Origin of the sequence: Paraburkholderia bannensis, from assembly GCF_014200455.1 — a bacterium.
Lineage (GTDB): Bacteria > Pseudomonadota > Gammaproteobacteria > Burkholderiales > Burkholderiaceae > Paraburkholderia > Paraburkholderia bannensis_A.
In genome coordinates this window covers 169,012-278,357 of record NZ_JACHBW010000008.1, presented here as the reverse complement: position 1 = coordinate 278,357, position 109,346 = coordinate 169,012, and the positions used below count along the sequence as shown (strand labels likewise).

At 62.6% G+C, this 109,346-nt stretch carries 117 protein-coding genes and 2 pseudogenes (1 of these 119 running past the window's edge); 45 read left to right on the top strand and 74 right to left on the bottom strand.

Annotated features, from left to right (window positions below):
• Window positions 1–24 precede the first annotated feature (24 nt).
• Complete coding sequence (locus tag F4827_RS15735) at window positions 25–996, top strand: ABC transporter permease (RefSeq protein ID WP_183724863.1); 972 nt, start codon at window positions 25–27, stop codon at window positions 994–996.
• 53 nt (window positions 997–1,049) lie between these two features.
• Entirely contained in the window at window positions 1,050–1,964 is a 915-nt protein-coding gene (locus tag F4827_RS15730) for an ABC transporter ATP-binding protein (RefSeq protein ID WP_183724862.1), read from the top strand.
• 47 nt (window positions 1,965–2,011) lie between these two features.
• Here F4827_RS15730 and pstS read toward each other — a convergent pair whose 3' ends face one another.
• Window positions 2,012–3,058 carry a phosphate ABC transporter substrate-binding protein PstS gene (pstS, locus tag F4827_RS15725; RefSeq protein ID WP_183724861.1) on the bottom strand — a complete coding sequence of 349 codons (1,047 nt, stop codon included), beginning with the start codon at window positions 3,056–3,058 and terminating at the stop codon, window positions 2,012–2,014.
• 303 nt (window positions 3,059–3,361) lie between these two features.
• Window positions 3,362–4,249, bottom strand: coding sequence for a helix-turn-helix transcriptional regulator (locus F4827_RS15720; protein ID WP_183724860.1), 888 nt, complete (start codon window positions 4,247–4,249; stop codon window positions 3,362–3,364).
• A gap of 99 nt (window positions 4,250–4,348) precedes the next feature.
• Between F4827_RS15720 and F4827_RS15715 the strand changes: the two genes are divergently transcribed.
• The gene (locus F4827_RS15715) at window positions 4,349–5,236 is read left to right on the top strand and encodes an SDR family oxidoreductase (protein ID WP_183724859.1); all 888 of its coding nucleotides are present in this window, start codon (window positions 4,349–4,351) and stop codon (window positions 5,234–5,236) included.
• 24 nt (window positions 5,237–5,260) lie between these two features.
• On the opposite strand, the gene F4827_RS15710 is transcribed toward F4827_RS15715, so the two are convergent.
• On the bottom strand, window positions 5,261–6,208 hold the full coding sequence (locus F4827_RS15710) for a LysR family transcriptional regulator (protein ID WP_183724858.1): 948 nt from the start codon (window positions 6,206–6,208) through the stop codon (window positions 5,261–5,263).
• Between the two features lie 291 nt (window positions 6,209–6,499).
• On the opposite strand from F4827_RS15710, the gene F4827_RS15705 reads away from it, so the two are divergent.
• Window positions 6,500–7,609 (top strand): alkene reductase, encoded by a 1,110-nt coding sequence (locus F4827_RS15705; RefSeq protein ID WP_183724857.1) that lies wholly within the window; start codon window positions 6,500–6,502, stop codon window positions 7,607–7,609.
• 70 nt (window positions 7,610–7,679) lie between these two features.
• On the opposite strand, the gene F4827_RS15700 is transcribed toward F4827_RS15705, so the two are convergent.
• On the bottom strand, window positions 7,680–8,006 hold the full coding sequence (locus F4827_RS15700; protein WP_183724856.1) for a DUF4148 domain-containing protein: 327 nt from the start codon (window positions 8,004–8,006) through the stop codon (window positions 7,680–7,682).
• 237 nt (window positions 8,007–8,243) lie between these two features.
• Between F4827_RS15700 and F4827_RS15695 the strand changes: the two genes are divergently transcribed.
• Both F4827_RS15695 and F4827_RS15690 read left to right on the top strand, forming a co-directional pair.
• A complete protein-coding gene (locus F4827_RS15695; protein ID WP_183724855.1) occupies window positions 8,244–8,720 on the top strand; it encodes a MarR family winged helix-turn-helix transcriptional regulator in 477 nt (158 codons plus the stop codon).
• A 16-nt stretch (window positions 8,721–8,736) separates the two neighbouring features.
• Window positions 8,737–9,981, top strand: a complete 1,245-nt coding sequence (locus F4827_RS15690; protein WP_183724854.1) for an MFS transporter — start codon at window positions 8,737–8,739, stop codon at window positions 9,979–9,981.
• 8 nt (window positions 9,982–9,989) lie between these two features.
• Here F4827_RS15690 and F4827_RS15685 read toward each other — a convergent pair whose 3' ends face one another.
• Window positions 9,990–10,313, bottom strand: coding sequence for a type II toxin-antitoxin system HicB family antitoxin (locus F4827_RS15685; RefSeq protein ID WP_183724853.1), 324 nt, complete (start codon window positions 10,311–10,313; stop codon window positions 9,990–9,992).
• Complete coding sequence (locus F4827_RS15680) at window positions 10,310–10,561, bottom strand: toxin HicA (protein ID WP_183724852.1); 252 nt, start codon at window positions 10,559–10,561, stop codon at window positions 10,310–10,312. The genes F4827_RS15685 and F4827_RS15680 overlap by 4 nt, the downstream gene beginning before the upstream one ends.
• Window positions 10,562–10,571: 10 nt before the next feature.
• Here F4827_RS15680 and F4827_RS34935 point away from each other — a divergent pair, with 10 nt between their 5' ends.
• From F4827_RS34935 to F4827_RS15655, 5 genes are all read left to right on the top strand, one after another.
• A complete protein-coding gene (locus F4827_RS34935; RefSeq protein ID WP_221303696.1) occupies window positions 10,572–11,312 on the top strand; it encodes a hypothetical protein in 741 nt (246 codons plus the stop codon).
• A gap of 196 nt (window positions 11,313–11,508) precedes the next feature.
• Entirely contained in the window at window positions 11,509–11,889 is a 381-nt protein-coding gene (locus F4827_RS15670) for a GFA family protein (protein ID WP_183724851.1), read from the top strand.
• Entirely contained in the window at window positions 11,886–12,074 is a 189-nt protein-coding gene (locus tag F4827_RS15665; RefSeq protein WP_183724850.1) for a hypothetical protein, read from the top strand. Before F4827_RS15670 ends, F4827_RS15665 begins: the two co-directional genes overlap by 4 nt.
• 7 nt (window positions 12,075–12,081) lie before the next feature.
• Entirely contained in the window at window positions 12,082–12,822 is a 741-nt protein-coding gene (locus F4827_RS15660; protein WP_183724849.1) for a response regulator, read from the top strand.
• Window positions 12,819–14,183 carry an ATP-binding protein gene (locus tag F4827_RS15655; RefSeq protein WP_183724848.1) on the top strand — a complete coding sequence of 455 codons (1,365 nt, stop codon included), beginning with the start codon at window positions 12,819–12,821 and terminating at the stop codon, window positions 14,181–14,183. The genes F4827_RS15660 and F4827_RS15655 overlap by 4 nt, the downstream gene beginning before the upstream one ends.
• 32 nt (window positions 14,184–14,215) lie before the next feature.
• On the opposite strand, the gene F4827_RS15650 is transcribed toward F4827_RS15655, so the two are convergent.
• From F4827_RS15650 to F4827_RS15635, 4 genes are all read right to left on the bottom strand, one after another.
• Window positions 14,216–14,611 (bottom strand): Rieske 2Fe-2S domain-containing protein, encoded by a 396-nt coding sequence (locus F4827_RS15650; protein WP_183724847.1) that lies wholly within the window; start codon window positions 14,609–14,611, stop codon window positions 14,216–14,218.
• A gap of 81 nt (window positions 14,612–14,692) precedes the next feature.
• Window positions 14,693–16,111: a PLP-dependent aminotransferase family protein gene (locus tag F4827_RS15645; RefSeq protein WP_183724846.1), complete on the bottom strand. Its 1,419-nt coding sequence runs from the start codon at window positions 16,109–16,111 to the stop codon at window positions 14,693–14,695.
• A 402-nt stretch (window positions 16,112–16,513) separates the two neighbouring features.
• A complete protein-coding gene (locus tag F4827_RS15640; RefSeq protein ID WP_183724845.1) occupies window positions 16,514–18,472 on the bottom strand; it encodes a phosphatase PAP2 family protein in 1,959 nt (652 codons plus the stop codon).
• 170 nt (window positions 18,473–18,642) lie between these two features.
• Window positions 18,643–19,620, bottom strand: a complete 978-nt coding sequence (locus F4827_RS15635) for a LysR family transcriptional regulator (protein ID WP_183724844.1) — start codon at window positions 19,618–19,620, stop codon at window positions 18,643–18,645.
• A 261-nt stretch (window positions 19,621–19,881) separates the two neighbouring features.
• Here F4827_RS15635 and F4827_RS15630 point away from each other — a divergent pair, with 261 nt between their 5' ends.
• The 6 genes from F4827_RS15630 (at window position 19,882) to F4827_RS15605 (ending at window position 25,118) form a co-directional block, all read left to right on the top strand.
• A complete protein-coding gene (locus F4827_RS15630) occupies window positions 19,882–21,093 on the top strand; it encodes a porin (protein WP_183724843.1) in 1,212 nt (403 codons plus the stop codon).
• A 98-nt stretch (window positions 21,094–21,191) separates the two neighbouring features.
• Window positions 21,192–21,830: a methyl-accepting chemotaxis protein gene (locus tag F4827_RS15625; RefSeq protein WP_183724842.1), complete on the top strand. Its 639-nt coding sequence runs from the start codon at window positions 21,192–21,194 to the stop codon at window positions 21,828–21,830.
• 143 nt (window positions 21,831–21,973) lie between these two features.
• The gene (locus tag F4827_RS15620; RefSeq protein ID WP_183724841.1) at window positions 21,974–22,333 is read left to right on the top strand and encodes a cupin domain-containing protein; all 360 of its coding nucleotides are present in this window, start codon (window positions 21,974–21,976) and stop codon (window positions 22,331–22,333) included.
• Between the two features lie 93 nt (window positions 22,334–22,426).
• On the top strand, window positions 22,427–23,728 hold the full coding sequence (locus tag F4827_RS15615; RefSeq protein WP_183724840.1) for an FAD-binding oxidoreductase: 1,302 nt from the start codon (window positions 22,427–22,429) through the stop codon (window positions 23,726–23,728).
• A 39-nt stretch (window positions 23,729–23,767) separates the two neighbouring features.
• Window positions 23,768–24,136 (top strand): cupin domain-containing protein, encoded by a 369-nt coding sequence (locus F4827_RS15610; protein WP_183724839.1) that lies wholly within the window; start codon window positions 23,768–23,770, stop codon window positions 24,134–24,136.
• 43 nt (window positions 24,137–24,179) lie between these two features.
• Window positions 24,180–25,118 carry a helix-turn-helix domain-containing protein gene (locus tag F4827_RS15605; RefSeq protein ID WP_183724838.1) on the top strand — a complete coding sequence of 313 codons (939 nt, stop codon included), beginning with the start codon at window positions 24,180–24,182 and terminating at the stop codon, window positions 25,116–25,118.
• A gap of 151 nt (window positions 25,119–25,269) precedes the next feature.
• Here the strand turns inward: F4827_RS15605 and F4827_RS15600 are convergent, their stop codons facing one another.
• The 6 genes from F4827_RS15600 to F4827_RS15575 all read right to left on the bottom strand — a co-directional run bounded on the left by F4827_RS15600 (window position 25,270) and on the right by F4827_RS15575 (window position 33,386).
• Window positions 25,270–26,814: a methyl-accepting chemotaxis protein gene (locus F4827_RS15600; RefSeq protein ID WP_183724837.1), complete on the bottom strand. Its 1,545-nt coding sequence runs from the start codon at window positions 26,812–26,814 to the stop codon at window positions 25,270–25,272.
• Between the two features lie 258 nt (window positions 26,815–27,072).
• Window positions 27,073–28,083: a response regulator gene (locus tag F4827_RS15595; protein WP_183724836.1), complete on the bottom strand. Its 1,011-nt coding sequence runs from the start codon at window positions 28,081–28,083 to the stop codon at window positions 27,073–27,075.
• A 151-nt stretch (window positions 28,084–28,234) separates the two neighbouring features.
• Window positions 28,235–28,639, bottom strand: coding sequence for a response regulator (locus tag F4827_RS15590; protein ID WP_183724835.1), 405 nt, complete (start codon window positions 28,637–28,639; stop codon window positions 28,235–28,237).
• A gap of 7 nt (window positions 28,640–28,646) precedes the next feature.
• Window positions 28,647–29,984: a sensor histidine kinase gene (locus F4827_RS15585; protein ID WP_183724834.1), complete on the bottom strand. Its 1,338-nt coding sequence runs from the start codon at window positions 29,982–29,984 to the stop codon at window positions 28,647–28,649.
• A 1-nt stretch (window position 29,985) separates the two neighbouring features.
• Window positions 29,986–31,392 (bottom strand): class I SAM-dependent methyltransferase, encoded by a 1,407-nt coding sequence (locus F4827_RS15580; protein ID WP_183724833.1) that lies wholly within the window; start codon window positions 31,390–31,392, stop codon window positions 29,986–29,988.
• Window positions 31,393–31,988: 596 nt separating this feature from the next.
• Window positions 31,989–33,386, bottom strand: a complete 1,398-nt coding sequence (locus tag F4827_RS15575; protein ID WP_183724832.1) for an alkaline phosphatase family protein — start codon at window positions 33,384–33,386, stop codon at window positions 31,989–31,991.
• Window positions 33,387–33,529: 143 nt separating this feature from the next.
• Here F4827_RS15575 and F4827_RS15570 point away from each other — a divergent pair, with 143 nt between their 5' ends.
• A complete protein-coding gene (locus tag F4827_RS15570) occupies window positions 33,530–33,757 on the top strand; it encodes a hypothetical protein (protein WP_183724831.1) in 228 nt (75 codons plus the stop codon).
• Window positions 33,758–33,950: 193 nt separating this feature from the next.
• On the opposite strand, the gene F4827_RS15565 is transcribed toward F4827_RS15570, so the two are convergent.
• Complete coding sequence (locus tag F4827_RS15565; RefSeq protein WP_183724830.1) at window positions 33,951–34,301, bottom strand: DoxX family protein; 351 nt, start codon at window positions 34,299–34,301, stop codon at window positions 33,951–33,953.
• Window positions 34,298–35,209: an NAD-dependent epimerase/dehydratase family protein gene (locus F4827_RS15560; protein WP_260175232.1), complete on the bottom strand. Its 912-nt coding sequence runs from the start codon at window positions 35,207–35,209 to the stop codon at window positions 34,298–34,300. The genes F4827_RS15565 and F4827_RS15560 overlap by 4 nt, the downstream gene beginning before the upstream one ends.
• Window positions 35,210–35,350: 141 nt before the next feature.
• On the opposite strand from F4827_RS15560, the gene F4827_RS15555 reads away from it, so the two are divergent.
• Window positions 35,351–35,956, top strand: a complete 606-nt coding sequence (locus tag F4827_RS15555; protein ID WP_183724828.1) for a TetR/AcrR family transcriptional regulator — start codon at window positions 35,351–35,353, stop codon at window positions 35,954–35,956.
• 384 nt (window positions 35,957–36,340) lie between these two features.
• On the opposite strand, the gene rpsU is transcribed toward F4827_RS15555, so the two are convergent.
• From rpsU to F4827_RS35315, 8 genes and pseudogenes are all read right to left on the bottom strand, one after another.
• Window positions 36,341–36,520: a 30S ribosomal protein S21 gene (gene rpsU / locus F4827_RS15550; protein ID WP_409258799.1), complete on the bottom strand. Its 180-nt coding sequence runs from the start codon at window positions 36,518–36,520 to the stop codon at window positions 36,341–36,343.
• A gap of 104 nt (window positions 36,521–36,624) precedes the next feature.
• Window positions 36,625–36,840 (bottom strand): hypothetical protein, encoded by a 216-nt coding sequence (locus F4827_RS15545; RefSeq protein WP_183724826.1) that lies wholly within the window; start codon window positions 36,838–36,840, stop codon window positions 36,625–36,627.
• Window positions 36,841–36,906: 66 nt separating this feature from the next.
• Window positions 36,907–37,146 carry a hypothetical protein gene (locus F4827_RS15540; RefSeq protein ID WP_183724825.1) on the bottom strand — a complete coding sequence of 80 codons (240 nt, stop codon included), beginning with the start codon at window positions 37,144–37,146 and terminating at the stop codon, window positions 36,907–36,909.
• Window positions 37,147–37,222: 76 nt separating this feature from the next.
• The gene (locus tag F4827_RS15535) at window positions 37,223–37,513 is read right to left on the bottom strand and encodes a hypothetical protein (protein WP_183724824.1); all 291 of its coding nucleotides are present in this window, start codon (window positions 37,511–37,513) and stop codon (window positions 37,223–37,225) included.
• A gap of 495 nt (window positions 37,514–38,008) precedes the next feature.
• The gene (locus F4827_RS15530) at window positions 38,009–38,263 is read right to left on the bottom strand and encodes a hypothetical protein (protein WP_183724823.1); all 255 of its coding nucleotides are present in this window, start codon (window positions 38,261–38,263) and stop codon (window positions 38,009–38,011) included.
• 263 nt (window positions 38,264–38,526) lie between these two features.
• Entirely contained in the window at window positions 38,527–38,751 is a 225-nt protein-coding gene (locus F4827_RS15525; protein ID WP_183724924.1) for a hypothetical protein, read from the bottom strand.
• Window positions 38,752–39,029: 278 nt separating this feature from the next.
• Window positions 39,030–39,233, bottom strand: coding sequence for a cold-shock protein (locus tag F4827_RS15520; RefSeq protein ID WP_183724822.1), 204 nt, complete (start codon window positions 39,231–39,233; stop codon window positions 39,030–39,032).
• A gap of 538 nt (window positions 39,234–39,771) precedes the next feature.
• A pseudogene (locus F4827_RS35315) lies at window positions 39,772–40,092 on the bottom strand (Hsp20/alpha crystallin family protein); the annotation flags it as partial.
• Between the two features lie 106 nt (window positions 40,093–40,198).
• Here F4827_RS35315 and F4827_RS15515 point away from each other — a divergent pair.
• Together F4827_RS15515 and F4827_RS15510 are read left to right on the top strand one after the other, a co-directional pair.
• Entirely contained in the window at window positions 40,199–40,582 is a 384-nt protein-coding gene (locus tag F4827_RS15515; protein ID WP_183724821.1) for a hypothetical protein, read from the top strand.
• A gap of 227 nt (window positions 40,583–40,809) precedes the next feature.
• Entirely contained in the window at window positions 40,810–40,983 is a 174-nt protein-coding gene (locus tag F4827_RS15510) for a hypothetical protein (RefSeq protein WP_183724820.1), read from the top strand.
• A gap of 200 nt (window positions 40,984–41,183) precedes the next feature.
• On the opposite strand, the gene F4827_RS15505 is transcribed toward F4827_RS15510, so the two are convergent.
• Window positions 41,184–42,077, bottom strand: a complete 894-nt coding sequence (locus F4827_RS15505; protein WP_183724819.1) for an alpha/beta hydrolase — start codon at window positions 42,075–42,077, stop codon at window positions 41,184–41,186.
• A gap of 64 nt (window positions 42,078–42,141) precedes the next feature.
• Window positions 42,142–42,669 (bottom strand): chalcone isomerase family protein, encoded by a 528-nt coding sequence (locus F4827_RS15500; protein ID WP_183724818.1) that lies wholly within the window; start codon window positions 42,667–42,669, stop codon window positions 42,142–42,144.
• On the opposite strand from F4827_RS15500, the gene F4827_RS15495 reads away from it, so the two are divergent.
• Entirely contained in the window at window positions 42,660–43,187 is a 528-nt protein-coding gene (locus F4827_RS15495; RefSeq protein WP_221303695.1) for a hypothetical protein, read from the top strand. The two genes, F4827_RS15500 and F4827_RS15495, sit on opposite strands and share 10 nt — an antisense overlap.
• A gap of 80 nt (window positions 43,188–43,267) precedes the next feature.
• A complete protein-coding gene (locus F4827_RS15490; protein ID WP_311673538.1) occupies window positions 43,268–43,927 on the top strand; it encodes a DUF2878 domain-containing protein in 660 nt (219 codons plus the stop codon).
• Here F4827_RS15490 and F4827_RS15485 read toward each other — a convergent pair.
• The 5 genes from F4827_RS15485 to F4827_RS15465 form a co-directional block, all read right to left on the bottom strand.
• Window positions 43,918–44,859: a TIGR01777 family oxidoreductase gene (locus F4827_RS15485; RefSeq protein WP_183724815.1), complete on the bottom strand. Its 942-nt coding sequence runs from the start codon at window positions 44,857–44,859 to the stop codon at window positions 43,918–43,920. The two genes, F4827_RS15490 and F4827_RS15485, sit on opposite strands and share 10 nt — an antisense overlap.
• A gap of 28 nt (window positions 44,860–44,887) precedes the next feature.
• The gene (locus F4827_RS15480) at window positions 44,888–46,042 is read right to left on the bottom strand and encodes an FAD-binding domain-containing protein (protein ID WP_183724814.1); all 1,155 of its coding nucleotides are present in this window, start codon (window positions 46,040–46,042) and stop codon (window positions 44,888–44,890) included.
• Window positions 46,039–47,613: a cryptochrome/photolyase family protein gene (locus F4827_RS15475; protein ID WP_409258797.1), complete on the bottom strand. Its 1,575-nt coding sequence runs from the start codon at window positions 47,611–47,613 to the stop codon at window positions 46,039–46,041. The genes F4827_RS15480 and F4827_RS15475 overlap by 4 nt, the downstream gene beginning before the upstream one ends.
• On the bottom strand, window positions 47,580–47,672 hold the full coding sequence (locus tag F4827_RS35970; RefSeq protein ID WP_409258798.1) for a DUF2256 domain-containing protein: 93 nt from the start codon (window positions 47,670–47,672) through the stop codon (window positions 47,580–47,582). Before F4827_RS35970 ends, F4827_RS15475 begins: the two co-directional genes overlap by 34 nt.
• 71 nt (window positions 47,673–47,743) lie before the next feature.
• On the bottom strand, window positions 47,744–49,210 hold the full coding sequence (locus F4827_RS15465) for an FAD-binding domain-containing protein (protein WP_183724811.1): 1,467 nt from the start codon (window positions 49,208–49,210) through the stop codon (window positions 47,744–47,746).
• A gap of 278 nt (window positions 49,211–49,488) precedes the next feature.
• On the opposite strand from F4827_RS15465, the gene F4827_RS15460 reads away from it, so the two are divergent.
• Together F4827_RS15460 and F4827_RS15455 are read left to right on the top strand one after the other, a co-directional pair.
• Complete coding sequence (locus F4827_RS15460) at window positions 49,489–50,490, top strand: NAD(P)/FAD-dependent oxidoreductase (protein WP_260175231.1); 1,002 nt, start codon at window positions 49,489–49,491, stop codon at window positions 50,488–50,490.
• 73 nt (window positions 50,491–50,563) lie between these two features.
• Window positions 50,564–51,133, top strand: coding sequence for a lipocalin family protein (locus F4827_RS15455; protein WP_183724809.1), 570 nt, complete (start codon window positions 50,564–50,566; stop codon window positions 51,131–51,133).
• Window positions 51,134–51,239: 106 nt separating this feature from the next.
• On the opposite strand, the gene folE is transcribed toward F4827_RS15455, so the two are convergent.
• Window positions 51,240–51,971 (bottom strand): GTP cyclohydrolase I, encoded by a 732-nt coding sequence (gene folE, locus F4827_RS15450; protein ID WP_183724808.1) that lies wholly within the window; start codon window positions 51,969–51,971, stop codon window positions 51,240–51,242.
• A 45-nt stretch (window positions 51,972–52,016) separates the two neighbouring features.
• Window positions 52,017–52,976, bottom strand: a complete 960-nt coding sequence (locus F4827_RS15445) for a MerR family transcriptional regulator (RefSeq protein ID WP_311673533.1) — start codon at window positions 52,974–52,976, stop codon at window positions 52,017–52,019.
• Window positions 52,977–53,349: 373 nt separating this feature from the next.
• Here F4827_RS15445 and F4827_RS15440 point away from each other — a divergent pair, with 373 nt between their 5' ends.
• The 3 genes from F4827_RS15440 (at window position 53,350) to F4827_RS15430 (ending at window position 56,350) form a co-directional block, all read left to right on the top strand.
• Window positions 53,350–54,639: an MFS transporter gene (locus tag F4827_RS15440; protein WP_183724806.1), complete on the top strand. Its 1,290-nt coding sequence runs from the start codon at window positions 53,350–53,352 to the stop codon at window positions 54,637–54,639.
• A gap of 35 nt (window positions 54,640–54,674) precedes the next feature.
• Window positions 54,675–55,886 (top strand): M20 aminoacylase family protein, encoded by a 1,212-nt coding sequence (locus F4827_RS15435; RefSeq protein WP_183724805.1) that lies wholly within the window; start codon window positions 54,675–54,677, stop codon window positions 55,884–55,886.
• A gap of 197 nt (window positions 55,887–56,083) precedes the next feature.
• A complete protein-coding gene (locus tag F4827_RS15430; RefSeq protein ID WP_183724804.1) occupies window positions 56,084–56,350 on the top strand; it encodes a hypothetical protein in 267 nt (88 codons plus the stop codon).
• A gap of 21 nt (window positions 56,351–56,371) precedes the next feature.
• Here the strand turns inward: F4827_RS15430 and F4827_RS15425 are convergent, their stop codons facing one another.
• The 7 genes from F4827_RS15425 to F4827_RS15395 all read right to left on the bottom strand — a co-directional run bounded on the left by F4827_RS15425 (window position 56,372) and on the right by F4827_RS15395 (window position 63,474).
• Entirely contained in the window at window positions 56,372–56,668 is a 297-nt protein-coding gene (locus tag F4827_RS15425) for a hypothetical protein (RefSeq protein WP_183724803.1), read from the bottom strand.
• A 124-nt stretch (window positions 56,669–56,792) separates the two neighbouring features.
• A complete protein-coding gene (locus F4827_RS15420) occupies window positions 56,793–57,962 on the bottom strand; it encodes a betaine/proline/choline family ABC transporter ATP-binding protein (protein ID WP_183724802.1) in 1,170 nt (389 codons plus the stop codon).
• The gene (locus F4827_RS15415) at window positions 57,959–58,612 is read right to left on the bottom strand and encodes an ABC transporter permease (RefSeq protein ID WP_183724801.1); all 654 of its coding nucleotides are present in this window, start codon (window positions 58,610–58,612) and stop codon (window positions 57,959–57,961) included. Before F4827_RS15415 ends, F4827_RS15420 begins: the two co-directional genes overlap by 4 nt.
• Before the next feature lie 10 nt (window positions 58,613–58,622).
• Entirely contained in the window at window positions 58,623–59,534 is a 912-nt protein-coding gene (locus F4827_RS15410) for a glycine betaine ABC transporter substrate-binding protein (protein ID WP_183724800.1), read from the bottom strand.
• On the bottom strand, window positions 59,531–60,247 hold the full coding sequence (locus F4827_RS15405) for an ABC transporter permease (RefSeq protein WP_183724799.1): 717 nt from the start codon (window positions 60,245–60,247) through the stop codon (window positions 59,531–59,533). Before F4827_RS15405 ends, F4827_RS15410 begins: the two co-directional genes overlap by 4 nt.
• Before the next feature lie 473 nt (window positions 60,248–60,720).
• Entirely contained in the window at window positions 60,721–62,049 is a 1,329-nt protein-coding gene (locus F4827_RS15400) for an FAD-binding oxidoreductase (RefSeq protein ID WP_183724798.1), read from the bottom strand.
• A 102-nt stretch (window positions 62,050–62,151) separates the two neighbouring features.
• The gene (locus F4827_RS15395; protein ID WP_183724797.1) at window positions 62,152–63,474 is read right to left on the bottom strand and encodes an MFS transporter; all 1,323 of its coding nucleotides are present in this window, start codon (window positions 63,472–63,474) and stop codon (window positions 62,152–62,154) included.
• A 321-nt stretch (window positions 63,475–63,795) separates the two neighbouring features.
• Here F4827_RS15395 and F4827_RS15390 point away from each other — a divergent pair, with 321 nt between their 5' ends.
• A complete protein-coding gene (locus F4827_RS15390; RefSeq protein ID WP_183724796.1) occupies window positions 63,796–64,806 on the top strand; it encodes an aldo/keto reductase in 1,011 nt (336 codons plus the stop codon).
• A 7-nt stretch (window positions 64,807–64,813) separates the two neighbouring features.
• On the opposite strand, the gene F4827_RS15385 is transcribed toward F4827_RS15390, so the two are convergent.
• Both F4827_RS15385 and F4827_RS15380 read right to left on the bottom strand, forming a co-directional pair.
• The gene (locus tag F4827_RS15385) at window positions 64,814–65,713 is read right to left on the bottom strand and encodes a LysR family transcriptional regulator (RefSeq protein ID WP_183724795.1); all 900 of its coding nucleotides are present in this window, start codon (window positions 65,711–65,713) and stop codon (window positions 64,814–64,816) included.
• Window positions 65,714–65,782: 69 nt separating this feature from the next.
• Window positions 65,783–66,796: a hypothetical protein gene (locus F4827_RS15380; RefSeq protein ID WP_183724794.1), complete on the bottom strand. Its 1,014-nt coding sequence runs from the start codon at window positions 66,794–66,796 to the stop codon at window positions 65,783–65,785.
• Between the two features lie 627 nt (window positions 66,797–67,423).
• Here F4827_RS15380 and F4827_RS15375 point away from each other — a divergent pair.
• The 3 genes and pseudogenes from F4827_RS15375 to F4827_RS15370 all read left to right on the top strand — a co-directional run bounded on the left by F4827_RS15375 (window position 67,424) and on the right by F4827_RS15370 (window position 69,174).
• Window positions 67,424–67,822, top strand: a complete 399-nt coding sequence (locus F4827_RS15375; protein WP_183724793.1) for a hypothetical protein — start codon at window positions 67,424–67,426, stop codon at window positions 67,820–67,822.
• 12 nt (window positions 67,823–67,834) lie between these two features.
• Window positions 67,835–68,002: pseudogene (locus F4827_RS35310) on the top strand (3-ketosteroid-9-alpha-hydroxylase); the annotation flags it as partial.
• Window positions 68,003–68,853: 851 nt separating this feature from the next.
• Window positions 68,854–69,174: a hypothetical protein gene (locus tag F4827_RS15370; RefSeq protein ID WP_183724792.1), complete on the top strand. Its 321-nt coding sequence runs from the start codon at window positions 68,854–68,856 to the stop codon at window positions 69,172–69,174.
• Window positions 69,175–69,309: 135 nt separating this feature from the next.
• Here the strand turns inward: F4827_RS15370 and F4827_RS15365 are convergent, their stop codons facing one another.
• From F4827_RS15365 to F4827_RS15355, 3 genes are read right to left on the bottom strand one after another with little or no spacing between them, the layout of a single operon-like run.
• Window positions 69,310–70,806 carry an efflux transporter outer membrane subunit gene (locus tag F4827_RS15365; protein WP_183724791.1) on the bottom strand — a complete coding sequence of 499 codons (1,497 nt, stop codon included), beginning with the start codon at window positions 70,804–70,806 and terminating at the stop codon, window positions 69,310–69,312.
• On the bottom strand, window positions 70,803–73,916 hold the full coding sequence (locus F4827_RS15360) for an efflux RND transporter permease subunit (protein ID WP_183724790.1): 3,114 nt from the start codon (window positions 73,914–73,916) through the stop codon (window positions 70,803–70,805). The genes F4827_RS15365 and F4827_RS15360 overlap by 4 nt, the downstream gene beginning before the upstream one ends.
• An 8-nt stretch (window positions 73,917–73,924) precedes the next feature.
• Window positions 73,925–75,121 (bottom strand): efflux RND transporter periplasmic adaptor subunit, encoded by a 1,197-nt coding sequence (locus tag F4827_RS15355; protein ID WP_260175230.1) that lies wholly within the window; start codon window positions 75,119–75,121, stop codon window positions 73,925–73,927.
• A gap of 870 nt (window positions 75,122–75,991) precedes the next feature.
• Here F4827_RS15355 and F4827_RS15350 point away from each other — a divergent pair.
• Both F4827_RS15350 and F4827_RS15345 read left to right on the top strand, forming a co-directional pair.
• Entirely contained in the window at window positions 75,992–76,693 is a 702-nt protein-coding gene (locus tag F4827_RS15350; RefSeq protein ID WP_183724788.1) for a response regulator, read from the top strand.
• Window positions 76,690–77,763, top strand: a complete 1,074-nt coding sequence (locus F4827_RS15345) for an ATP-binding protein (RefSeq protein WP_311673526.1) — start codon at window positions 76,690–76,692, stop codon at window positions 77,761–77,763. The genes F4827_RS15350 and F4827_RS15345 overlap by 4 nt, the downstream gene beginning before the upstream one ends.
• Before the next feature lie 36 nt (window positions 77,764–77,799).
• On the opposite strand, the gene dbpA is transcribed toward F4827_RS15345, so the two are convergent.
• The 3 genes from dbpA to F4827_RS15330 all read right to left on the bottom strand — a co-directional run bounded on the left by dbpA (window position 77,800) and on the right by F4827_RS15330 (window position 81,678).
• Window positions 77,800–79,197, bottom strand: a complete 1,398-nt coding sequence (gene dbpA, locus F4827_RS15340; protein ID WP_183724787.1) for an ATP-dependent RNA helicase DbpA — start codon at window positions 79,195–79,197, stop codon at window positions 77,800–77,802.
• Window positions 79,198–79,364: 167 nt separating this feature from the next.
• On the bottom strand, window positions 79,365–80,951 hold the full coding sequence (locus F4827_RS15335) for a Na+/H+ antiporter (RefSeq protein ID WP_183724786.1): 1,587 nt from the start codon (window positions 80,949–80,951) through the stop codon (window positions 79,365–79,367).
• 58 nt (window positions 80,952–81,009) lie between these two features.
• Window positions 81,010–81,678, bottom strand: coding sequence for a DsbA family oxidoreductase (locus tag F4827_RS15330; RefSeq protein ID WP_183724785.1), 669 nt, complete (start codon window positions 81,676–81,678; stop codon window positions 81,010–81,012).
• Window positions 81,679–82,178: 500 nt separating this feature from the next.
• Between F4827_RS15330 and F4827_RS15325 the strand changes: the two genes are divergently transcribed.
• The 3 genes from F4827_RS15325 to F4827_RS15315 all read left to right on the top strand — a co-directional run bounded on the left by F4827_RS15325 (window position 82,179) and on the right by F4827_RS15315 (window position 86,079).
• The gene (locus F4827_RS15325) at window positions 82,179–83,126 is read left to right on the top strand and encodes a LysR family transcriptional regulator (protein WP_183724784.1); all 948 of its coding nucleotides are present in this window, start codon (window positions 82,179–82,181) and stop codon (window positions 83,124–83,126) included.
• Between the two features lie 40 nt (window positions 83,127–83,166).
• Window positions 83,167–84,264, top strand: coding sequence for a nitronate monooxygenase family protein (locus tag F4827_RS15320; protein WP_183724783.1), 1,098 nt, complete (start codon window positions 83,167–83,169; stop codon window positions 84,262–84,264).
• Window positions 84,265–84,603: 339 nt separating this feature from the next.
• A complete protein-coding gene (locus tag F4827_RS15315; protein ID WP_183724782.1) occupies window positions 84,604–86,079 on the top strand; it encodes a DNA-binding protein in 1,476 nt (491 codons plus the stop codon).
• An 82-nt stretch (window positions 86,080–86,161) separates the two neighbouring features.
• On the opposite strand, the gene F4827_RS15310 is transcribed toward F4827_RS15315, so the two are convergent.
• Window positions 86,162–86,326, bottom strand: a complete 165-nt coding sequence (locus F4827_RS15310) for a hypothetical protein (RefSeq protein ID WP_183724781.1) — start codon at window positions 86,324–86,326, stop codon at window positions 86,162–86,164.
• A gap of 65 nt (window positions 86,327–86,391) precedes the next feature.
• Here F4827_RS15310 and F4827_RS15305 point away from each other — a divergent pair, with 65 nt between their 5' ends.
• Window positions 86,392–87,714: an MFS transporter gene (locus tag F4827_RS15305; protein ID WP_183724780.1), complete on the top strand. Its 1,323-nt coding sequence runs from the start codon at window positions 86,392–86,394 to the stop codon at window positions 87,712–87,714.
• On the opposite strand, the gene F4827_RS15300 is transcribed toward F4827_RS15305, so the two are convergent.
• The 7 genes from F4827_RS15300 to F4827_RS15275 all read right to left on the bottom strand — a co-directional run bounded on the left by F4827_RS15300 (window position 87,711) and on the right by F4827_RS15275 (window position 95,028).
• Complete coding sequence (locus tag F4827_RS15300; protein WP_183724779.1) at window positions 87,711–88,736, bottom strand: helix-turn-helix domain-containing protein; 1,026 nt, start codon at window positions 88,734–88,736, stop codon at window positions 87,711–87,713. The genes F4827_RS15305 and F4827_RS15300 overlap by 4 nt on opposite strands.
• 130 nt (window positions 88,737–88,866) lie before the next feature.
• On the bottom strand, window positions 88,867–89,850 hold the full coding sequence (locus F4827_RS15295; protein ID WP_183724778.1) for an MDR family oxidoreductase: 984 nt from the start codon (window positions 89,848–89,850) through the stop codon (window positions 88,867–88,869).
• A 52-nt stretch (window positions 89,851–89,902) separates the two neighbouring features.
• Entirely contained in the window at window positions 89,903–90,553 is a 651-nt protein-coding gene (locus tag F4827_RS15290; RefSeq protein ID WP_183724777.1) for a TetR/AcrR family transcriptional regulator, read from the bottom strand.
• Between the two features lie 263 nt (window positions 90,554–90,816).
• Window positions 90,817–92,334 (bottom strand): glycosyltransferase family 39 protein, encoded by a 1,518-nt coding sequence (locus F4827_RS15285; protein ID WP_183724776.1) that lies wholly within the window; start codon window positions 92,332–92,334, stop codon window positions 90,817–90,819.
• A gap of 59 nt (window positions 92,335–92,393) precedes the next feature.
• Window positions 92,394–92,786 carry a GtrA family protein gene (locus tag F4827_RS15280; RefSeq protein ID WP_183724775.1) on the bottom strand — a complete coding sequence of 131 codons (393 nt, stop codon included), beginning with the start codon at window positions 92,784–92,786 and terminating at the stop codon, window positions 92,394–92,396.
• Window positions 92,783–92,914 carry a hypothetical protein gene (locus F4827_RS35305; protein WP_260175229.1) on the bottom strand — a complete coding sequence of 44 codons (132 nt, stop codon included), beginning with the start codon at window positions 92,912–92,914 and terminating at the stop codon, window positions 92,783–92,785. The genes F4827_RS15280 and F4827_RS35305 overlap by 4 nt, the downstream gene beginning before the upstream one ends.
• 182 nt (window positions 92,915–93,096) lie before the next feature.
• Window positions 93,097–95,028 carry an SMP-30/gluconolaconase/LRE-like region family protein gene (locus F4827_RS15275; RefSeq protein ID WP_183724774.1) on the bottom strand — a complete coding sequence of 644 codons (1,932 nt, stop codon included), beginning with the start codon at window positions 95,026–95,028 and terminating at the stop codon, window positions 93,097–93,099.
• Window positions 95,029–95,069: 41 nt separating this feature from the next.
• Between F4827_RS15275 and F4827_RS15270 the strand changes: the two genes are divergently transcribed.
• From F4827_RS15270 to F4827_RS15260, 3 genes are all read left to right on the top strand, one after another.
• Window positions 95,070–95,405, top strand: coding sequence for a hypothetical protein (locus F4827_RS15270; protein WP_183724773.1), 336 nt, complete (start codon window positions 95,070–95,072; stop codon window positions 95,403–95,405).
• A gap of 295 nt (window positions 95,406–95,700) precedes the next feature.
• Window positions 95,701–96,072 (top strand): hypothetical protein, encoded by a 372-nt coding sequence (locus F4827_RS15265; protein WP_183724772.1) that lies wholly within the window; start codon window positions 95,701–95,703, stop codon window positions 96,070–96,072.
• Window positions 96,073–96,494: 422 nt separating this feature from the next.
• Complete coding sequence (locus F4827_RS15260) at window positions 96,495–97,277, top strand: hypothetical protein (RefSeq protein ID WP_183724771.1); 783 nt, start codon at window positions 96,495–96,497, stop codon at window positions 97,275–97,277.
• Here the strand turns inward: F4827_RS15260 and F4827_RS15255 are convergent.
• The 7 genes from F4827_RS15255 to F4827_RS15225 all read right to left on the bottom strand — a co-directional run bounded on the left by F4827_RS15255 (window position 97,274) and on the right by F4827_RS15225 (window position 100,744).
• Window positions 97,274–98,002, bottom strand: a complete 729-nt coding sequence (locus F4827_RS15255) for a hypothetical protein (RefSeq protein WP_183724770.1) — start codon at window positions 98,000–98,002, stop codon at window positions 97,274–97,276. The two genes, F4827_RS15260 and F4827_RS15255, sit on opposite strands and share 4 nt — an antisense overlap.
• On the bottom strand, window positions 98,002–98,505 hold the full coding sequence (locus tag F4827_RS15250; RefSeq protein ID WP_183724769.1) for a hypothetical protein: 504 nt from the start codon (window positions 98,503–98,505) through the stop codon (window positions 98,002–98,004). Before F4827_RS15250 ends, F4827_RS15255 begins: the two co-directional genes overlap by 1 nt.
• 61 nt (window positions 98,506–98,566) lie before the next feature.
• Window positions 98,567–98,767: a hypothetical protein gene (locus F4827_RS15245; RefSeq protein WP_183724768.1), complete on the bottom strand. Its 201-nt coding sequence runs from the start codon at window positions 98,765–98,767 to the stop codon at window positions 98,567–98,569.
• Between the two features lie 8 nt (window positions 98,768–98,775).
• Complete coding sequence (locus F4827_RS15240; RefSeq protein ID WP_183724767.1) at window positions 98,776–99,258, bottom strand: hypothetical protein; 483 nt, start codon at window positions 99,256–99,258, stop codon at window positions 98,776–98,778.
• A 65-nt stretch (window positions 99,259–99,323) separates the two neighbouring features.
• On the bottom strand, window positions 99,324–99,785 hold the full coding sequence (locus F4827_RS15235; RefSeq protein WP_183724766.1) for a glycoside hydrolase family protein: 462 nt from the start codon (window positions 99,783–99,785) through the stop codon (window positions 99,324–99,326).
• Window positions 99,782–100,117 (bottom strand): hypothetical protein, encoded by a 336-nt coding sequence (locus tag F4827_RS15230; RefSeq protein ID WP_183724765.1) that lies wholly within the window; start codon window positions 100,115–100,117, stop codon window positions 99,782–99,784. Before F4827_RS15230 ends, F4827_RS15235 begins: the two co-directional genes overlap by 4 nt.
• Window positions 100,118–100,204: 87 nt before the next feature.
• Complete coding sequence (locus F4827_RS15225; protein WP_183724764.1) at window positions 100,205–100,744, bottom strand: hypothetical protein; 540 nt, start codon at window positions 100,742–100,744, stop codon at window positions 100,205–100,207.
• A gap of 123 nt (window positions 100,745–100,867) precedes the next feature.
• Here F4827_RS15225 and F4827_RS15220 point away from each other — a divergent pair, with 123 nt between their 5' ends.
• Window positions 100,868–101,023, top strand: coding sequence for an Arc family DNA-binding protein (locus tag F4827_RS15220; RefSeq protein WP_183724763.1), 156 nt, complete (start codon window positions 100,868–100,870; stop codon window positions 101,021–101,023).
• Between the two features lie 93 nt (window positions 101,024–101,116).
• Here F4827_RS15220 and F4827_RS35300 read toward each other — a convergent pair whose 3' ends face one another.
• Window positions 101,117–101,248 (bottom strand): hypothetical protein, encoded by a 132-nt coding sequence (locus tag F4827_RS35300; RefSeq protein ID WP_260175228.1) that lies wholly within the window; start codon window positions 101,246–101,248, stop codon window positions 101,117–101,119.
• Here F4827_RS35300 and F4827_RS15215 point away from each other — a divergent pair.
• From F4827_RS15215 to F4827_RS15205, 3 genes are all read left to right on the top strand, one after another.
• Window positions 101,247–101,489 (top strand): hypothetical protein, encoded by a 243-nt coding sequence (locus F4827_RS15215; RefSeq protein ID WP_183724762.1) that lies wholly within the window; start codon window positions 101,247–101,249, stop codon window positions 101,487–101,489. The two genes, F4827_RS35300 and F4827_RS15215, sit on opposite strands and share 2 nt — an antisense overlap.
• Window positions 101,489–102,145, top strand: coding sequence for an ORF6N domain-containing protein (locus tag F4827_RS15210; RefSeq protein ID WP_183724761.1), 657 nt, complete (start codon window positions 101,489–101,491; stop codon window positions 102,143–102,145). The genes F4827_RS15215 and F4827_RS15210 overlap by 1 nt, the downstream gene beginning before the upstream one ends.
• Before the next feature lie 87 nt (window positions 102,146–102,232).
• Window positions 102,233–102,922 (top strand): hypothetical protein, encoded by a 690-nt coding sequence (locus F4827_RS15205; RefSeq protein WP_183724760.1) that lies wholly within the window; start codon window positions 102,233–102,235, stop codon window positions 102,920–102,922.
• 7 nt (window positions 102,923–102,929) lie between these two features.
• On the opposite strand, the gene F4827_RS15200 is transcribed toward F4827_RS15205, so the two are convergent.
• The 8 genes from F4827_RS15200 to F4827_RS15165 all read right to left on the bottom strand — a co-directional run.
• Window positions 102,930–103,112 carry a hypothetical protein gene (locus F4827_RS15200; protein ID WP_183724759.1) on the bottom strand — a complete coding sequence of 61 codons (183 nt, stop codon included), beginning with the start codon at window positions 103,110–103,112 and terminating at the stop codon, window positions 102,930–102,932.
• Window positions 103,113–104,915 (bottom strand): tail fiber domain-containing protein, encoded by a 1,803-nt coding sequence (locus tag F4827_RS15195; protein WP_183724758.1) that lies wholly within the window; start codon window positions 104,913–104,915, stop codon window positions 103,113–103,115. It lies immediately after the preceding gene.
• Window positions 104,916–105,006: 91 nt separating this feature from the next.
• Window positions 105,007–105,351: a hypothetical protein gene (locus F4827_RS15190; RefSeq protein WP_183724757.1), complete on the bottom strand. Its 345-nt coding sequence runs from the start codon at window positions 105,349–105,351 to the stop codon at window positions 105,007–105,009.
• A 24-nt stretch (window positions 105,352–105,375) separates the two neighbouring features.
• Window positions 105,376–106,893 (bottom strand): hypothetical protein, encoded by a 1,518-nt coding sequence (locus tag F4827_RS35295; RefSeq protein WP_260175227.1) that lies wholly within the window; start codon window positions 106,891–106,893, stop codon window positions 105,376–105,378.
• Window positions 106,890–107,636 (bottom strand): hypothetical protein, encoded by a 747-nt coding sequence (locus F4827_RS15180; RefSeq protein ID WP_183724756.1) that lies wholly within the window; start codon window positions 107,634–107,636, stop codon window positions 106,890–106,892. The genes F4827_RS35295 and F4827_RS15180 overlap by 4 nt, the downstream gene beginning before the upstream one ends.
• A gap of 1 nt (window position 107,637) precedes the next feature.
• Complete coding sequence (locus tag F4827_RS15175; protein WP_183724755.1) at window positions 107,638–108,777, bottom strand: baseplate J/gp47 family protein; 1,140 nt, start codon at window positions 108,775–108,777, stop codon at window positions 107,638–107,640.
• A 4-nt stretch (window positions 108,778–108,781) separates the two neighbouring features.
• The gene (locus F4827_RS15170) at window positions 108,782–109,186 is read right to left on the bottom strand and encodes a phage tail protein (RefSeq protein ID WP_183724754.1); all 405 of its coding nucleotides are present in this window, start codon (window positions 109,184–109,186) and stop codon (window positions 108,782–108,784) included.
• A protein-coding gene (locus F4827_RS15165) for a phage baseplate assembly protein V (RefSeq protein WP_183724753.1) crosses the window boundary here: on the bottom strand, window positions 109,183–109,346 show its final stretch. Its footprint extends 535 nt past the window's final position; 164 of the gene's 699 nt are visible here — the last part of the coding sequence; its start codon lies off the right edge, out of view; it ends in the stop codon at window positions 109,183–109,185. Before F4827_RS15165 ends, F4827_RS15170 begins: the two co-directional genes overlap by 4 nt.

Here is a 109,346-nt window from a genome sequence, read left to right as displayed (position 1 = left end):
ATCGCCGCATCAGAGGAGGGCACCATGGCCGAAATCAGCCAGACCGGTATGTTTGCAGTACGCCGCGAGCTTACATCGCGCGGCAAATGGATGTTGGGACTCGGCTCGTTTCTGGTGCCGCTCCTCGTGTGGTGCTTGGTGAGCTACGTGCCGTTCGTGTGGCATCCGCAGATGTTGATTACGCAGCCCGGTAGTGTCGATTATTTTCAGCCGGGCATGCGTATCGACAAGGCGGTGTTCGCCGATGAACTCTCCCATGCGCGAGACACGCATGCGGCGCTGCCCTCGGGTGTGCCTGCAAACCCCGTCTATCTGCCCGCACCGCATGAAGTGCTGCGTGCGTTCTATACGGCCTTCACCACGCCGCCCGCTTCGGCGGACGGTGTGTGGCTGCATCAGAGCCTCTGGCATAGCGTGCAGATCATTTTCTGGGGCTTTCTGGTGTCGTCGTTGATCGGCGTACCGCTGGGCATCGTGTGCGGCACCTATAGTGCGCTCGCGCGATTGCAGGAGCCGTTCTTCGAATTCTTCCGCTATCTGCCCGCGCCCGCGTTCGGTGCGTTGATGGTGGCCGTGCTCGGCATTTACGACGCGCCGAAGATTGCGATTATCGTGATCGGTACGCTGTTCCAGCAGGTGCTGATTATCGCGAACACCACGCGCAAGCTGGAATTTGGTTTGCTCGAAGCGGCCATGACGCTGGGGACCACGCGGTTGAAGCTGCTTACGCATGTCGTAGTCCCAGGCATCCTGCCCGACCTTTATCGCGACCAGCGCATTCTGCTGGGCTGGGCGTGGACTTATCTGATTGTGGCGGAACTGGTGGGCACGAGTTCGGGCATCACCTGGTACATCACGCAGCAGGCGCGCTATCAGCATTTCGACAATGTCTACGCCGCGATCATGATGATCGGCATCATCGGGCTGGGAACCGATCTGGTGCTGGCGTTCGTCGGGCGCAAGCTGTTTCCGTGGGACCGCATCTTGAAGGCGTGAACGCGCTTCATGAGCCTCATCTGCATCACGCTTTCATTTCAAAGGACGCCACCATGTATAACCCGCAGCCCGTCCCCGACTATCTTCTGCAATCCAGTGAAGTGCGCGAGCGCTTCGCGCGGCTCAAGGCGCGCGAGCCGATTCTCGAAGTGCGCAATCTGACCAAACGCTTTGCATCGCCGCAGGGCGAGCATACGGCGCTGGCGGATATCAGCTTCACGACGCACCGGCGCGAGTTCGTCTGCGTGATCGGACCTTCGGGTTGCGGCAAATCCACCTTGATCCGCATTCTCGCTGGGCTGGAAACGCAGACGTCGGGCGAAGTGCGTGTGGATGGCAAAGCCGTACGCGGTCCGGGTGTGGATCGCGGCATGGTGTTTCAGGGCTATACGCTGTTTCCATGGCTCACGGTGAAGAAGAACGTGATGTTCGGCCTGCGCATGAGCGGGCAGGGCGCGGCGCAAGCGCAGCGTGAAGCGCTGCAATGGCTCGATCTGGTGGGGCTGGAGAAGTTCGCCAATGCGTACCCGCATCAGCTCTCGGGCGGCATGAAACAGCGGGTGGCGATTGCGCGTGCGCTTGCCAACAGGCCCAGAATTCTGCTCATGGACGAACCGTTCGGCGCGCTCGACGCGCAGACGCGCGCGAAGATGCAGCGGCATTTGCTGGATATCTGGCGCAATGTGGACATCACAATTTTCTTTATTACGCACGATCTGGACGAGGCGATCTTTCTGGCCGACCGCATTCTCGTGCTCAAAGCGAATCCCGGCGAGGTGCAGGAGTTGATTGAAGTGCCCGTGCCGCGACCGCGCAGCTACGCGCAATTCAATTCACCTGAATTTCTCGCCACGCGCGCGCGCCTTGACGCCCTCATCCATCCGCCCACCCAGGACCAGACGGATGAAGATATCGGCGCTCAACCGCATATGATTCGTCTGACCGATATTCACGATTCGGTCGAGTGAATCGGCAAGCGAACGCGTTTCTCCGCGCGGGCGGCATGGGCGGCGCGTCATTTGGCGGCGACGGCCTTGTGCATCTGGTCGCTACGCGCCGCCTCGCTCCATTGCGTCCATTGCGCGCGAATTCTGGCCACCACGGCTTGCGGCAGCGAGACGTAATCCAGCGTCTGAATCGCCGCTGCGCCGTGTGCGAAGGCCCAGTCGAAAAACTTCAAGGTCGCATCGGCGTGACCCGAGCCGTCGGGTGCAACGTGCAGCAACACATAGGTTGCGCCGATCACGGGCCAGGCATTGTGGTCCGGCTGATTGGTCAAGGCTGGAGCCAGCGAGTTCGTCCAGTTGGCGCTGGCGACTGCGGCATTGAACGAGGACGGCCCGGGTTGGACCACAGCGCCCGCAAAATTGGTCATTGCCACATAGGTCAGATGATTCTGCTTCGTGAAATCCCATGCAACGTAGCCGATTGCGCCAGGCAGATAACCCACATAGGTCGCAACGCCTTCGTTGCCTTTACCGCCGATTCCCAGCGGCCAATGAACGCTCGTGCCTTCGCCTACGCGGCTTTTCCATTCGGGGCTGACCTGAGAGAGATAATGCGTCCAGATCAGCGTCGTACCGGACCCGTCCTGACGACGCACGACCGCAATAGGCGTATCCGGCATTTTGATCTGCGGATTCAAGCGCACGATGGCCGGATCGTCCCAATACTGGATTTTTCCGAGGAAAATGTCGCCGAGCACTTCGCCCGTCAATATCACTTGTCCGGCCTTGATTCCCGGTAGATTGACGACGGGCACGACGCCGCCAATGGCAGTGGGGAACTGTTGCAGGCCGTGGTGATTGAGTTCGTCTTCGGTGAGCGGCGCATCAGAACCCGCGAAATCGACTTCATGGGCAATGACCTGTTTGAGCCCTTCGGAGGAGCCCGTGGCGCGATAGATCACCTTGCCGCCGCCCGATTGCCGATATTCGGCAGCCCATCGCGCATAGAGGGGGGCGGCGAGGGTGCTTCCTGCTCCCGTCACACCGTCTGCGTGAGCAGCGAGCGCACAAAGAACCAATATCAGCCCCAGAAACAGGGGGCAAGCAGGTCTCATGGTTATCTCCGGCTTGATCGCGCTTTAAAAACTTCGCGGAGTTTGTTGTGCCGGGGCAAATCGATCCCGGTCGAGCGTGGGCGTATCAAAGATCGTCTGGCTTGCAAACCTGGGTATTGCCGATTCGCGCCGTGAGATTCGCCACATTCTCATCATTACAGGATGATGAAAGTCGCTATTCAAATTGAATCAAGCTATCGTGCGCGCTGTCTTCGCCGCTGTCTTCGCAATACTGGAGATATTCGAATGAAGATTTGCAATCCTTAGGGAAAAGCAGGAAAGGCCCAAAATGAGCCAGTCGATTTAGTCTGATGAGACAGCGGCGCGATCGTCGGCCGGCGTGTGAGCGGCGGACTTTACGCCCAATGGCGTAGTCTGCGCGAGCCTCTTGATGCGCTGGGCCATCGCGTCGTCTAGCGGGGTATAAACAATCATGCCCAGATCCGGCCGCCCATCGACAGCGAAGGCCGAATACTCCAGTTCGATCGGGCCGAGTTGGGGATGCAGCAGTTTTTTTACGCCGCCATCGGCGTGATTGTGCAGATCGTTCTCGCGCCAGAGTGCTGCGAATTGCGGGCTCGCGGCGCTCAGCTCATCGACGAGTTTGCCCGCTTCGGACACCAGACCCGCACGCGCCACATCGGCTCTGAATGCGCCCACCACAAAGCGCGCGACGCTATCCCAGTCATGCTGCTTCGCGCGCACCTGCGCATTGCCAAACAGAAAACGCAGAATATTGCGACCGTTGGGCGGCAGCGCGCCGTAGTCGGTCAGCACGACCGCCGCGGCGCGATTCCATGCGATCACATCCCAAACGGGGTTCTTGATGATGGCGGGACTCGATTGCAGCGAATCGAGAAAACGCTGCAGGCGCGGATGGACGTCGTTGACGGCGTGATAGCGAACCTCCGGCGGTCTGCCCAGACCCAACATGAAGAGATGTTCGCGCTCGGTATGGGTGAGCATGAGCGCGCTGGCGATGCGTTCGAGCACGCTGGCCGAGGGCGCGCCGCCGCGCCCTTGTTCGAGCCAGGTGTACCAGGTGGGACTGATATTCGCGCGTTGCGCGACTTCTTCGCGACGCAAGCCGGGTGTGCGCCGACGGCCGGAAAAACCAAAGCTCGCGGGATCGAGCCGGGTACGGCGGCTCTTCAGGAAGTCGCCGAGCGAGGTGGCGGTGGTGACTGACATGGCCGGTCCTGTTAGTCGTTTTACCATGATAACGTCACTACTTTAACGGAATAGCGATTCGGCAGATAGTTCGCAGGTCACGACCAGAAGGAGCTGACGATGCGAATCTTTTTGACGGGTGCGACCGGTTTTATCGGCTCGGCCCTTGTTCCGGAACTGCTTGAAGCCGGTCACGAGGTAATCGGCATGACCCGCTCGGACGCGGGCGCGCAGGCGCTCAAGGCGGCGGGCGCGCAACCCCACTTTGGCACCCTCGAAGACGTCGAGAGCCTCAAGCGCGGGGCCGCGCAAGCGGACGCCGTGATTCACGCGGCGTTCGATCACGACTTCTCGCGATTCGTCGAGAACTGCGAAAAGGACAAGCGCGCGATTGCAGCGTTGGGATCGGTTTTGCAAGGCTCGAACCGGCCGCTGTTGATCACCTCGGGCACGGGGGTGGGCAGCGGCGAGCACGGCGAACCCGCGAGCGAGGACGTTTTCAACACGAGTCATCCGAATCCGCGCATTGGCTCGGAGATTGCGGCTAACGCGCTGCTCGACGCCGGGGTGAATATCTCCGTGATGCGCCTGCCGCAAGTGCATAACCCGCTCAAACAAGGGCTGATTACGCCGCTGATCGCGATTGCGCGCGAGAAGGGCGCGGTGGCCTATCTCGGCGAGGGCAGCAACCGTTGGCCGGCTGGGCATCTGTCCGATGTCGCGCGGCTTTATCGGCTGGCAATCGAACAAGCGCGGCCAGGCGCGCGTTATCACGCCGTGGGCGAGGAAGGCGTGAGCAGCCGCGAGATTGCCGAATCGCTCGGGCGCGGTCTCAAACTGCCGGTGGTGTCGATTTCGCCGCAACGTGCGCAGGAACACTTTGGCTGGATGGCGATGTTCGTCGGCATGGATATGCCGGCTTCCAGTGCGCTGACCCAGGCGCGGTTGGGCTGGAAACCGCTCGGGCCATCGCTGATTTCGGATCTGGATCAGGCGCGCTTTCTGTAACCATGCCGCGAACGTGCCACCGGTTTATGCGGCGTCCGGAAACAGATGTTGATGCAGGAAGTCGACGAACACGCGCACCTTCGGCGGCGTCATGCGCCCCGACGGCCATAGCGCGCGAAACGCAATCCGGTCCGCCGTGAAATCGCGCAGGACGGCGACCAGCGAGCCATCGGCGAGTTGCCTGCGCACGGTGTAATCGGGGACGTTCGCGAAACCCAGTCCTGCTTCGGCCAGCGCGATGAGCGGCTCCACCGCGCTGGCGATGGCCGTCGAGGGCAGATCGACCTCGAACGACACGCCGTCGCGCACGAAGGTCCAGCGCCGCAGACGCCCGGAGCGCGAAAAGCGGTGCTGCAGACACGCGTGCGCGGCCAGTTCTTCGGGCTTCGCCGGCTCGCCGCGCGCTTCCAGATAGGCGGGCGCGCCCACGATCAGATGCGTGTAATAGCCGAGCGTGCGCATCGTGAGTTGCGAATCGACGCCCTCGCCGGTGCGCAGCACCACGTCGAAACCGTCTTCGATGACATCGACCATGCGGTCGCTGAAGTCGATATCGAGCTGCACTTCCGGATACGCGTGCATGAACGCCGCCAGCACCGGCATCAGCAAGGTGCCGACGAGCGGAATGCTCACTCGCAGGCGGCCCGTCGGCCTGGCGCGTGAGATCGCCAGTTCGGCTTGCGCCTCCTCGATTTCGCCGAGGATGCGCTGGCAGCGCGCCAGAAACAGCTCGCCCTCGGGCGTGAGGCGCATGCTGCGCGTGCTGCGATGAAAGAGCCGCACGCCCAGGCGCGTTTCCAGCCGTGCCACCGCCTTGCCGATTGCCGATGCCGACAGCCCGAGTTGCCGGCCGGCCTGCGCGAAGCTCAGCGTTTCCGCCACGCGCGTGAACACCACGATGCCGCTCATGTGATCGAGCGCTCCGGACGTGCGGGCGACGCCGGTGCTGCTCAGGCGTTCGGGTTCGGTCATCGCGAGGCTATTCCTGTGGGCGTTCGGGAACCTGAGTTCGGAACCTGATTGTGCATGAGCGCAACGGTTCACGAGCGGATCGATGCCAGCCGGGCGATATGACTATTCGGCTCGTGCCAACAATCGCAAAAGGCGCGCTGGCAAAGGGCGCCGCGCGATTGCGGACATCTGCGTCCGGGGTGAGTGCACCGCCAGAGCGTTTTTCCCGCACGGCTGCACGTCTACATTTCGTCTCAAGCGTCGCCGGTCGTCGGCATGACGCAACTGCTACACGCAATGATGGAGAACGAAATGCCCAAGCTCTTTTCGCCAGTCAAAATCGGTTCGTATGCATTCTCGCATCGTGTCGTCCTCGCGCCGCTCACGCGCATGCGCGCCGGGGAAGGCGCACGCCCCGGCCCGCTGATGGCCGAATATTACGCACAACGTACTTCGCCTGGCGCCTTGCTGATTGGCGAAGCCACCATCGCCGCGCCCGAGGGCAACGGTTATCTCGGCGCACCGGGTCTCTACGACGACAGCCAGATCGCCGGATGGAAAACCGTCACCGACGCCGTGCACGCCAAAGGCGGCAAGATCTTCCTGCAGCTTTATCACGCGGGCCGCCAATCGAATGCGCAGTTGCAACCGAACGGCGGCCGCCCGGTCGGGCCGTCCGAAGTGGCGCACGGCGGCGTGGCCTACACGGAAGCGGGCTGGGTGCCGAACACGCCGAATCGTGCGCTGGAGACTGCGGAACTGGCCGGCGTCGTGGAGAGTTTTCGCGCGGCCGCAAAGCGTGGCCTTGCGGCTGGATTCGATGGTGTCGAACTGCATGCCGCCAATGGCTATCTCTTCGATCAGTTTCTGCAGGACGGCAGCAATCGTCGCACCGACGAGTACGGCGGATCGATTGCGAACCGTGCGCGTCTGCTGCTCGATGCGACGCGCGCCGTGATCGACGTCTGGGGGGCGGATAAAGTGGCGGTGCGGCTTGGGCCGAGCGGTTCGTGGGGCGATATGTCCGATCGCGATCCGCAAGCGCTGTTCGCCTACGTCGCCGCGCAATTGAACGCGCTAGGTATTGCGTATCTGCATCTGATCGAGCCGCGCATCGCCGGCAATATCGAGGACGACGCGCGCGATCAGGCGCCGGTGGCGGCAAAGACGCTGCGTGCGGTGTTTCACGGCCCGATCATTGCGGCGGGCGGTTTCGATGGCGCGAGCGCCGAGGCGATCGTGCAGTCAGGCGACGCGGATCTGGTCGCGTTCGGGCGGCACTTCATCGCGAATCCGGATCTGCCGGAGCGTCTGCGCAAGCATCTGCCGCTGAATCCGTATGACCGCGCGACGTTCTTCGGCGGCACTGAGCTGGGTTACACCGACTACCCGTTCTTTGCCGGCGATGCAGTGACGGCTTGAGTGGGGCTGTCGTCGGTCGAGGGCCGCGCGGCAAGCGTCGCGCGGTCCCCGGCGTGTCAGCCACGCTGGCTTATTGGCCAAAGTAGACGGGCTTCATGCCGTCGTAGGCGGGGCGTGCTGCGGCAGCAGCGGCACCCGAAGCCGACGAGCCATCGGCGACGCCGCCAACAGCCTTGTTCTGCGCTGCAACCTTGGCTTCGGCGGCAAGCAGATCGTCCGGATAGTGCGGATCGCTGCCGCGTGCGGGGCTATAACCGGCCTTTTCGAGCTGAACCAGTTCGGCGCGAACCTGGGCGCGGGTCACAGGACCGTTCGACGACACATTCGACTGGGCAAACGATGCAACCGGAACGATAAGAGCAACAGCAACTGCAACGGTTTGAATCAGGGACTTCATGATGACAACCTCCATTGTGCTTTGGTATTCGGTGCGGCGGATTCGCTGCAACCGATGAGCACAGTCTACGAGCCTGGAGGCCTGGGGTTAACCATGATCCCTGGAAATCATTCTTGCGCACGGTGGAAGGATTGGCGGATCTGCTGGACGTTCGACGGCACGCCGCGGCACCGATTCTCGCGCGTGGATATGAAGCTTAGCTTTGCAGTTTAGCTTCATATTATCTAGAATGCGCGCATGACCGCTCATCCGACCTCCAGCACGACGCGACCCGACGCCCAACCCGTCTCCGCTCAGGCCGCTGCGCTCGCCGGCGATCTGCGCGCGCTGGTTGGCAAGCTCAAACGGCGTTTGCGCGAACAGGCGAGTGCAGGCGATTTCAGTCCATCCCAACTGGCCGTCCTGCAACGCCTCGAGCGCGATGGCCCGGCCACGGTGTCGAGCCTCGCGCGTGCGGAAGGCATGCGCCCGCAGTCGATGGGCACCGTGGTCGCCGCGCTGGAATCGGCGGGATTGCTGACCGGCGCGCCGGATCCGGCCGATGGGCGGCAGACCCTCTGGTCGCTCACCGAGGCCTTCGCGAGCTGGATGCGCGAAAGCCGCGCAGCGCGGCAGGACTGGCTCGCCCGCACGATCGAAGCGCGCCTTTGCAGCGCCGAACAGGCTGAACTCGCTCACGCCATTGCGCTGCTTCAGCGGCTCGTGCAGCCCTGAGGACGCAAGGCCCGTCATGAGCGATTCCGCCACCGGCATGTTCCGTTCGCTGCGCAGCTTCAACTATCGCGTGTGGTCGGCGGGCGCATTGGTGTCCAACGTCGGCACCTGGATGCAGCGCACCGCGCAGGACTGGCTCGTATTAACGGGCCTCACGCATCACAGCGCGGCGGCGGTGGGCGTGGTGATGGGGCTGCAATTCGGGCCGCAATTGCTGTTTCTGCCGTGGTCGGGTTATGCGGCCGATCACTTCGATCAGCGCCGTCTGCTGATGTTCACGCAGGCGATGCTCGGCGTGCTCGCGCTGGCGCTGGGGCTGCTGACGATCACAGGCGTCGTTCAGCTCTGGCACGTCTATCTGTTCGCGTTCCTGTTTGGCACCACCACGGCGTTCGATTCGCCGGTGCGTCAGACCTTCGTTTCCGAACTCGTCGGCGATGCCGATCTCGCCAACGCGGTCGCACTCAATTCGACCTCGTTCAACGCCGCGCGCATGGTCGGGCCGGCGGTGGCGGGCATCGTGATCGCATCGGTGGGCGTGGGCTGGGCGTTCGTGCTCAACGGGCTGTCCTTCGTAGCCGTGCTGGTGTCGCTCACGCGGCTGCGCTCGCACGAATTGCGCATGCGGGCGCGGGCCAAGCCCGCCAAGGGCAACCTCGTGGCGGGATTTCGCTACGTGTGGTCGCGCCCGGATCTGAAGGCGATTGTGGTGATGCTGTTTCTGATCGGCACGTTCGGCCTGAATTTTCCGATCTTCATCTCGACGATGGCCGTGCGCGTCTTTCACGCCGACGCGGGCGGCTATGGCCTGCTTTCCTCGCTGATGGCGGTGGGCACGGTGTCGGGCGCGCTGTTCGGGGCGCATCGCAGCAACCCGCGTTTTGCATCGCTGCTGATTGCATCGGTGATGTTTGGCGTGGGTTGTGTGCTGGCGGCCATTGCGCCCAGCTATGGCTGGTTTGGCGCGGCGCTGGTGGTGATCGGCGTGGCGTCGCTCACGGTCATGACGGAGACCAATAGTCTCATGCAGCTCTCCACCGAGCCTTCGATGCGCGGGCGCGTACTCGCGATCCGCCTGGCCGTGGCGTTGGGCGGCACACCAATTGGCGCGCCGATCGTCGGCTGGGTGGCCGACCATTGGGGCCCGCGCTGGGCATTGCTGGTGGGCGCGTCGTCTGGATTCGCGGCGGCAGCGGTGGCGATCCGGGCGATGACGCGCGGCCGCCTGAACCAGGCGGATTCAGCAGGCCGCGCAGATTGACGTGACGATCACGCGCAGAGCTTCGCGCTGGCGAGGCGGTTGAGGCTCACGCCTTCTTCGGTGGCCTGGATCACCAGCGCGCGATGGGCCGCTGGCGGAATCCGCACCTTGAAAATGCCGCTATAGCTGCGATCGGCGATGGGATCGGGCACTTTCTCTGCGTTAGCCGTCATTTCCTGCACGGTTTCGTCCACCAGGCGGCGGATACCGGCGAGCGCGCCCTCAGGCGACTTATCGAGCCACGACAGCGAAGGAAACTCCGCGCACAGCCCGACGTGTTCCTCGTCTTCCGGGGACCACGAGATACGATACGTGTAGTGGTCGTGCTTCATGGTTGCAGCTCCTTGAGCTTGTCGATCGCTTCGAGAACCTGGCGCACCTGATACACCTTGGCCTTGCCGTGATCGTTCTGGATATTCACGCGCGGGTCGCCCGGCCACGGCATTTTAAAAACCGCATGACTGGAGCCGCACTGACGTGCCGCGCCGAAATACGTCTCGCAGACCTTGAAGAGGTCGTTGAAGCGCACATTGGCGGGTTCGCCGCGCATCTGTTCGAGTATTTTCTGTTCGTGTCTCATGGTGTCATTATTGACACCATTCGTCAAGCCGGGCCTCGCGCTCGTGTGGCGTGAGTTTGCGCGCCGTCATGATTGGCGCGTGCACGGCGGAGATTCGAATGGTGGCGAAACAAGAGGGGACTGCGGGATCGAGTCCGACGCGGAAATCTTAAGAAGGGGATCCGGCGAGCAACACCTGGCCGGATGGCCAGCGAACGGGCATCAAGCTGGGCATCAAGCCGGGCATCGAACCGGGCGCGAAGGTCTGCTACGCTTCGAGCGCCGCTTACCTCTGCGCCTTCTCATGAACGGAACTGCCCGCCCCATGCATCGCCGCGCTCTTGTTATCCGCGCATTCTTTGCGCTTTGGCTGCTCGCCGCGACCTTTAATCACGCGCGCGCCATTGCGGCGCATGGGCTGCTTTGGGACTACGGCTACGGTAGCGACATCGTGTTCGTCAGCAAGCTCTTTTGGGCCGCGCTCACGCTGCTCGATCCGCTCGCCGCGCTGCTGCTATTCGTGCGCCCGCGTGCGGGCCTCGCGCTGACGGTCGCGATCATCGTGTGCGATGTGCTGCACAACGGCTGGTACGTCGCGAGACATGGGCAGTGGCTCGCGACGTTCTTTGTTTCCCAGCTTGCGTTTTGTGTGGCTGTGCTGGCGTTGACGCCGTTGACGCCGTTGGCGGCGAGGCCGTTTCGCTCGCGCGGCCCGAGCGCTGCGCTCAAATCCGATGTTCCGAAATCACGCGCGACGGCGCGACAGGGCTAACGAAGGAAAACGGCGCGCCGGTCGCGCCGAAGTGGTCGAGAAACGCGCCGCCCACCGCCGAAGCTGTGAGCGCTTTTTCCCCTCGCCGTGCAATATTTTGTGTCGACGGTACAGGCCGATACATTGGGATACAAAGCGTTTTTCTCTCTGCGCTATAAAGCCTCCATCGCAATCGAATGCATCGAGGAGAACGCTCATGAACGCCGAGGTCCTGCACGGTTCGTGTCACTGTGGCGCTGTGCGCTTCGAAGTCCGCACCGCGATCGCGCCCGCTTCGCGCTGCAACTGCAGTCTATGCCGCCGCAAGGGCGCGCTGATGTCGCCGCCGTTCGCGGCCGCCGGACTCACCATCACGCGCGGCGAAGAGGACCTCACGCTCTATCAGTTCAACACCCGCGTAGCGAAGCATTATTTCTGCAGGCACTGCGGCATTTATCCGTTTCATCAGACGCGAAGAGATTCCAGACTCTGGCGCGTAAACCTGGGCTGTCTGGAGGGCGTGGACGTCTATGCGCTCGAAGCCGGCGTAAACGATGGCGCGAGCCTTTCGGTGGTTGCCGTGGCGGAGGACGCATGAAGCGGCTCTTTGCGATGCTCGCGCTGCTGGCTGGCGGTCTTGCGAACGAAGCGGTGCATCCGCTCGTCTGCACGCTGGCCCCGGCCACACGGCGCGAAAATCTCGAAGCGGACGACGACCCGTCGGCCAACCCGAACGAGCGCCGACGCCGCCTCGCGCGTCGTGCGTCACAGTGCGGAGTATGATCGGCGCATGGAAAAAATCGACCACATCCTGATCGTCGACGACGATCGCGGCATCCGCGAATTGATTGCGGATTACCTCGAAAAGAACGGTATGCGCGTGTCGCTCGCCGCCAATGGCCGCGAAATGCGCCAGGCGCTCGAAAACGGCGCGCCGGACCTCATCGTGCTCGACCTGATGATGCCCGGCGAAGACGGCCTCGTGCTGTGCCGCGACCTGCGCGCGAGCCGGTTCCGCGCGGTGCCGGTGCTGATGCTCACGGCGCGCAGCGAGGAGACGGACCGCATCGTCGGACTTGAAATGGGCGCCGACGACTATCTCTCCAAGCCGTTTGCCGTGCGCGAACTGCTGGCGCGCATCCGCTCGGTGCTGCGCCGCACGCGCATGCTGCCGCCCGGCATGCAGGTGACGGAAACGGCGCCGATGCTCGGCTTCGGCGAATGGCGGCTGGACACCACGGCGCGCCACCTGCTCGACGAGGAAGGCACGCTGGTGGCCCTCTCCGGCGCGGAATACCGGCTGCTGCGCGTGTTTCTCGACAACCCGCAGCGCGTGCTCACACGGGACCAGTTGCTCAACCTCACCCAGGGGCGTCAGGCCGATGCCTTCGACCGCTCCATCGATCTGCTCGTGAGCCGTTTGCGCCAACGCCTGCGCGATGGCGCGCGCGAACCGCGCTACATCAAGACGCTGCGCAACGAGGGCTATGTGTTCTCGGCGACGGTGAGCGCGATCGAGGGGACGCCATGAGCGCCGCCACCCATGCCGCGCCCGCGGCTGCCCTGAGCGAAGGTCCGGGGCGCCATCTGCTGCACTGGCCCCGCACGCTGTTTGCGCGGCTTGCGCTGATTCTCTGCATTGGTCTGGCGCTCGCGCAGACGCTTTCCGTCTGGCTCACGCTGACCGAGCGCGACGCAACCACAGCCAACATGATGATGGATTACGTCGAGCGCGAAGTGGCGAGTTCCGTCGCGTTGCTCGACAATCTGCCGCCCGCCGAACGCGCCGCCTGGTTGCCTAAGCTCGCGCGGCGCAGCTATATGTTCGTGTTGGGCGAGGGCGTGCAGGGCGTCGCGCCCGATGCGCAACTGTCGATGCGCTACGAGTCGGCGATCTCGAAGGGCATCGGCAAGCACTACGCCATGACCGCCAATGCGATCCCCGGCAACGGCGAGCACTTCCAGGTGCATCTGCGTCTGAGCGACGGCACGCCGCTCACCATCGACGTGCGCCCGCAGCGTGCGCTGCCGCTATCGCGCTGGCTGCCGCTGGTGCTTGGGGTGCAGTTGATCGTGCTGGCGGTGTGCTGCTGGCTGGCGGTGCGCGTGGCGACGCAGCCGCTCAATGCGCTTGCCAAGGCCGCCGATACCCTCGGCCCCGATCTCAAGACCGAGCATCTGGACGAAAACGGGCCATCCGAAGTCGCCCGCGCGGCGCGCGCCTTCAATGCGATGCAGGCGCGTATCTCCGGCTATATGGCTGAACGCATGCAGATCCTCGCGGCCATCTCGCACGATCTGCAAACGCCGATTACGCGCATGCGATTGCGTGTCGATGTGATGGACGACGACGCTCAAGCGACGCGTCTGCGCCAGGATCTGCAGGAAATGGAGCAACTGGTCAAGGAAGGCGTCGCCTACGCGCGCACGCTGCACGGCGTGGCTGAAGTGCCGGTGCGGCTCGATCTGGACTCGATGCTCGACAGCATCGTGTGCGATTACATCGACGCCGGCAGCGACGTGAGCTACGACACGCGTGCGCCGCTGGCGGTGGTGACGCGCGCCCAGGCGCTCAAGCGCATCGTCGGCAATTTCGTGGATAACTCGCTGAAGTTCGCCGGCGCGGCGGAAATTGCGCTGGTCGAAGGACCGGGCGACGCGCAGGTCACGATCTCGGTGATGGATCGCGGCCCGGGCATTCCGGAGGAATCGCTGGAGAAGGTGTTCGAGCCGTTCTACCGGCTGGAAACTTCGCGCAATCGCGGTACGGGCGGCACCGGTCTGGGACTGGCGATCGCGCGTCAACTGGCGGTGGCGATGGGCGCGCAGCTCTCGCTGCATAACCGCAGCGGCGGCGGTCTGGAAGCGCGTCTCGTGCTCAAACGCGCCTGAGCCGCCGGGATGTCTGCTTCAGACTGTCTGCTTCAAGCTGGCGACGTGACGCAGGCCCAGATCAGCCCATCGCGCTCGCACGCCGGATAAGCGGTGGCGTCGTTCGCGCTCATGCAGCGCGGCGACGCCACCGTCAGCATGCGCACCTGCTGGCCGTTCACGTCGAAACGCCAGCCATGCGAGGGGCAGGTAAGCAAACCGCCGTTGACGCTGCCGCCCGACAGCGGATCGCCGCGATGCGGGCAGCGGTCGTCCCAGACGTGCACGCCGCCCTCGCCGTCGCGCCAGACCACCAGCCTTGCGGCCCCGAGCGTCACGGCGCGCGCCGTGCAGTCGGCCACCTCGTCGCTCGTGCAGACCGCCGACCAGTCCGTCGCGTCTTCTTCAAACTGCCGCGCAGCGCTCGCGCCCCGTCCCGAAAGTGGCATACGTGTCGATCCATCCAGAGTGCATCAAAAAACCTATCTTACGACATCGACTGTCAATCTGGGATTTACCTCAAGGCGGCGTTACAACGGCATGCGCACAGCCGGATCGGCGAGCAGCTTGCCGAGTGTGCGCATCGCGGCCTCGATGCGCTCGCTCCACGGGTGGCCGAAGTTCAGGCGGATGCAATTGCGAAAGCCGTGTTCAGGCGAAAAGATCGGCCCGGGCGCGAGACTCACGCCGCTCGCGATGGCGAGGCGATGCAAGGCCATCGCGTCGATGGCTTCGGGCAATTCGAGCCACACGAAATAGCCGCCGCGTGGCCGCGCGTAGCGCACGCCGCGCGGCAGCCAGCGGCGGATCGCGCGCTCCATTTCGCCGAGTTGTGCCAGCAAAGCCGCGCGCACCTTGCGCAGATGGCGGTCGTAGCTGCCGTGTTGCAGATAATCGGCCATGCCCGCCTGCACCGGAATGCTCGCGGAAAGCGTGGACATCAGCTTGAGCCGTTGCACCTTCTGCGCGTAGCGGCCCGCAGCCGTCCAGCCGATCCGGTAGCCCGGCGCCAATGTCTTCGAAAACGAACTGCAGTGCATCACGAGCCCACGCGTATCGAAGGCGAGCGCGGGCAACGGATAGTCCGATTCGAAATGCAGCTCGCCATAGACGTCGTCTTCAATCAGCGGAATCTCGTGGCGTGCGAGCAATTCGACCAGCGCGCGCTTTTTCTCGACCGAAAGCGTGGCGCCGGTGGGATTCTGGAAATTGGTCATGAACCAGCACGCGCGGATGGGATGGTTTTCCAGCGCGTCGGCGAGCGCGTCGAGATCGAGGCCGGTAACAGGATCGACGCGAATCGGCACCGCGCGCAGATCGAGCCGCTCGATCGCCTGCAAAGCCGCGTAAAAACCAGGCGACTCCACCGCGACGCAGTCGCCGGGCCGCGTGACGGCCATCAGGCAGAGATTGAGCGCTTCGAGCGCACCATTGGTCACGACGATTTCGTCCATCGGCTGGGCGATGCCCATCCCCATGTAACGCAGCGCGATCTGCTGGCGCAGCGCCTCGTTGCCGGGCGGCAGATCGACCACCGTGCTCCACGGATTGAGATTGCGCGAAGCCGTGGCGAGCGACCTGGCGAGTCGTTCGAGCGGAAAGAGTTGCGGCGAGGGAAACGCGGAGCCGAGCGGCACGATATCGGGCTCGCGCGCGGCATCGAGCACCGAAAACACCAGATTGCTGATATCGACCCTGCCCGCAGCGGCGAGCGGCGCACGCTCGACTGCCGTGACGCCCGCGCCCGGCGCGACGTAGTAGCCCGAGCGCTCCTGCGCGCGCACGAGCCCCCATTCTTCGAGCAGATAGTAGGCGCGCGTGGCCGTGGCCTGGCTTACGCCGTGTTGCGCGATCACATGGCGCAAGGAGGGCATGCGCGCGCCCACCGGAATGCTGCCGGAGCGGATCTCGTCGGCCATGGTGTGCGCGAGGGTTTCGTAGCGATGCATGCGGCGCACGACGTATTAGCGATAAAGCCTGAATCCTACGATGACGCGCGCGAATCTGCTATGGAATCCTCATGTCCGGGCGATGTCCGGATGATTTGAACAGGCGACTTTGAAGATGCGACATTTTGCGCGCTGCTGCGATCGCGTCGCGCGCAACTGCTTCTATACGCTGCAAGGAGTAACTTGAATAATGTCTTCCGTGCCTGATGCTACTTACATCCAATCTGTCGACATCGGGCATGAGGATTACTGCGCGAGTGCCTGGGTCATCACCCCTTAAAACCCGCAGAGCTTGCGGCTATTTTTTGCCTGATTTTTCCGTTTGCGCGGCAAGCACCCAGCCCCAGCGTGTCGACGCGCTGGGGCTTTTTTACGTCGATTTAAAGCGTGGCCTTAAATCAGTCAAGAAGCGGAGAGCTTCACCGAAACGCCCGTGTTCGTATAAACCGGCGTGGCCTTGAAGCCGTCGACGTTGATGGTCGTGAATTGCATCGCGCCGCCGCTGCCGTCGATCAGGTCGAGCGTGTCGCCCGCCTTGGGCGTGTAACCGTTGACGAATTTCACGTGCAGCGTGCCGCCTGCGACGGTGAGCTGGCCGCCCACGCGCAGACGTCCGCCGCCGTTGCCGTCGAGCGATAGTTCGAGCGTGGTGTTGGCAAGCTGCGTGAACTTGCCGTTGACCGTCACCGGCGTGCCGCTCGCGGCCACCGCGACGCCGCCATTGCCGCCCACATACACATCGCCGCGGCCGAACGCATTGGCCGAATCCGCTTCGAGCACGCCGCCACTCACCTGCGAGCCGCCACTGAAGGTGTTATTGCCCGCGAGCTTGAGCGTGCCGCTGCCTTGCAGCGTGAGCTTGCCCGTGCCGGAGATATCGTTGCGCCACGTATCGACCGCATTGAAGCCGCCCTTGCTGGCGTCCATCGACACGCTCACGTTGCCGTTGAACACGCCATAACCGTCGGCGGCGGCGAACATGTTCAGGCGGCCCCAGCCTTCGGCGTCGTCCATCACGGGGTAGCCCGAGGCGATTTCCGTGGTCTTCAGCACCACGCGGCGCTGATCGGCGCTCAGGTACGGAAAGCGCGTCTCCAGCAGGACTTCCGCGCCCTTGGGCACCACGGGCGGTGCTTCGGTCGATTCGATCTGCGGGAAGCCGAAGGTCATGCGGCGCGCGAATTCGCTTTTGTTGGTCGCGTAGTCGGCGAAACGGTCGGTCGTGCTGGTGCCCGAATGCGCGTAGGCCGCGAAGGTTGTCGCGCTCGTGCTGGTGAGTTGCATGAGCGTGTTGTGTGCCTGCGTATAGGCCGCGCTCTTGAGGCTGGCGTTGGCCGGGTCGTAAAGATTCGCAGCCGTGGCCGCGAGCGCGAACATGCGCCCGCCGATCACGTCGAGGGGCGAGTGCATGCCCGCGAGAATGCGGTTTTCGCCGAGTTCGAGACCGCGGCTGGCCATCTCCTGGAAGCGCTCGGGCACGAGGTAAGCCATCGTCATGGCGTCGCGCATCGCTTCGGCTTCGTGGCCGCTGATGAAGCCGCCATCGGTGGCGGGCGTCGTGCTGATCGCGGGCACCAGGGTGGGATCGACCACGACGCTCGTGCTCCAGCGGAACGGGCGCGCGTACTTGTAGAAGCGCTTGGCCGGTTCCGTCGAAGCGTTATTGCCCATCGTATTGAGCAGATCGACCACCTGGCCGAAGCTGGTGTTGGTGCTGCTGCCCACGCCGGTGTTATTGCCCGAATCGTTGTAGAGCGTGGTAGTGGCGTTGCTGGGAATCGATGTGATGCTGGTGGTTTGCTGCGCGGCCGCGCGCCAGACGCTGGTGAGCGGGCCCATGCCGTCGGTCACGCTGTAGCCCTTGCCGCGACGGTCGTCGTAGTAGGCCGCATCGGCTTGCGCCTGGGTGCGATTGGTCGTTGCGTTGACAACGTATTGCACGTTTGCACCGAGCACCGTGCTGTTGAGAATCGTGCCGCCCGGCGTGCCGTCGTTGGGCAGGCCCGTCCACGTCGATTGCGTGACGGCCGGGAACGAGCCGTTCGCGGACGCGGAGACGCCTGCGTCGACGAGCAGCGTGAGCGGCTGCCAGAGGTCCAGAAAACGCGCCACCACGCGCACGCCGGCATTGGTTGCGAGCGTTGCGTAGCGCGCATCGCCGCGCTGGTTGGTGGCGATGTTGTCGACGAAAGCAGGGACGTCGGGAATGGGCGCTGCGTCGACGAAGCCCGGATCGGCGGGCGGGGCCGGCGTGGCGGCCGTCGTCAAATTATTATTGTTGCCGCCACCGCAGGCGGCTAGCGCGGCAACGCTGGAAAGCAGCGCGAGGCGCAGCGGAAAACGGGTGCGTGAAGCAGACATTCAAGGGGCTCCGTCGTCGTGAAAGCTCGCGAACGAGCGTTAGGAAATTGGAATCACGGCGGCGGATTATGGTTACAACTAATTACTCCCCAATTACGAATTTATTACTCATATGTTAAACGCGGTAAGTAATGAGTGCTTCGTTGTGGTGCATTCACTCGCGTTTTCAATCAGCCATCCGACGGCTTTCTGGCGCGCGAAGCGCCGGTGGACGCGGCTTGCGCGGCAATGCGCGGTGACACCATTTGCCGCCCGCGATGGCGGATTTCCTTACTGAACTCAAGGCAGGTTTGCGTCATCAGATCGGTTGAGCGATAGACCATGAAGACGTCGTAGTTCGGCAATTCATCGCGGATCGGCAGCGGTTTGAGTGCGTCGGGACTGAGCGCCAGCGGGCCCACGCCGCCGTTGAACACGAAATCTGACCACACGCTGATGAGATCCGTACGCGTGGCCAGTTGCAGACCCAGCAGGTTCGAACTGCTTTGCACCACGTCGCGCGGCATCTCCAGCCGATGCAGGCGCATCAGGCTCGCAATCGGGCTGCCGGGATCGTCGAGTGGATCGAGCGTGAGCCATTGCGCCTCGGCCAGCGAGCGGATGCGCGTGACGCGGCCCAGCGGATGGCCGGGACGCGCGGCCACAATCATGCCCACGGAAAAGAGCGGTTCCCACTGGAACGCCCCGGTGCCCGGGCCGCTATTGGTGGAAATCAGCGCGAGGTCGAGATGGCCTTCGCGCAGGCCTTCGAGGATTTGTTGCGGACGCAACTCATAGGCGCGGATCGTCACTGACGGAAAGCGCGTGCGAAACGCCGCGATTGCTTCGGGCAGGGGGCCGCTCGAAGCGACGGCGGAAAAGCCGATATTCAATTGCGCTTCGGCGTGACCACGCATCGATTCGATATCTTCCAGCGCGTGACGCAATTCATGCTCGACCACGCTCGCGCGCTTGACCAGCGCGCGGCCGTAATTCGTGAGGCTCACGCCCCGCACGGAGCGCGAGATCAGCGTCACGCCCAGTTCGCGCTCCAGTTCGGCGACGGCCTTGGACAGCGCGGGCTGCGAGACGTGCAGGCTGCGCGCCGCCTCATGCATGCTGCCGTGCTGCGCGAGCGCGAGCAGCACGCGCAACTGGTGGAGTTTCATCGGATTGGGTCCTTGGGGCGGGGCGGGTGCGAGGGTGATTTTACCGGGCGATCTGCGCAATCGTGAGCGTTTGTCATTTTCGCGGCGTCCTTTCGCCAGCTTTGGCCTCTCTCCAAACAAACCCTGGTTTGCCCAGCCGGATCGCGCGCGTTGCCGATTTGTGCTGCCGGTCCGCATTTTTGGCCTTCTACATTGCCCTCGAAGCGCGACATCGCGCTGACGCCTCGCTTCCACTCACGCTGAATACGATTCAAAACAACGATGAACTATAAATTGACCGGTCAGGCATTGGCAGTCCTTCTCATGGGTGTTTCGGCTGGCGCTGCGGCGCAAAGCAGTGTCACGCTCTATGGCACCGTGGATGCGGGCCTGATCTATTCGACCAACCAGCAGACGACCAACGCCGACGGCTCCGTTCACGGCGGCCACGCCGTGCAGATGAGCGGCGGCAATCTGGTGCCTTCGCGCTGGGGCTTGATGGGCAGTGAAGATCTGGGCGGCGGCCTCAAGGCCAGCTTCGACCTCGAAAACCAGTTCCTGACCGGCACCGGCGCGATGCTGCAAAGCGGTTCGCTGTTCAGTCGCCAGGCCTGGGTTGGCCTTGGCGACGCGCGCTATGGCACGCTTTCAGCCGGGCGGCAGTACGATTCGTATTCGGATTTTCTTGGCGTCTACGCGTCGAGCAACAACTGGGCGACGCTGTATGGCTCGCATTTCGGCGACATCGATAACCTGAACGAAGCGTTCAACTTCAATAACGCGCTCAAATTCACCAGCGCGAATTTCGGTGGATTCACCTTCGGCGGCACATTCAGCTTTGGCGGACAGGCCGGGGATTTTTCGGCGAAACGCGGCTATGCGTTTGCTGCGGCCTACAATCAAGGGCCGTTTTCCTTAAGCGCCGGTTATCTTTCGCTGAATCAGCCGCTCGACGCGGCACTGGGCGGATCGAGCGGTTATATCGGCGACCTGACCTGCTCCAATACCGACGCTTCATACTGCCAGTTGCAGAATGCGTCCTCGATGAAGGCGTGGGGCGCGGGCGGCTCGGTCGTCATCGACAAGGCGACGATTGCCGTGGTCTACACGCACACGCGCCTTGAAAACAGCCAGTATTTCGCCAGCGGCGCGCATCCATCCGGCTCGGATGTGTCGTTCGATATCGCCGAACTCAATGCGGTTTATACGGTAACGCCTGCGTGGACCGTTGGCGCGGCCTACATCTTCAACGATGCGAAGGTCAGCGGCGGCAGTTCCACGCGCTTTCATCAGATCAATTTGGGCGCCAATTATTTGCTCTCGAAGCAGACGGCGCTTTATGCCGTGGCGATTGCGCAGAAGGCATCGGGCGCAGGGCTGGGCATCGATACGCAAACGGGTGCGAGCGTGAATTACGCGCAGATTCCCAATCTCGTGAACAGTAATTCCGATCGGCAACTGGCCATCATGGCCGGCATTCGCGTGAACTTTTAAGTGTTGCCGCTTCGATATTCGACAGCATGCACGCAATGACATCGATACCTCGGGCAGAGGTTGGGGACGGCGAAGCGCGGAACCAGGAGCTCGGCATCATGCACAGCATCACGGGCAGGATGAACGGGTTTCTCTATCGGCAGCTCAATGACGCGACCTATACGGTCGTCTATGCGACGCCGTCCATTGCCGCGCTGACCGGTTATCCGGCGACCGATTTCATTCATAACGCCGTGCGCACCTTGCCTTCCTTGACCGAACCGGAGGACGAAGTCTACGTGCTCGACGTGGTGCGCAAGGCGCTGGCGAAGCGGGAGTCGTGGACAATCGACTACCGCATCCGGCCTGCACGCGGCGCGCCGATCTGGGTGCGCGAAGTGGGCGGCGGCGTGTATTCGGAGACCGGCGAGCTGCGGTTTCTGGAAGGGCTGGTGATTGAAGTGCAGGGCGAGCGCGCCGCGCAACTGGCGGCGCAGCATCGTCTCACGGCGATGACGGCGGCCACCAATCCAATCCTTGCGGACGTCGACGAAATTCTGCGCACCATTCGCACCCTGTCGATTCTGTCCTTCAACGCGCGCGTCGAAGCGGCGCGCGCGGGCGATGCGGGGCGCGGTTTCACCGTGGTCGCGTCGGAAATGAAACGGCTCGCCGACGATACCGACAAGCTCGCGAAACGCATCTCCGAACGCGTGAAAGTGGCGCGCCAGGTGCTGGCCGAACCGGTCGCCGGTTAGATATGGCTCGAAATGGCTCGAAATGGCTTGATCGGGCCGTCCGCCGTGTTTTCCCTGGGGTCCCGACACCTTGCCAATCTGTGCTGACGCTCGCCGTTTTTGGGCACTTAAAGTCGTTCAAAACCTGATCGGAGAGCAAGTCGATGTACAGCATCAAACCAGACGAAATCGTGCCGCAAATGGAAGAACTGGGCACGGTCGCAGAGCTCGGCGCGACGATTCTGGAAGGCGAGCTCGCGGTGTCTGGCCTGCTTACGCACGGCTCGCCGACCTCGCCGGTGAGCGCCGGCTGGTTCGGTTGCACGCAGGGCCGTTTCGAGATGGTCTATCCGTTCACGGAGCAGGCGACGGTAGTGGCCGGCGAAGTCACATTGCGCAACGCGCTGACCGGCGAGGCCGTGCGCTATCGCCCGGGCGATAGCTGGTTCGTGCAAAAAGGTACGCCGGTGACGTGGGAGATTCACACCGCGCGCTTCGTCAAACATTACTTCGCGGTGGCCTGAAGGCCGCCGTGCAGTTGCACGGGAGCGCGCACTGCGGCTCCGCTCGATTAACGCCTCACGCTTTGACGGTGCAATGCGCCAGCAGGAATTACGATGCACACAGATGAAACCGCGACGTACTACACGGCGACGAAGAAATACGAATTGAGCTTTCCGTCGCTCGAAAACGATATTCAGGCCGAAGTGGTCATTATCGGCGGAGGCTTTTCTGGCATTCACACCGCGCTGGAACTCGCCGAACATGGCGTGACGGATACGGTCGTGCTGGAGGCGCGCTATCTGGGCTTTGGCGGCACGGGCCGCAATGGCGGCCAGGTGATGGCCGGCATTGGCCACGATCTCGACGCCATCAAGGCCGACGTGGGCGAAGATGGTCTGCGCACGATTTTCGCGCTCAGCGATCTGGGTCCGCAGATCATGCGCGAGCGTATCGCGCGTTACAACATCGATGCCGATTTTTGCAGCGGCTACGGTTATCTGGCCTATAACGCGCGCCAGGCCAAAACGCTGCGCAGCTGGGAAAAGGATTTCAAATCGCTGGGCAGCCCGCACGAGATTCGTTATGTCGAAGGCGCGGACGTCAAGCAATTGATCGGTTCCGACGTGTATCACGCCGGCCTGCTCCATATGGGCGGCGGTCACGTACATTCGCTGAATCTGCTGCTGGGCGAGGCCAAGGCTGTTTCGGAAATCTACGGTGTGCGCATCTTCGAATACAGCCCGGCGCTGCAGATCGAATACGGCGATACGGTGCATGTGCGTACCGCCAAGGGCAGCGTGCGTGCGAAGAAGATCGTGTGGGCCTGCGATGGTTTCAATAACGGCATCGAGCCGGAATTGCACAAAAGCACCATCAATGTGTATGCGTACAACTCGATGACCGAACCGCTGAGCGACGAACTCATCAAGCGCATCAGCCCGATTCACGGCGCGTACAGCGATATTCGTCCGGTCATCAATTATTACCGCGTGACGAATGAAAACCGCTTGCTGTTCGGTTCGTCCACGTCGCTCGTCGAGCATATTCCGGCCGATCTCAAGGCATGGAACCGCAAGCTGATGCTCGAAGTTTTCCCGTATCTGCAGGACGTGAAAATCGATCTCGCGTGGGGCGGCCCAATGGCTTCGACGCTCAATCTGTTTCCGCAGATCGGCACTTTGCCCGACCGGCCGAACGCGTATTTCGTGCAGGGTTATTCGGGTTTTGGCGTCACGCCCAGCCAGATCATTTGCAAGATTCTCTCCGAAGGCATTCTGGGCGGTTCGGATCGTTATCGTCTCGTCAGTTCGATTCCGCGCGCCAGCATTCGCGGCAAGGATCAGTATCGCGCCTTGCTTGTCACGCTCGGCAAGGTCATGCACCAGACCTCGGGCTACTGGCACGGCCGTCGCTGATCGCCAGCTTTTCCATTCATTGACACGGAGTATCAAAACGTGAGTCTTACCGCAATCCAGCAAGGCATCCAGCTTTCCGACCTCGACGCATGGGGCAAACTCAGCGACCTTGGCGCGCAAATTCTTGAAGGCGGCGAGCTTGGCGCCTTCGGCAAGATGACGCACGGCGCGCCGACCGATGCCGTATCGGCAGCTTATTTCGGCACCCATCAGGGCAAATTCCGCCTGGTCTATCCGTTCTCGGAACAGGCAACCGTGGTGCAAGGCGAAGTGCGCCTGACCGACGAGTCGAGCGGCGAAACGCGCACCTTCAAGGCGGGCGATTCGTGGTTCGTGACCAAGGGCACCTCGACGGTGTGGGAAGTGCTGTCCGATGGCTTCGTGAAGCATTACCTCGCCTTCGCCTGAAGTCATCGCGGCAACAGGCAAGGTGTAGCGCGGGAGAGCAGGGATGGAGTTTGGAGTTCGGGCGTTGTCCGATGTGCATGATCACTCGCTGGCCGTGAACGGCTGGGAGCAGGTTTATAGCCAGCTCACGCCGGGCCGCTTCGAAAGCGTCGTCATGCAGGCACAGGCGAGCGATTTCCTGTTCTTTCGCGAATCGACCAATCGCAGCGTGGCGCAATCGGGCATTGCGCCACGCGGTTTTGCGTCGATTGCCTTGCCGTTGCAGCGGCCCGTTTCAGGCACGTTTCAGGGCTGCCGGCTGGATGGCTACGCGCTGTGGTTGCTCGGTCCTGGCGAGGACTTTCGCTTTTATACGCCTGAAACGATGTATTACCTCGGCGTTAGTATTCCCGCCGACGAAATGCGTGCGCTCGCGGCCTGCGTGCTGGGCGATCGGGCGGCAACGCTGCTCGATCGCAATCTGCTTCCCGTGGCGGCGGAAGAGGGTGAACGCGCGGGCTTGGCGTTGTCGCGCTTTCTCGATGCGTTCCGTCAGCAGCCCGAGGCGTTCAATAACCCCGTCGCGAGCAAACGCTTTCGCGACGAAATTCTCGGCATGCTGCTGGAGCTTTTTAATCCCGAGTACGCGCAAAAGCGTGACGTCACGCACGCGACGTACGCTGAAATCGTTTCGCGTAGTGAGCGCATTCTGCAACAGCGCGCCGATGAACCGCAGACGGTGCTCGATCTGTGCGTCGCGCTGCGCTGCAGCCGTCGCACGTTGCAGACCAGCTTTCAGCGTGTCGCCAATGTCTCGCCGATCGAATATCTGCGCTCGGTGCGTTTGAACGGCGTGCGCCGCTTATTGCGCTCGACCGGGCAGGATGAATTGATGGTGGGCGACGCCGCCGCGCAATGGGGATTTACGCATCCGAGTTATTTTGCACGCGAGTATCGGGACCTGTTTGGGGAATTGCCTTCACAGACTTTGCGCAAGGGGTGAATGGGTTCGCGTGCCACCAGCGACCGTCCTGAAAACCCGGTTCTTCTGCAAGGTCTGCTCATCGAGCGCATCGGCGTTGGCTTGCTCCTGCCGCGCCGCGCTGGATAACGTGGCTGCGGCGCTCAACGGTGCGAGCGCCTTGAACCTTGCCTCAAGCAACCTTGAACACGCTGACGGCCTCGCGCAGCGCATCGGTCTGCTCGGTCAAGGACATGGCGGCAGCCGCGGCTTCTTCCACCAGCGCAGCGTTCTGCTGCGATACCTGATCCATCTGCGAAACCGCGAGATTGACCTGTTCGATGCCGTCGCGCTGTTCCTCGGAAGCATGTGCGATTTCGGTCATGATCGTGCTCACACGGCCAATCGATTCGCCGATCTCATTCATCGTCGTGCCTGCTGAGCGCACATATTGCGCACCCGAGGCGACATGTTCGACCGACTCGCCAATCAAGGTCTTGATGTCCTTAGCCGCCGCTGCGGAGCGCTGCGCAAGCGAGCGCACCTCGCCCGCGACCACTGCGAAACCGCGGCCTTCCTCGCCCGCACGCGCAGCCTCGACCGCCGCATTGAGCGCGAGGATATTGGTCTGGAACGCGATGCCTTCGATAATGCCGGTGATTTCCGCGATCTTCTGCGAGCTGCGGTCGATGCGGTCCATCGTCTGCACCGCATCGCCCACCACCCGCGCACCGCGCTCGACCACTTCCTGCGCGCTGCCCGCGAGCGATTGCGCGGTGCGTGCGTGCTCGGTGTTCTGCTTCACGGTCGCGGTCAGTTGCTCCATGCTGGCCGCGGTCTGCTGGATCGAAGCGGCCTGTTCTTCGGTGCGCTGCGAAAGATCGTCGTTTCCGGCCGCGATCTGGCGCGTCGCGGAAGCGATCGATTCCGAGCTATGCGAGACCTTGCGCACCGTGCGCGCAAGCTCCTCCTGCATGGTCTGCAAACCGGCCACGAGGCGGCCCATTTCGTCCTGCGATCGTACGTCGAGGCGCGCGCTCAGATCGCCGGCGGCGATGCGCTGCAAGGCGCCCAGCACGTTCGCAAGCGGTGCGGCGATGGCGCGATGCAGCCCGATCGCGCAGACCAGCGCGACGCCCAGCCCCAGCGCGATCAGCGCGATACTGCCCGCGCGCAGTGCGGCGTAGAAGTCCGTGGCGCCGTCGAAGGTCTGCTGGCCGTGCGCCTTCTGCCATTGTTCCAGCGCGCTCGACGCCTTCGTGAGCGCGACCGACAAGGGCGGAATACGCTTCATCGCGATGTCGTCCTGCGCCGTGCGCTCGCCTTGCCTGATGGCGGCCATGAGCGGTTGAATGCCCTGTTCGAGCATCGCGCCCAGCGCAGTCTGGACCTGATCGGCGAGCGCCTGCTCGTCGGCATCGTGCGGCAGGGCGCGATAGTCTTCCCACGCCTGGTGCGAGGTGTCCAGGTAGGTCTGCGCCTTGTCGAGCAGTTGCGGCGCGTCGGGCGAATCCGGGTGCAGCAGGATGCGGTCGAGCGTGGTGCGCGCGATGGTCAGATTGAGATTCGATTTGCCGATATCGATGGCGGCGGCAAGCTGGTTCGAATAGGCATAGCCGAGCGCCGCATTCGAATGCGACATGCCGACCAGGCCGGCGAGGCCTGCCGCCACGATCAGCGCAGCCAGCACGCCGACTGCAATACGCAGGCGAGCGGAAATAGAGAGTCGGGCAAACACGACGTTAGCTCCAGGCACCCTTACGGGGCGAGATTTCGAATATTGGGGATGGGTGGTCTTGGGCGGGCGCGCGTTGCGCGGCTGTGCTTACCTGACTGGTTAACGGCGAGGCAGCGGGGAACTGAAGCGGCGAGGGCGGGGCGAGGGCCGCGTCGGGATCGATCAGACATTTGCGCAGCGTTATTCCGTTCACCAAAACAAAACGCCCTGCGGGCGAACCCGGCAGGGCGTTTGAAATGGTTATCGCTCGAAAGCTGCTCAGCCGATCGCCGGCTCCGAGAAGCGCTCGATCCAGAGCGCGAGGCGATCGGCCGCGAAACTGTCTGCGCGAGCGCCGGCGCGGCAGACGATGGCGTCGCCTTCTCGCACGAACTGCAGCGCGCCGCCGGCTTCTTCGAGCCACAGCAGACCGGCCAGCCAGGCCGCATGTTCCGCCGAAACCGCCTGACCCACGGGCCGCGCGAGGAACTCGCTCAGCGTGGCGGGCGTGGTCCAGATCAGCGCATCGCCGCCGCCGCGCACGTTGGCGCCCAGCACTTCCGTGAATACCTGCAAGGCATCGGCCGCGCCGCGCCCTGCATTGTTCGTACGCAAGGCCGCCAGACGCGTGCCGACCGCGTGGCCGAAGCTGCCGCTGCATTCGCTTTCGGCGCGCACCAGATCGGCGTAGTCCATGCGATGCCAGTCCGGCTCGACGTTGCGGGTGCCCGCCAGTTGCGCGCCGGCCAGCCAGGTTTCCACCGGCTGGAAGCGGCCCGGACCGATCAGACTCGCGCACAGCGTATGCACGATGCCGATGCGGGTGGCAACCGTCTGCGTCTGCAGCACGCCCAGTTTTTCGCGCACCAGTTGGTCGCGTTCCTTGCGCAGCCCCGAGAGCTCCAGCGCCTGCTTCATCTCCATGCGCAGCGCGGCGATGTCCCATGGCTTCTTGATGTAGCGATGGATCTGGCCTTGATTGACGGCCTCGACCGTCTGGTCAAGCTCGGAATAAGCCGTCGTCAATATGCGGACGATGTGCGGATAGCGCTCGCGTGCATAGCGCAGAAGCTCGTTGCCGTATTCGCCGGGCATGCGCTGGTCGGACACCAGCACGGCCAGACTGCCGGCGTGGGCGTCCAGCAGCGCCTTGCCGTCCTCGACGGACGCGCCCGTAATGACCGGTGCGATCGCGCCAATGGCGCGTTCGAAATATTTGACCGCGGTGGCTTCGTCATCAACGAACAAAATCGCCGGGGGCGGTGTCTGGTTGGCAATTGCATTGCTCATTGGTAACTCCTGTACTTTCGATCCTTGAATTTTTGGGAATGTCTGCGTCGCGGTCGTGTCGGCGGCGGAGCGTGTGGGGTTGGTGCAATCGGTGCAATCTTCGCGGCTATCGGCGCTATCGGCTCAATTGGCTTAATTGGCAGGCCTTGCATCAGTTCGGGCGCAACCCCGAGGCCGTTGCCGCCGCTGCCAGCACCTCGCGCACCTTGCTCACACCTAGCGGTTTTTCGAGGATCCGGAACACCTCGCCGGAATTGCCCGCTTCCTGCAACGCGTCCTTGTCCGCGTAGGCGGTCACCAGGATGCGCACGATATGCGCATACTCCTGCGCGACCTGCCGCAACAGATCTCCGCCATGCCGGCCGGGCATGCGAAAGTCGGTCAGCAGGATCGCGACCCGCGCGCCTTCGCTGCGCAGGATCGAGATGGCTTCGTCCGCGCTGGCGGCGAGCAGCACTTCGTACTCGCTTCCAGCCGAGCGCGCAAAATACTTGCGGGCTAACTCTTCGTCGTCGACATACACGACGGTGTAATGCGCCTGCGGGTTCTCGCTCATCTCGACCTCACTCGGCACGCGGCAGATCGAAGTTGAATGCGGTCCACTCGCCCAACTGGCTTTCTGCAAAGAGTGTGCCGCCGTGCTGCTCCACCACCGCATAGCTGATGGACAGACCAAGGCCCAGGCCCTGGCCGACTTCGCGCGTCGTAAAGAACGGTTCGAACACCCGCGCGAGATTTTCCGGGGCGATCCCCGGGCCGTTGTCGCGCACATTGACGTGCAGACGGCCGTCCTGCCAGTGCGCCTTGACATGGACCTGCGGTGAAGCGGTGCCGGCCTTTTGCATCGCCAGCGCGGCATTCGAGAACAGATTGATGAGCACGCCGACGATGGCGGCTTCGTCGCCCAGCACCAGCGTATCGACGGGCAGCTCGCGGGTGAGCTTCACGCCGCGCAGTTCGTGCGCGTCCAGCCGGATCGACGAATCGAGCGCCTTCTCGAACAGGAACGGCACGTCCTCGCTGGTCGCGCCGGGCTTGCGATAGGCGAAGGTCTTCAGGTCGGAGACGATGTGCTGGATGCGCTGCATGCCCTGTTTGGCATCGGTCAGGCACTCCTGTAGCGACGCGCTGTCCTTGACCAGCGGCTCCTCCATGGCGATTTCGATCGCCATCAGGCAGAAGTTCACGGGGTTGTTGACTTCGTGGAGCAGGCCCGCGGACAGCGTGCCGATTGCCGCCATCTTTTCCTGTTGCAACAATTGCCCCTTGATCTGCGCGAGGCTTTCATTGGAGCGCGCGAGCTGTTCGTTCTTGTGCGCAATCTCGTCCTTGAGCCGGAAAAGCTGGAAGCGGCCCTTCTCGTTGAAGAAGGTATAGACGGAGCTTGCCAGCGCGCAGAAGAAGATCAGGATGAGCTGGAACTGGAATTTGGCCGGATCGCTGATGCCGCCAGGGTGGGCCGTGCAGGCAAGGTAGTAGAACGCCACCGTGACGACGCCGAACGCCAGCGTCTGCCAGTAGCCGGAGGCGAACAGAATCCCCACCGCGAAGATGGTCAGCGTGAGCCCGGCATAGAACAACGACTGCTCACCCTGGGTGGCGTAAATCATCCACGAAATCATGGCCTGCGGCAGCAGCAGCCACAAAAAGGTGATGACCTGCACATGACGCTTGCCGGTTTCCGTATAGAGCGAGAGCAGGGCCAGTGCGATGGCGATGCTGGTCAGCCCACGAAGCAGGGCGAAGCCCTTTTGCTCGGCCGGATAGACGACGTAATCCATCGCCGCGCCCATCAGCACCAGCACGATCACGGTGAGCCCGCCTGCCTTGCTGCACAGCAGCCGGTAGTCGCGCAGCTCTTCGCGATAGGTCGACTGCAGCCCAACCAGCGATGTTGTCATGTCAGCCCACTTGTTGCTGGCCGATCGTTACTTCGGCGAACACGTTCACCCCGGTTACGTCCGTGTAGAGACGCGGCGCGCCACAGTTTTCCGGCATGATCGACTCCATCTGCGCCTCGTTGCGATAGATCAGATACCACTCCAGCACGTGTTCCATGCTGAAGCGCTCGGGGTTATCGGCGTGAACGTTGGTGACCAGCAGACGACCGCCGCGACGGGTGCGGCTGGCGAAATACTGGTTCAGGCGCGCGCAGACCTTGTCGGACAGGTAGTCGAACAGGCCCGCGCAATAGACTGCGTCGAACTCGCGCGCGTCGGGCGAATTCTCGTCCATGCGGCGCTTGAGCAGATGGTGAACCGAGTCGTGCGTGTAGCTGATGGCCATGCGCTTGGACGTTTCCTGAGCGATGGCGCCAAGGCGCGCACGCGTCCAGTCCAGCGTCTCCTGGCTGAAGTCGAGCAGTTCGAACGACAGCCATTCCGGCTCGTCGTATTCGTGCATGAAGCGCTGGATTTCCTGGGCGGGGCCGCAGCCCACGTTCAAGACACGGAACGGCCGGCGCGCGGCGCGCGCGTCGTTGGCGACGCGGGTCAGGTAGTCCACCAGCAGATCGATGCGATTGCGGTGCGCGCGCGCCACGGCCGTTTGCAGGAAGGCCGCATTGACGATCTGGAAATACGTGCTCGGGCCCTGGCGCGGGTCGTCGAGCATCTGGTTGACCATCTGGTAGTCGCCGGCATAACCGAGCGGCTTGGTGAAGGTGCGGAACACGAAGGGCGAGCGCAGCAGCAGCGGATGAAGCGCCGCCTGGGCAAACGCGCGGTGCGCCGGCGCGAGCTCTTCTTCGACCCGGCGTGCTTCGCCTTCGAAGTCGTCGAAGAAGACCTTGGTGCGCTCCATCAGCGGCGTGGCCAGTTCGAGGAAGAAGTCCTCGCGCAGACTCTTGCCGTCCTTCGGCAGGGTGTTGGCGAGGTCGGCCTGTTCGACCCAGCGCGACATGTCGGTCAGAAAGGCGCGAATCTGGTTGACCGCGATCTGATAGTCCGGACGGATCTGGAAACGCTCGGCCCATTCGCTCACGAAGCGGCGGGCTTCTTCGCCCACCGTGGGCGCTTCCAGCGCTTCGCCGCTCAGTTCGAGCCATTCGTCGATCAGGGTCACCGACACAATGGCGGTCAGGCCGGTATTCACCATGCTGATGACGACGGCCTTGCCCGAATAGGCGTGTTCCACGCCCATCTTGACCGTCAGTTCGCTCAACACCTCGCTGACCTGGACAATCGAGTACGGGTTATAGACCTCCATCACCAGCGACTTGCGCTGCAGATTGATGATCGTGCCCCGCACCTGCTCGCCCTGGGAGTTACGGAAGCTCACTACCGGATCGATTTGCGTTCTGGAATACACAGTATTGCGGCCAGGTAAGTACTGACGAGAAAGCCAGGAGTTGAGTGCGACGTTGCGCCGACGCTTTCACGCCGGCTCTTTTTTATGCAGCACCGGGGCCGGCAGGCGACCGGCTCGGCGTCGATCGTTTCCCCTGGGTCCAGGCGATGAAGCATCGCTATCGAGATTCCGTTTCGAACCGCTACGGCAGGACAAACGTGTGGTTTGCCTCGACCGTGTCACATCGCGATTGCGTCTATGCGAATTGCATGGCGATCTTGATGTGGCGCGTTAGCCTTCTGGTCCGGAAGGCCGAATTCGAAACGTTACGAATGTTTGCGATTGCAGCATTCTACTGAAAAATAATGACCGTCGTGTCTCGACAATTTCATCGTCAGTTTCACGGTCAATTTGATCGGCCAATCCAGCAGCGCATCTGGTTCTGAAACGACTCTCAGGCGCGCGACGAAGGGCGCCAAATACTACAAGGGCTGACCCGTCGAGCGCAAGCGCAATCGGGCGCGTGGCGCTGCAATCGTGTTGCTGATGGGCGGCTGCTTTGCGGGCCGCGGGCCCTGTCGCGCGCGGGACCGCCTGCTTGTCCAGGTGGCTTATTGCTACGGGATATTGCTGGCGGGTAAGTTCTGGAAGAAGTCCAGCGCGTGCTGGCGCGTGGCCATCGAGTTGAGTGTCGCCGCCGGGTCGAGTCCCGCGCGTCGTGCCGTACCGCTCACGAGACTCTTCTGCAGATCGTTGAGCGGGCGGGCGAGACTGGTGGCGATAAAGCCGGTAGTGGGCGGCGCGCTGATGACAGGCAGATCGGTGCGCGGCATCGCGAGGGTGAGCAACTGAGCGAGCGTGGGCGCGGCGGCGATGCGCTTGCTCGCGAGCATGTCGGCGGGTGCGATGTCCAGCCAGTCGCGCAAGGTCGCGAGTATCGACGTGTGGTCGTAAGGCGTTGCGATGGGCGAGCGGAATACGGTGCCCGCCGCGATCCACGGCGAAACAACCACTGCCGGCACGCGCACGCCGAAACTGTCGAACGCGAAGTTCTGGTCGCCCGGGTTGCTGACGGCGTCGGGCGTGACGGCATTGGCTGGCGGCAAAACGTGGTCGTAAGTGCCGCCGTGTTCGTCATAGGTGATGACGAGCAGCGTCTCGGGCCACGCGGGCGACGTGCTCAGCGCTTGCCAGATATCGAAGAGAAAACGCTCGCCCGCATAGACATCGTGCGGCGGATGTTGATCGTTGGGATCGAGCAGAAAACGCGGCTCGATAAACGAATACTGCGGCAAGGTGTTGTTCTGGCATGCCGAAACAAATGCGCCGAAGCGCTGGAAGTTCGGCCTGTATTTCGCATTCCATAACGTTGGGAACATCGTGAGCGTGAGCGAAGGCGCAATCAGTGCGTCGCTGTACACGGCCCAGCTCGCGCCTACCTCGCTCAGCACGTTGAAGATGGTGGGTACCTGCCAGTCGAAAGGATCGGGCGGCGAGCCGTTGTCGACGTGACCATTCGAGGTGCCGGCATGCACGAAGGCGCGGTTCGGCCAGGTCTGGCTGGGCACGGAAGCAAACCACGCGTCGGATACGGCGTATTCGCGCGCGAGCGTGGAAAGCACGCTTAACTGGTCGGGGCTGTGGCATTGCATGACCTGGCTTGCGTCGGTCGTCGCCGTCATTTCGTAGTTGAGCACGAACCCGGACATGGGCGTTGCGCCCGGCGCGTTACCGAGCAACTGAATGCGCACGTTCGCGAACGTTTCTTCCGGGTCGGGATCGGGGAGCGTAGCCGTGGAGGCCGGCATGCTCGCGGGGATCGTCGCGCCGGATTTCGACGGGTTGCTCAGGCCCGGCGTGAGTCCATCGAACGCTTGCCCCGTAGTCGACGCGGGCAGAAAGTTCGCGGGACCGGCGCCGTTCGCGCTGGCGGGATAGAGGCCGCCTAACATGGTATCGAACGAGCGGTTCTCGAACATCACGACGACGACGTGTTTGATGCTCCGCAGGGACATGACGCTCTCCGTTGCCGGGTCTGACGCAGAGTATTAGTGCAGAAAGTGGCTTTCGGCAAGGCTCGATACAGGGCGTCGGGTACGCGCTTTGCGAACTGTCCTGCGTTGAATTGCAGCCATTAATCATATTCAAGGAGACCGGAATGCGGACGATATTGGGTGCTTTTGCTGTTGCAGCGTGTCTGACTGGCGTGGCTCAACCGGCGTTGGCGGAGGGCTGCATGAAGGGCGCGGTGGCGGGCGGCGTGGTGGGGCATGTGGCCGGCCATCACGCGGTGGCAGGCGCTGCAGGCGGCTGCGCCATCGGCCATCATGAAGCGAAGAAAAAAGACAAGGCCGCCGCCGCGCAGGGGGCGAGCGGCGCTAAGTGATTGGGCGTGAATTCACCTGCGCCCGCGCCGCGAGCAAACCCAAACGAGCCGGGAAATAGCAGAAGGCTCGCTCGCGCGGGGGAGATTCTGCATGAAGCACGGATGGTAATTCGTCTCGCGCGGCAGCAGCATCTTGCCGTTCTTGCCGTTCTGATCAGGCGCGTAACACGAGCGTCTGCCGAGCGGCGAAGTCTCAACCGCGCACAGCCAGAGTCACTGCAATCAGAGCGGAAAACACCAGCGCCGGAGCGAGATGCTGCAAGGGCTCTCGATGGCGCAACAATGTGAAGAGCGCGCCGATCATGATCGCACTGGCCAACGCCAGGCCAAAGACTCTGGTTTGTTGTCGAGCAAGCAGTACCGCGCTGAGCACCTCAAGCGCGCCACACAGCAGCGGGAACCACGCTGGATAACCCCAGCGAGCGAAGTCGCGCTTGACCGCGCGGAGTCTTGCGAGATTGACCACGCCAGCCACGGCGAACAAAACCGCGAGGACCATCACGAGGGAAGATTCGAGAGAGGCGTTATTCCACACCATCGTCATGCTCCGTTGATTGGCTGAAAGTGGTTCGGTTCAGAGAGGTCTGCAATCAGCCCCGGACCACGCGGTTCCCACGCAAGGGCTCGCCGGGCAAGCTGACCGCTGACTGACTGATCGAGCGCCAGCGCGTCGGCGAACGGTCCAAGCGATTGACAGGCATCGTCGAGCGGCCAGAGTTCGACCTGATCGGCGTGGACCGAGGCCCGGATCGCTTCACCTATTTCGGCCACGGCAACGGCTTCTTCCGTGACCACGTTGAAGATCTGTCCCACGACTGCGCCGTTACCGGCAGCCGCCTGCTCGACCGCGTTCAGATAGGCCGTGGCGAGATCATCGACGTGAACGGCAGGCCAGTGATTGCGACCGTCGCCGACGAGCCGCACGCTGCCAGTCTCACGGACCATGCCGGCAAGCATGCCGAAGACGCCGCCGCCGTAGCCGTGCACCATCGCGGGCCTGAGAATCACCGCGGCAATCGCACGGCTTGCCGCCAGCGCTTGCACAAGTCGCTCGACCGCGGGCCGCCAGGCGACGAGTTGCGTTGGATTCAGCGCCGATGCTTCAGTCGCGGGCGCACCGGCCGTGTTGCCGTAGACCCACGTGCCCGACGTATAGACAAACGCCGCGCCCGAGCGCAGATGAGAAAGCATCGCTACCACCGCGGCCTCATCGGCGGCAGCGGCAGAAGCATCATTGGTCGACGCCGCGTGCACCACGCCATCCGCGGCACCGGCCACTGAAGCGAAAGACTGCGGCTCGCGCAGGTCGCCGCAATGCAGCTTCACGCCGAGACGCGCCAGCGCGCTTGCGGCCGACGACCTGTCGTGGCGCACCAGCGCCGTTAGCCGATGGCCGAGGCTGATCGCCTTGCGGGCGACGGCCTGCCCGATGTAGCCAGTACCGCCTGTCATGAACAGTTCCAAAGCGCTCTCCGAACGATTGCCCGCGAAGTTGAACATTGCCACAAACGAGACTGATTGGTCTCGTTTGTGGCAATGTAGACGAGACTGATCAGTCTTGTCAACGACTCTGCGATCTGGTATTTATTTCGCATGAACGCTTCCTCTCTTTCCTGCCTGAGTCCGCTCCAGCGCCGCAAGCGAACCGCCATCCTCGACGGCGCGAAAGCCGTTTTTTTAAACCACGGCTTTGGCCAGGGAACGATGGACGATGTCGCGGCGGCCGCCGGAGTCGGCAAACAGACGGTCTACCGCCACTTCAAATCGAAGGAAGCACTCTTCGACGGTCTGGTGAGGTCGATGTGCGCTCAGGTAGGCGAACTTCTTGCCAGTGCTCAGGGCATGCAATCGGATGGCTCACCCGAAGGCGAATTGCGCGAGCTGGGATGGGTTCTGGCACAGAGTCTTATCGCACCGGATTTTCTGCGGCTCTATCGGGCCATCGTTGCTGAGGCGGAGCGTCTGCCGGAACTTGGCCTGGTGTTTTACGAAAACGGTGCAAAGGTCGTGCGCGCCGTTGCCGCAGATATTCTGCGAAAGAGATTTGACGGGGCGACGGCTGCATTGCGGGCGGCGACATTCGTGAACCTGGTGCTGGGCGACGCGTATCTGGAACTGTCGATTGGTTTCGAGGTGCCCGATGTTGAAGCGCGCTTTGCGCGGCAGATTGACGAGGCCGTGGCGGCGGCACTGCGCTGAGGAGCACCGCCTACGATGTCGAACCGCTGCATGAATCGTGCGTTTAGCTGCAGGACGGGAGGCGGCGGGAAGCCTCTTTCGGCAGCGAACGTCCTCACAGGCATTGCCGCGCGTTTTCAGCATCCAAAGAGCTGGCGAATTCGTCTGGTGTTCTTTCGCGCCAGGGAACGGATGACGCAAAGAACTCGCGTCGTGCTCAAGCGCACGAGCATTGAAGAGTGAGTGTCGGTGGACGAAGTGGGAAATCCCTTCGCACGACGCATCAATTGGATCGGTCGACTGCGAATTTGCCGGGTCGGTCCGTGGCGGTCATTCAAGCCACAGCGCGCCACTACGGCTTTTCGGGCGTAGCCGCCGTCTGTTGGCTGCCAGCGTAATTTCGGCTCAGTACAGCTTGCGCGGCGGCAATGACCGTTTGATCTGTTTGCGGAGTCGGGCCACAGCGGCTGCCTTCTTTCGCTTTCGTTTCGCGGTCGGTGTTTCATAAGCCATTCGGGCACGCAGTTCCTTTATCAAACCGGTGCTCTCGATCGAACGTCGGAAGCGGCGCAACGCGACTTCCATGGGTTCATTCAGCTTGGGGGTTACAGTCGTCAATTTTCCTCCTGGTTGCGAGTTGGCGCTGCGAATCGTTCGGGTCGCCGCGACGCGGTTCGCTGCGTTTGTCTTCACCCAAAGCACACGTCCAGCCACTCGTGCGCCCATTCTCTTGCATGGGCAATGGCGTCTTCGCGCATGTCGAAGCCTGCAAGGTCGCCGCTCGAATGAATGTCGTACTCGCTCCCGTCCGCACGGCTGGTGGTGATGCGGGCGTGAGCCATGTATTCGCCGTCAGCCTTGCGTGGCGTCGGGTCGATGATGAATCGCGTCGAATTGAAGCGCACTCTATTTCCTTGTTCTTTTGCTGCGCGACCATGTTGGTTGCGCCAGCGTCGTGGGGATGGATTGCGTCACGCGTTCAAGAGCGCCATGATCTGGCCGGCCTCTTGATCCGAATCACAGTTAGCCATGCCATCCTTGCGCAGCATTGCGCGAATTGACACAAACATCAGATAGGCATCCGCATCGACTTCGTGCCGACCGTCGAGGATGACGCCTTCGAGTTCTGCACGAGCCCCCGACGGCAGAAACCGGTCGACAAGGCCGGAGCCGTCACGTCGAATCCAGTTCAGGAGATCATCTCTGTCCATCTCAAACCTCCGGTGTAGCTTGTGTTTCCCATCGCGCACCCGCGCAGAAAGGTTCCAGCGTGTGGCGAGGCGGGAATCACAACTTCAGGTCGAGGATGCTCGTGTTCGGGGAGCACGTGTCGATGAGGTGTTCGGCATAGGCAGTCGAGGCGCGCCGCGCGTCTCCGGCGCTCAGGAACGGTCTCGTCATCGCAAGCCGGAATACGCGGCTGCGGGGCGCTTCCCCTGAACTTCCGGGCTTCAGGATCCGTACGGCAGCGTCGAACCCTTCGTCATAGTTATGCCCACTTCCAGGCTCGGTGGCACGATGCGGATAGACCAGTGGATAAACTTCCAGTCCACGGTAGAGACGGAAACCGGTTGTCATAAAATACCTTTGCTGCCGCGCTAACAGGCGACGAATCGGGAAAAGGAGTGAACGACTGAGTTCAGTCTTCACATGATTGGCCGCGTTGGTCGGCCTGTGATGAGAGGGAGCGGCCCGATTCCGTTGGAAAGCGCGACTGAAAAGGCGCAGAGAAGGGCTGTGGGACAATCAACCCAATCATCCTACACCCATTGCGCTATGCGTACGCGAATGTTTTCTCGCCTCCGCTTCCTTTGCGAAACCGGCGGCGCAATGCCTTGTCCCGCTGTTGCGCTGGTCCTTGCGTCGGAAAGTGGCTTCTTCTTTTTGCCTGGTCGCGCATCTGGAGAGTTATTCAGTAATGCGGATCAATAGGCGAGGCGCCAGCCGAGGTGTCTCGCCAGGGCAAGACGCGGCAATCAAGGCACAGCGAACGCTGGCATGATGGGGAGCGACGTGATGAGCCTGCGGCCCAGAATCCGGGACAGGGAAGTCCGGGCGAACCCGCGTCGCAGTTCAATCAGCAGCGCTATCGTCGTTGGCTGGTCCAAGCAGGACGTCGATCGCTGCCTGACCCGCCACCTCTGCAATCAGGTATGCCCAGCGGCGGGTAAAAGGGCCGTTGCGCAAACGGATGTTGCGACCGCGTTCGCCGATGAGGGCAAGGTTCTCGCTACCTTTTATCTGGAAACTCACGTTGTACAGATCCTCTGCCGAGGAGGTCAGTTCAACATGAATCTCGAAACCCCGATAGGGGATCATCCGGTACATAGGGCGCTCCGTCCATTGACGAACCAACGCGCCTCTTGTTGGGGACGTGCGAAGGAATGTGGATTCATTGTACACGTGATGCCAGTCACATCGCCGTCAATGCCAGGAAAATGCCAGGAAATCAGCGGTGTGCCGTCTTTCTCCGAACCTACCCAGCAAGCGCGATAACGCGCTGGACCATTCTGTCTCAATTGACAGGATGCCAAAGTGTTTCGGAAGCATCCGCAAGCGGGATAGTTTTCCCGAAACTTGGGGGGGCGTTTTTAACCGCGCGTGTCGACCCAGTTGCGTGCCCAGCGTGTCGAGTGCTGCAGCGCCTGCTCTTCACTCATGAAGTAATCGAGCGAATAGAACTGGTAGCGGCCTTCGGCGCACACGCGATCGGTAAGTTCGAGCAACAGATTGGATGAAAAACTACCGTCGGGCAAACGATGCGCCGAGGCTTGCACGGCGTAGCCGTTGTAATGTTGAATTTGTTCGTTATGCATTTTAATTTTAATGATGTTCGCGTGCTCGCGTTCCGTGTGAAACGTGCACGGGCGCACGGATTCAAAGCCATCGCGAGCCGAATCTGAAGCCGTCGGAAAGCAAATCAGGCGTTGACGCCTGTGGGAGGGGATTGAGGTGCTACGACGCGCATGGAACCGGGCAAGCTGTTGATTAAACGGCTGCAGCCAATGGCGATCGTGCCAGATTGAGGAGGCAAAGCTCTGCTGGGATGTTGCTGCAACCCGGCGTCCATCGCATGAAGCCGGGTCCTTCAACTTTACAGCGGCTTGATGTTAGCCGCCTGGAGCCCCTTCGGGCCTTGCTTCGTTTCGAAGCTCACCTTCTGATTTTCAGCCAGCGTCTTGAAGCCGTCGCCCGTGATTTCGGAGAAATGCGCGAACAGATCCTCGCCGCCGTTGTCCGGGGTGATGAAGCCAAAGCCTTTGCTGTCGTTGAACCACTTGACGGTACCGGTATCCATGAAAAATCCTTGACGAACACTACGAAAATTTACCCTATGAAAGGGGCTGTGAAGCTTCAAGGAGGGAGAGGGCAACGAATACCGCTGAGGAGCGAGCAATTGATGAACAGCAATCGAACTTCTTGAACTTCAACAAGCACAATACCCGCTGGTTGCTGCCAGCGTCAATGCATATCTTGTAACTTTTTCAGCCGCAATGTTGAGACACACGCGTCGAGGGACTCGGGCTAGCCGCTAAGGGCAGGCTGCTCGTGAAAGGAAAAGCATCTATTGACTTGTAGGTGTTCGTGTGAGCAGCAGTGGCAAGCAAGGTCACCGGAGCGCGCTTAAATTGCGGAGCGATACGCCTCACCTGCCAGGATTCGCGTTCGATCCCGAAAGCCAGCATCGATGTGTTGGCGGGGCTCGCGTGAAGCCGCTCGTTAAGAAACCCGTGCTCGGTCGAAATGCAATGACAGGCTTCGAGCGCTCAAAAATGGGTGGAAGCCAGAGAGGCTTCATGCTGCCTATGTGTCAATGCTTCCGCTTGTCGCCAGGCTCAGCCGACTTGAATCTCGATGCGTCGTGGCCTCGCCTCATCGCGTCGAGAAGTGTCGAAGTCTTCGCTGACGTCGAACTGACGTGAAAAATAAGGAATCCGAACTTAGGCGTGAGGCAGCAGAGGCGCTGACGAGCCTGGTAGCACAGATTCAGCCTCGATTGTCAGGCGGCCATCGTGGACCCTCGCCTCCAGCTTGTCTTTCGAGACGCCAGGGAGGTCTGCCCAGAGCGTGACGGTATGGCTATCTTGGACAATGTCTACCGCAGGTGAGAGCGTGAGGCGCCGACTGGCGTCGTCCCGATCCGGGCGCGTCGTGGTCCCTTTGTGCTAGCGGCTTTCAAGAAGCGGTGAAAAAAATTCTTTGTCTTGAAAATTCGCCCGGAGCCCATATGGTTTGCGCACCGTTGTTCACTGGGAGACGATTATGGAATTCGATACAGAATGGAGAACGTTGGGCCGGCATCGCGTCAAGCTGCGCTCCACAAAAGGTTTTCCGACCGAAGTACTGCATCAGGTCGCCGAACTGACGAGACTTGCCGTCGACAACAACATGAGCGCGAGGGCGCGCGTTGTCGAAATCGTCTTCCGACATGAACAGGCCTACGACATCACCATCGGAACGACGCTGGCGGAAGACCGGCTCTGCCGACCTCAGATCGAGAGCGCTATTGCCACGGTGATGGGATTGTTGCCGGAACAGGTCAACATCTTTGTCCACACCGTTACTCAGGAGGAGGTCGACCTGCATTTTGGAGTGTACGAACGCATGCTTGCAGAGAAGCTGGGGGTGGTTCCGCCGATACAGTGAGCATCACATATTGACTTCAGCTCTTATTTATAATTGAAATATCGGCGTGAATCTACATAAGTCATTCCATATTGACTTGTGGAGTTGTTTTGCTAGATTTCACTCCGAATTTGGCAGGAGGCGGAATTCAAGCCGGCTCTTGCCGGATGCTATGGCAAACCTTGTCCGTATATTGATTGAACCGGAGGACCAAGGTTCTTTTTCTTGCTGCTTTTAAGGAGAAGACGATGTCTCAACGGGACGGCGATATAGCATTGAAGTTTCAGCGCGTTCTGCGTAAAGGCGGTGTGGCTTTTCTCTCGGTTAAAAGACATCTGCGAAAAGCCTGGCAGGAGAACAAAGCTCTTGCCGTGGACAAGCGCTCGCGACATGGTCGCGACGATACACAAACGAACGCGTGATTTGCAGACGTGGGACGAAGATGACCTGCCGGGCGCCCGCCGCCCCGGCGGGCGTTCGCGCTGACGGATAAAACGCATGCGATGGGGCGAGGCGCAACGTCCCGCCAACGAGAGCCTGAAGCGCAGAAGGCATTCACAAAGAGCATCCGCGATTCGACTGCTGCGAGATCTCCTCGCAGAGCGATCGTCGAGCTTGGGGATCAGCGTTGGTCGATGAATGACGCAACATCCTCCAGTACCGGGCCAACCGGCACAAAAGGCGCGATCAACCGCAACGGCGCTGCGAGGCTCCCGACCGTCATCTCATGCGTGAGTGCCGGATAGCGACGCACCTCCACAAAATCACCGTGCTTGCGCAACTGCACTGCCATGCGCTCCGTGTTGGCCGGGTCAACCATTTTGTCCCGCAAACCGACGCCGAGAAATACTGGTGGCTCGTTCCCTTCTATGAAATGGATCGGTTGACTCGCAGAACGTATGGCATCCGGGAAAATGCGCTCCAGCGTCTGATCGCGTAGAGGAAGGAAATCGTAGGGCCCGGCCAGTCCGATCGCTCCTGCCAACGCGTTGGCGGGTAGACCGGCCTGAGCTAACCACGAACGGTCTGTCGCGAGAAGAAGTGCGATCTGGGCGCCGGCGGAGTGTCCAGCAACAAAAATGCGATCAGGGTCGGCGCCATACATCGTCGCGTGCAGCTTCGCCCAGCGCACGGCCGCAGCCGCATCCTGCATGAAACCCGGAAACACAACCTGTGGATAGACACGATAGTCGGGAATCGCTGTCACGAATCCCTTTGAAGCAAGTGCCTCGCCAACAAACAGGTAGTCTTCGCGGTTGCCGCTTTGCCAGCTACCGCCGTAGAAAAACACCACCATTGGCCGTTTTCGGTGTGGGATTGCTGCGTCGTTGCCTTCTTTCGGCATGTACACATCGATTCTTTGCCGCAGGTTGGGTCCATACGGCAGGTTCACGAATCGTGTGCAACCGCCGCGTGGCACCAAGGCATTGAGCAATGCAAGCGGGTGGGCGGCTATCCAGGCAAGGCTGGTTGTAAAAAGTATGACGAGCACGCAAATGAGCAGGCGAAGCTTCATGCAGGATGTTTTTCTCGCAAAAGCCGCAGGTAGCGGGCGGGAAATGACGGCGCTCCCTCAAACTTCACTGGGTAATGCCGAGGAGGTTGCGCCTCAGATCGCTAGCGCGTGTGTTGGGGTCGAGCCAGATGCGGAAAAATGCCAAAGCAAAGGCAGCGTCGTTCACCTCTGCTGTGAGGGATCCGTTGGCATAAAAGCGTGCACCACGGCCGGGCAGAAAGACGCCACAAAGTTGGTCGCCGGGGGCCACGTCCCTGAAGGCTCGTGTCATGTCGCCGCGCCAATCGTCGAGGGTCGCCTTGGGTAACGGCGTTGGGGCGAGACGCTCCATTTCGTCGATTCCCGTATCGACCAGTTTGCGTGCCTTTATCGTTTTCCGGTAAGTGATAAGGAGCGCAAAGGGTTCGTCGAAAATGCGCGTTGGGTCTTCCGCCCAAAGTTGGGCGTCGTAAAGGCAGAAGCCAAGAAAGCAAAATGGGCCCGTGCCCATCAGATGAGCCTGCGGGACATCTGCGCGGCAACCCGCGCTCGCGGGCGGGCAGAGGAAACCCACTATCAACGCGATGCCGATGCAGGCGAGTTTTGATTGCATGTCAAACTCCAATTTTCACGACGAACTGCATCACGTCGATGCGATGCGCGACTCGTTGCGCTTGCGAGCCCGGCAATGCCGACGACGATAGCGATGCGCTGATCGGGCTGTGCCTGAACGGCTACTGGTGCATGGAGGTCAATCGCCGCTTCGCCTGGCATGACCTGTTACGGCACACATACGGACGAGGCAAAGAGTCGGATGCAGCGCCGCTCAGCCAACGTCCGATTTTGCAAAGTCTGGCTGGCCCACGTTGGGGGGGGCGGGGCGGCGGCTCGCCAGGCTGGCATTGCAGTGCCGCGGTAGCTGCGCTCGCTGTCGTTTGCGCCTTCGTTGCGCAGGCGCGTTCGGATTCGCGGGCGAACAGCTTGCGCTTGACAGTGGATGTGGCCCGGAATATGGCATGGCAGAAAATCGAGGCGCCGAACGTTGGCCGGGCCGGTATCATGGGCGATGACAAGGACACTCACCACCTGAACGAAATTAGCATCACGCAGACGAGGGCAAACGCGGCGTGAATGCAGGTGGTCGGATTCACCTCGCTGTCGTGCGTCAATAACAGCATTGCGCCGCTTGCCGAACCTCAAAACCGTGGGCGATGGATAGCTCCGGGGCATGGGCTGGCCATGCAGGGCGCGCGCTGCCATTTACCAGTCAGGAGCTTGTGCCGATGTCGATCTCGTCGGGCGTTCGCTTTAAAGGTAGACGGGGCAAAGGACTCGCCACACAGTATTTTGTGACGTGCCAGGCGGCGTGGTTTGTAGCGGTCTATGGCGGCGCGCGCGGGAGCGCGGTTCCCGCATTGCTCTGCGCGGCAGTGTTGTTGAGCTGGCACCTGCTACGCGCGGCCAAGCCGTTAGCCGAGGCTCGAATCGTTGCACTTGTGACGACGGTCGGGTGGACGTGGGACAGTCTGGTGGCGCAGACAGGCTGGCTCGCATACCCGGGCCATGCAATCGGTACGGTGCATGCGCCGCTGTGGATCGCCGCGCTCTGGGCGCTCTTCTCGATACAGCTCAACGTGGTGTTTGCCTGGTTGCGGGGGCGATGGTGGCTTGCTGCCGCCCTGGGGGCCGTGGGCGGGCCAATGTCGTTCCGCGCAGGCGCGGCGCTGGGTGCTGTGCGCTTCGCACACCCGGAGGCGGCAATTTGCGCGTTAGCTGCCGGTTGGGCCGTACTCATGCCGGCGGCGGTGTGGGTGGCCATGCGCTGGGATGGTGTCTCGGGGCCGCCGGAGCCGTCGGACGTTCAGACGTAGCGGGTACCGTGATTCTGTCGTGTCGCGAGATCGGCGAGCGTGGGATGCAGGCCTGGCCATGCGAACTCGTATCCGGAGGTCAACGCGACGCGCGGCTCGACGAGGCGGCCCTTGAAAAGCAGGTCGGCCATTTCCCCAAGACACAGACGGGCAGGTGCCTCTGGAAACCGGAGCCGGACACGCTGTCCGAAGGACTGTGCCAGACTTTCCGCAAATTCCGCCTGCGTGCTGCTGGCGGGTGCAACCACGTTGACCGGACCGCTGATCCGTTCGTTTTCGATGGCGAACCGGATAAGACCCACCGCATCGGCGATGTGAACCCACGGAAAATATTGGCGGCCGGAACCGAGCACGGTTGCGAGGCCCAGACGCGCCATCGCGGCCTGCATCGGCCATGCACCACCGTCGTTGCCCAGCACGACGCCGAACCGCATGCGCGCCACGCGCGTGCCGAGTCCTTCCGCTTGCATGGCGGTCTTTTCGATCACTGCACACAGATCGGACTGAAACTGGCCTGGCGTGCCTGGCGAGGATTCGTCGCAAGGCGCATTGCCTTGCTCGTCCGGGCAGCCATACCAGCCGACAGCCGATGCGCTGACGAATACACGAGGCGGCCGCGTCAGTCGGCGCATCAGCTCAATCAATGCGTGTGTTATATGGGTGCGGCTATTGATGAGCGTCTGTCGTCGTCCCGGCGTCCACGGCGGCCCGATTACGCGCGCGCCGGCGAGGTGCACGCAGGCATCGACAGGTTCGTCTTCCATCACCTCCCGGAGGTCTTCAATAACTCGCACATGTGCGCCAAGCACCGCGCGTGCGTCTTTGGCGTGCCGCGACAGCGCGATGATCGCGCAGCCGTCGCGAGACAAGTCAGCCGCAAGGTTGCGGCCGATGAAGCCGGTGGCGCCGGTGATGAGAACGGTGACAGGCATGGCGGCAGCTCCGTTTGAATTCGTGGGTTCAGGGAGTATCGTTGAGCCGGACACGCGACCACCAGGCCGAGAACGAATGGCAATCGCGGTCGGGATCGGTGAAAGCACGTGGCGCCGCGCGCAGTGAGAAACCATCGAAAGCGCGGCCGAGATGCGGATCCCAAAGCCCGTCCACCGAGCGCGCCTGACGCAACGCTTCCACGATGGACTCCGCCCCGTCGATCCATCGAATGCTGGCGACCTGCGACATGCGCGCGGCGACGCAACGCCAACGTCGCGCGCTCCATGGCCGACGGCTGTGATAGTGCGCATCGCACACCGCCACCGGGATGCGGCCGGGTGGTGGATCGGCAAGCGTCCACGGATTCACGAGCCAGATGTCGCGGCCTGCAATGTCGTGGGCGCGGGCTGGTGAGAAGCTATCTCCCGGCGGCGACGGCCAGAGGGCCGGCGGCTCTACGCCGGTGCGGCGTCCGGGGATCGCAGTGTGTGGCCATGGCGCCCGGCCTGCGGCGATAGCGTCGAGGGTGGCGTAATCGATGTCGAGCGGTGTGCCGTCGACATGCCACGCCTGTGGTGCGAATCGCCGTACGTTTTCGGCGTTGAACAGATAAGGCTTCCGGCTCGCCGTTCCCGCTACCCACTGCCATGAGAGATGATTGCTGGCGAGATCTCCATCGACGAGATAAGCCAGCATCCACTCTGCCCCGGCGCTCCAGTGCACCTTGCGCAGATGGACGAGATAGGAGGCCAGCCATAGACGTGCATGGTTATGCAGCCAGCCGGTTTCGTACAAGGTGCTCACAGCGCGGTCGATCACGGCAAGACCGGTGCGCGCCTCCAGCACGTCTTCGGGGACTGCGGACACATATTCGCGATCCGGCAGGGGGCCGGCATGCAGCGAGCGCTCAATTGCCTCGCGCTCGCGCAACCACAGATAGCGATAGAATTCGCGCCAGCCCAGTTCGAACACCAGTTTGTGATTCTGCTCAAGGCCGTATGCCGTGCGCAGATAGCGGATCACGGCGGCCACGCTCATCACGCCATGGGTCAGATAGGGAGAAAGCCGCGTCACGGCGCCGTCCAGGTGGTTGCATGAACTGGCGTAGTCCGCGGGGCGTATGGCCCGCAATCTGGCCATCGCCGCCTGTGGCGTGAGTTCGAGAGTGCCCACGTCGGTCACTGCGTCAAGGCTCCCGCGCGAATCGAGGCGGCCCGCGCCATGATGCGCATGCGCTCATCGGCGCCGACCCGCGCGAGATTGCGCACCTGCATCGTCATGCGCGGGTTGGCGGCCAGCAGCGCTTCGTGGCGCATCAAGAAATCCCAATACAGCGTGGTGAACGGACAAGCGTGTTCGCCCGTGCGCTCGGCCGGCCGGAACCTGCAACGGCCGCACAGGCTGCCTGCGCTCATCCGCTCGATATAGCGCCCGCTCGCGATGTATGGTTTGCTCGCCATCAGGCCGCCATCGGCTGCCTGGCTCATACCGAGCGTGTTGGGAAGTTCGACCCACTCGACGGCGTCCACGTATACGGCGAGATACCAGGCGTGTACCGCGCGCGGGTTGACGCCCAGCAGCAGCGCATAGAGCCCCGTCACCATCAGGCGCTGGATGTGGTGGGCGTAGCCATGTTTGAGCGTCTGCCCGATCGCGTCGGCGAGACAGGCCATCGGCGTGTGCCCGCTCCAGTAGAAGTCTGGCAGCGGCAGTTGAGCGTCGAGTGCGTTGCTTTCGATGTAGCGCGGCATCTGTGTCCAGTAGATGCCGCGGACGTACTCGCGCCACCCAAGTATCTGGCGGATGAAACCCTCGACGCTTTCGAGTGGCGCGCGGCCTTCGATCCAGGCTGTTTGAGCGGCGTCCACGACTTCACGGGGCGTGAGCAGTTTCAGGTTGAGCGCGGCCGACAACTGGGAATGCCATAGCCACGGCTCGCCGGGCCAGAGTGCGTCCTGCCAGCGGCCAAAAGAAGGAAGGCGTTGCGCGACGAATCGCTCAAGCGCCTGCAAGGCCTGCTCTCGCGTGACGGGCCAGGCGAATGTCGCAAGCTGCCCTGGATGTCCGGCGAAGCGTTGTTCGACCAGCGCAAGGACTTCGCGCGTGAGCGTGTCGGGTTCGAAGCGCGGCAACTCGGGCAGCCCGGCCGGACCAGTACGGGCGAAAGCGTTGCGATTCTCGTCATCGAAGTTCCAGCGGCCGCCGCACGGCTCTTCGCCATCCATGAGGATCGCATGACGCTTGCGTAACTCGCGATAAAAGAATTCGAGCCGCAACTGCTTGCGCCCACGCGCGTGGGCAGCAAATTCGCGCACCGTGCAGAAGAAATGGCGATCCTCGCGCACGTCAAGCGCCAGCCCTCGTGCTGCCGCTGTTTCGCGCAAAGCGGCAAGGACACGATAATCGCCAGGCGCAGTCATCACCAGCGATTCGGGGGCCAGGCGGTCGATGGCGGCGAGGAGTTCGGCGGCAAGGGTGCCCCGATTGGACCTGTCATCGAGGCGTGTGTAGTGAACCGTGTGGCCCGCGCGCGCCAGCGTCACGGCGAAGTGCCGCATTGCCGCGAGGAAACAGGCAATGCGTGGCTTGCTCGACCAGACGTGGGTGGACTCCTCGGCCACTTCGGCCATCCAGACGGCATCGCGCGCCGGGTCGAAATCGTCGAAGGCGCTCGCATCGGGGTCGAGCTGATCGCCCAGCACAAGCACGAGGCGCCGTGTCATGTTCGCGCCCGTTGCCGGCGGCGCCGGCATGCGTTCGAACAATAGCGCACGTCGGCCCAGTTCCTCGCCCACGCCCGCCGCCATGTCATCGACCGGCCGCAGACTGCACATGGCTTGCACGGCAGTCCGGCCTTGTTGCCCTTGAAGCCGTTTGATTCGCTCATTCGAACAACTCCATTTGCCCGGAGGAGGGCCGGGGCGCCTGGCGGCGGCGTTTGCCGCTCTGGGCGAGGCCGCTTCGGCGCGAACCGTGCCGCTGCTGGATTGCTTCGGCCTCCTCACGTGCTGCGATAGTTCGGCGCAGTGCAAACATCCGGTCTTTCGCGCGGGCAAGTGCTGCCCGTTCATCCACGATCGGCGCAGGATAGTGTGCGGTTCCGTACTCCGGCACCCACCGTCGCACGTAGTTGCCGGTGGGATCGTGATTGAAGGCCTGTCGGGAAGGCGAATAGATGCGCAGCGTATTGATGCCGGTCGTCCCGGACTGCATCTGCATCTGGCTCCAGTGAATACCGGGCTCGAAGTCGAGAAACTGGCGTGCGAGATGCAGACCGGGTTCGCGCCAGTGCAGCCATAGGTGATAGGCCGCGAAGCTCACGAGCATGGCGCGCATGCGGAAGTTCAGCCAGCCCGTGGCGATGAGTTGACGCATGCAGGCATCCACCATCGGATACCCGGTGCGCCCCTCGCGCCATGCATCAAAGTAATCCCGGTTGAATTCGCTCTCGCGAAGTCCGTCAGCTGTCCGGGCGAGATTGAGCCGCTCGATTTCCGGTTCGCTCTCAAGCTTTTGGATGAAGTGACAATGCCAGCGCAATCGTCCTGAGAAGCCGCGAAGATGCCACGCGAACTGGCTGGCGGCGACGTCGCGGCTGCCTTGCAATGCGCGAATGCGTGCCTCGGTAGCCTGATGAACCTGTCGCATCGAGAGGGTCCCGAACGCCAGATGCGCGGAAAGTCGCGAACATGCCCGCTCTGCCGTGAGCGGACTCGAAAGCTCAGCGCGATAGCAACGACCTCGCCGGTGGAGAAAATCGTCCAGTGTCGCCCACGCGGCTTCCTCACCGGCCGGCGCAAGCGCTCTCGCCGCGGGCAGCCCTAACTCGCGCAGCGACGGAAACGTACCGCGTCTGAGCCCGGTGATCCCGCGCGGCGCCGTGGGATGCACGAGCGCCCCATTCATGCGCGCTTGCCAGCGCCGTGCCCAGCCGTCGCGCGAACGAAGGCCGCGAACCACGCCGGTCTGCGCGTGCTCCTCCCAGGCGACGCCGCGCTCGCGGCACCACCGGGCGACCCGGCGATCACGCGCGTAGCTCCACAACGGCCCGGTCTCTTCGTGGCTGAACAGGTGCGTGAAGCCGGTCTCGCGATGCAGCGCCTCAAGCACCTCGGGCATGGGCCCCACGCGGATCAGCAAGGGCAGACCTGATTCAGCGAGTGCTGCCGACAGTGAGTCGACGCAAGCGCCCAGGTAAGCGACGTGCTGCGGATCGCATTCGGGGCTGGCGAGCCACTCCGGCTCGATCACCACGAGCGCGAAACCGTCCTCGCAGGCCGCCGCAGCAGCGAGCGGCGCATGGTCCTGAATGCGCAGGTCGCGCTTGAACCAGACTAGCGCGCGCGCCATGGCTGGCCGGCTAGCCGGTGGTCGATGCGAGCGTGACGGTTTGCGCGTGAGGATTGTCGGCGCAGGAACGCTTTGAAAAAGGGCATGAAAAATCTCCGCTCATCATGAGTCTTAATATAAACTCATTTGATGGCGGTTGACACGATTTTTTTTCTTTTGTTAGCCTAAAATGCTGTGTGTGAGTCAGTGTGGTGACTCGGGATGAGGTGTAATTTGGAATCGGTTTGGGCTGTATCCGTCGCATTGGAGAGCAAGGCGTCCGACTTTAAGGAGCGCACATGACTCACCGTGTGGCGATAGTTGGCGCAGGCATGGCTGGCGTGACCTGCGCGCAGCGCCTGACGGACGCCGGCCATGAAGTCGTGATCCTCGAGCGCAATGCAGACGTTGGAGGGCGCATGCGCACATGGCACGCTGGCGGGTTGCACTGTGACCACGGCGCCGCGTTCTTCACGGCGCGAGACGCGAATTTTGCCAATGTCGTGAAGGGTTGGTGCGAGGCGGGCTTTGCCGCCCCGTGGCGGGGCCGCTTCGTTGCGTTCGACGCCGCAGGAGTCGCTCAACAGGTGGCCGACATAGGCCGGTTTGTCGGCACTCCTTATATGGATGCCGTCTTTTCAACAACGGTCACGGGGCTGCGTGTCGAAACCGGACGCACGGTGTGCGCGCTCGCGAAAGTCGACGGCAAATGGCAGTTGACCACGCGGGAAAACGGTCGATATCCCGATCTCTTCGATGCGGTCGTGCTGGCTGTGCCGCCAGGCGAGGCTCGCGAATTGCTGCATGCGGCATCGCCCGCGCTTTCCGTCGTGGCCGACCGCGCGCGCATGCGTCCGTGCTGGGCGTTGATGCTGCGCTATCGGACGCCGCTGGAGTTGGGCTTCGAGGCTGCATTCGTGAACGGCGGCCCGCTGCGCTGGATGGCGAACGATGGCGCCAAACCGGGCCGCCGCGACGAGGGAACCTGGGTTCTACACGCAAGCGCCGAGTGGAGCGTCCGGCATCTGGATTCCAGTCCCGAAGCCGTGACAGAGGCATTGGTGCGGGCGTTCATCGCGTTCGGCGCCGGGTTTCCCGACGCGTCGGCGGCTTATCTCTGGCGCGATGCGGAGGCGGTGATCGAGTCCGGCCCGGCATCGCGCGGGTACGTTTGGCGGGACCTGGAGCGGATTGGTCTGTGCGGGGACTGGTGCAGTTCAGGTCGTGTGGAAGGCGCGTGGCTGAGCGGGTGGAGTCTGGGGCTGGCGGTACGGTCGTGTCTGGCGCGCGGTGCGGCTTGATCGGTGCACGATGCAGTGTGCGTCCGACTTCACCGCACAGAGATGAACTCAAATACTTCAGGGTGTAAACACAATGAAAACTGGCTTGCTTCGCTCTTATGGACCGTGGGTCATTCTGGTTGCCGCAGGCGCCGCGCTTGCGGGATGCGCTGCGTTTGCAGGCGGACCAAGAGGCAACGAAAACGTGCCTGCGCCTGCCAGGACGGTGGAACTCGATCAATACCTTGGGCGCTGGTATGAACTAGCCCGCTACGACAATCGCTTCGAGCGCGGCTGTGAAGGCGTGACGGCCGAGTACTCTCGGCGCGATGATGGTTACATCGGGGTAAAAAACACTTGCCGCGTCGGCTCACCGGATGGGGCCGCACGCGAGTCGCTGGGTCGGGCTAAAGTTGTGCCGGACAGTGGCGGAGCGAAGTTGAAAGTGTCTTTCTGGGGCCCATTTTTCGTAGGCGATTACTGGGTCCTCGATCACGCCGATGACTACTCCTGGTCCATCGTCGGAGAACCGTCCGGGCGGTTTCTCTGGATATTGACGCGCGTTGCACGTCCTTCCGACTCTCTAACCGAAACGCTTTACAAGCGGGTTGCCGCGCTGGGTTATGACACGTCGCTGCTCCGTCGTACTGCGCAGCCAGGGTGACGGGTGGGTGGCGGGAGGCGCCGCCGTGGCGGCAGGGTGCCTGGGTCATGACTCCAGGTACACCCTGAGTTGTGCGAGGCCTCGGCGGGTTGGTTGCCAGCTGATCCTACTTTCCCTTCGTGCCCAGCAGATAGAGGAATTCGCGGCGCAGTGCGGCGTCTTCGAGGAAACGTCCACGCATGACGCTACTCGTCATTTTCGCACCGTCGTCTTTCGTGCCTCGCCAGTGCATGCAGTAGTGGTCAGCCTCGATAACGACCGCGAGCCCGTCGGGGCCGATCCTGCGTTCGAGCAGGTCGGCGATCTGCTTGACGGCCTCCTCCTGAATCTGCGGTCGCGCCATGACCCAGTTCAGAAGACGCGAGTACTTGGATAGCCCCGGTAGATTCGAATGCGCGTTCGGGAGCACGCCGATCCACGCGTGCCCCATGATCGGGCAAAGGTGGTGTGAGCAGGCGCTGCGCACGCGCAGCGGCCCGATCACCATGAGTTCGTTCAGTTGCTCGACATTCGGGAATTCCGTGACCGGTGGCGCAGCTTCGTAGCGCCCCGCGAACACCTCCCGCATGAACATCCTGGCAACCCGCTTTGCCGTGTCGCGCGTGTTGTGGTCGGCGTCGACGTCGATCACGAGGGCGCGCAGCGCGTTTTCGAGGTGGCCTGCGACTTCATGCTGCAAGGCATCCAGTTCGCCTTCGCGCAGATGTGCGGCGATGTTGTCATTTGCGTGAAAACGGTGCCCCGCACGGCGCAGGCGCTGACGAATGATCTGCGAAAGAGGCGCGCCTTCGACGACCTCGGTGTCGATGACGGCCTGTGAGTCGATTACGGCGCCCATAGCGTTTTCCTGTTGAGTGGAGTCGGAATCAGATTTGTGAGTCGCTCACGAGGCCAGCGAGGGCGGTTCCATCACGTCCCATCCTTCCTGCCTCGCGACTTCGGCAAGCGCGTCTTCGAACATGCGCACGGCCCGGTTGGCGGCGTCGCCCAGGTGCCGGTGCAGCAGCGCGTCGGCGGGCGAACGTGACAGACATTGGTTGCTGTAGTCCTCGAAGGCGGACAACTGCATCACCAGTTCAGCCAGATGCTTCGGGCATTCACAGGCGATCGTGGTGGACAGTTGGGCCAGTCGCGCAAGTGTGGCGTCGCCAAAGCGTCGCGGCGACCGCAGCCAGAGGCTCCGGGCGTAGGCTTCGGCCAAATTGCGTTGTCGCAAGAGGGTCGCGAACTCGGCGAGCACTTCGCCCGCGCGCAGCAGACCGTCCGGGCGCTTCTTGAGCGTCATACCCTGCAGGGCGGCGAGTTGTGTCGCCTCCTGAGTACCGAACGCGAACACCACCATGACCTCGCTCGCGCCTATGCGCGTCGCGGCTTCGGCAAGCTGGCCAACCGTTTCAGGGTAGAGCGAAGCCACGCACGCGATCAGGCCGGTTGCGAAGGCGTTGCTGTTGAGCACGGCGTCTAACGATTCAAAACATGCCACGTCGCATTCATTGGCCTCCAACTCGCCAAGGCCGACTGCAACGATCGTCACCGCGCCCGCGCCGCTCTCGGGCGTCGTGCCGGGTTGGTCTTTCGCCTTGCTGGTCAGCAGCGTTTGAAGCGCGGCACCCTCGAGGCGCGCGATCGACCCAATCGCATGGCCGCGGCCAACCAGCGCCTTGAGTAGCCGCAGGCGGTCCACATCCTCATCGGAATAAAGCCGCTGGCCGGCTGCGCTGGTCGGCGGAGAGATGACGCCGTAGCGCTGTTCCCAGATGCGCAGCGTCGCTGCAGGCATGCGCGCCAACTTCGCCGCCTCGCCGCTCCTGTATCGACGACTTGTCGCATCTTCTTTGCTCACGGCGCACCCTCCCACTTTCATTGCGACTCAATTTGATGCTACATCCTAACTCATAAAGTCGAGATGTGGCAAAAATTTCTAACTCATCGTCACGACTTTCCTTGAATCAGGCCGCGATGCGCCTTTCCTTACGGGGCTGTCGAGCGCGTTCTGAAGACTCATATCGCTCTCTAATTCAAACTCCCGGCCTCAAGATATCTGTGAGTAAGCAAACCGATTCCATCTGGTTATCAAGATAAAAATTTGTCACTTCTTTCAAAAAGCCGGCTGGGCTGAATATCGATTCGCGCCAGGCCCCAACAGACTCACCGGGCATCGCGCGCTCCCCACCTCGCACGAACGCGACGTTCAACCTTGCCCGCGGAGATCCGCCATGAATGACGTTACGCTCGGCGCTGCCGCCGCCGTCCCCACACCGGCGCGCCAGAGCCAGTTTCGCCTGATCGCCGCGTGCTCGATCGGCAATGCGCTCGAAATCTACGACTTCACCGTCTATAGCTTCTTCGCGCTGCTGATCGGCAGATTGTTCTTTCCCTCCGATAACCCCTATGGTTCGCTGCTGCTCGCCGTGGCGACCTTCGGCATTGGCTTCGTGATGCGCCCGCTGGGCGGCGTCGTGATCGGCAGTTACGCCGACCGGCGCGGCCGCAAAGCCGCCATGACGCTCACGATCGCCCTGATGGTGGGCGGCACGCTTTGCATCGCGCTTGCGCCAACCTACGCACATGCGGGTGTGGCAGGCTCGCTCGTCTTGCTGGCGGGCCGTCTTTTACAGGGCTTTTCGCTGGGCGGCGAGATTGGCGCTTCCACCTCCATGCTGATGGAGTCCGGCCCGGTCTCCCGGCGCGGTTTTCGCGTGAGCTGGCAGTTGGGCAGCCAAGGGATTTCGGCGCTGCTGGGCGCGCTCACCGGCGCCACGCTCTACGCCACGCTTGCGCCTGCCACGCTGGAAAGCTGGGGCTGGCGTCTGCCGTTCCTGGGCGGCCTGCTGATCGCACCCGTGGGCCTGTATATCCGCTCGAAACTCGATGAAACCCACGAAGCCGAACCGGACGCGCCCAGCCCGCTCGGCACGCTCATGCGCGAGCACGGCGACAAGGTGGTGAAGGGTATTCTGGCAGTCACGGCGGGCACCGTCGGCATGTATCTGGTGGTGTTCTTCATGCCCACTTACATGATCCGCGTGCTCAAGATGCCGCCTTCGCTGTCGCTGCTCTCGGGTTGCGCCACGGGCATCACGATGCTGATCGCGTCGCTGGTTTCCGGCCGTCTTGCCGATCGCCTTTCGCGCCGCAAGCCGCTCGTGATGGGCGCACTCGTCTTCAACCTGCTGGCGGTGGTGCCCGCGTTCTGGCTCATGACGCGCTTTCCCAGCGTGCCGCTCGTGCTGCTGCTTTCGGTGATCCTGACTGCGGCCTCGAACCTCGGCTCCACGCCCATGCTGCTCGTGCTGATGGAAATGCTGCCGACATCGGTGCGCGCGAGCGGGCTTTCCGTGATTTATAGCGTCGGCGTCACGGTATTCGGCGGCAGTTCGCAATTCATCGTCACCTGGCTGATTGCGAAAACCGGCAATCCGCTGGCTCCGGCGCTTTACATGCTGGTGTGCGGTGTCGTGACCCTGCTCGCGGTCTGGAGCATTCGCGAACGCCGCATCAGCTAGATAATCCATCGAGACACTCAAGGAGGAACCCCCACATGAAGCGCGAACCCACGCTCACGCCGTTCCAGCTTTTGCCGACTTTGCTGCCGGAGATCGAAATCGACGCCGAAGAGTTTGTCGGCATCAGGCGCCAGATTCATTCGCATCCCGAACTAGGTTTCGAGGTGGGGGCGACGGCGAAGCTGGTCGCGATGCTGCTGGAGAAATGGGGCTACGAGGTTCACTCGGGCATTGGCCGCAGCGGCGTAGTGGGGCAGTTGAAGGCAGGCGACGGCAAGAGACGTCTGGGTATTCGCGCGGATATGGATGCGCTGCCCATCGTCGAGAACACCGGCCTGCCCTATGCCAGCCAGAACGCGGGCAAGATGCACGCATGCGGCCACGACGGCCACACCGCGATTTTGCTCGCGGCGGCCAAGCGTCTTGCGCAGCAACGCGATTTCAACGGCACGCTCAATCTGATCTTCCAGCCCGACGAGGAGAATCTGTGCGGCGCGAAGGCGATGATCGACGATGGCCTGTTCGAACGTTTCCCTTGTGACGCCGTGTACGGTTTGCACAACATGCCGGGCGTGCCTGCGGGCACATTCCGCGTGCTGGAAGGATCGGTGAGTCTTTCGTCCGATGTGGCCGACGTGACGCTCAAAGGCGTGGGTGGTCATGGGGCGATGCCGCATCGCGTGAAGGATCCCATCGTCGCGGCGGCGGCAATCGTCACCGCGCTGCAGACGGTCGTGGCGCGCAGCGTTGCGCCTGACGATACGGCGGTTGTGTCGGTGGGCTTCATTCGCGGCGGCGCCACGCATAACGTGATTCCGGAAACGGTCACGCTAGGTTTGAATATTCGCGCGGCACGCCCGGAAACGCGCGAACTGGTCGAGCAGCGCGTGCGCGAGGTCGTCACGGCAACGGCGCAAGCGCACGGCGTGCAGGCGCAGATCGATTATCGTCAGCTCACACCGCCGATGGTCAACACGCCGCAAGAAACGTTGCTTGCGCAACAGGTGTGCACGGAGCTGGTCGGCGCGGAAAACGTTGTCGTTCAGGCGCCCAAAGGCTTGAATGGCAGCGAAGACTTCGCGTGGATGCTCAAGGAGGTGCCGGGTTGCTATCTGCTGCTGGGCAATGGCGAAGGCGAATTCGGCGGCTGCATGGTGCACAACCCCGGTTACGATTTTAACGATCGTGTGCTACCGCTGGGCGCGGCGGCATGGGTGAGGCTCGCGCAACGCTTCCTCGTAGCGTAACGGACAGGCGCGAACAGGCACAAACAGACGCGACTAACGACGAATTCCCGCGACAAACAATACAGACTGCCAACAGGCTGCTTTCAGTAATAAGCGGTATTACGCAGGGCATTCCGATGCGCGGCGCTTAAGCTTCTCTTCAGGGAGGCTTCGCTAAGATCGGCGAGCTGTTCCCGCGTAATGGAGTCAAACCCGCCATGAAGCCGCCGATTTTCGCCCAGCTGCACGCGGACCTTGCCGTTATCGCCCTCACGGCGATAGTCATTCAGGCAGCGGTATTTGTTGCGATCGAATGGTTGCGCGTACCACAGTACGATTTCATCACGCCTGGGTTTCGCTATGGCGTGATTGCCATCATCGCGCTGATGGTGCTGGTCGCGCGCCGCTTCGAGCGGCGTGCCGCCAATGATCCGAATGATCCGAATGACCGGATCAATACGATGGATTCACGCCCGCGCTATTGAGCGCCTTCGGTGCCCAGCGTTTCAAACCGTACCCTGCAAACTTCCTTCGTCGCTTTCGATGTGCAGATCGACATAGCGGCGTCCCTCACTGAATCCTCCCATCAATGCCTCGGCTTCGGACGCGAAAGCGTGTTCCGTCGTGCGTTCGACGCGCACCGGACCGAGTATCGGCTCGCCCTTCGACTCATCTGAATAAATCGTCAGGACAGCGATATAGTCGATTGTGCCGTTGAAATTGCCTTGGGCGGGAAGGGCGGGGCATTGCGCTTCGACGCTGACGTCGATAGCGTGGCCGCGATGCGAATAGAGGCGTTGCATGGCTGAGGCTCGGATCGCCGGGGAATGCGGCGTGTTGCGCGGGCCTCGATTATGCGTGCGCGCAACTTAGGAAACGCTTAAGAAAACACGCCGGAGCCTGACGACAGGTCCCGGCGCGCATGCATCAGGCGGCCGCTTGTGCGAGTTTGATGGCAGCGCCAGGCGGCTGACCGGTCTGTTGACGCGAGCGACCCGAGCTCAGGTACGCAGCAATCGAGTCCTGCGTGATCTCGCCAACATAGGCGCCCTGCGCATCCAGAACCGGCAGCCACGAAGCGCTGAACTGGTACATCTTCGAGAGCACCACGCGCAGGTTGTCTTCCGCGGAGACATTGACGGGAAAGGGCGTCACGCGCTCGCCACACGTACCGTCGCCCGCGCGCGCCGCGCGGCGCGTCACGAAGCCAAGCGCATGGCCCGCATCGTCGAGCACGCTCAGGTAGCGATTGTCCGTTTCATCCATCACGGAGAACGCGTGCGCGAGCGGCGTATCCACGCGCGCCGTTTCCGGTTGCGTGGCGGCGTCGCCGGCCTTCACCAGCAGCAGACGCTTGAGCGTGCTGTCCTGGCCCACGAACTGCGCGACGAATTCGTCGCGCGGGCGGGCAAGCAGTGTATCGGGATGATCGTATTGCACCAGCTGGCCTCGCCGGAACACGGCGATGCGATCGCCCAGCTTGATGGCCTCGTCGATGTCGTGGCTCACCATGATGACAGTCTTGTTCAACTGGCGCTGCATCTGGAAGAACTCGTTCTGGATGGTTTCGCGATTGATCGGGTCCACCGCGCCGAACGGTTCGTCCATCAGCAGCACAGGCGGATCGGCGGCGAGGGCGCGGATCACGCCGATACGCTGCTGCTGCCCCCCCGAAAGCTCACGCGGATAGCGTTTCAGATACTGAGTGGGATCGAGCGCCACCATCGACATCAGCTCTTTGGCGCGCTCCGCGCAGCGCTTCTTGTCCCAACCGAGCAGACGCGGCACCACCGTGATGTTTTCCTCGATCGTCATGTTCGGGAACAGGCCGATCTGCTGGATCACATAGCCGATATGCCGGCGCAGATCGACTTCATTGAGGCCCGTGGTGTCCTCGTTATTGATCAGCACGCGGCCCGAGGTTGGCTCGATCAGCCGGTTGATCATCTTGAGCGTGGTGGTCTTGCCGCAGCCCGAGGGGCCGAGGAACACGCAGATTTCCCCTTCCTGCACCGAAAGGCTCACTGCATCGACCGCCTTGACAGGCTGGCCGTCCTTTTGCGTGAAGGTCTTGGTCAGTTGGTCGAGTTCGATCATGTCTTCTGTACTCCTTTCGGTGTCAATGCACGCTGCAGCATCTGCAGGAACAGGTCTGCGACAATGGCGAGGATGCTCACCAGCACCGCGCCTACCAGCAATTTCATCATGCTGCTCTGGCCGATTGCACGCAGGATCAGCGTGCCCAGCCCGCCCGCTCCAATCACGGCGGCGATCGTCATCACGCCTATATTCATGACTACCGCGGTGCGCACGCCCGCGAGAATCACGGGCACCGCAAGCGGCAGGTCGACGAGTCGCAGGCGTTGCCACGACGTCATGCCAATGCCCGTGCCGGCCTCCTTGATGCCTGCGTCCACGTTATGCAGCGCCAGATACGTGTTGCGCATGATGGGCAGCAGCGAATAAAGGAACACGGCGGTAATCGCGGGCACCGCGCCAATACCCTGGCCAAAGCGCGAAAAAAACGGAATCATCAGCCCGAACAGCGCGATGGACGGCAGCGTGAGCACAATGGTGGCCACGCCGAGCAGCGGCCCCGCGAGCCACTGGTGACGATTGATGAGCACGCCCAGCGGTACGCCCACGAGGATCGCGCAGCCCACGGCGACGCCGACGAGATAGAGATGCTGCAAGGTAAGCTGCAACAGTTCGGGCCAGCTCGAAGCGAGATAGTCGAAAACGCTCATACGGTCTCCTTCAAGGCAGAGGATGCGCGCGCAGGAAATGCTGCGCCACTTCGCGCGGCGGCTTGCCGTCGAGATCCACGGCCTTGTTCATGTCCTGCATCACCGCGTTGTTGAGCGCGGCGGACAGCGCATTGAGCTGCGCCGCCAGTTTGGGGTTCTGGTCGAGCGCGCTCTTGCGCACGACAGGCACCGCGTTATAAGGCGGGAAGAAATGCTTGTCGTCGTCGAGCGGCACAATGCCGAAGCCTTTCACGCGGCCATCGGTGGTGTAGACCAGACCGATCTTCAACTGGTCGTTATGCAGCGCGGTATAGACAAGGCCCGGATCCATCTGCTTCATCTGCGAGCGCCTGAAATGCATGTCGTAGGTTTCGAGCAGCGGCTTGAGGCCGTCGGGGCGATTGGCGAATTCGGCGTCCATGCCGAACACGACATGCTTCGCATCGGGATTCGTCTTCAGATAATCGGCAAGCTGCGAAACCGTCTTGACGCCCGAAGTCTGGGCAAACTGGCTCGGCAATCCCAGCGCATAGGTATCGTTGAGCGACGACGCATTGAGCCACACGAGACCACGCGGCGCGTCGAGCGCCTTCACGCGCTGATACATCTGCTCAGGGCCGAGTTTGTCGGTGATCTTGTCGTACACCAGCGCCGCTGTGCCGGTGTAGTCCCACACAAGATCGAACTGGCCGTTTTCCAGAGCGCTGCGCATGAGCGTGCTGCCCAGGCCCGAGCGCACTTCCACGTCATAGCCGCGCGAGCGCAGATATTGCGCGGTGACTTCGGCCAGCACGTATTGCTCGGTGAAGTTTTTCGCCCCCAGCACGATCCTGGCGGCGAAGGCACTGCTGCTTGCCGCGGCGCAGAGCATGCCGATGGTGCAAAAAGCGGCGAAGCGTCGAATCGCTTTTCGAAACATCATGCGACGCCTCCGTGACGAAGGAGCCACTGACGACTGCTGGTTGCGACGATGCCGTCGAGCACGAGCGCCAGAATGGCGGTGAACGCGGCGCCCAGCAACAGCAGCGGTTCGTTGTCGAGATAGATGCCGGGAAAGATGAGCGAGCCGAGGCTGTCCGCGCCAATCAGATAAGCCAGCGGCGCAGTGCCCACGTTGATGGCGAGCGCGGTGCGGATGCCGCCTACGATGATCGGCAGCGCATGGGGCAACTCCACGCGCGTGAGCGATTGCCAGCCCGTCATGCCAATGCCTTTGGCGGCCTCGCGCAGCGACGCAGGCACGTTCTTCACGCCCTCGTAACTATTACGCGTGATCGGCAGCAGGGAAGCGAGAAACAGCGCGACGATGGCCGGAATATTGCCGATGCCGAAGATGCCCAGCGCAATCGCCAGCACGGCCAGCGAGGGAATCGTATTGCCGATGTTGAAAATCTGCATGAAGCGTTCGGCCCGGCGCTGCAAGCGCGGCCGGCTCAGCAGCACCCCGGCAGGCACGCCGACAAGGATGGCCAGCACCATCGAATAGCCAACCAGCAGCATGTGCTGGCCGGCGTAGTATGCGAGATCTCCCGCATGGCTGCGGAATGTATCGGCGCCAATGCCGCGGGCCAAAGCCCAGGCAATGACAGCGATGGCGATCAGGCTGCCCACAAGCTGGACAGTGCGTCGATTCATGAAGATATGCCTCCTCAAACACGGTGCGGCGCGCAAAAAAGACGACACGCCGCGATGACGCCAGATGGCGTCGCGAAAGGAAGTTCGTGATCCCGGCAAGGCCGCGATTGAACTGACGGAAACAGTCTGTACCGGCCGCACAAGCGCGCGGCCGGCGGTCGATGGAACGCGTTTGAGCGTTCGTCTGGTTGTCATGTTCAGCCAGGCGTAGCGAAAAGCGTGCCTGGACAAGGCGCCGTGCCGGTAAAAGACGGTATGAATGCGGTGGAGGCTGGTGCCGCACAGTAGAACCGGAACTCGAAGCCGCTGGAGCCGCAGACTCCTTGGAGGTGGCGAAACGGATGCGCCCGTGGATGAGGCCGTGACCGGACTCAAGAAAATCGGGGCATGCAAAAGAAAAAAGACGGTGTGCCGAAATGCAGCACCGCCTTTTCTGTGAAATCAGCGTTCTTTCAGCGAGCGCAGCCCGGCAATCAGATTTCGCCGCCGGGTACGATTGGCACGCCGGGCGCGAAGCGTTCGAGCGAGAATGGCGCGAGATTCACGCCGGCATCGCGACCGATGGCAATATCGGCGGCAGCGCGTCCCGCAGCCGGACCAATGCCGAAGCCGTGACCCGAAAAGCCCGTTGCCACCGTCAAACCGGGAACCGTTGCGCACGCACCGATATACGGAATGATGTCGGGCGTGACGTCCATATAGCAGGCCCATTCCTGCACGATCCGCGCGTCCTCGAATGCTGGAAAGAGTCGCCTCATGCTGGCCATCGCGGCGGCGACACCGCGCTGGGAAGGCGCGGGATCCATGGTGCGCGTGCGCTCGAACGGGCTGCGCCCGTCGGCGTTCCAGCCCGGACGATCGCGAAACTCGCGCAACGCGGCGGCATCGAAACGCGGGCGGATCGAGCGCCAGCTTTGCTTGAGCAATGGCGTATATTCGCGCAGAAAGCGCAGGCCATCGGGGCTGACCGGCGTGTAGCGATGACCGCTATAGCCGATGGTATAGCCGCCGTCCAGACGCTTGCGATAGCCGATATCGCCAAGCCAGCCGCAAGTGGGCGGACCGTTCTCGACTGGCGAGGTGCGCAGTACGGTGCCCAGCACCTTCAGTTGCGGCAGACGAATGCCCTCATGGGCGCAAAATAGACTGGACCACGCCCCGCCTGCGAGAATCACCGCGTCGCAGGCAATGCGGCCACGGCTGGTTACGACGCCTGACACGCGTCCCGCGGAGCGCTCCAGTGCGCGCACCGAGCAATGCGCCACGATGGTCGCGCCGCGCGCCTGTGCCGCGCGGGCGAGCGCGGGGACTGCGCGCTGAGGTTCGGCACGGCCATCGGTCGGCACGAACAGGCCTGCGCGAAACGTGCGCGATGCGCCGGGCAAGAGCTTCTCGAGATCCGCGCCGCGCAGCATTTGCGCGCCGGTTTCGTAAGCGGCGGCATCGCTGAACCACTGCTGGAAGCCCGCTTCGTCTTCTTCTGATTGGCCGATATACAGCACGCCGCATTCGCGATAGCCCACGTCGGCGCCAACGCGGTCGGCCATCGTGCGCCAGTGCCGCATGCTCTCGGTGATGAGCGGCATCTCGCGCATATCGCGGCCTGCCTGGCGACACCAGCCCCAGTTGCGGCTCGATTGTTCGCCGGCCACATGGCCCTTCTCGCAGAGCACGACGCTCACGCCCTGCGAAGCAAGATGCCACGCCGCCGCTACGCCGATGATGCCCCCGCCGACGATCACGACATCCGCGCGCGCGGGCAGCGATTCAGCCGAAGGTACGGCGTCCACATACGGTCCCATGCTGTCTTTCCTTTTTTTGCGCGCGGCGCGCGGATAAGGCGCGCCGCCGTGTTTTTTTGCTGGAGTCAGACAGTATACGGTGAGGACGCCGCGAATCAGGCCTCAGTGCGTAGCCTCGGGCGCCACGGCGCGGCGTGCCATGCCCCAGTAGAACAGTGCGGCGCAGCCTGCGATCGCGCCGCCAATCACGAAGGCGAGCGTGTACGAGCCGGTGCGATCGACGATGAAGCCCGCCGCAACCGGCGAGAATGCACCGCCAAAATAGCCGCCAAAATTCTGGATCGCACTGACCGAGGCGATCATCGAGCGCGGCGCGACATCGCCCGCAAGCGCCCACGCATTGCCTATGGTCGCCGCGATGCAGGCGAGCCCCAGCGTCATCAGCGTGATGGTCGCGCCGATCGTCTGCACGAAGGGCAGCGCGATGGCGCACAGTGCCGCGCCCAGCGAGCAGATTACGATCAACACGCGCTTGGCGACCATCGGCGAGGCGGTGCCGCGATCCACCAGTTTCGCGGCGATAAAACCCGCGACGATCTCGCCCGCCGCGCCGCCGAACCACGGAATGCTCGCGTAAAACCCGAGTTGCACGAGCGAGATATGAAAGCGGTCGATCAGATAGAGCGGCAGAAATACGAGGAACAGATTCCACAGCCAGATCGCGCAGAAGTAGCCGAGTATCATGCCCCACACGCTTTGCGAGGCGAATAGCGAGCGCCATTTGATTGGCGCGCTGGCGAGCGAATGTTCGCGCCCGCTGCCGCCTGCTTCGATATAGGCAAATTCCTCGCGCGACAGACGCTGGCTTTGCGCGGGGTTGCGATAGAGCAGCAGAAACAGTGCGGCGAACACGATGCCGAGCAGGCCCGTCACATGAAACAGCGAGCGCCAGCCAAACGCGATCATCAGCGCCACCAGCACCGCAGGCGCGAGCGCCGGGCCCCATTTCGACGACGAATCCCAGATGCCGGTGGCAAAGCCGCGCTCCTTGGCGGGAAACCACGCCGCCGTGATCTTGGCGGAGGTGGGCCAGCACGGCGCTTCGCCCACGGCCAGCAACACGCGCATGAGCACCAGTCCCGCGACCGAGCCGACCACGCCGGTGAGCAAGGTGGCCACGCTCCACCAGATCATGCCGATCGCGTAGACGCGCTTCGCGCCAAAGCGGTCGATGATCCAGCCGGCGGGCAATTGCATGACCGCGTAGGTCCAGGAAAACACCGTGCCGAGCAGTCCGATCTGCGTGCGCGTGAGGCCGAGATCATGAATCATGCCGGGCGCGGCAATCGCCAGATTCGCACGGTCCAGATAGTTGATGATGCCGCCGATCAGTAGCCACGTCAGCACATGCCAGCGGAAGTTGGTGCGGGTGGTGGCGGCAGCGGCGGGTGCAGCGGCCGCGTTCGCAACAAGCTTGTCATCCATCTCGTCTCCTGGTTTTTTGTGTATTCGCCCAGAGTGTGGGAAATGCTCGCTTACGACGGTTTCCTGCGTTCGCTACATTCTGCGCCTTTGTTGGCGAGGCGAAAAGCAGGGTGGTAAATCTCGTTGTTAGTGAGAGGAATTTCGTAACGCGAGACTGAAAATAGACAGGATGGCGAAATAAAAGGCGCGAAAAAACTGATGAGTTTGATTCATGAAAGCATGCCGATCCAACGCCTTTATCGCGCGCCTTATCTGGTTTCTAATGCGAGCTGGACGTCGTTACGACGCGCAGTCATCCAGGGGTTCCAGGAGTAACCGCAGATGGAATATCGCAATCTGGGCCGCAGCGGCCTGAAAGTCTCGCCCTTGTGCCTTGGCGCCATGATGTTTGGCGGCGAAGCCGACGAGGCCACCTCGAAGCGCATCATCGACAAAGCCTTCGAGCAAGGCGTGAACTTCATCGACACCGCGGATGTGTATCACGCTGGCCGTTCTGAGGAAATCGTGGGCCGCGCCATCGCCGCACACCGCGACGACTGGGTCGTGGCAACCAAGTTCGGCTACCCCGCGGGACCCGCGCAAGGCCCGAATCGCCAGGGGCAGTCGCGCAAATGGATCTTCCAGAGCGTCGAAGAAAGTCTCATGCGCCTGGGCACCGACTATATCGACGTGCTTTATTTTCATCGCGCGCTGCCTGATTTGCCGCTGGAAGAAAGCGTGCGCGCCGTGGGCGATCTGATCCGCCAGGGCAAGATCCGCTACTTCGGGCTGTCGAATTTTCGTGGCTGGCGTATTGCCGAAGTCGCGCGCATTGCCGATCAACTTGGCATCGATCGCCCGGTTGCGAGCGAGCCGCTCTACAACATCGTGGATCGCAGCGCGGAAGTCGAGCAACTGCCCGCCGCCGCCCACTATGGGCTGGGCGTCGTGCCATATAGCCCGCTTGCTCGCGGCGTGCTCACCGGCAAATACGCGCCCGACGCGCCGCCGCCCGCCGATAGCCGCGCGGGGCGGGGCGACCGCCGCCTCCAGCAGACCGAGTGGCGCACCGAATCGCTGCATATCGCGCAGCGCATCGCCGGGCATGCCGCGCAGCGCGGCACGAACGCCATCGCCTTCGCGCTGGCGTGGGTGCTCAACAACCGCCTCGTGAGTTCGGCCATCGCGGGCCCGCGCACCGAGGCGCACTGGGACAGCTACAGGCAGGCGCTCGACCTGAAGTTGAATGCCGACGACGAGCGCTTCATCGACAGCCTCGTGCCGCCCGGTCACGTATCGACGCCGGGCTATACGGACCCCAACTACCCGGTCGAAGGACGCGTGGCGTTCTGATGCCCCCTCAAACCTTGCCGCGATAACGCAACGCATCGATCACCAGGCCGAGCGCGCGCGACGATTGACGCCGGCTCGGGTAATACGCGTGATAGCCGGGAAACACCGGGCACCAGTCCTTGAGCACGCTTTTCAGTTCCCCTGCGCGGATATGAGGCAGCGCAACGTCCTCGGGCATGAAGGCAAGGCCAAAGCCGCCCAGCGCGGCGTTGAGCATCTGCGGGATGGTATTGACGGTGAGTTGACCGTCCACGCGCACCTGCAGATCGTGGTCGTCCTTCTTCAACTCCCACGCATAGAGACCGCCCGCGCTCGTGAGGCGCAGCGAAATGCAGTCATGCTGGAGCAGATCCTGCGGCGATTTCGGCGCCTTCTTCTTCGCGAGGTAGGCGGGCGAGGCGACGATCGCCATCTTCAGATCGGGCGCGATGCGCACGGCGATCATGTCTTTCGCGACCTGATCGCCGGTACGCACGCCAATATCGAAGCGGTCGGCCACGATATCGCGCAGCCCGTAATCCACGCTGATTTCCACCTTGATGTCCGGATACGCAGGCAGAAACTCCTTGAGCTTCGGCCAGATAACGGTATCGACGGTATGGTCCGTGGCCGTGATGCGGATCGTGCCCGCAGGCTTGTCGCGCAGATCGGCGAGTGCCGCGAGTTCGGTGTCGATCTGCTCGAAGCGCGGCGCAATCGCCTGAAACAGCCGCTCGCCCGCTTCCGTGGTGGAGACGCTGCGCGTGGTGCGCGTCAGCAGACGCAGGCCGAGCCGCGTCTCCAGCGCGCGTATCGTGTGGCTGAGCGCCGATTGCGAAACGCCTAGCTGCGCGGCCGCTCGCGTGAAACTGCGTTCGCGCGCCACGGCGAGAAAGGCCAGCAGGTCATTGAAATTTTCGCGCGCCATCTGAAACCCGAATGCACAGGAAGGGGCGCAAATCCTACCATCGGTGTGGCGCGCGGGTTGAGGGCGAATTCAGGCCGGTTCCGTCGCGCTGCTAAAGCCGATAATCCCGCTGAGTCCAGGGTAGCGCCGCTGCCAGGCGAACGCCACCACGCCGCAACCTCCTAAAACGATCCCGAGGCTGCCGGCGATCAGCAGCCACGCAGGCAGCGTATCGGCGAACCGGTAGATAAACGCGAACATGGCGATGCAGCAGGCGATGACGAGCGCGTATTCGATGCGGCGCGGGCTATTCATCGGTTCGAAGGTCTCGGGATTGACGCCCGCATCGACGAATACCTGCGGGTCGAAGCGCAGCCCCGGGCGGCGCGCGAGACCGGCGAGGATGGCGGTGACGACTTCGGCGCGATTATGAAAGCGCAGGCAGAGCACGTCATTGCCGGCCAACCCCAGACGCAGGCTCGTTTGCTTGATCTCACCGGAAGGCCGGCGTTGCCAGAGCAGCAGGTTCTTGGCGATGGCCTGGCGTGAGACGAAGTCGGTGGCGACGTCGCAACGCTCGCGCGGGTTGACGACGATATCCTGCCAGTCCACGCGCGTTTCCACGGCCGTGCGCGCCGCGCCGTGCTTGCGGCCAAAGCCATAGCGAAAACCCGTTTCGTCGACAACGAACCACGCGCCCGCATGGATCAGCGCATCCACGGCGATCGCGCCAATCCAGACCAGCACGGCGTAGATCAAGAGCATGAGCAGGCCGAGTACGGGGCCGATCTTCACGGTTTTGTCGATTGCCATCGCCCAGGCGAGGCTGACGCCGACGCCCGCGCACATCAGCAGCATCAGAACGCTGACGAGGCGCGTCGTGAAGAGGTCCGGCACGCCTTCCACGCGCGTGAGCGGACCGGCAAAGCGTGCGGGCAAGGCGATGACGCGCGTGGGGGCTTCGGGTACGGTCGGCGGGACGATCTGGAGCGGCACGGACGCGGGCGTTTGCGCTGCCCGTACGTGTTCCTGATGACGACGTTGTTGTCTGGCGGACGCCATGGCTGGTAGGTTCTTGAATTCGAGTGCGGCAAATAATGCCATCGTACGAATTCCCGAACAAGCTACGATGCAGTACGCATTGGTACGGAATGCGTTGTATGCCAGGCATGACTGATGGATCGATGCATAACGCACGATAAACGCATCGAGATTCGGCCGCGCGAGCGGATCGAGTGGTGCGATTCATCGCTATGAAAGAAAGGTGTGTGATCACGTAGATGCTTGCGCGCCTGTAGACGACCAGCGCGTAAACTCTACGCCGGATCTTCGGGGGCCGCGCCCACGCCTGCGCGACGCCGCGATCGTAGTCGATTAGACGTTCGAGCGGCGCGGCCGGAATGGCCAGATCGGCGTCGAGGAATAGCAGGTCGGCGCGCCGGGTCGCTTTCACATTGAGGCGGCCCAACATGCACCCTGCTTGCGCGTATCCATTGCTGCGCCAATGCCAGATGCGATCCGTGCGCGCGCAACCAGGCGTCGGAACAATGCACTCGCGTGGTGCGCAGCAGTCACACGGCGCTGAGCGCTTCGTGATCCGCGTAAGCAGGCAGCGTCAGGCAGACCGGCGCGGATGGTGCAGGCAGGGTCCTGACCACTGCGCGACTGAAGGGCATCGTGGCGCGATCGGGCTAGAATCGTGGCTTTGCTTCGTTTACCGTGATTCGCGTTATGAAAATTCTCTTCGCTTCGGCATTCGCCGCGCTGGTTGTTGCGGCCAGCCCGCTCGCGCAGGCACAAACCGCGAGCGCCGCCGCCCCGCAACAGGAATGCTCGATTGGCCGGGTGAGCGGCGTGGGCGGCGCGGCAGCCAGCATGCGGGAATACCTCGCGCTGCCCGAGCGCGACCGCTACCGCTATTTCTCGGACCATCAGATCGATTGCCAAGTGGACGATGATGGACACGCCACGCGCTGCGTGGGCCTCGTCAATCTGCGCAAGGATAAAGTCAGCGTGTACGACGATAGCGACCCGACCACCACCACCGTGGTCGCGCGCGTCGAGCTCGAACACGGCACGTATCCCATCATCATCGTGGTGCGCAAGCAGGACATGACTTGCGACGAGTGATGAAGTGAGCCCATCAAGGATCCTTACGTGATCGAAACCCAACTGCTCGTGCGGCGCTACGCGCGAGGCTGGCATTGCATGGGTCTGGCAAGCGAGTACCCGGACGGCCAGCCGCATACGCGTAACGTGTTTGGCTGCCGCCTTGCCGCGTTCTCGGATTCGAGCGGCCGTATTCGCATAAAATCGCAGGGAAAAAGTAGTCATTCATCCCGTTGTTCGATTTCCTCACAACGGTTAGGTTTGCGAAGAAAACCGAAAACCGCGGTTTTTTGCTGGGCTCGACGGCGCGCAAGCGCCTCCAGATGTGTGGGCGTCACCACTTTGTTTATAGGCTGTAGGTAAACCGCGAAGCACTGGCGGTGTGAGCGGCTTTCTTTTGCCTACTTTTTCTTGGCATTTCCTTGTTTTCTTGTCGGTATGCCAGTGTTGCCCCTGTGCGGGGCGGCACTTACTTTCTTTGCGGCGGCAAAGAAAGTAAGCAAAGAAAGCCGCTCAAACCGCAAAATTGACGCCGTCCACCACTCGCCCTTCAACGGAGTGGTAACTGGGCATTGCTCCCACCACGCGCCCAATATCGGAGTGACAAGGCAGTCATTCATCCCGTTGTTCGCTGCGCTCACAACGGTTCGGTATGCCAGTGAAAGCGCAAACCGAAGGTTTGCTGCTATGCCCCACGGGGCGCGTGCGCCCCCGGATGTGCGGGCGTCACCACTCCGATATTGGGCGCGTGGTGCGGGCGCTGCCCGGGCGCCACTCCGTTGTCAGGCGAGGGGTGTACCGCGAAGTACTGGCGGTGGTAGCGGCTTTCTTTTGCCTACTTTTCTTTGCCGCGGCAAAGAAAAGTAGGTGCCGCCCCGCACAGGGGCAACGCTAATAGACCGACACGACAACAAGGAAATGCCAACAGGGAAATGCCAACAAGGAAATGCCAACCCCGAATACCAAAAAAAATCGGATCCCAAAATGAACAAAAATTTGGGCACTTTCGCAACAAGGCCGATCTGCTCGAAGCGCTGCTGGAACGCACACGCTTGCCGCTGGAGGAGTTGATCGGCGCTTTCGTCGATCCGCTTGCGCCAGACCCGCTCGCCGCGATGCAGCGCGCGATTCTCGTCTGTCTGCACGATGCGCAATGTGACGCGCGGCGGCGGCGCGTGTTCGAGATCGTGTTCAATCGCTGCGAACTGGTCGACGAGATGGCGAGCGTGGCGGGCCGCATGCGCGAATGCGCGCGCGAAGGCCTGGTGAATCTGGAGCGTGGTCTCATGAACGCGCAGCGCCGCGATCAGTTACCGCAAACGCTCGATGTACGCCTCGCGCCGCGCTGCTGCACGCCCAGGTCACAGGGTTGATCCGCGATAGCCTGCTCGTTGTGCCACGTCTTGATTTCGTGCGCGACGGCGAGCGTATGGTTGCGGCGATGTTCGAGTTACTGCACTGCGCGCCTACGCTGCACGCGGTGCATTGCGCGGAACCGCTCTGAGCGATCAGCGAACTGACGCATCCGTGTCGCCGTCCCAGCCGCCGCCCAGCGCCTTGTTCAACGCGATGTAATCGGTCGTCACGCTCACGCGGCTCTGGATCAACGTGTCCTGCGCCGAGTAGAGCGAGCGGTCGGCGGTGAGTACGTCGAGAAAGCCCGTCGATCCCGATTCGTAGCGTGCGTGCGCAAGTTTCGCGGCTTCGCCATAGGCATCGGCGGAAAGCTGGAGGCTTTGGGTGCGCTCGGCTTCGCGAGCCAGCGATACGCTGGCGTTCTCGACATCGGTGAGCGCAGTGAGGACCGCCGACCGATACGCGATCAGATATTGCTCGCGCTGCGCGTCGGCAATATCGACGGCGGCTTTCAGGCGCCCGGCGTCGAACAGTGGAATCGTCACCGAAGGGCCGATCGACCAGCCAATCGACGAATGCCGCGCGAGGTCGCCGAGCTGCGTGCCCGAGGTGCTCAGCGTTCCGGTGAGCGTCACGCGTGGGTAGCGCGCGGCTTCGGCCTGGCCCACGCGCGCTGTGTATTGCGCGTAACGGCGTTCGGCTGCGCGCACGTCGGGGCGCGCGAGAAGCGTGTCGGCGGGCACGCCGCGCGGCACCGGCAGCGCAGGGGCGGGCACGGGCGGGGTGGCGTTCGCAGGGGCGTCCATGCGCTCGATCAGCGCGTCCGGCGTACGGCCCGTGAGCACCGCGAGGCTGTGCACGGTCTGCGCGTAGCTGGCTTCGAGCGCGGGGATGGTGGCCAGCGTCGATTGCGCTTCGCCCGAGGCGTTGGCTGCATCGAGGCCCGAGGTCGCGCCCGCCTGGTAACGCACGCGTGTGAGGCGCGCGGTCTCCTGTTGCGAGGCTGCTGTTTCGCGGGCCAGCGCAAGGCGCGCCTGGTAGCCGCGCGCCTGCACATAGCGCGTGGTGACGTCGCCGATCAGCGTGAGCAGCGCCGTGCGGCGGTCCCACTGCGCGGCGTCATAGCTGTCGCGCGCGGCTTCCAGGGCGCGTCGGTTCGCGCCGAAGATATCGATTTCCCAACTGGCGTCGAAACCCGCCTGGAAGAGATTCGTCGGGCCGCTGGAGCCGAGTGTGCTGGTTGTCGTCGATGCCGTGCTGCCCGTCGTGACGGCGCTGCTGCCAGCGCCGAAGCGCGTGAAGCCGCCCGTGGCGTTCAGCGATGGATAGAGCGCGCCACCCGCCTCGCGTAGCACGCCGCGGGCTTCGCGCACGCGGGCGGCGGCCGTCGCTACGTCCAGATTGCCGGCTACCGCTTCGTTCACGAGCGCGTCGAGCAGCGGGTCGTTCAGGCGCGTCCACCACTGTTGCAGATCGGCGTGCCCATCGACGAGAGTGGTGGGCGTCGAGGCGGACGCCGCGTGGATGGTGCGCCATTGCGCGGGCGTAACCGCCTGCGGCGCGCGGTAGTCGGGGCCGACCGCGCAACCGGCCAGCAGGGTGCTCGTGATTACGCCGGAATGCATGATGAGGCGTTGAAATGCGTTCATGTGCGCTTGCCCTTGAAAGCCATGCGGACCGCTACATACAGTAGCGGCGCGAAGAAAATACCCAGCACGGTGGCCGCGATCATGCCGCCCATCACGCCGATGCCGATTGCGTTCTGCGCGCCAGAGCCCGCGCCGGTGGCGACGGCCAGCGGCGCGACGCCGAGGATGAACGCAAACGAGGTCATCAAAATCGGACGCAGACGCTGGCGCGCGGCGTCGAGCGTCGCTTCGATGAAGCTCGCGCCATGCGCCTCGCGCTCCAGCGCAAACTCGACGATCAGGATGGCGTTCTTGGCCGCAAGCCCGATGGTCGTGAGCAGGCCCACCTTGAAATAGACGTCGTTGGTCTGGCCGCACAGCACCGCGGCCAGCAGCGCGCCCGCCATGCCGACCGGCACGGTGAGCATGACCGCGAACGGGATCGACCAGCTCTCGTAGAGTGCGGCCAGGCACAGGAACACCACCAGCACGGAAATCGCGTAGAGCGCAGCCGCCTGATCGCCCGCGAGCCGTTCCTCAAAGGACAGGCCGGTCCATTCGTGTTGAAAGCCCGGCGGCAGCGCCGCGACCAGCTTGTCGATCTGGTGCATCGCCGTGCCGGAACTCACGCCCGGCGCGGCTTCGCCCTGGATTTCCAGCGCAGCGTTGCCGTTGTAGCGCTCCAGCCGCGTCGGACCGAAGCTCCAGTGCCCGTGCGCGAATGCGCCGAACGGCACCATCTCGTTGCTGGCGTTGCGCACGTGCCAGTTGTCGAGATCGCGCGGCTGCATGCGGAAATCGGCATCGGACTGCACGTAGACGCGCTTCACGCGGCCACGGTCGATAAAGTCGTTCACGTAGTCGCTGCCCCACGCGACCGAGAGCGTCTGGTTGATATCGGCGAGATTCAGGCCGAGTGAACTCGCCTTGGCCTGATCGATCGCTACGGCGAACTGCGGCGTAGGTTCCTGACCTGTCGGGCGCGTGTTGGCGAGCGCGGCATCCTGCGCCGCGGCGGCGAGCAGTTTGTCGCGCATCTGCAGGAGTTTTTCGCGGCCCGCACCATTGGTGTCCTTCAGATAGAAGTCGAAGCCATTCGAATTGCCCATGCCATCGATGGCGGGCGGCAGCAGCGCGTAGACCTGGGCATCGCCGATGGCGGCAAAGGCCGCGCTCGCGCGCTGCGCCACTTCCTGTGCGGATAGATTCGCGGACTTGCGTTTGTCGAAGTCCTTCAGGCGCACGAACACCATGCCCGCGTTCTGTCCCGAGCCGCCGAAGCCGTAGCCTTCGATCGCCAGCACGCCTTCCACGGCGTCTTTTTCGCTGCGCAGGTAGTAATCGGTCACGCGCTTGAGCACGTCCTGGGTGCGGGCGTTCATCGCGCCGGGCGGCAATTGCACGGCGGTCAGCAGGATGCCCTGATCCTCGACGGGCAGAAACGAGCTGGGCAGGCGCATGAACATCCAGCCCATCGCCACGACCAGCGCGACGAAGATCGCCAGAAAGCGCTTGCGGCGCCCGAGCATGCCGGATACGCCGTTGCGATAGGCGTTCGAGCCGCGATCGAAGTGGCGGTTGAACCAGCCTGCGAAGCCGCGCTGCGCGCCGTGGCCGTCGCCGTGACCTTGCGGGCGGCGCAGGATCGTCGCGCACAGTGCGGGTGTGAAGATCAGCGCGACGGCCACCGAAAGCAGCATCGCCGTGACGATGGTCACCGAGAACTGACGATAGATCGTGCCCGTCGAGCCGGACGAGAACGCCATCGGTACGAATACGGCGGAGAGCACCGTGGCGATGCCGATCAGCGCGCCCGTGATCTCGCGCATCGATTTGAGGGTGGCCTCGCGCGGCGCGAGGTTCTCCTCGGTCATGACGCGCTCGACGTTTTCCACCACGACGATGGCGTCGTCTACCAGCAGGCCGATGGCGAGCACCATCGCGAACATGGTGAGCGTGTTGATCGAGTAGCCGAACGCGGCGAGCACGCCAAAGGTTCCCAGCAGCACGACGGGAATCGCCAGCGTCGGAATCAGCGTCGCGCGAACGTTCTGCAGGAACACCAGCATGACGATAAACACCAGCACGATGGCTTCGAACAGCGTCTTGACGACCTCGTGAATCGAGAGCGCGACGAAGGGCGTGGTGTCGTACGGATAGACCACCTCGACGCCTGCGGGCAGCGTGCTCTTGAGCGAGTCGATCAGCGCCTTGATGCCCTTGGCGGTGTCGATGGCGTTCGCGCCCGTGGCGAGCATCACGCCCAGCGACGATGCCGGCTTGCCGTTATAAGTCGACGCGTAGGAGTAGTTTTCCGCGCCCAGTTCGACGCGCGCGACGTCCTTGAGGCGCACTGCAGCGCCATCGGTCGCACTCTTGACGATGACGTCCTCGAACTGCGCAACAGTTTGCAGGCGGCTTTGCGCGGTGACGGTGGCGTTGAGCTGCTGGCCGGGCCGCGCAGGCTGCGCGCCAAGTTGGCCTGCGGCAACCTGCGCGTTCTGTGCGCGCAGCGCGGTCTCCACGTCGCCTGGCATCAGCGCGTATTGCTGGAGTTTCGCCGGGTCGAGCCAGATCCGCATGGCGTAGCTGGAACCGAACAACTGCGTGTTGCCCACTCCGGTTACGCGACGGATCTGGTCCTGAAGCGTGCTGCCCACGTAGTCGTCCAGATCGATCGAACTCAGCTTGTTGTTGATCGAAACGAAGCCCACGACCATCAGGAAGCTGGCGGACGATTTGGTAACCGTAAGGCCAGTGCTTTGCACGACTGAGGGAAGTTGCGAAGTCACCAGTTGCAGCTTGTTTTGGACCTGCATCTGCGCGACATCGGCGTTGGCGCTGTTGCTGAAGGTGAGGCGGATTTCGACCTCGCCCGACGCGTCCGAACTCGCGGACATGTAGAGCAGATTGTCGAGACCGGTGAGACCTTGCTCGATCACGCGTGTAACCGAGTTTTCGATGGTCTGGGCGTCCGCGCCCGCATACGTCGCGGAAATCGAAATGGTGGTGGGCGCGATCTCGGGATACTGCGCGACGGGCAGACGCTTGAGCGCCAGCGCGCCCGCGAGCATCACGACGATGGCGAGCACCCACGCGAACACGGGGCGTCTGATAAAAAATACCGACATGATGGCGTTCAGCTCCTTTGCTGCGTGGTCTTTGCGGGGTCTTTGGCGTCTGCGGCCGCGCTATTGGGCTTTGCGGCAGGCAGTGCGCGGACCTTGCCGGTGGCGGCGTCGAGGATCACTTCGGTAGCGGCGACGGTGTCGCCCACGCGCGCCTGCTGGGTGCCTTCGACGATCAGCGCATCACCGTCGTGCAGACCTTGTGTAACGAGCCAGTCGTTGCCGTGCTCGCGCGCATTCGCGAGTTCGACTTCCTCGACCTTGCCGCTGCGCACGAGCAGCGCGGTGGCCTCGCCACGCGTATTGCGGCTCACGGCGCGTTGCGGCAGCAGGTACGCCTGCGGCACCGTACCTTCCTCGACGATGGCGCGCACGTACATGCCAGGCAGCAGCAACCGGCGCGGATTGGGCACCGTTGCGCGCAGCGTGTAAGTACCGGTGCCGCTGGCGACACTCGATTCGCCGAATTCGAGGCGGCCTTCAGGCGCATAGGTCGAGCCGTTTTCGAGCTTGAGCTTCACCGGCACGCTACCGTTGGTCGTCACGATGCGGCCAGGATCGACGGCCTCGCGCAGATTCAGCAGATTCGCGCTCGACTGCGTGAGATCGATATTGACGCGGTCGATCTGGTGGATCGTCGTGAGCGCGGTGCTCTGGCTTGCGCTGACGAGTGCACCGGGCGTGAGGGTGGAGCGGTCGATGCGGCCGGAGATGGGCGCGCGGATTGTCGTGCGATCCAGATCGATACGGGCGGTGTCTAGCGATGCTTTAGCGGAGGCGACGTTGGCGCGCGCCTGCGCGAGTGCATCGATCGCTTCTTCGTAGTCCTGACGGCTGATGGCGTTCTGCTTGATCAGCGTCTGGTTGCGGTCGGCTTTTGCCTGGGCGGACGGAATGGCGGCCTGGGCGCGCTGCAAGGCGGCTTCGGCGCTGTCTCGTGCGGCGCGGTAGCTGGCGGGATCGATCTGATAGAGCGGCTGGCCCGCTTTGACTTCGCCGCCTTCGGTGAAGAGCCGCTGCTGGATGATGCCGCCGACTTGCGGGCGGACCTCCGCTTCGAGGAAGGCGACGATGCGGCCTGGCAGTTCCGCTGTGACTGCGACGGGTTGAGGGTGCAGTTTGAGGACGCTGACTTGCGGCGTGGGGGCGGCTTGAGTCGCGTTGTTTTGGCTGCGGTTGCAGGCCGTGAGCGCCGTGATCGCTGTCATTGCTATCAGGGTCGCGACGGTTATCTGGAGCTTCGGTGTATTCATGTCTGCTGGAGGTATCTGGGCTGGCGGTATGGCAGAGCATGGAGCGTGAGGCTGCGTCGTTCGAGGACGATGGATTTTTTGTGGAGGTTTTGTTGAGGGCGCGGCTTGCGCGCGCTGAGTGGAGGCAACGAGGGCCCCCGGCAGGCAGGGTGCTCACCTTTGGTTTTTTGAGTGTTGGCGTTTCCTTGATTTGCTTTTGGTATGCCAGCGTTGCCCCTGTGCGGGGCGGCACTTACTTTCTTTGCCGCGGCAAAGAAAGGTAAGCAAAGAAAGCCGCTCAAACCGCTAAATTGACGCCGTCCACCACTCGCCCTTCAACGGAGTGGTAACTGGGCATTGCTCCCACCACGCGCCCAATATCGGAGTGACAAGGCAGTCATTCATCCCGTTGTTCGCTGCGCTCACGACGGTTCGGTATGCCAGGGAAAGCGCAAACCGAAGGTTTGCTGCTATGCCCCACGGGGCGCGCAGCGCCCCCGGGTGTGCGGGTGGTACCACTCTGTTATTGGGCGCGTGATGCGGGCGCTGCCCGGGCGCCACTCCGTTGTCAGGCGAGGGGTGTACCGCGAAGCACTGGCGGTGGTAGCGGCTTTCTTTTGCCTACTTTTCTTTGCCGCAGCAAAGAAAAGTAGGTGCCGCCCCGCACAGGGGCAACGCTAATAGACCGACACGCCAACAAGGAAATGCCAACAGGTCAATCTCCCGCAAAAAGAAAGCTCCCCCAACTGTTAAGCTATGATGGAGATTCGATGGAGAACATTGCCCGGCAGGCGACACAAGTTCACGATTCGCTATCCCCAAAGCCGCGCCCCACCGCGACTAACCATGAACGCGCTGATCCTGATCGCCGAAGACGAACCTGAAATCGCCGAGATTCTCGACGCCTACCTCAGCCGCGAAGGCTACCGCACCTATCAGGTCAACAACGGCCAGGCCGCGCTCGACGTACAGCCGCTGCTCAAACCCGACCTCGTGCTCCTCGACATCAAGATGCCTGGCAAGGACGGCTGGGAAGTGCTCGCCGAGCTGCGCCGCCGCGGCGATACGCCGGTGGTGATCGTCACCGCGCTCGATCAGGACATCGACCGGCTCCAGGGCCTGCGCATCGGCGCTGACGATTACGTCGTCAAGCCCTTCAATCCCGTCGAAGTGGTGGCGCGCATAGGCGCGGTCCTGCGCCGCACTGGCGTTGCGCGCGCTGAAAGCGTCCTGCGCGTCGGCCGCCTGGAAATCGATACCGAAAGCTACGTCGCCAGCGTGCGCGCAGCGGCCGATACGCCCGCAGCCGGAAACGTGCAACTCGCGCTCACGCTCACCGAATTCCGCGTGCTCACCCACATGGCCAAATGGCCCAACCGCGTATTCACGCGCGCCGAACTGATCGACGCCTGCCTGCCGGGCGGCGACGCGCTGGAGCGCACCGTCGATAGCCACGTGAGCAATCTGCGCAAGAAGCTCGACAAGGCCGGCGCCGCCGACATCATCACCGTCGTGCGCGGCGTGGGCTACCGGCTCGCCGCATCGTGAAGAAAGAGCGCGGGCGGCTTGGCCGCCAGATCGTCCTGTCGATGGGGCTGGTGTCGAGCATCACGATGCTGATCGCCTTCGTCGGTTCCATCGTGATCTATGGGCTGCTCTATCTTTTCGCGCCGCCTTCGGGTCCGCTGACGCCCGACGATCTCTTCATCCCCGATCCGCGCGACTATCTGATCTTCGCGATCCTGTTGCTGATCGGTCTCGTGGTCGCGGTGGTGATTGCCTCGCGGCTCGCGCGGCGCATTCTCGCGCCGCTCAATTCGCTGGCCGAAAGCGCGCGCCGCATCGCGGCAGGCGATCTCGAAGCGCGTGCGCTACCGGGCGACCGGTCGCTTGGCGAAACCGCGCATCTGGTCGACGATTTCAACGCCATGGCGGTGCGCCTGCAGCGCATGACCAGCGATATGACCGCCTGGAATGCCGCCATTGCACATGAACTGCGCACGCCGCTCACGATTCTGCGCGGTCGTCTGCAAGGCATGAAGGATGGCGTGTTCAAGCCCGATGAAGCGCAGATTCGCGGTCTGCTGTTTCAGGTCGAAGGGCTCACGCGGCTGGTCGACGATCTGCATATCGTCACGCTGCAGGATATCGGGCGTCTGGAAATGCGCATGGAGCCCACGCGTATCGACGTGGAAATCCGTCACGCCGTCGATTCGGTGAGCGATACGCTTCACGAAGCGGGCTTCGCGGTGGAAGTCGATCTCGCCGATGTGGTGGTGGCCTGCGATGGCGCCCGTATCCGCCAGGCGCTGCTCGCGCTGCTGGACAACGCGCGGCGTTATGCGGTGCCGGGCAGGCTGCGCATTGCGCTGGTGCTGCACGAAAGCACGTTCACGCTGGGCGTGGAGGACGACGGGCCGGGTCTCGCGCCGGAATTCGCGCAGCAGGTGTTCGAGCCATTCACGCGCGCCGATGCCTCGCGCTCGCGCAAGTTCGGCGGGTCGGGGCTGGGTTTGTCGGTGGTGCGCGCCATTGCGCTCGCACATGGCGGCCAGGCGGTCTACCGCCGTTCGGCGGTGGGCGGCTCGATTTTCGAACTGGTGTTGCCACGCGGCTGAGCTTCGGCCGAAGCGCCAGCCGCGTATAAAGCGCTTTTACTCTTCCATCAGGCGCGCCCGCACCTTCTTGCCCTTCACCTTGCCGGCGTTGAGCTTGCGCACCGCGCTTTTAGCGATGCTGCGTTCCACCGCCACATAGGTCGAGAACTCCGTCACGTTGATCTTGCCGATCTGCGCGCCCGTAAACCCGGCTTCGCCCGTGAGCGCGCCCAGCACATCGCCGGGGCGGATCTTTTCCTTCTTGCCGCCCAGAATCTGCACGGTTTCCATCGGCGGCAGCAGCGGTTCGTCGCTGGCGGGCGTCAGTTCTGCCACCGGATGCCATTCGACTTCGCGCTTGAGCGCCTGCTCGATGCCGCCCACGCGGCCCATTTCGTTCATGCTGGCCAGCGACAGCGCCCAGCCGTCCTGATCGGCGCGGCCCGTGCGGCCGATGCGGTGCACGTAGACCTCGGGGTCGGGCGTGACGTCGACGTTGATGACGGCTTCCAGTTGCGCGATATCGAGGCCGCGCGCGGCCACGTCGGTCGCTACCAGCACCGAGCAGCTACGGTTGGCGAACTGGATCAGCACCTGATCGCGGTCGCGCTGGTCGAGTTCGCCGTGCAACGCAAGTGCGTGAAAGCCCTGTGCGCGCAGCACGTCGAGCAGGTCACGGCACTGCTGCTTGGTGTTGCAGAATGCAATCGTGCTGACCGGGCGGAAATGGTTGAGCAACTGGCCGACCACATGGAGGCGGTCGTTTTCTTCCACTTCGTAGAAACGCTGGCGGATCTTGCTGTCGTCGTGACGCTCTTCGAGCTTCACTTCCTTCGGGTTGCGCAGGAACTGCTGGCTCAGCTTCGCGATGCCGTCGGGGTAGGTCGCCGAGAACAGCAGCGTCTGGCGCTCTTTCGGGCACTGGCGCGCGACTTTGGCGATGTCGTCGTGGAACCCCATGTCGAGCATGCGGTCCGCTTCGTCGAGCACCAGCGTGTTGAGCGCGTCGAGCGAGAGAATGCCGTGCTCCAGATGGTCCATGATGCGACCCGGCGTGCCGACGATGATGTGCGCGCCATGTTCGAGGCTGGCCGTCTGCGGTTTCATCGGCGTGCCGCCGCACAGCGTCAGTACCTTGACGTTTTCTTCGGCGCGCGCGAGGCGGCGGATTTCCGTGGCGACCTGGTCAGCCAGTTCGCGCGTGGGGCAGAGGATCATTGCCTGGACATCGAGGCGTCGCACGTCGAGCTTCGCGAGCAGCGCGAGCGAGAAGGCCGCGGTCTTGCCGCTGCCCGTCTTGGCCTGCGCGATGAGATCGTGACCGGCGAGCGCAATCGGCAGGCTGGCGGCCTGGATCGGCGTCATCTCGACATAGCCGAGCCGGTTGAGGTTTTCGAGCGTGGCGGGAGCGAGCGAAAGCGCGCTGAAGGGCTTAGCGGTGGGTGTATTCGTCATGCTGGGTCTCGCGCCCCGGAGGGGGCGGATGCCGCGTTGAGGCGGCAGGAATGGATCGGGCGGCGTTGATCCTGAGGATGCTCGCGCCGCGCGTGGCGCAATTTTAACGGATAAGGGCGGCCGCGCCGCCAGAATGCGTGCGCGCGGGGCGAAAACCTGGCTGCGCCCTAGCCGCGCGCGTGTTCGGCGCCGAGTTCTTCGAGGTCGAGATCGTGTTCGACTTCGTGCAGCATCTCGTCGCTGATCAGGCCTGCGCGGTGCATGCGCAGGATCTCAGCGCGGCCCGCGCGCACGGCGGCCAGCACCACATCGTAGTGCGCCGTGCGCACGTCCACGGGCAGGCTCGGCGCATGTTCGAACTGGCGCGCGAGCGCGGCGCGGTAGCTGTACTGCTCCAGCAGGCGCGGATGGATCACCGCGCCGTCCGGCCCGTGCACGAGCGGTTTGATGGTCTCGAACTGCACGGCCACGAGGCGCGCCCACACCTGCGGTTCGTTGAGATACGCCGCGCCGGCCTGGGCGTCCTGCAGCGGGCGCACGAGGCGGATCAGCGGGCCGATCGTCACGCCTTGCAGCAGCACCGTGAAGAGAATCACGGCGAACGCCGCGAACAGGATCAGGTCGCGTCCCGGCAGGCTTTCGGGCAGCGTGAGGGCGATCGCCAGCGTGACCACGCCGCGCATGCCGGCCCAACTGACCACGGCAGCGGCGCGGAAATCACCGCAGAGCACCCGGCGCGGCGCGAGGCGGTGCAGCACGGTGCGGATGCCTTCGAGCCCGAAAGTCCAGACGCAGCGCGAGAGCACCACGGCCGCGACCACGGCGAGCGTTGCGGGCCCCAGTTGCGCGAGCGCTTCGCCCGCGCCGCCCAAGCGCACGATCACGCCGCGCAGCGACAGCCCGATCAGCACGAACACCATCGCCTCCAGCACGAAGACCATCACTTGCCAGAACGCGGTGCCGCGCATGCGCACGCGTGCGCTCAGGACTTCGTGCTGATGCCAGCCCAGGTACATGCCGCAGGCGACCGTGGAAATCACGCTCGACACGCCCGCCATCTCCCCGGCGATATAGCTGAACCAGCCCGCGCAGACGGCGACCGTGATGATCAGATAGTCGTCTTCGAGCAGGCGCAGCAGATTGACGACGAGATAGCCGATCAGCCAGCCGATCGCGACGCCGCCCAGCGCGAGGCCCGCAAAGCTCAGCAGCGCGCCCGAGGCGCTGAACGCGCCCGTGAGCGCGGCGGCCACGGCGAAGCGGAACAGCACGAGGCCGGCGGCGTCGTTGAGCAGGCTTTCGCCTTCGAGCAGCACCATGATCCGGCGCGGCAGCGCGAGACGCTCCAGCACGGCGCGCGCGGCGACGGCGTCGGGCGGCGAGACCACCGCGCCCAGCGCAAAGCACACGGCCCACGGCAACGTGGGCGCGACCCAGTGCGCGACCAGACCAACGGCCCAGGTGGTAAACGCGACCGCGCCGATCGCGAACAGCAGGATCGGCGTGATATGGCGCTTGAAGTCGGCCCAGACGAAGAAGTAAGCGCCGTCCATCAGGAGCGGCGGCAGAAACACGATCAGCACCAGATCGGGATCGAGCACGACGGGCGGCAGGCCCGGCGCGAACGCCATTGCCGCGCCGCCGACCAGCAGCGCGGCGGCGGGCGGCAGACGCAGCCGCCGCGCCAGCAGTTCCAGCGCGACGATGGCGATGAGCGACAGCAGGACGAGTTTGAAAGCCGAGACGGCGGACATGGTGGTTTCCCGGAATTCTTCTGTTTTTCGCCAGTCGGGGCTTGTGTCGCGCGCTCCCTTAACCTTCCTGCTGCGGTTCCGCCAGAATCTGACGAATCGCGTTTTCGAACGTCTCGACCGGTTGGCCGCCGCTGATCAGATATTGCTGGTTGAAGACGATGGCAGGCACTGACTGGATGCCCATCTGCTGCACCTGCGCTTCTTCGGCGCGCACTTCGTCGGCGTAAGCGCCGCTTTCCAGCACCTTGCGGGCGGCGTCGCCGTCCAGACCGGCCGATTGGGCGGCCTGCACCAGCACGTCGCGCTCGCTTACGTCCTGGCAATCGCCGTGATAGGCGCGCAGCAGCGCGAGCTTGAGCGCGAGTTGCTGGCCTGGCTGGCCTTCAAGACCGGCCCAGTGCAGCAGACGATGTGCGTCGAAAGTGTTGTAGACGCGCGTGCGCGGGCCGAACGTAAAGCCCACGCTCGCGCCGCGCTCGCTGATCGCTTGCTGGGTTTCGGCGATCTGCTCGGGCGTGCGGCCATATTTCTTGCCGAGATAGTCGACCAGCGACGCGCCGCCAGCTGGCATATCGGGGCTGAGTTCGAAGGGATGCACGGTGATGCGGGCATCGACGGCATCGCCCAGGTTTTCGACTGCACGCAGCAGCGAAGAAAGCCCGATCGCACACCACGGGCAGGCGATATCGGAGATGAAATCGATTTGAAGCGGGGCGGCTTGAGTCATGAACGTTCCGTAAAAGGGGGCGCTGCGCGATGCAGCGCGAATCCGCCGATTCTCTCATGCCGCTGTGAAGCGCGCGGTTAGCGGGGTGGCGGGGCGGTCAGGGTGGTCAGGACGGTCAGGGCGGTTGGGCAGCGTCAAGCCCGGTTCGGCAAGCCGTGTTTCGATAAACATTCAGGTTTCCTCTATTTATTGAGCTACGTGACAAGCGCGGGCACGCATTGATGCTTATTCCGCCGTGTAACAAGTCATGTGCAACGGTCTGTGTTTATCGGCTCGCGCGTTGCCCTTAAAGTGCGCTTCATGAACGGCGCCCGGGACGCGCCGTCAGAACCCGAGGCTCGGCTATCATCATGACGCGCGTGTTTAGTTCGATCGCTTCTGCCGGCTGTTCTGTGGATATTGATGCCGAGATTGCTGCCCTCGCCGACAAAGCCGCTCAATACGGTGAAGACGCTCAAGACGATCAGGCGCATCAACCGATGTCACGGCCGGAATCCCCTATGCAACGCAACTTCGACGATTTGTTACTGGGCAGCATCGAGCTGTTTTGCCTTGCCGCCGAACTGGGCAGCTTCACGCTGGCCGCCACCCAGGCGAGCGTGACGCCCGCCGCCGTGAGCCGTTCGGTCGCGCGCCTGGAGGCGCGCCTCGGCGCCCGTTTGTTCGTGCGCACCACGCGCCAGATCCGCCTCACCGATCCCGGGCGGCGCTACTTCGAGCAATGCCGCGAAGCGCTTGCGCAACTGCTGGACGCCGAGCGCGAAGTCACCGGTCAGCAGTCCACCCCGGCGGGCGTGCTGCGCATCAGCATGCCAACGCCTTACGGCCACTATCGCGTGCTGCCCTTGCTAGCCGCGTTTCGAGCCCAGTATCCGCAGGTGGAAGTGCAAACGCACCTGAGCAACCGCAATATCGATTTCGCCGACGAGGGCTTCGATCTCGCCATTCGCGGCCGTGCGCCCGACGATTCCAACCTGGTGGCGCGCAAGCTCGAAGACGCGGAACTGGTGATCGTCGGCAGCGCCGCGTATCTGAAGCGCGTGGGCAAACCGCGCAGCATCGAAGATCTGCAAGGCCACGATTGCATTCAGTTCGAACTGCCAAGCAGTGGCCGCAATATTCCGTGGCTTTTCGCCGAAGGGGACAGCGAACTCGAATTGGCCACCCAGGGCGGCTATGGCACGTCGGGCGATGTGCTGGCGGGCGTCACGCTCGCGCGCCATGGCGCGGGGCTGTTCCAGACCTACCGTTTCATCGTCGCGGAAGACCTTGCCGCCGGGCGGCTCGTGGAAGTGCTGCCCGAGAAGGGCGGCCGTTCGCGGCCGTTCTTTTTGCTGTATCCGCATGGACGTTATCTGTCGTCGCGCGTGCGGGTCTTCGTCGATTTTCTGGTCGATCAACTCGGGCCGACACCGCTCGGCGCGAAGCCTAAAAAGCGCACTCGCTGACATCCCGGCCGTTGCGCGCCCACTCCATTGAGGTGTTTCCATGAACGCATCCCGTATCCGCCTGCTCGACAAGCTCCAGATGACCCTGCCGATCGTGCAGGCGCCGATGGCAGGCGTAAGCACGCCCGCACTGGCCGCGGCGGTCTCGAATGAAGGCGGCCTTGGGTCGCTGGGCATCGGCGCAATGAACGTGGAAACCGCGCGCAAGACGCTACGCGAAACCCGCGCGCTGACGGCGCGTCCCTTCAACGTCAATGTGTTCTGCCACCGGCCCGCGCGTCTCGATGCCGAGATCGACCGCCACTGGACCGAATGGCTCGCGCCGCGTTTCGCGCAGTTCGGCGCGCAGCCGCCCGGGTCGCTCAAGGAGATTTACGTGAGCTTCGTGGAAGATGCCGCGATGCTGGCCATGCTGATCGAGGAGCGCCCGGCGGTCGTGAGCTTCCATTTCGGACTGCCGCCGCAAGCGGCCATCGAGGCGCTGCGGGCGGCGGGCATTCTGCTGTTCTCGACCGCCACCAACGTGGACGAAGCGGCGCAGGCCGTGGCGGCGGGCGTGGACGTGCTGGTCGCGCAGGGCATCGAGGGCGGCGGCCATCGCGGGGTGTTCGACCCCGACGCGCGCGACCCGCTGCTCGGCACCTTCGCGCTCACGCGGCTGCTGGCGACCCAATTCGACTTACCGGTGATCGCGGCGGGCGGCATCATGGACGGCGCGGGCATCGCAGCGGCGCTCGCGCTGGGCGCGCAGGCCGCCCAGTTGGGCACCGCCTTCGTCGCCAGCACGGAAACCGCGATCGACGACGGCTACCGCCGCGCGCTGCTGGGCGAGGGGGCGCGCGAGACCACGTTCACCTCGGCGATTTCGGGGCGCCCGGCGCGCAGCCTCGTGAACCGCTTCACCGAACTGGGCGAGGCGGCGGACAAGCCCGCGGTGCCGGCGTATCCGGTTGCCTACGATGCGGGCAAGGCGCTGCACGCGGCCGCGAAGGCGCATGGCGAGTTCGGCTATGGCGCGCAATGGGCCGGGCAGGCCGCGCCGCTTGCGCGCGCCTTGCCCGCCGCCGAGCTGGTGCGCACGCTGCATCAGGAAACCTTGGCAGCGCTGGCCGACGTGCGCAAGCGGCTTGAAGAGTGACGCAAAGGGTGGCGCGGACGCTAGAATTCCGGGTCTATCAGGCTGGCGGGGATCGGGAGAACAGGGAAAACGGGGAAAACGGGGGGTATGGGTTGCCTCGAAACAAGATGTGACCCTGATATAGAGCGTATCGGCGGCAGCGGCTCCGGCAGCGGCTGCATCCGGTTTCAAACTTGCGCCCATCTCGCGAATAGCTCCCTGTAAACCCGGCTTTTCGGTCGATCAAGCGCAACGCGCTTCCCCGACAATCTGTCGTATTGCGCGGTCACACTGCGCTCGCTCCAACCACTGATCGACGAAAGGTCTTCGTCACCCTACTTACGCGTTATTGAGGCGGATATGTCTAGCAACAACATTGCGATCACCGATGAACTCGTTGCTGAAATCGCGGACCGCATGGCCGAGGAAGGCCAGCCGGTGTCGCCCGTGGCCATCTGGTCGGAAGTGCATACCGGGTCGGTCGTGTCGGTCGCCGCATCGCTGCGCAAATGGCGCGAAGCGCGCGCACCGCGCCCGCCGCAGGTCGTCGAGCGTCCCCCTCTGCCCGAAACCGTGACCGATACGATGCGCGACGCGCTCGACCGCCTGTGGACCTCGGCGCAGGACGAAGCCGAGCGCGCCGTGGCTCGCCGCCTGAGCGTCATGCGCCAGCGCGTGGACGACGCATCGAGCGAACGCGACGACGCGCTCGCGGAACTGCAGAATACGGTGCAGGAACTGGACACGCTGCAAGGTCAGCTGGACCGCGTGACGACCGCCTACGAGGCCAAGGTCGACGTGGTGGCCGGTCTGGAAGAGGACATTGCCCTCGCGGTGCAGCGCACCGACGCCGCCGAAAAGCGCGTGCAGGAACTCGCCGATCGCGTCGCGGCACTCGAAGCCGAGCTGGAAACGGCGATGGCCGAACTGAGCGCCGAACGTGAAGCGCGCGCGGCAGCCGAAGCGAATATTGCGGCCGCACCGCAGGTCTCGCAGGAAGAGACGGTGGCGCAAGAGCCCGCAGCCGTCGAGGCAATTGAAGGGGTTGAGGCGGTTGAGGCGGTTGAGCCGATTGAAGCTGTCGAAGCGGTCGAGGGCGTCGAGAGCGTCGATCACGAAGCGCAACGCGCCGAACTGGAAGCCGCGCATTCGGAAGCCGTTGCCCGCCTTGAAAGCGAAGTGGAAGCCATCCGCGCCGCACTGCAGGCCGAGCAGGAAGCACACGCAGCGCAGCGCGAAGAAGTGAACGGCGCGAAGGCTGCGCGTGACGCCGCTGCATCCGAACTGCGCAACGTGCAGGCGCAGTTGGCGGCTCTCGCCGACGAGCGCGACGCCGGCGCGAACGAAATCGCCCGCCTCTCGGCCAGCCTGACGCAAGTGCAGGAGCACGCCGCCGAACTCGCCCAGAGCGTGGCCGCGAGCCAGACGAAGCAAAGCGAAGAGCAGTCCGCAGCGATTCACGTCGACGAAGAAGCGCTCGAAGCGCTCAAGGCGCAGCTCGCGCTGGAAGCGCAGACGCATGCCGCCGCGCTCGCCGAAGCGCACGACAATCTGAAGAAGTGGTCCGACTACGCGAACGGCCTGAAGCAGCAACTGGTGCAGGCCAACGAGCAGATGATGCTCGTGCATGCACGCGGCGTGGGCGAAGCGTCGCTGAGCCGCCGCCTGGCTGCGGAACTCGCCGAGCTGAACCCGGAAAACGAACTGCTGCGCAAGGAATCGCAGCAGCGCGTGATCGTCGAAACCATGAGCGCGCAGCTTGCTCAGCAGGGCTATCACTACGATATCGCCACCGGCGCGGTGACGAAGCTGAGCACGGAAACCGCATCGGCTTGATGGGGGTTCCGGGCTGAACGGGTGCGTTGAAGACCGGATACGCAAAAGACGCGCGGCGTGGGTGAGCCGCGCGTTTTTGCTTTTAGCTGCGAGTCAAATGCGCCTCGTGCAGCGCTGCGGGGCCCGAAGTTGCCGACAATCCGTCGTTCAGCGTCTTCTTGAACGAGGCGAGATCCTGAATATCGGCTTCGCTCAGCGGGCCGCGATGATGATCGCCTCGAACAGCGGGTTCTTCCAGCGGCGGCACGCGTGGTATCGTGCAACGCTGCGCGGTCCGACGCGACCGCTGAATCACCGGTATTTCTGAAAAGCATGCTCACGCCACTTTCCTCGCCGCGCGAACAACCTGCGGGCAATCAGCAGGATGGCAACAACCTGAACGAGCGCCGCGAATTGATTAAAACCGTGGTCGCGTCATCGCTGGTGACGGCTCTGGAAATGTTCGATTTCACCGTCTTCGGATTCTTCGCGGTGATGATCGGCGATCAGTTTTTTCCGGCGGGTGATCCGCTGATTTCGCTGCTCTGGGGCGTCGGCACCTTTGGGGTGGGCTTTTTGATGCGGCCGGTCGGCGCGATGATGATCGGCGCCTACGCCGACCGCAAGGGCCGCCGCGCGGCGCTCACGCGCACCACCTGGTTGATGGCGCTGGGCACGGCGGCGCTGGCGCTCTGTCCGCCGTATGCCAGTATTGGCGTGCTTGCGCCGTTCGTGATCATCGTGGCGAGATCGTTGCAAGGCTTTGCGGTGGGCGGCGATATCGGCGTGGCTTCGGCTTTTGTGCTGGAGGCCGGCCCGGCTGCGCGCCGCGGCTCCCGCGTGAGCTGGCAGCCCGCGAGCCAGGGCGCGGCCGCGCTGCTGGGCGCAAGCCTGGGAATCCTGATTATCCATACGCTGCCGCCAGTTGCGTTGGCGTCGTGGGGCTGGCGTATTCCGTTTGTGGTGGGCCTGTTGATCGCGCCGCTTGGCCTCTATGTGCGGCGGCGGCTTCGCGATGTGCCGATGCCGCAGCGAGCGGCGCAAGATGCCGGCATGCCGCTGCGCGAATTGTTCCGCGACCACGGCAACACAATCGTGCTGGGGATGCTGATGATGATGGGGCAGACCATCCCGGTCTATTCGATCGTCTATTTCATGCCGAGCTACGCGATGCGCGTGATGCATCTGCCTGCGCTGACGGGCTATCTGGCATCGGCCTCGTCGGCGTTTCTGTTGATGGTGATTCCGCCGCTGGCGGGGCGTCTGCTCGACCAGCTGCCGCGCCGCAAGCCGGTTGCGCTGGTGGCGTCGGGCTGCACGACGCTGCTGGTTTTGCCGGCCTTTGTGCTGGCGACCCGCGCTACCCATGCGCTGCCGATCATCGCCGGCGCGGCGCTCGTGAGCTTGACGATGGCGTTCAGCGCGGTCGCGATCGCGCTGCTGGTGCTGGAGGCCTTGCCCGCGCGGGTGCGGGCGAGCGGCATGGCGGTCGCACAGGCGTTCAACGTCGCACTGTTCGGCGGGACCGCCCAGTTCATCGTGACGGGCTTGATCAAATGGACCGGCGATCCGCTCTCGGCGGCCTGGTATGTGGCGCCCGCGTGCGCGACCAGTTTCTGCGCGATCGTGCTGTTCAGGGAGCGACGCGGCAGCTAGGCCGCCATTCTCCGGCCCACCAGCGCCCGGTAATCCAGCGGCGCCATATCGAAGGCGCGCCGGAACGCGCGTGTGAAATCGGATGCGCTTTTGAAGCCCAGCCCGTAAGCGATTTCGACGACAGCAAGATGCGGATGCCGGATCAGGTCGTCGGCGGCACGGCGCAGGCGTTGCTGGCGGATATAGGCATTCACGCCGCCCTCGTGCTGGAACAGCCGATAAAGCGTCGGACGCGGGAATTCGAAGGCGGCCAGCACGCTTTCAGGGGATAGTTCATCGTCGGTCAGATGCGCCTGAATATAGCGCCGGATCTGGCCGAACATGGCCGCCCGCGCCGCTGCGCGCGCATCGCCGCTCAAGCGCGCCTGGCGTCCGAAGGCGGCAACCGTCAGCCTTCCTGCCGCGCGGATCGCCTCGTCGGCTTCCAGTGCGTTCATCGAGCCGATGGTCTGGCCGAGCGTCGCAACGTGGTCGAGTATCAGCTGTTCGAGCGGCAGCGAACCATCGAGCGTGCGCCCGTGGATGGCCTCTGGATCGGGGAAAACTTCCTGCACCAGCGTGGCCGGCACGAAAAACGAGATCAGCCGGCATGCCTGCCGTTGCATGCGAAAGGGCTGATTCATATCCAGCGCGAGGATACGGGCGCGTGCTTCGGAGCCGTCGCGGGCTGCCGGCGACGTGGCGCGCACGCGAACGTTGTCGGCGCTACCTTCCATGAACACCTGAAAAACGAAGTCGCGCACCCGGTCCGTCGAGATGCGGGCCAGCGAGCGGTCGAGCAGCATCGCATCCGAGCGGCAATCGGTCATTACCAGATCGCCCACCTGAAAGCGGTCGATCGCAGCCTGAAACGGCCGTTCCAGATCGGCGCGCGAGGGCAGTACGTCGACCATATGCCCGACCCGGTCCCGCCAGGCGAGCAGCCGCCGTTGCGGTGCTTCACCCGCCACGCTGAAGCGGCTATGGACGATGTCGCGCGCCGGCCGGGCGAGCACATCGAGCGAAGGGACGCGTGAGTTCATGCAAAAAAGTGCTGTGCTGGAGTCGACGCCTTGGCAATGTAGCTGAAATTCCCGTTCCGGTGTTTTTTCAAAAAACGGGCCGAGGCGAATTTCAGACACCGACGTACGCGAATACGCGATAAAGCCGCGCTCAGCGATTGACATCGACGACAATGCGCCCGCGCACACGGCCTTCCAGCAGTTCGTGCGCGGCAGGAATCGCCGCTTCCAGGCCGATTTCCGTCGTGATGGTGTCGAGCGTGGCCAGCTCCAGCGTATCGGCCAGCGCTCGCCACGCCTGCTGACGTTCCGCGAACGGGCGCGTCACGCTGTTGATGCCCAGCAGGCTCACGCCGCGCAGGATGAAAGGCGCGACGGTGGCCGGAAAATCCATGCCCTGGGCGAGGCCGCAGGCGGCAACGGCGCCGTCCGCGCGCAGGCTGGCGCACACGTTGGCGAGCGTATGAGAGCCGATCGAATCGATGGCCGCCGCCCAGCGCTCCTTCTGCAAGGGCTTGCCGGGCGTGCCGAGCGTGGCGCGGTCGATCACCTCGGCAGCGCCCAGCTCCTGCAGCCAGGCGGATTCCTGCAGCTTGCCTGTCGACGCCACCACGCGATAGCCGCGCCGCGCGAGCAGCGTAATCGCAAAACTGCCGACGCCGCCGCTTGCGCCCGTCACCAGCACGTCACCATGACTCGCGCCGATGCCATGGCGCTCCAGCGCGAGAATGCAGAGCATCGCCGTGTAACCTGCCGTGCCGATGGCCATCGTCTGCCGCGCCGTCAAACCCTTCGGCAACGGGATGAGCCAGTCTGCGCGCACACGCGCCTTTTGCGCCAGGCCGCCCCAGTGCTGCTCGCCGACACCCCAGCCGTTGAGCACGACCGCATCGCCCACGGCATAACGCGGATCGGCGCTTTGCGCGACCGTGCCCGCGAAATCGATGCCCGGCACCATCGGAAAGCTGCGTACCACGGGGCCTTTGCCCGTAATCGCGAGACCATCCTTATAGTTCAGCGTGCTGTATTGCACATCGACTAGCACATCGCCATCAGGCAGACGCGCTTCGTCGATATTGCCGACACGGGCCGAATATGTTTCGGATTCCTTTTCGATCAGAATGCCTTTGAACATGATGATTGCCTCGCTGTTGATGCGACGATGAGTGTGTGGGGTTTTGGGTGATCTATTGCGCCGATGCTGCAGAGCCGAGCCCGGCGACGAATCCCTGGAAGAAGGTCTGCAAGGGCGCGGCGTCGCGAACGACACGCGCGCGCAACACCGCGCCTTCCCAGCCGATCCAGAAAAACGCGGCCAGCGCGTCGAGATCGGCGTTCTGCGCGATGCGGCCTTCTTGCTGCGCTTCGCCAAGACAGGCGCGTACGCGTGTCTGCCAACCTTGTAGCGCGTCTTCGAGCCGTATGCGGTAGTCATCGGGCAGGACGCCCACTTCCAGTCCCAGATTGCCGACGAGGCAGCCGCGTGTGTAGTCGTAGCGCGCCATGCCGGTTTTGGCGTTGTCGACGAAAGCGGCCAGGCGCTCCAGCGCGGGCCGCGTGTCATCCAGCAGCCAGCGGTCGAGCATCGCGCAGAAATAGGCGTCGTAGGCGTCCATCAGCGCCCGGCCGAAGGCTTCCTTGCTGTCGAAGTAGTGATAGAAGGAGCCCTTGGGGATGCCGGCAAGCTTGAGCACGCTGTCGAGACCCGTGGCGGCGAAACCCTGGCTTGTCAGCAATTCCAGACCGGCGCGGATCAGCGTTTCGCGCGTATCGCCATGCGCGCGCGGATCTTTGGGCGGACGGCCGCGACGCGGCTTCGAGGTGGAGATCGTGTCCATCGCAGCGATATTAGACCGATCGTTTCTAAAAATCAATGGGGCGGGGTTTCAGGGAATTCCACGGCACTGAGATCCACATGATTTCGTGTCGCCCCCATGACTGACGCGATGGAAAGCACTGCGTTTTCAACTCAAGCGCGCGAGCTAGCCGCAAAGGCCGTGCGTTGCGGCGCTGGTGACGTGGGTCACGCTGCGCATGCGTGGGAGACCGCCCACAAAAACAAAAAGCCGCCCGGAACCCCTATCCCGAACGGCCTCACCCATCAACTCTGCGGCGCCACCACAAAAAACACATAATCGCGCGCCGCAAGCTCGCGTCCCCACGCGTGCTTGTGCACGCTAACAGGCAGCGGCTGTTCTCCGCTGATCCAGCGCGCCTGCACGATGCAGCGCACGTCGTCCACAGGGCAGACGAACAGGGCGCCGCGCCGGTCGAGGCCCGCGAGGTGCAGCCACGGCGTCGTTTGTGGCTCGCCCATATTCCAGTACTGCGTCTGCCCGCGGCTGTAAAACGCCACCGACTGCGCTTCATGCGCCGACCCCGCCACCGCCGGCACATCGCGCCCGAAGCGCTGGTTCCACATGCCTTGCGCCGCCGCTGCGAGTTCCGCGCGCGGCTCGGCGGCTTCGTCGCTGTTGTGGCGCGCGCCCAGATAGCCAATCGTCGCCGTGACCGCGAGCACGATGAGCCAGTAGCCGCCCAGCATGCGCACCGCACGCGCCGGCACCAGCGCGATACCCGCGCGATAGAGCACGGCGAGCCACAGCGGCGCAACGGCGAACCACTGCGCCATCCCCCAGACCGACGCCATCTGCGTGCGCGCGGCGCAGGCGATCAGGCCGACGGCGAATAGCGGACCCAGCGTGAGCCACCACAGGTCCGGATTGAGCGAGGGCTTCAGCACGCTGGCGGCCATCAGCCTGGCCGCTTCGCCGCGCCGCTCGCGCACCATCAGCAGCATGGCGACGAAGCTCAACGCGAGATAGCCGATCTGCGCAAGCGTGTAGATGCCGAAGCGTCCCAGCGCTGCGCCGATCGAGCCGCCCGTGCGTTTATCGGCGTAAGCGAAGGTCGGGAAATGATTGACCACGAGCCAGTGCACATGCGGTGCGAGCGCGGCTGCGAAAGCCAGTGCGACCAGCAGCGTGCGGCGCTCGAACAGGCGCGCGCGCCATGCCGGGCGGGCAAGCGTTGCGAAAACCAGCGCGGCCAGCAATACCACCGAGAAGTATTTTCCCAGCACCGCCGCCGCTGCCAATACGCCCAGTGCGAGCGCAGCGCGCGCTTCGCGCTTCTGCATGTAGCGTACGAAAAAGTATGCCGTCCACGGCCAGATCGAAAGCAGCACCGAATTCGCATTGAACTTGATCGCGAGATTCGAGTAGAGCGGCGAAACCGCCATCGCCACGCCCGCGAGCAGCGCCAGACGACGCGGCACGAAGCGCCCGGCCAGCGCGACGATGCCGAACAGTCCCGCCATCGCGTTGAGCGACGACAGCGCGAAATAGGCGATGTCCGTGTGCGGAAACACGCGGAACCAGCCGGCCGTGATCCACGCGAACAGCGGCGGATGCTTGGCGTAGCCGGCTTGCCATTCGATCCCCCAGACGTAGTTCTCGACCATGTCGCCAGGCGTATCGAGATTGCTGCGCGAAAGCCACGCAGCGAGGGTCCAGACGATGGCGTGCAAAGGCAGCAGCCACAGCAGTTTGCCGGTCTCGTTGGACTCGCGCAGGTTCGAGGCCGCAAGCGGCGGCTGGAGGGTAGTGGTCTGTGACATCGGTGATTCGTTCTACGTGACGGGATGCCTGGCGTGCCGTGGAATGCCGGACGCTGCGCTCAGGCGCGGCGGGTCTGAAAGGTCCAGAGCGAATTGGCGCTATAAGTGAGGATCAGCACGCAGGCCGTGGTGATGCATTGGGCCAGCAGCCACGCGGTCGCGAAGCGGTGGATCAGCAGGTACATGAGCGCGCTGTTGACGGCCACGCCCACCGCCGCGACGGCGAAAAAGCGCGGCGCGGCTTCGCGGTGCGAGCGCGTGGCGCGAAAGGTCAGGCGATAGTTCAGCACGTAGTTGACGATGGCCCCGGCAATCGCGCCGATCGCCGAAGCCACCACGGCCCCGCATGCGTGCACCAGCACCAGTGTGCTGAGCACACCGTACTGCACCGCGGTACCGGCGGCGCCCACGCAGGCATAACCCGCAAAGCGCCGGATCTGGGCGAACTTCATGCGGCGCGCTTGCCGGACTGATTACCGGTTTGATGGTAGAGCGGCCCGCTCGTCATGCGCGGCGCGCGATTGCCTTGAAGCGGCATGGCGCGCGAGCGGCGCGGACATGCGAAGGTATCGTGGTTCACTTTTTTCTCGGGCAGGGTCGGACGCCCTTTTTCGGGTGGTCCGCCGCAAGGAGGCGCGCCGGACCGCCATTTATCTGGCACCCATCTATCGGCCGGTTCGCCGGAATGTTTGGATAAACCGGCGGAATTCTACCCTGGACCCGGCTCGCTCAAGCGCCTTTCATCGAACGAAAAAAGCCGCCCTACGGCATCCAGCGATGCACGATCACACTGGTGCCGTTGTAATTGTCCTTGGTGATGACGTATTCGCCGGTCGAACGCAGGTAGACGCGCAGCCCGTACATCGAATCGACATCGTTGCCCACGTCCACGGCGCCGGGGCTCGCATTGGTGAGCGTGGTGACGAGCTGGCCGGTCGTGAGGCTGTAGACGTCGATATTGGGCACCGTATGCACATAGCCGACAAACAGATAATTGCCGGCTGCGGCGATCGATTTCGGATTCGCGCCGGTGAGCGTGATGACGGGGCTGGGCTTGCTGATATTGCCCGCAGACCAGCCGTGATAGACCTCGATATAGCCGTTCATGGCGGTCCAGTCCCAGTTGCCTGCGAGACCTTGCGCGAGGATCATCGTGTCGCTTTCGGCCTGGTAGAGAATGCGCGCGGTCGGCCGCACGCTTTCGGGCGTGGAGATCGTCGATGCCGCGCCCCATGACGGCTTGCCGGTGCCGTCGAAGCCGTTGAAGGGGTAGTGGTAGAGGTGATTGGTGCGGTCGAGCCCGGCCCAGATGTCGCCGCGATTGTCCAGGCAGAAGCCCCCCGTGACCTGCAAGCTCGTTTTGAAGGCGGCGCCCGGCAACGAGGCATCGGGAATGGCGATATAGCCGCTCGCGGTGTTGAAGTGATAAATGTAAAAAATGCCTGGATTCTGGCCCGAGGCCACCAGAATGCGGTTGCCGCCCACCGTCACTAGCTGGCCGAAATGTTCGTCGCGCTGCGTGTCGTTCATGTTCAGGCGCGGGTCGTGTGGGTAAGTGAAAGGATCGACGGTATTGGCCACGAAGCTGCCCCCCGCCGTGCCCGTGAAGATGCCCGTGCCGCTGTAAAAGAGCGTGGCGTCGGTGAGCGGGTCGGGCGCGGCCACGCCTTCGAAATTGAGCGCCTGGAGTTTGTAAAGCAGGCTGCCGGCGGCGCTGTAGACATGAATATCGGTGCCGCCGTTGCGGCCCAGATCCCAGCCGCCGCCCCAGGGATTGTTGAGCACATAAAGATTGCCCGCGCTGTCCTTGCCGATGCCGGTGATGCGCGTGAAGCGCTTGTCGCCCACCTGGCCCTTGATGCCGGTGGTGCTGTTCAGATAGCCGCCCGTTACACCGAAGGTGCCGGTGAGCGTGGGCGCGCCCGCGATGTTGTAGAGCTTGATGTTCTGGTCGGGGCCCGCGTCGCCCACCATCAGCAAGCCGGTGGACGCATCGAAATAAAGCGCCGAAGGCTGTGCGCCCGCCGCCATCTGGATGGTCTGCAACGGCGCGCCCGCCGCGCTGAATTGGTTGATGACGCCGGTGCTTTTTTGCGCGACCCAGAGATTGCCTGCGCTGTCGAGTGCGAGCGCGCCTGGGCTCTTGAGGGGGATGTCGCGTTGCCAGACGCCGTCGGTGCTGAACACACGCACGCGGTTGCTGAAGAAGTCGCTCGCATAGAGCAGCGTGCCTGCAGTGGCGAGGCCGGTGATGGCGTCGGCGCGGCTCACCTTGTTCCAGACGCTCACGTTGATGGTGAGCTCGCGCGTGCCATCCGCGCGGTTATAGCGGGCGACCGTACCGCTGCCATACGAGGTGCCCGATTGCAGCACCGTGAAAATCGACGTGGCGTTGCCGGTGATTGCGCCGCCCTGAAACTCGTCGTGAATGCCGATCGAGCCCAGGCTCTTGCCGTTCTGATAAATCGCCACGCCGCCTTCGTTTTCGTCCCAGAACGAGGCGGTATAGATGACGCCTTCCGGCGAGACCCACATCGAGCGCGCGCCATTGCCGACATGCGCGGCGAGCGTGCCATAGGTGTTCGCGAGCCAGTCGGTGGTGTATTGCTGCGCCGGCGCGCAAGGCGAAACGAGTGCGAGGGCTGCTGCGGACAGCAGCGTGAGCCGGAGGGCGCGCGTACGCTGGGTGAACATGAAAAAACTCCTGATGCACTCACGCAATGAGGCGATGAGGGTTGAATAAGGGGATTGAATTTGAATCCGCCGCGCATCAAGCCGTATGGCCAGCGGTGAAGCAGGCTGCGCGGGCGTGCGCGCAAGCGGCATACCAACATGCCATACAAACGCAAACGTTTGCGATGAAAGAAAAGCGTACAAAAATCGCCAGGCGCAGCCACGGGGCTTTGCTCATGCGAGGCGAATCAATTTATTTTCTTTCTTTGGCTTGCCGATGGCCGGGTTTGACGGCGTCACGCGTCTGCGATGGAATGATCTGCAAGCGCAACGGAATTTTTTTGCAAGCCGCCATCGGTCACACGGATGTCATTGAGGGCCGTAATTACCAGGTATGACTAACTATTTCTGGTGGATTCACTCAAGCGCGCCGCACGGCTGTCGCATTTTCGACGCCATTCCAGGCGCATCATCGGGGCAAGCTGGCTTGGTTCGATCCGGGCCGTTTCAGCATTAGGGCGGCCCGCAGGCGTATAGTCGCGGTTTGCGCCTCGCACTGCGGCTGGCGGCCAGCCAGAGAAACGGGTCACGTTGCTGCAACACTGGCCGCTTCCAATGCACGATGCGCTCTTTGCTTGCTTTTGTGATGTCCGGCCATAGCTATGGAGTCTATGTCTGGAAACCAGGGACAGCATGCCAGTGAAAACGGAATTCATCGAAGCGAGCAGTGCCCGCCCGGAATTGCTCTGTTATCTCGTGGCGATCGCCGCGTCGTCCTATGCGTTGACGCAAGAATGGCGCGTCGATCATGTCGTGTCGTGCTGCCGCGAATGGCTGGACAAGGCCGGAGCGACCATGCACTGGCTCGACCGCGTGCGTCTGGGCCAGCTTGCGCTCAAGATCGCCAGCCGCGACCTGTTGGGCGCGGGCATCGCCGTGCGCCTGTCGAGCGTCTCGGCCCTTTTTACCAGCGATATGGAACTCAACGAGGCATCGACGATGGTGCAGAGGATGATGTCGTTATGTCAGGCCAATCTGCACCCAGATTTTTCTTTAAAAACATAGCCTTGATTGAATTTCTAGGCATTCTGATACATCCCAAAACCTGCAAATACGTACCAATAGAATCAGATACTTACCTGTTGTTTTGAACAATTGTGCCGAGTAGTTGATTGCGTCTTCGCGCCTGATAAACTGTACGTATATACAGTATTCGGGGTGAAAAAATGGATCCGGTTTGGGAGTATGAGTGGGAGTTCGTTCAGAGCGGTAAATGGGGCGGCGTGAAGCGCACCGGCTTCTGGATGACCGACTACGAGGCAGAGCGGTGGTGGGCGTATAGGGGCAGCGGGACGCGACGCCTCGATGAAACGAAGCGCGACCGGAATACCCACAAGGTGGATACGTCGTGCACGTTCACCGGTGCTGGCCGACCATGGGATAAGGGCGGCGTACCATACGGCTCGAAGGGCTGACGGGGGAAGGTGATGTTGGCCGAACAAGGCGATCTATTTAGCAAACATTGCAGTCGCTGCAAGGTGCTGAAGCCGTTCGATCAGTTCTCGACCAATGGATTGGGGAAGTGGAAGTCTCATTGCAAATCGTGCGGATCGAAAGCCTCCCGCGCCTATGAGGTTGCCAATGCGGAGGCCGTTGCCGCAAAGAAGGCTCATCGTTATCGCGAAAATATTGACGAGCACAAGCGCAAACGCGCCCAGAGGTATTGGAAGGATCCCGAGTCGGCGAAGGCATCTGCAAGAGCGTGGGGGGCGGCTAACAAGGAGCTAGCGAAAAAGCAAGCAACGAAATGGGCGCGTGAGAATCCAGAGGCGCGTGGCGCAATTCGGTCGCGAAATCTAGTAAGGAATCGTGATAAGTACAACGAATCGTCGCGGCTCAGAAAGCTCTTGTACCGACGCCTGAAGCCAGATGAATCAAGGGCAAAGGCTGCTTCGTACCGAGAGCGCAATCGCGCACGCATGACGGCATACGTTGCAATACGTCACGCGAGGAAGATGCGTGCCACGCCGCCTTGGGTCGATCAAGTGGCGATCTCGAAAATTTATTTTGCCGCAAATTTTCTCGGCATGGTGACGGGTGAGTGGTATCACGTCGATCATATCGTGCCGTTGCAGGGGCCGCTGGCGATGGATGGCCCGTTCAAAGGCGAACGCATCGTCAGCGGCTTGCACTGCGAGGCTAACTTGCAAGTCATACCAGGTAGATTGAACCAAAGCAAAAGCAATCGTTACTGGCCGGATATGCCTTAGGAAGTGACGGAATGGCTTGCCATGGAAGCGATCTTCTCAAGCCTGGATTCATAGTGGTCAATGTCGTGATCGCTGAACTTCCAGCCACCGGGCCATTGACTTCCTTCGATCACGGTGAATGCGCCGGCATCGCTCTGCAGCCAGATGTGTTGAGCAAGCGGTCGCGCTTGCCATCTGGGATCTACCCACGGCCATGAGCACCATCCATCCTCACCATTCACAACGCAAACCATAGCCGCTAACTCAGCGGAATATGTCCGATAGTAATCGGCAGCGAGAAATTTCGGTGCAGCGAACGAGTGCAGCGCGCCGATCTGCGCGGCCGGAACGAACAGCGGCGTCAGGTGCGTGCGTGACGCGCCTAGGCTGTGGCCGGCGACGTTGAACGCGGTGCCGTGCGGGACCTTACCGAGCGCCCAGTCCCAGACGTTCTGCATCCCGTCATACACGCCGGTCGTGACGCTGCCGCCTTTGACGGCCAGAGGCCGGAGCGAGACGTCAGCGAGGATGTCTTCGAGCGCGCCCTGGCTCGCGCGCGTGCCGGAGATGCTGAGATGCACCGCGCCGGTGGCGTCGGTCGAGAGAACGGCTTGATGCGACCGATCCTGGAACTGACCGATCCACGTGTCGCCGAGCGCCGCGAAGGCGGCAGCGCTCGCATCGTCGTTCTCGATATAGGCGGCGTTGGCCCGCTTCGCCGCCGTTACGATCGCCGCCCAGTCCATTACTGGCTCGCGGCGACGGGCGCAGAAGCGGCGGATGCCGTCGACGCCGGGGAGGCCGCCGCGGCTTGTTGCGCCTGCACCGTCGCGAGAACCTGATTCAGGATCGGTTGCGCGAGCGTCAGCCCGAGCAGAATCGCGGGTTGGTTCGGCAGCATCGGCAACGCGCCCACGAGCGTGATGAGCGCCGGGAACGCCGTGTTGTTGAGCGTTTCCAGATTCGTCACGTCGATCGTGTTGCCGGCCGCGCAGACCGACTTGTTGATGGCGATGATGCCCGGCTTCGTGGCATCGCTCGGGTCGCCATTCAACAGCACCTTCTGGCTCGCGTTCAGGAGCGGTGATGCAGCGATCACTGCAAGGTCGGCGTTGACGACCGGACAGAAGTCCGTCGCAAGTTGCTGCGGCGTGATGATGAGCTTGGGTGCGGACGTGGTGCCGTTCGTGGCGCAACCAGCGAAGAGCATGGACGCGACAAGGCCAACTGCGAGAAGCAGCTTCTTCATGAGGATTCCTTTGGAGTTATGCCGCGAGCGCGGCGGAAGGGTACTGCCGAGATGCGGATGGTTAAGCGGTCGGTGTGCTCTTCGATGCGGTGTAGCGCTGGCCGAGCCAGTGGGCAGCGGTGACGATGCCGACGGCGATCGAGACTTGCGCGTCGGCCGGCACGTCGATGTTGAAGTGTTTCACCAGCGCAGCGACTACCGTAACGACTGCTGCGGTGACTGCGCCGGCGGCGCCGGTGGAGGCGGGGGACGTGCTGTTCATAAATGCTCCTATGTTGCGTGGTGGATAACCTCGACTTCCGAGAACTGATACCCCTCCTTTGCGTACTTCTGTGCGATCCATAGAGGGAATGGCATCGCGTGAATACCCTCGTCTTTGCCGATGTGGTGCGCCTTGCAGAGCAGCATCCCATTAACGGTCATGTCGTCGACGAATTGCTCCCAGCTCGTGAAGGTCGCCCAATCGAAGGCGCGGATCCTTTCGCCCCACACGCCAGCAAGTGCGTCGGCCTTAAAGCGATCCCAGTCGATGAGTTCGGCAAGTGAGCGTTCGATAGGATGGTGATGGGCTTCAGGCGGATGGCCAGACTCTCCAGCCGTTGCGTTGCAGACGAAGCAGCGTCCGCCTTCACGCTCGATCAGTTCTTTGCGAGTGCGCTCGAACAAGGCGGTCGTTTTGCGCGGAGCATGTCCGGGGATGTTCACTTCGACGGAGAGGGTTTCTTTTTCGGTATGGGTCTGTTCGACTGTCATGGCAGAAATGAGAAAAGCCGCGCAAGGCGGCTATTTGATGGGCAATTGACGGCTATTTGCTCGTCCTACGCAATTCCATCAGCGACTGGCATAACTCCGGTTTCCATCGCTTGAGCGAGACGTTGTGAGCGGACTCCGACCTGTCGGGCCCAGAGCGACGCACGCATACCAGTCGCGGCCGCCGTGTAGTAGCCGAGCTTGATGTTCGTGAGGGTGTTACGGAAAGTCAGGAGGCCACTGATGCCCATGTTGAACGCCATGTTCGCGATCACCCTCTGGCGCACCTCATCCAGTCCGCTCCACCATGGAAGGTTGAAATCGAGCTTTGCCAGCGTCGACGTGATGTCGTTCGTCATTAACTGATTGACCTGATCGTCGGTGAGCGGGCAGACCCACCCAGCCGGTAGCGGCGATATCTGGCAGTTGTGGCCTACCCCGACCGTAGGTATGCCTGCGGTATCACGATAGATGGAATAGCGAACACCCTCATCGCGGCGCAACTCGGCCTCAAGCAGTGCGATGATCATAGGACCGCTGCCAGAAGATGGAAGACCTCTCCGAGAGGTGCCGGCACAGCCCTCCCTTCATGGATGCACCACAATCCATAGAGGACGCCGAGCGGCAACACGACGGGAATAAACACCTGGCGCAGCATGAATCGCCACGCCGCTGCGAGACGACACCCCAACCTCACAACAGCGACACCCTCGGCCCAGGTGGCCCGAATGAACGCAGTGTCGTCCGCGATCTTTTTCGTCGTCGATGTGTTGTCGGTCAGGTCCGTGCGCATCGCACTCATGCACTGCTCAATGCTATCCACGCGCTTCTCCAGTTCCGCTATGCGGTGCTGATCGGTCATTTGGTCCCCGGACAGAAATGAAAAAAGCCACCAGAAGGTGGCTTGCAGTTGGTATGGACGTAAAAAAACCGCCCGTAGGCGGTTGGTTTAGATGTCTAGTTTGCGAGAGCGCTTGCTCACTGGTATCTCGATATCGTCGCTGGTATCAAGAGCCTTTTCGATTGCCTTCCGGCGCGCCGCAATCTGTTCTGCGACTTCACTCATCCGTTTCGTTGCATCCATGAATTTCTTGGTCTTTTCCTCAGCTTCGCGCAAGAGTTGATCTGGGGCTTCTAGGAGTTCTTGAGAGTCCTTCAGCCACTCATCAACATCTGCTTTGATCGTCGGGTCACCATCCAGCACATCCTTTGGAATGTGGTAGACGGCAAGCCGAAGGCACAGAGCCAATTCGGCGAGTCGCAGATTTGCTTCCGCGAGTTGTTGCTCCACGTCAGCTAACTCAACACCAAGGCGAATTACGCCTCGCGCCATGTCGCCCGCTTGAGGATTCTCATAGCTGCGTTCAAGACGACTCACCATTTCTGCATTCAACGAATGACCACGTTCCGCCGCCGATTTGGTCAGGGAGGAGTGGAGGGCTGGTGGAAGCCGGAGAGCGGTCTTCACGTAGTCGTCTTGCTTGGCCATGCGCGCATTGTAGCGCGCGCCAGCGTGTGCCTCCAAAAAAATGGCAGAAAGCGATTGCCTCAGTTTTGAAGGCACTCTATACTGAACTCACTGCCTCAAATTTGGAGGCATTCGGAGGGAGTAATGAAAGAAGCGAAGATTCAACTCCGCCTTCCAATCGCATTACGAGATTGGTTCAAGTCGTATGCTGATTCGGAAAATCGCAGCATGAACGGTCAGATGATCGAACTGATCAAGGAAAAACAGGCGGCAGAAAAGGCAAAGACCCCGAACGCTTAATCTTGGCGGATGACGTTCGAGGCCTTTGGGTGCAGTGAACCTTAAGAGGTACACAACATGAAGAATGTTAGCACGGCTTCGGCCGTTGGCAAGTCACGTCTTGCCCTTGAAGTTGACCTGGTAGCGCTGACGAGCTACCTCGAAAGCGAACGCGCCTTTGCGGACGCAGCGACGTCCGCCGAAGAATTCCTGGCGCTCTCTCAGCAGCGCGGAGAGGTGTGCCATGCGTAACGCACCGGCTGCCTCACAACAGCTCGCAGAATCGCTCACCAGCCTCGACTGGGCGTCGCAGCAGATGTATGCCCATCTGTCGACGATATTCCTCGCGATCGAAAAGGTTTCCACGACGGAGCCTAACCTTGCGGCTTCGCTCGCGCGCCTCGGGGCCTACGTCACCGAAGCAGCGGTAGCTGATCTTGACGCTGTCGGCATCTCCCTCGACCGCACGATGAAGGAGGTTCACTGATGGAAGACGACCGCAAAGTCACTCCTGAAACATTGCCGGCGATCGTGTGGCGCGAAGCGAGCGTCATCACGACCGAATTGTTGGCAAAGCTGTATCAGACCGATGAGGCGCGCATTCGGCAAAACTTCATGCGGAATGCCGCGCGATTCGAAGAGGGGAAGCATTATTTCCGCCTTGAAGGCGACGACCTGAGGTCCTTCAAGGCACTGAGTATCTCAAAGATACTCAGTCGAAACACCCGCAGCTTGATCCTCTGGACGGAGCGCGGAGCCGCCCGACACGCCAAGATGATCGAGACCGATAAAGCTTGGGATGTCTTCGAAAAACTTGAAGACTGCTACTTCCGTCCACGAGAGCCACGGTTTGACGCAATTGACGAGATCTCGTCATCGCTTGAACGATTGCCGCTCTACCTCGGCGTCGCACGCATGGTCATCATTCGACGCCTCATGTTCAGCACGGCCTACACCAACGTCAGCCTGCGCGTCGGAGTTCTCCACTTCCGTGATATGACAAAGCGGAACGTCCTGATCGCGGATGGCTTCATTCGCCGCGTGGAGGCGGGGACCGCAACTGCAGAGGACTTTAGGACAATCCAGCACAACCGGAACCGGCTACTCGGCCCGGATGCGCAACTCAAACTGATCGAGGACTGAAAGCACAAACAAGTGCGCCCCGCACCGGCGGCAACCGGGCAGGGCGCGTGACACGAAACCCGAACTCTGACGTAAGGGAAACGAATCATGAAAAAGCATATCACGGCTTTGGCCGTAGCGATGACGCTCGGCTGCGCGGCTGCATCTCAGGCGCGCGCCGACAGCATCACCGACTACATAAAATTCGAAGCAGGTGTCGGCTTTGGCGTCGCCAAAGACATGGGCGACGGTACCTGGATTCAAGACGGATCTCCCGACAATTGCGAGAAGCTGACGTTTCCGGCGATTTTGGCCGGATTCACTGGTCCGGTTTTTCAACGTGGTGCATGGGATGTGCGGTGGCATCTTGATTACGCATATCTTGGCGAACAGCGAGCATCTGTAATGGGTGTACCTGACGACCAATACAATCCCAAAACGCATCAAATCGTCGACTACGATGGCGAACGCTATAGCCCGTTCAACGGCCACGGCCATCTCCAGGGCATACCGGCTACTCTTGACCTCGGCTATACGTACCGCGATTGGCGATTCGGCGCGGAGGCAGGTGCGTGGATTTACTGGCAGGCGTGGCACGAGAGTCTGTACGACCTCGCCAATCAGTGGGATGACCTGTCGCACAAGACGGTCGCTCAAGTCGGATTCGTTGCTGGAGCCTCTATTGAGCGCGGGCCGCTCAGCGTGAGCTACCGCTACTACCAAGTTAGCTCAAAGTGGAATCCTTACCCCGGCCTTGTGACCGGGGCTCACGTGTTAATGCTCAGGTACCGCTTCTAACAAGCAATCAGGATGCGCTGGGAGCTGTTGTCGCGACCAGCGCACCGTTTTCAACGGTGTAACCGGGCCTCGCCATGATCTGCTCTAACTGCTCGTCCTCAATCGCCAGCACTTCCTGCGTGGACGATACCGGCCCCGAACAGAATGCGACGATCTCGCCGGTCGCGATCACATACGTCACTGATGCCATCTATCGGCCCTCCTTCAAGGCGGCAATTTCCATCTTCATGCAGTCAAACTCGCGGAGCAGCTTGCGCAGGACTGCCGCATGAATCGGAATGATCTGCTGGTAATTGACGTGCAGCTCGGCATTCGCTGGCGAAACGAACCCGTCGTCATCGACCATCTCCGCCAAGTCGTCAACGTCATGAGACGTGAGCAACTGCACGAACCGACCATCCACGGCCTTGCCAACGTCCTGAGCAATGAACCCCGTCTCGGGAGCGCCTCGTTTGAGGTAGGTCTTAGGCTCGACCGTGCGAACAAACTTCTCTGCATCGGCCTCATTAAGCCCCTCGATCTGAGTCTTGATGCGAATATCTGACGTAGTCCAGAACTGGCCGGCCATTGACCCCGACGTCGTATAGAAGCCACATCCGAGAGAGCTTGTTGTCGTGGAGTTTCCTGCTCCTGTGTTATTCAGATAGCCGAAGGTGGACGCACTATGACTCACGGAACCCGTTGAGTTAACGGCACCACCTACTGATAGAGCCCCCCCAAAGGTAGATCCCGCGCCCGATGTGTCGAGGCCGCATGCCCCAGCAACAGTCAGCGTACCGCTCATGTTGATAAGGCCAGCAAACACCGCGCTGTTTGCCAGAGTCAGTGAGCCTCCATTTATTACGAGGCCGCCCTGGACGTTTATACCCCCAGCAGAAACCGCAATTCCGCCGCTGCTTACCGTGAGGTTTGTGACTGTTGGTGACGCTTTCGGGGCGTAAGACGTAAGCGCGCTCGTCATCTGCCCGTACTGCACTGCATGCTGGCTCTGCGTACCTGGTGCGACCTGGACTGCTGCGCCAGTGCATTCAACCAGAACCCACGAAGTGATATCGGCGCGGTAGATCAGATTCGCGCGTCCGCCTGCGACCGTCTCCCCACCCTGAAGCGCCTGATGAGCAGCTCCGACGACAGGAGCGGCCGCAATCACACCCGGGTTCGGCGTGAAGGTGGTTGCGCCGGTATTGGCCGCGGCCACCTTCACCCACACATCCATGCCGTCGATCAGCGTCGTGACCGGAATGGGGAATTTCGCCTGGATCGTGTTTGCGGTGCCGCTATCCACCCCGTATGTGAGGTTGCTCGTGACGATCGACTGCAGGATGCCGCTCGGCAGGATGGGCGAGCCGGTGTACTGGCTGATGTTCGAACTCGTCAGCGACGTCGCACCGTAGGGCACCGTCACCACCCATAGACCGACCCAGCCAGTATCCGGTGACGGCGTCGTCTGCGATCCGGTAGTCGCCGCCACACCAGCCTTGATCTGGTACGCGACGACGCCATCGCGGAACGTATTGCTCGTCGCGCCACTGTTGTTCGGGCCTGACCAGGGCGTCGACGGATTGGCGGCGTTGTAGAACTGCAGCACGACCGGCGACGTACCGCTCGTCGGATCGAGACTGATGTCTGAATCCTGATACTGAGCTTCGATCAGATAGTTGATCGACTGGCCGCTCGTCGTCGGCGCGGCAAGAGCGGGCGTCGTGTACGTGCCGAGTTGGATGCCTTGCTTGAGGATCTGGTAGGCCGTATTGGCGGGCAACGTGCCGCAGGCGGTCGCCTCCAGATTCTCCATTTGGTAGATCTCGCCGGCTCCGATCTGCACGGTCATGGTGGCCGGGCTCGTCGGAGTGCAGGGCAAGCCGTTGACGGTTCCGCCAGTCCCAAAGAGGGCCGCGCACACCTTGGCAACTGCCGTCATGTTGTTCTGGGCCTGCGCCGAGAACAGCCATTCGTACACCTGCTGGCCTACGTACGTTTCGACACGACGCATGAAAACTCCGGACGTAAAAAAGCCAGCTCTTGGCGGGCTCAGAAAGAGAAAAGCCGCCCGGAGGCGGCTTGGTGCTTTGTGTGTGGAATGACTACCGTTGTGGAAGCGTCCACGGATCCGGCCATGGCGCAGCCAGACTCTGCTCAAATGGATTGAGAACTCGCGGCTGCACAGTCAATATTGCAGGCACCTCAATTCCGCCGCCTAATTCAGGCGAGGGAGGAAATCCAGGTATTTCGTGATCTGTTTCTGTCTCGACATCCAAAGCATGTTTCAGCTGCTGGAATGACACATCGTACTGCTTTCCGTCGAGTATGAAGACGCAATCTACGATCTTTCTCGCACCATTGAACTTCGCCGATTCTTCTTCTTTGCGAATGTAAGCTTGGGATGCCTCGACTCTCAGAATATTGTATTGATCAAATACGACAGGCATTTCGCAATCCTCTTAGTAACGAGATCAACTACCGGTGCAATGGAACTGCACGGTATCTGTGCTGGTTCCCGTGAATGTGATTGACGTGCCAGACGTCTGCCCGACTTTTACGGCAGCCGCAGCAGTCGTGTCAATCGCGGTGCAAACATAGCTCGATGAAGATGTATAGACGGCGGATCCACTCAAAGTCACTGTGGCGGTTCCAGATGCAAGTGCGACGCTGCCTTGAACCATATGGGGAGCATTGACTGCCGTCCCCGTCGTTCCGTACAGCGGCATAGCCCCCGTAGTCGTAGCACTGAGCGCGCCTGTCACCGCAACGCCAGCCGCAAATGTGGTTGGTGGGCTAAACGCGAGTGTTCCGCCAGATGGCATCTGCGCTACGAATGCGCTGCCTGCGTTGTCGTAAATGTAAAGGTTATTATTCGCTAGCTTGCCGATCTGCCATTTGTTTGTGCCATTGTCGTTAAGCAGCAATTCGCTTGCCTGCGAACCTGCGTTATCAACGGTCACCGCTCCGGTCCCGGAGGGTGCCTTGGCAATGAACCCGCTGTTGGTCTGCAAGTTATGGCCGGAACCGCTGTCAGTGAGTGTCAGGTTCCCATTGCTCGCCACCTGATACTGCCACGAACGAACGGTTGCAGTGCCGTCAAAATACGTCTGCAATACAGGTTGGCTAGCGACATTTGAACCACTCGCGGATAACGCCCCGAAATTTGCGGCTTGCGTCGCGACGCCGTTTTGCGTGGCAAAACCGTAAGTCCACTTTGCGAGACCGGGGCTTTGAACTGACAGCGATCCGACTGTGAAACCATTTGCGGATACGGGTTGAGCGAGCGAACTGCCGAGCAGCGAAATACCTTGTACGGTCGTATTCGGGGACGTTACGTCGAAATCGTATTCTGTACCCGTTAGCTTCACTCCGGTAACGCTTGATGTTGCATATGTCGTGTTATCAATCAACACGTTGTTATTGCCCCAGCACGAAGCGTTATTTACGCCACATGTCTGAATGCTAAAGAAATTAACGCCGTTGCCAGTGGTGGGCGTTCCGATTCCATTCTGATTGTTGATGTAGCTGCTGAAACCACCGACCGTCGTTACGCTCGTCCCTGAGGGGATTGTCAATGCAGATTGATTAGCATCGTAAGATGTACACCCTGCGCAAATGCCCGTGTAGATGCTTTGGCCCGTAACGCCGCTTTTCGAAAGTGTCTGATTAAGCGCACCTCCTGAAGTGATGGCTGCACTGATCGATCCCGTCAAGCCGAATGTGCCAGTGAGACTCGGTGAGTTCGCGAGGACTACCGATCCGCTTCCTGTGGCGGTGCTAGCACCTGTGCCCCCACTTGTGACTGCGATCGGCGTCGATACCGTCAACGTCGGCACTGTCAGCGGCCCTGTAAGCGTACCTCCTGCTATCGGCACATAGAGCGAGAACTGACTGTTGAGCTGCGCAGCGGTCAGCACCTGTCCTGGCGTGAACTGGGCGTGCGCGATCGCGCTCAGGAAGAACAGGAGAAGGGCGAGGATACGTTTCATGAGAGCTGTGATTCGCCGAGGATGAAGGTCGAGTCGAGCGTCGGTACTGGCACGCCGTAATTGGTAATGCACACGCCGATGTTCGTAGCCACGGGTCTCGTGGCGTTGATTGCGGCGATGATGTCACTATCTGTGGCGGTCGTCGTCTCTGCCTCAAGCGACCCTGTGTAGCCGTGGGAGAGGGGTGCTCCCATTGCCGACCAGGTTGGTGCATCAGCATAAGCCGCGCCCGCGCTGCCGCCCGCGACCTGCGGGCGATACACCGTGATCAGCGCGCTATAGGGACATGCAAGTGACCCCATTCGCGCGACGCCGCAGAAGCTCGCTGGCCCAGAATTCACTCCCAGGCATCCGGTATCGAGCGGTCGGTTTGGCTCGAAGATGATCGGTGCGCGCCCGGTGAGCCGCGTCAACACGTTCATCATCGCGGGCCGCGTGGCACGCTGCTGTAAGATCGTGTACTGGATACGCGCGATGTAGCTGGCGTCGGTCTCGTTGGGCTTGCGCGGTAACGTGCCGCCGAAGAAGTCCGCAGCCCATAGATCGATCCAGCCGCCGGTTGATGTCTGCAGGCGCGTCTGCGCCCAGAAGAACATCACGAGCGCGTAGATGACCGCAAAAACTGATGCGATGCCCGCGAGAACCCCGCCAATGACCGGCGCTTCGCTCCAGTCGCCGAACCACCCTCGGGGCAGGTAAGACTGAAGGCGCGAGGTGATATCTGCTTGATCTCCCGTCGCCATATCAGTTCACCGTTACGCTGCCAGTCGTCGCCTCGAACACTTGCTGATACGTGATCGTCAGGTCTGACGTGCCGCCGTTGAGCAACACATTCGTGACGTTCGTCACGCCTTCAATCTGGTAAGCCTGCGCGGCCAGACTCGTGTAGGGCAAAGTAGCGCCGCTCGCGGTCGTTTCGATCTCGTTGATGTACGCGATGAGCGCCGCCTGTACTGCGGCCGTCACGGTCGAGTGCGTATAGCCGCTCGCCGTCGTGATGGTCATCGACACGGTCACGGCATCCTGCACCGGTGCATGCACACCGAAGGTGACCGTCAGCGGCCGGACATTTTCGATTGCATTTGCGACATTCGCCTGCTCTGTCGACGTGAGACTGCCACTTCCGTCGTTGGCAACCACCGTGAAATAGCCGTACTGCGTCTGGCCGTTGTATTGCTGGTTCTCAACGATGATCCCGCTCATGTTCTGCTGGACGCCAGCGATCGCTGCCTGGATGGCAATCAGCGTCGCGCCGCCCAGACCAGCCACCCACAACACGAAGCGTGCGCGCGCAGCAGTATCGGTCTCGGCTGCGATGCCGTTCTGGACATTTGCACCGTTTGAGACGTAGTCCACGCCAGCGATCGCCGTGCCGAGAGTGTTGAGCGCACCTGCGGCGACGTTCCCGACGGTCCCAGCCACAGTGCACTGCATCGTAACGTTGACGCTGGCCTGACCGGCCGGCAGCACATAACCGCCTGCCGTCGCGCTATACGCGGCGTTTGTCGCGTCTGCGATGACCGTGAAGCTCACTGAGCCGTCGGCGGTGGTAACGGTCGCACCGAGCGGTATGACTGTCTGGTTCGTGGGTGTGTAGCGTGAGAACGTCTCCTGCGTCTCGGCGGCGACTGCCGCTTCCCGTGCGAAGCCGAATTGCGCGAACCATGAATCGAGATCAGTTCCGTTTGACGTTGCTGCGCGCGTGAGCGCGGCGACCTGCAGGATCAGGCCTTGCAGCCAGAGCGCAACACCGCCCATCGCCTCGGCGATTGCGCGCAGCACCGATCCGATCGTGAAGTCGATCAGCTGGGAAGCCGAACCCTGCACGGCCGCCGCGAAGTTCGACACGATCGCCGAGAACGACTGGGTATTGAGATTCGCCATTGCGTCATGTATTGATGTCGAAATTCACGAGCTGCGTTTGCGCAGTGTTCGCGTCGGTGTACTGGATGGCGGTGCTCACCGCGTCCTGCGACTGCGTCAGATTGATCCGCGGCGCGGGCAATTGCGCGACAGCAGATTCGAGGAGCATCTGGCCGCGGATCAGCGCGCGCGTCGCGGGCACGTTGCCCGGCGAGCCAACCTTGCGCGGAACACCAGCACCATAGTCGGGATGCCACGTGTAATCGGCGGATGCCACCGGCTGCCCAGCCGCGTTCGACAGCGCAGGATTCGTCAGCAGACGTCGATATACCCGTTGCGTGCCCGTCGTCGGCTGGTCAGCAACCAGAAGATCTCCCGATGGCGAAGCTGAGAGGTCCGAGCCATAGAAGTGGTAAATGTCCACGGTCATTCAGCCTGAACAATTGAGGTTTGGCCGCTGGCCGGCGGCGGCGTAGTTGGCGCGCCGGTGTTCGCGCCGCCGTTGCCGTTCGAATGCACGTGTGTCGATGCCCATTGAGCGAACAGGCTATTGAGCAGCTTCTGGAGCGCGTTTCCTGCGCTCTGAAGCT

What these genes read in the sequence shown, in the direction of transcription:
- F4827_RS35970 (WP_409258798.1), bottom strand. Translation starts at nt 47,672, where the DNA reads ATGACATGGCGGCGGGCGTGGGCGAGGAACTGGGCCGACGTGCGCTAT.
- F4827_RS15330 (WP_183724785.1), bottom strand. Translation starts at nt 81,678, where the DNA reads ATGACTCAAGCCGCCCCGCTTCAAATCGATTTCATCTCCGATATCGCC.
- F4827_RS15210 (WP_183724761.1), top strand. Translation starts at nt 101,489, where the DNA reads ATGGAAGACGACCGCAAAGTCACTCCTGAAACATTGCCGGCGATCGTG.
- F4827_RS15255 (WP_183724770.1), bottom strand. Translation starts at nt 98,002, where the DNA reads ATGGACTGGGCGGCGATCGTAACGGCGGCGAAGCGGGCCAACGCCGCC.
- F4827_RS15240 (WP_183724767.1), bottom strand. Translation starts at nt 99,258, where the DNA reads ATGACAGTCGAACAGACCCATACCGAAAAAGAAACCCTCTCCGTCGAA.
- F4827_RS15200 (WP_183724759.1), bottom strand. Translation starts at nt 103,112, where the DNA reads ATGGCATCAGTGACGTATGTGATCGCGACCGGCGAGATCGTCGCATTC.
- F4827_RS15325 (WP_183724784.1), top strand. Translation starts at nt 82,179, where the DNA reads ATGCAACGCAACTTCGACGATTTGTTACTGGGCAGCATCGAGCTGTTT.
- F4827_RS35300 (WP_260175228.1), bottom strand. Translation starts at nt 101,248, where the DNA reads ATGGCACACCTCTCCGCGCTGCTGAGAGAGCGCCAGGAATTCTTCGGC.
- F4827_RS15485 (WP_183724815.1), bottom strand. Translation starts at nt 44,859, where the DNA reads ATGCCTGTCACCGTTCTCATCACCGGCGCCACCGGCTTCATCGGCCGC.
- F4827_RS15540 (WP_183724825.1), bottom strand. Translation starts at nt 37,146, where the DNA reads ATGGACAGAGATGATCTCCTGAACTGGATTCGACGTGACGGCTCCGGC.
- F4827_RS15530 (WP_183724823.1), bottom strand. Translation starts at nt 38,263, where the DNA reads ATGTACCGGATGATCCCCTATCGGGGTTTCGAGATTCATGTTGAACTG.
- F4827_RS15350 (WP_183724788.1), top strand. Translation starts at nt 75,992, where the DNA reads ATGAACGCGCTGATCCTGATCGCCGAAGACGAACCTGAAATCGCCGAG.
- F4827_RS15640 (WP_183724845.1), bottom strand. Translation starts at nt 18,472, where the DNA reads ATGTCTGCTTCACGCACCCGTTTTCCGCTGCGCCTCGCGCTGCTTTCC.
- F4827_RS15395 (WP_183724797.1), bottom strand. Translation starts at nt 63,474, where the DNA reads ATGGATGACAAGCTTGTTGCGAACGCGGCCGCTGCACCCGCCGCTGCC.
- F4827_RS15335 (WP_183724786.1), bottom strand. Translation starts at nt 80,951, where the DNA reads ATGTCCGCCGTCTCGGCTTTCAAACTCGTCCTGCTGTCGCTCATCGCC.
- F4827_RS15400 (WP_183724798.1), bottom strand. Translation starts at nt 62,049, where the DNA reads ATGGGACCGTATGTGGACGCCGTACCTTCGGCTGAATCGCTGCCCGCG.
- F4827_RS15680 (WP_183724852.1), bottom strand. Translation starts at nt 10,561, where the DNA reads ATGAGACACGAACAGAAAATACTCGAACAGATGCGCGGCGAACCCGCC.
- F4827_RS15440 (WP_183724806.1), top strand. Translation starts at nt 53,350, where the DNA reads ATGAATGACGTTACGCTCGGCGCTGCCGCCGCCGTCCCCACACCGGCG.
- F4827_RS15410 (WP_183724800.1), bottom strand. Translation starts at nt 59,534, where the DNA reads ATGATGTTTCGAAAAGCGATTCGACGCTTCGCCGCTTTTTGCACCATC.
- F4827_RS15375 (WP_183724793.1), top strand. Translation starts at nt 67,424, where the DNA reads ATGAAAATTCTCTTCGCTTCGGCATTCGCCGCGCTGGTTGTTGCGGCC.
- F4827_RS15315 (WP_183724782.1), top strand. Translation starts at nt 84,604, where the DNA reads ATGTCTAGCAACAACATTGCGATCACCGATGAACTCGTTGCTGAAATC.
- F4827_RS15730 (WP_183724862.1), top strand. Translation starts at nt 1,050, where the DNA reads ATGTATAACCCGCAGCCCGTCCCCGACTATCTTCTGCAATCCAGTGAA.
- F4827_RS15735 (WP_183724863.1), top strand. Translation starts at nt 25, where the DNA reads ATGGCCGAAATCAGCCAGACCGGTATGTTTGCAGTACGCCGCGAGCTT.
- F4827_RS15190 (WP_183724757.1), bottom strand. Translation starts at nt 105,351, where the DNA reads ATGCCTGTCGTATTTGATCAATACAATATTCTGAGAGTCGAGGCATCC.
- F4827_RS15685 (WP_183724853.1), bottom strand. Translation starts at nt 10,313, where the DNA reads ATGAAGCACGACCACTACACGTATCGTATCTCGTGGTCCCCGGAAGAC.
- F4827_RS15575 (WP_183724832.1), bottom strand. Translation starts at nt 33,386, where the DNA reads ATGTCCCTGCGGAGCATCAAACACGTCGTCGTCGTGATGTTCGAGAAC.
- rpsU (WP_409258799.1), bottom strand. Translation starts at nt 36,520, where the DNA reads ATGGAAGTCGCGTTGCGCCGCTTCCGACGTTCGATCGAGAGCACCGGT.
- F4827_RS15565 (WP_183724830.1), bottom strand. Translation starts at nt 34,301, where the DNA reads ATGACGATGGTGTGGAATAACGCCTCTCTCGAATCTTCCCTCGTGATG.
- F4827_RS15220 (WP_183724763.1), top strand. Translation starts at nt 100,868, where the DNA reads ATGAAAGAAGCGAAGATTCAACTCCGCCTTCCAATCGCATTACGAGAT.
- F4827_RS15300 (WP_183724779.1), bottom strand. Translation starts at nt 88,736, where the DNA reads ATGAACTCACGCGTCCCTTCGCTCGATGTGCTCGCCCGGCCGGCGCGC.
- F4827_RS15205 (WP_183724760.1), top strand. Translation starts at nt 102,233, where the DNA reads ATGAAAAAGCATATCACGGCTTTGGCCGTAGCGATGACGCTCGGCTGC.
- F4827_RS15390 (WP_183724796.1), top strand. Translation starts at nt 63,796, where the DNA reads ATGGAATATCGCAATCTGGGCCGCAGCGGCCTGAAAGTCTCGCCCTTG.
- F4827_RS15175 (WP_183724755.1), bottom strand. Translation starts at nt 108,777, where the DNA reads ATGGCGAATCTCAATACCCAGTCGTTCTCGGCGATCGTGTCGAACTTC.
- F4827_RS15625 (WP_183724842.1), top strand. Translation starts at nt 21,192, where the DNA reads ATGCACAGCATCACGGGCAGGATGAACGGGTTTCTCTATCGGCAGCTC.
- F4827_RS15695 (WP_183724855.1), top strand. Translation starts at nt 8,244, where the DNA reads ATGACCGCTCATCCGACCTCCAGCACGACGCGACCCGACGCCCAACCC.
- F4827_RS15570 (WP_183724831.1), top strand. Translation starts at nt 33,530, where the DNA reads ATGCGGACGATATTGGGTGCTTTTGCTGTTGCAGCGTGTCTGACTGGC.
- F4827_RS15290 (WP_183724777.1), bottom strand. Translation starts at nt 90,553, where the DNA reads ATGGACACGATCTCCACCTCGAAGCCGCGTCGCGGCCGTCCGCCCAAA.
- F4827_RS15690 (WP_183724854.1), top strand. Translation starts at nt 8,737, where the DNA reads ATGAGCGATTCCGCCACCGGCATGTTCCGTTCGCTGCGCAGCTTCAAC.
- F4827_RS15620 (WP_183724841.1), top strand. Translation starts at nt 21,974, where the DNA reads ATGTACAGCATCAAACCAGACGAAATCGTGCCGCAAATGGAAGAACTG.
- F4827_RS15525 (WP_183724924.1), bottom strand. Translation starts at nt 38,751, where the DNA reads ATGCATAACGAACAAATTCAACATTACAACGGCTACGCCGTGCAAGCC.
- F4827_RS15435 (WP_183724805.1), top strand. Translation starts at nt 54,675, where the DNA reads ATGAAGCGCGAACCCACGCTCACGCCGTTCCAGCTTTTGCCGACTTTG.
- F4827_RS15265 (WP_183724772.1), top strand. Translation starts at nt 95,701, where the DNA reads ATGCCAGTGAAAACGGAATTCATCGAAGCGAGCAGTGCCCGCCCGGAA.
- F4827_RS15515 (WP_183724821.1), top strand. Translation starts at nt 40,199, where the DNA reads ATGGAATTCGATACAGAATGGAGAACGTTGGGCCGGCATCGCGTCAAG.
- F4827_RS15245 (WP_183724768.1), bottom strand. Translation starts at nt 98,767, where the DNA reads ATGAACAGCACGTCCCCCGCCTCCACCGGCGCCGCCGGCGCAGTCACC.
- F4827_RS15715 (WP_183724859.1), top strand. Translation starts at nt 4,349, where the DNA reads ATGCGAATCTTTTTGACGGGTGCGACCGGTTTTATCGGCTCGGCCCTT.
- F4827_RS15380 (WP_183724794.1), bottom strand. Translation starts at nt 66,796, where the DNA reads ATGGCATTATTTGCCGCACTCGAATTCAAGAACCTACCAGCCATGGCG.
- F4827_RS15475 (WP_409258797.1), bottom strand. Translation starts at nt 47,613, where the DNA reads ATGCCGGCGCCGCCGGCAACGGGCGCGAACATGACACGGCGCCTCGTG.
- F4827_RS15320 (WP_183724783.1), top strand. Translation starts at nt 83,167, where the DNA reads ATGAACGCATCCCGTATCCGCCTGCTCGACAAGCTCCAGATGACCCTG.
- F4827_RS15560 (WP_260175232.1), bottom strand. Translation starts at nt 35,209, where the DNA reads ATGACAGGCGGTACTGGCTACATCGGGCAGGCCGTCGCCCGCAAGGCG.
- F4827_RS15465 (WP_183724811.1), bottom strand. Translation starts at nt 49,210, where the DNA reads ATGGCGCGCGCGCTAGTCTGGTTCAAGCGCGACCTGCGCATTCAGGAC.
- F4827_RS15655 (WP_183724848.1), top strand. Translation starts at nt 12,819, where the DNA reads ATGAGCGCCGCCACCCATGCCGCGCCCGCGGCTGCCCTGAGCGAAGGT.
- F4827_RS15670 (WP_183724851.1), top strand. Translation starts at nt 11,509, where the DNA reads ATGAACGCCGAGGTCCTGCACGGTTCGTGTCACTGTGGCGCTGTGCGC.
- F4827_RS15535 (WP_183724824.1), bottom strand. Translation starts at nt 37,513, where the DNA reads ATGACAACCGGTTTCCGTCTCTACCGTGGACTGGAAGTTTATCCACTG.
- F4827_RS15660 (WP_183724849.1), top strand. Translation starts at nt 12,082, where the DNA reads ATGGAAAAAATCGACCACATCCTGATCGTCGACGACGATCGCGGCATC.
- F4827_RS15260 (WP_183724771.1), top strand. Translation starts at nt 96,495, where the DNA reads ATGTTGGCCGAACAAGGCGATCTATTTAGCAAACATTGCAGTCGCTGC.
- F4827_RS15665 (WP_183724850.1), top strand. Translation starts at nt 11,886, where the DNA reads ATGAAGCGGCTCTTTGCGATGCTCGCGCTGCTGGCTGGCGGTCTTGCG.
- F4827_RS15630 (WP_183724843.1), top strand. Translation starts at nt 19,882, where the DNA reads ATGAACTATAAATTGACCGGTCAGGCATTGGCAGTCCTTCTCATGGGT.
- F4827_RS15635 (WP_183724844.1), bottom strand. Translation starts at nt 19,620, where the DNA reads ATGAAACTCCACCAGTTGCGCGTGCTGCTCGCGCTCGCGCAGCACGGC.
- F4827_RS15720 (WP_183724860.1), bottom strand. Translation starts at nt 4,249, where the DNA reads ATGTCAGTCACCACCGCCACCTCGCTCGGCGACTTCCTGAAGAGCCGC.
- F4827_RS15505 (WP_183724819.1), bottom strand. Translation starts at nt 42,077, where the DNA reads ATGAAGCTTCGCCTGCTCATTTGCGTGCTCGTCATACTTTTTACAACC.
- F4827_RS15615 (WP_183724840.1), top strand. Translation starts at nt 22,427, where the DNA reads ATGCACACAGATGAAACCGCGACGTACTACACGGCGACGAAGAAATAC.
- F4827_RS15520 (WP_183724822.1), bottom strand. Translation starts at nt 39,233, where the DNA reads ATGGATACCGGTACCGTCAAGTGGTTCAACGACAGCAAAGGCTTTGGC.
- F4827_RS15385 (WP_183724795.1), bottom strand. Translation starts at nt 65,713, where the DNA reads ATGGCGCGCGAAAATTTCAATGACCTGCTGGCCTTTCTCGCCGTGGCG.
- F4827_RS15500 (WP_183724818.1), bottom strand. Translation starts at nt 42,669, where the DNA reads ATGCAATCAAAACTCGCCTGCATCGGCATCGCGTTGATAGTGGGTTTC.
- F4827_RS15460 (WP_260175231.1), top strand. Translation starts at nt 49,489, where the DNA reads ATGACTCACCGTGTGGCGATAGTTGGCGCAGGCATGGCTGGCGTGACC.
- F4827_RS15295 (WP_183724778.1), bottom strand. Translation starts at nt 89,850, where the DNA reads ATGTTCAAAGGCATTCTGATCGAAAAGGAATCCGAAACATATTCGGCC.
- folE (WP_183724808.1), bottom strand. Translation starts at nt 51,971, where the DNA reads ATGGGCGCCGTAATCGACTCACAGGCCGTCATCGACACCGAGGTCGTC.
- F4827_RS15215 (WP_183724762.1), top strand. Translation starts at nt 101,247, where the DNA reads ATGCGTAACGCACCGGCTGCCTCACAACAGCTCGCAGAATCGCTCACC.
- F4827_RS15180 (WP_183724756.1), bottom strand. Translation starts at nt 107,636, where the DNA reads ATGGCGACGGGAGATCAAGCAGATATCACCTCGCGCCTTCAGTCTTAC.
- F4827_RS15425 (WP_183724803.1), bottom strand. Translation starts at nt 56,668, where the DNA reads ATGCAACGCCTCTATTCGCATCGCGGCCACGCTATCGACGTCAGCGTC.
- F4827_RS15285 (WP_183724776.1), bottom strand. Translation starts at nt 92,334, where the DNA reads ATGTCACAGACCACTACCCTCCAGCCGCCGCTTGCGGCCTCGAACCTG.
- F4827_RS15490 (WP_311673538.1), top strand. Translation starts at nt 43,268, where the DNA reads ATGGATAGCTCCGGGGCATGGGCTGGCCATGCAGGGCGCGCGCTGCCA.
- F4827_RS15555 (WP_183724828.1), top strand. Translation starts at nt 35,351, where the DNA reads ATGAACGCTTCCTCTCTTTCCTGCCTGAGTCCGCTCCAGCGCCGCAAG.
- F4827_RS15585 (WP_183724834.1), bottom strand. Translation starts at nt 29,984, where the DNA reads ATGACAACATCGCTGGTTGGGCTGCAGTCGACCTATCGCGAAGAGCTG.
- F4827_RS15430 (WP_183724804.1), top strand. Translation starts at nt 56,084, where the DNA reads ATGAAGCCGCCGATTTTCGCCCAGCTGCACGCGGACCTTGCCGTTATC.
- F4827_RS15590 (WP_183724835.1), bottom strand. Translation starts at nt 28,639, where the DNA reads ATGAGCGAGAACCCGCAGGCGCATTACACCGTCGTGTATGTCGACGAC.
- F4827_RS15355 (WP_260175230.1), bottom strand. Translation starts at nt 75,121, where the DNA reads ATGACAGCGATCACGGCGCTCACGGCCTGCAACCGCAGCCAAAACAAC.
- F4827_RS15195 (WP_183724758.1), bottom strand. Translation starts at nt 104,915, where the DNA reads ATGCGTCGTGTCGAAACGTACGTAGGCCAGCAGGTGTACGAATGGCTG.
- F4827_RS15235 (WP_183724766.1), bottom strand. Translation starts at nt 99,785, where the DNA reads ATGATCATCGCACTGCTTGAGGCCGAGTTGCGCCGCGATGAGGGTGTT.
- F4827_RS15360 (WP_183724790.1), bottom strand. Translation starts at nt 73,916, where the DNA reads ATGTCGGTATTTTTTATCAGACGCCCCGTGTTCGCGTGGGTGCTCGCC.
- F4827_RS15405 (WP_183724799.1), bottom strand. Translation starts at nt 60,247, where the DNA reads ATGAATCGACGCACTGTCCAGCTTGTGGGCAGCCTGATCGCCATCGCT.
- F4827_RS15305 (WP_183724780.1), top strand. Translation starts at nt 86,392, where the DNA reads ATGCTCACGCCACTTTCCTCGCCGCGCGAACAACCTGCGGGCAATCAG.
- F4827_RS15250 (WP_183724769.1), bottom strand. Translation starts at nt 98,505, where the DNA reads ATGAAGAAGCTGCTTCTCGCAGTTGGCCTTGTCGCGTCCATGCTCTTC.
- F4827_RS15705 (WP_183724857.1), top strand. Translation starts at nt 6,500, where the DNA reads ATGCCCAAGCTCTTTTCGCCAGTCAAAATCGGTTCGTATGCATTCTCG.
- F4827_RS15365 (WP_183724791.1), bottom strand. Translation starts at nt 70,806, where the DNA reads ATGAACGCATTTCAACGCCTCATCATGCATTCCGGCGTAATCACGAGC.
- F4827_RS15700 (WP_183724856.1), bottom strand. Translation starts at nt 8,006, where the DNA reads ATGAAGTCCCTGATTCAAACCGTTGCAGTTGCTGTTGCTCTTATCGTT.
- F4827_RS15595 (WP_183724836.1), bottom strand. Translation starts at nt 28,083, where the DNA reads ATGAGCAATGCAATTGCCAACCAGACACCGCCCCCGGCGATTTTGTTC.
- pstS (WP_183724861.1), bottom strand. Translation starts at nt 3,058, where the DNA reads ATGAGACCTGCTTGCCCCCTGTTTCTGGGGCTGATATTGGTTCTTTGT.
- F4827_RS15650 (WP_183724847.1), bottom strand. Translation starts at nt 14,611, where the DNA reads ATGCCACTTTCGGGACGGGGCGCGAGCGCTGCGCGGCAGTTTGAAGAA.
- F4827_RS15230 (WP_183724765.1), bottom strand. Translation starts at nt 100,117, where the DNA reads ATGACCGATCAGCACCGCATAGCGGAACTGGAGAAGCGCGTGGATAGC.
- F4827_RS15170 (WP_183724754.1), bottom strand. Translation starts at nt 109,186, where the DNA reads ATGACCGTGGACATTTACCACTTCTATGGCTCGGACCTCTCAGCTTCG.
- F4827_RS15280 (WP_183724775.1), bottom strand. Translation starts at nt 92,786, where the DNA reads ATGAAGTTCGCCCAGATCCGGCGCTTTGCGGGTTATGCCTGCGTGGGC.
- F4827_RS15645 (WP_183724846.1), bottom strand. Translation starts at nt 16,111, where the DNA reads ATGCATCGCTACGAAACCCTCGCGCACACCATGGCCGACGAGATCCGC.
- F4827_RS15420 (WP_183724802.1), bottom strand. Translation starts at nt 57,962, where the DNA reads ATGATCGAACTCGACCAACTGACCAAGACCTTCACGCAAAAGGACGGC.
- F4827_RS15710 (WP_183724858.1), bottom strand. Translation starts at nt 6,208, where the DNA reads ATGACCGAACCCGAACGCCTGAGCAGCACCGGCGTCGCCCGCACGTCC.
- F4827_RS15605 (WP_183724838.1), top strand. Translation starts at nt 24,180, where the DNA reads ATGGAGTTTGGAGTTCGGGCGTTGTCCGATGTGCATGATCACTCGCTG.
- F4827_RS15455 (WP_183724809.1), top strand. Translation starts at nt 50,564, where the DNA reads ATGAAAACTGGCTTGCTTCGCTCTTATGGACCGTGGGTCATTCTGGTT.
- dbpA (WP_183724787.1), bottom strand. Translation starts at nt 79,197, where the DNA reads ATGACGAATACACCCACCGCTAAGCCCTTCAGCGCGCTTTCGCTCGCT.
- F4827_RS15510 (WP_183724820.1), top strand. Translation starts at nt 40,810, where the DNA reads ATGTCTCAACGGGACGGCGATATAGCATTGAAGTTTCAGCGCGTTCTG.
- F4827_RS15225 (WP_183724764.1), bottom strand. Translation starts at nt 100,744, where the DNA reads ATGGCCAAGCAAGACGACTACGTGAAGACCGCTCTCCGGCTTCCACCA.
- F4827_RS15275 (WP_183724774.1), bottom strand. Translation starts at nt 95,028, where the DNA reads ATGTTCACCCAGCGTACGCGCGCCCTCCGGCTCACGCTGCTGTCCGCA.
- F4827_RS35295 (WP_260175227.1), bottom strand. Translation starts at nt 106,893, where the DNA reads ATGAAACGTATCCTCGCCCTTCTCCTGTTCTTCCTGAGCGCGATCGCG.
- F4827_RS15415 (WP_183724801.1), bottom strand. Translation starts at nt 58,612, where the DNA reads ATGAGCGTTTTCGACTATCTCGCTTCGAGCTGGCCCGAACTGTTGCAG.